96 protein-coding genes and 8 pseudogenes are annotated in these 115,343 nt (G+C 58.8%); 49 read left to right on the top strand and 55 right to left on the bottom strand.

The annotated features are described in order from the left end of the window. Window positions 1-220: 220 nt before the first annotated feature. Window positions 221-2,107 carry a molecular chaperone HtpG gene (htpG, locus tag ELH03_RS30205; protein WP_130767212.1) on the bottom strand — a complete coding sequence of 629 codons (1,887 nt, stop codon included), beginning with the start codon at window positions 2,105-2,107 and terminating at the stop codon, window positions 221-223. Between the two features lie 589 nt (window positions 2,108-2,696). Here htpG and ELH03_RS30195 point away from each other — a divergent pair. Together ELH03_RS30195 and ELH03_RS30185 are read left to right on the top strand one after the other, a co-directional pair. Next, window positions 2,697-2,975, top strand: coding sequence for an HU family DNA-binding protein (locus ELH03_RS30195; protein ID WP_027688545.1), 279 nt, complete (start codon window positions 2,697-2,699; stop codon window positions 2,973-2,975). Between the two features lie 872 nt (window positions 2,976-3,847). Next, window positions 3,848-5,728: a HAMP domain-containing methyl-accepting chemotaxis protein gene (locus ELH03_RS30185; protein WP_130767211.1), complete on the top strand. Its 1,881-nt coding sequence runs from the start codon at window positions 3,848-3,850 to the stop codon at window positions 5,726-5,728. 120 nt (window positions 5,729-5,848) lie between these two features. Here ELH03_RS30185 and ELH03_RS30180 read toward each other — a convergent pair whose 3' ends face one another. Further along, a complete protein-coding gene (locus ELH03_RS30180; RefSeq protein WP_130767210.1) occupies window positions 5,849-6,739 on the bottom strand; it encodes a LysR family transcriptional regulator in 891 nt (296 codons plus the stop codon). A gap of 117 nt (window positions 6,740-6,856) precedes the next feature. Here ELH03_RS30180 and ELH03_RS30175 point away from each other — a divergent pair, with 117 nt between their 5' ends. Next, entirely contained in the window at window positions 6,857-7,117 is a 261-nt protein-coding gene (locus ELH03_RS30175; protein ID WP_130767411.1) for a helix-turn-helix domain-containing protein, read from the top strand. Between the two features lie 67 nt (window positions 7,118-7,184). Here the strand turns inward: ELH03_RS30175 and ELH03_RS30170 are convergent. From ELH03_RS30170 to ELH03_RS30150, 5 genes and pseudogenes are all read right to left on the bottom strand, one after another. Next, a pseudogene (locus ELH03_RS30170) lies at window positions 7,185-7,475 on the bottom strand (type II toxin-antitoxin system RelE/ParE family toxin). Beyond that, complete coding sequence (locus ELH03_RS30165; protein ID WP_062578764.1) at window positions 7,472-7,780, bottom strand: type II toxin-antitoxin system RelB/DinJ family antitoxin; 309 nt, start codon at window positions 7,778-7,780, stop codon at window positions 7,472-7,474. Before ELH03_RS30165 ends, ELH03_RS30170 begins: the two are co-directional and overlap by 4 nt. A 291-nt stretch (window positions 7,781-8,071) precedes the next feature. Next, entirely contained in the window at window positions 8,072-8,245 is a 174-nt protein-coding gene (locus ELH03_RS30160) for an SDR family oxidoreductase (RefSeq protein ID WP_432422308.1), read from the bottom strand. Window positions 8,246-8,604: 359 nt separating this feature from the next. Next, window positions 8,605-9,132, bottom strand: a complete 528-nt coding sequence (locus ELH03_RS30155; RefSeq protein ID WP_130767209.1) for a hypothetical protein — start codon at window positions 9,130-9,132, stop codon at window positions 8,605-8,607. Window positions 9,133-9,258: 126 nt separating this feature from the next. Continuing rightward, window positions 9,259-9,921 carry a transcriptional regulator gene (locus ELH03_RS30150; RefSeq protein WP_130767208.1) on the bottom strand — a complete coding sequence of 221 codons (663 nt, stop codon included), beginning with the start codon at window positions 9,919-9,921 and terminating at the stop codon, window positions 9,259-9,261. A gap of 347 nt (window positions 9,922-10,268) precedes the next feature. Here ELH03_RS30150 and rpsU point away from each other — a divergent pair, with 347 nt between their 5' ends. Then, on the top strand, window positions 10,269-10,508 hold the full coding sequence (gene rpsU / locus ELH03_RS30145; protein ID WP_028734557.1) for a 30S ribosomal protein S21: 240 nt from the start codon (window positions 10,269-10,271) through the stop codon (window positions 10,506-10,508). Window positions 10,509-10,921: 413 nt separating this feature from the next. Here the strand turns inward: rpsU and ELH03_RS30140 are convergent, their stop codons facing one another. The 4 genes from ELH03_RS30140 to ELH03_RS30125 are packed head-to-tail and all read right to left on the bottom strand — an operon-like array spanning window position 10,922 to window position 15,848. Further along, window positions 10,922-13,291, bottom strand: coding sequence for a hypothetical protein (locus tag ELH03_RS30140; RefSeq protein ID WP_130767207.1), 2,370 nt, complete (start codon window positions 13,289-13,291; stop codon window positions 10,922-10,924). Between the two features lie 12 nt (window positions 13,292-13,303). After that, entirely contained in the window at window positions 13,304-14,074 is a 771-nt protein-coding gene (locus ELH03_RS30135; RefSeq protein WP_130767206.1) for an ABC transporter permease, read from the bottom strand. A gap of 10 nt (window positions 14,075-14,084) precedes the next feature. Next, window positions 14,085-15,080, bottom strand: coding sequence for an ABC transporter substrate-binding protein (locus ELH03_RS30130; protein ID WP_130767205.1), 996 nt, complete (start codon window positions 15,078-15,080; stop codon window positions 14,085-14,087). 12 nt (window positions 15,081-15,092) lie between these two features. Continuing rightward, window positions 15,093-15,848 carry an ABC transporter ATP-binding protein gene (locus ELH03_RS30125; protein WP_197730022.1) on the bottom strand — a complete coding sequence of 252 codons (756 nt, stop codon included), beginning with the start codon at window positions 15,846-15,848 and terminating at the stop codon, window positions 15,093-15,095. Window positions 15,849-16,064: 216 nt separating this feature from the next. Here ELH03_RS30125 and ELH03_RS30120 point away from each other — a divergent pair, with 216 nt between their 5' ends. The 7 genes from ELH03_RS30120 to ELH03_RS30090 all read left to right on the top strand — a co-directional run bounded on the left by ELH03_RS30120 (window position 16,065) and on the right by ELH03_RS30090 (window position 23,308). Further along, complete coding sequence (locus ELH03_RS30120) at window positions 16,065-16,787, top strand: GntR family transcriptional regulator (RefSeq protein WP_130767203.1); 723 nt, start codon at window positions 16,065-16,067, stop codon at window positions 16,785-16,787. 196 nt (window positions 16,788-16,983) lie between these two features. Continuing rightward, window positions 16,984-18,162, top strand: a complete 1,179-nt coding sequence (locus tag ELH03_RS30115; protein ID WP_130767202.1) for an acyl-CoA dehydrogenase family protein — start codon at window positions 16,984-16,986, stop codon at window positions 18,160-18,162. Between the two features lie 11 nt (window positions 18,163-18,173). Further along, window positions 18,174-19,529 (top strand): LLM class flavin-dependent oxidoreductase, encoded by a 1,356-nt coding sequence (locus ELH03_RS30110; protein ID WP_130767201.1) that lies wholly within the window; start codon window positions 18,174-18,176, stop codon window positions 19,527-19,529. Between the two features lie 10 nt (window positions 19,530-19,539). Then, on the top strand, window positions 19,540-19,881 hold the full coding sequence (locus tag ELH03_RS30105; RefSeq protein ID WP_130767200.1) for a DUF3088 domain-containing protein: 342 nt from the start codon (window positions 19,540-19,542) through the stop codon (window positions 19,879-19,881). 13 nt (window positions 19,882-19,894) lie between these two features. After that, a complete protein-coding gene (locus ELH03_RS30100; RefSeq protein WP_130767199.1) occupies window positions 19,895-21,115 on the top strand; it encodes an acyl-CoA dehydrogenase family protein in 1,221 nt (406 codons plus the stop codon). Further along, window positions 21,112-22,437, top strand: a complete 1,326-nt coding sequence (locus ELH03_RS30095) for an LLM class flavin-dependent oxidoreductase (RefSeq protein WP_130767198.1) — start codon at window positions 21,112-21,114, stop codon at window positions 22,435-22,437. The genes ELH03_RS30100 and ELH03_RS30095 overlap by 4 nt, the downstream gene beginning before the upstream one ends. Window positions 22,438-22,459: 22 nt before the next feature. Then, on the top strand, window positions 22,460-23,308 hold the full coding sequence (locus tag ELH03_RS30090) for an NADPH-dependent oxidoreductase (RefSeq protein ID WP_130767197.1): 849 nt from the start codon (window positions 22,460-22,462) through the stop codon (window positions 23,306-23,308). A gap of 31 nt (window positions 23,309-23,339) precedes the next feature. Here the strand turns inward: ELH03_RS30090 and ELH03_RS30085 are convergent, their stop codons facing one another. After that, on the bottom strand, window positions 23,340-24,350 hold the full coding sequence (locus ELH03_RS30085; RefSeq protein WP_130767196.1) for a LysR substrate-binding domain-containing protein: 1,011 nt from the start codon (window positions 24,348-24,350) through the stop codon (window positions 23,340-23,342). A 299-nt stretch (window positions 24,351-24,649) separates the two neighbouring features. Between ELH03_RS30085 and ELH03_RS30080 the strand changes: the two genes are divergently transcribed. Together ELH03_RS30080 and ELH03_RS30075 are read left to right on the top strand one after the other, a co-directional pair. After that, window positions 24,650-26,257 carry an ABC transporter substrate-binding protein gene (locus tag ELH03_RS30080; protein WP_105008772.1) on the top strand — a complete coding sequence of 536 codons (1,608 nt, stop codon included), beginning with the start codon at window positions 24,650-24,652 and terminating at the stop codon, window positions 26,255-26,257. A gap of 20 nt (window positions 26,258-26,277) precedes the next feature. Beyond that, on the top strand, window positions 26,278-27,897 hold the full coding sequence (locus ELH03_RS30075; RefSeq protein ID WP_130767195.1) for an ABC transporter substrate-binding protein: 1,620 nt from the start codon (window positions 26,278-26,280) through the stop codon (window positions 27,895-27,897). A 91-nt stretch (window positions 27,898-27,988) separates the two neighbouring features. On the opposite strand, the gene ELH03_RS30070 is transcribed toward ELH03_RS30075, so the two are convergent. From ELH03_RS30070 to ELH03_RS30035, 8 genes are all read right to left on the bottom strand, one after another. Continuing rightward, window positions 27,989-29,401, bottom strand: a complete 1,413-nt coding sequence (locus tag ELH03_RS30070) for an FAD/NAD(P)-binding protein (protein ID WP_130767194.1) — start codon at window positions 29,399-29,401, stop codon at window positions 27,989-27,991. A 76-nt stretch (window positions 29,402-29,477) separates the two neighbouring features. Beyond that, window positions 29,478-30,569: an LLM class flavin-dependent oxidoreductase gene (locus ELH03_RS30065; RefSeq protein WP_130767193.1), complete on the bottom strand. Its 1,092-nt coding sequence runs from the start codon at window positions 30,567-30,569 to the stop codon at window positions 29,478-29,480. 29 nt (window positions 30,570-30,598) lie between these two features. After that, window positions 30,599-31,846: an acyl-CoA dehydrogenase family protein gene (locus ELH03_RS30060; RefSeq protein ID WP_130742333.1), complete on the bottom strand. Its 1,248-nt coding sequence runs from the start codon at window positions 31,844-31,846 to the stop codon at window positions 30,599-30,601. Window positions 31,847-31,919: 73 nt separating this feature from the next. Next, complete coding sequence (locus ELH03_RS30055) at window positions 31,920-32,978, bottom strand: aldo/keto reductase (protein WP_130806851.1); 1,059 nt, start codon at window positions 32,976-32,978, stop codon at window positions 31,920-31,922. Between the two features lie 12 nt (window positions 32,979-32,990). Next, window positions 32,991-33,926 carry an ABC transporter ATP-binding protein gene (locus tag ELH03_RS30050; protein ID WP_105008766.1) on the bottom strand — a complete coding sequence of 312 codons (936 nt, stop codon included), beginning with the start codon at window positions 33,924-33,926 and terminating at the stop codon, window positions 32,991-32,993. Next, the gene (locus ELH03_RS30045) at window positions 33,904-34,899 is read right to left on the bottom strand and encodes an ABC transporter ATP-binding protein (protein WP_130767192.1); all 996 of its coding nucleotides are present in this window, start codon (window positions 34,897-34,899) and stop codon (window positions 33,904-33,906) included. Before ELH03_RS30045 ends, ELH03_RS30050 begins: the two co-directional genes overlap by 23 nt. Continuing rightward, complete coding sequence (locus ELH03_RS30040; protein WP_105008764.1) at window positions 34,899-35,906, bottom strand: ABC transporter permease; 1,008 nt, start codon at window positions 35,904-35,906, stop codon at window positions 34,899-34,901. Before ELH03_RS30040 ends, ELH03_RS30045 begins: the two co-directional genes overlap by 1 nt. Then, complete coding sequence (locus ELH03_RS30035; RefSeq protein ID WP_130767191.1) at window positions 35,903-36,892, bottom strand: ABC transporter permease; 990 nt, start codon at window positions 36,890-36,892, stop codon at window positions 35,903-35,905. Before ELH03_RS30035 ends, ELH03_RS30040 begins: the two co-directional genes overlap by 4 nt. 280 nt (window positions 36,893-37,172) lie before the next feature. Here ELH03_RS30035 and ELH03_RS30030 point away from each other — a divergent pair, with 280 nt between their 5' ends. The 4 genes from ELH03_RS30030 to ELH03_RS30015 are packed head-to-tail and all read left to right on the top strand — an operon-like array spanning window position 37,173 to window position 42,218. Next, window positions 37,173-38,777 carry an ABC transporter substrate-binding protein gene (locus ELH03_RS30030; protein ID WP_027690859.1) on the top strand — a complete coding sequence of 535 codons (1,605 nt, stop codon included), beginning with the start codon at window positions 37,173-37,175 and terminating at the stop codon, window positions 38,775-38,777. Window positions 38,778-38,809: 32 nt separating this feature from the next. After that, the gene (locus ELH03_RS30025; protein WP_027690858.1) at window positions 38,810-39,988 is read left to right on the top strand and encodes an LLM class flavin-dependent oxidoreductase; all 1,179 of its coding nucleotides are present in this window, start codon (window positions 38,810-38,812) and stop codon (window positions 39,986-39,988) included. Between the two features lie 11 nt (window positions 39,989-39,999). Then, entirely contained in the window at window positions 40,000-41,037 is a 1,038-nt protein-coding gene (locus ELH03_RS30020; RefSeq protein WP_130767190.1) for an ABC transporter substrate-binding protein, read from the top strand. A gap of 20 nt (window positions 41,038-41,057) precedes the next feature. Further along, window positions 41,058-42,218 carry an acyl-CoA dehydrogenase family protein gene (locus tag ELH03_RS30015; protein ID WP_130767189.1) on the top strand — a complete coding sequence of 387 codons (1,161 nt, stop codon included), beginning with the start codon at window positions 41,058-41,060 and terminating at the stop codon, window positions 42,216-42,218. Between the two features lie 95 nt (window positions 42,219-42,313). Here the strand turns inward: ELH03_RS30015 and ELH03_RS30010 are convergent, their stop codons facing one another. The 5 genes from ELH03_RS30010 to ELH03_RS29990 all read right to left on the bottom strand — a co-directional run bounded on the left by ELH03_RS30010 (window position 42,314) and on the right by ELH03_RS29990 (window position 49,058). Further along, the gene (locus ELH03_RS30010) at window positions 42,314-43,405 is read right to left on the bottom strand and encodes a rhodanese-like domain-containing protein (protein ID WP_130767188.1); all 1,092 of its coding nucleotides are present in this window, start codon (window positions 43,403-43,405) and stop codon (window positions 42,314-42,316) included. A gap of 106 nt (window positions 43,406-43,511) precedes the next feature. Further along, the gene (locus tag ELH03_RS30005) at window positions 43,512-45,116 is read right to left on the bottom strand and encodes an ABC transporter substrate-binding protein (protein WP_130767187.1); all 1,605 of its coding nucleotides are present in this window, start codon (window positions 45,114-45,116) and stop codon (window positions 43,512-43,514) included. A 188-nt stretch (window positions 45,117-45,304) separates the two neighbouring features. After that, window positions 45,305-46,240 carry an amidohydrolase family protein gene (locus ELH03_RS30000; protein ID WP_130767186.1) on the bottom strand — a complete coding sequence of 312 codons (936 nt, stop codon included), beginning with the start codon at window positions 46,238-46,240 and terminating at the stop codon, window positions 45,305-45,307. Beyond that, on the bottom strand, window positions 46,237-47,571 hold the full coding sequence (locus ELH03_RS29995; protein ID WP_130767185.1) for an NtaA/DmoA family FMN-dependent monooxygenase: 1,335 nt from the start codon (window positions 47,569-47,571) through the stop codon (window positions 46,237-46,239). The genes ELH03_RS30000 and ELH03_RS29995 overlap by 4 nt, the downstream gene beginning before the upstream one ends. A 305-nt stretch (window positions 47,572-47,876) precedes the next feature. Next, on the bottom strand, window positions 47,877-49,058 hold the full coding sequence (locus ELH03_RS29990; protein ID WP_130767184.1) for a Fic family protein: 1,182 nt from the start codon (window positions 49,056-49,058) through the stop codon (window positions 47,877-47,879). 329 nt (window positions 49,059-49,387) lie between these two features. On the opposite strand from ELH03_RS29990, the gene ELH03_RS38815 reads away from it, so the two are divergent. Next, on the top strand, window positions 49,388-49,891 hold the full coding sequence (locus ELH03_RS38815) for a hypothetical protein (RefSeq protein WP_245511906.1): 504 nt from the start codon (window positions 49,388-49,390) through the stop codon (window positions 49,889-49,891). 28 nt (window positions 49,892-49,919) lie between these two features. Here the strand turns inward: ELH03_RS38815 and ELH03_RS29975 are convergent, their stop codons facing one another. The 3 genes and pseudogenes from ELH03_RS29975 to ELH03_RS38190 form a co-directional block, all read right to left on the bottom strand. Next, the gene (locus ELH03_RS29975) at window positions 49,920-50,183 is read right to left on the bottom strand and encodes a L,D-transpeptidase (RefSeq protein ID WP_409995870.1); all 264 of its coding nucleotides are present in this window, start codon (window positions 50,181-50,183) and stop codon (window positions 49,920-49,922) included. 73 nt (window positions 50,184-50,256) lie between these two features. Then, window positions 50,257-50,661, bottom strand: a pseudogene (locus ELH03_RS29970) (IS110 family transposase); the annotation flags it as partial. A gap of 312 nt (window positions 50,662-50,973) precedes the next feature. Next, window positions 50,974-51,114, bottom strand: a pseudogene (locus ELH03_RS38190) (transposase domain-containing protein); the annotation flags it as partial. 362 nt (window positions 51,115-51,476) lie between these two features. On the opposite strand from ELH03_RS38190, the gene ELH03_RS29960 reads away from it, so the two are divergent. The 3 genes from ELH03_RS29960 to ELH03_RS29950 are packed head-to-tail and all read left to right on the top strand — an operon-like array spanning window position 51,477 to window position 55,168. Next, on the top strand, window positions 51,477-52,586 hold the full coding sequence (locus ELH03_RS29960; protein ID WP_130767183.1) for a 2Fe-2S iron-sulfur cluster-binding protein: 1,110 nt from the start codon (window positions 51,477-51,479) through the stop codon (window positions 52,584-52,586). Between the two features lie 42 nt (window positions 52,587-52,628). Beyond that, window positions 52,629-53,750 (top strand): histidinol-phosphate transaminase, encoded by a 1,122-nt coding sequence (gene hisC / locus ELH03_RS29955; protein WP_130767182.1) that lies wholly within the window; start codon window positions 52,629-52,631, stop codon window positions 53,748-53,750. Then, window positions 53,747-55,168 carry an FAD-binding oxidoreductase gene (locus ELH03_RS29950; protein WP_130767181.1) on the top strand — a complete coding sequence of 474 codons (1,422 nt, stop codon included), beginning with the start codon at window positions 53,747-53,749 and terminating at the stop codon, window positions 55,166-55,168. Before hisC ends, ELH03_RS29950 begins: the two co-directional genes overlap by 4 nt. A 90-nt stretch (window positions 55,169-55,258) precedes the next feature. On the opposite strand, the gene ELH03_RS29945 is transcribed toward ELH03_RS29950, so the two are convergent. The 5 genes from ELH03_RS29945 to ELH03_RS29925 form a co-directional block, all read right to left on the bottom strand. Continuing rightward, window positions 55,259-55,945, bottom strand: a complete 687-nt coding sequence (locus ELH03_RS29945; RefSeq protein ID WP_018494957.1) for an ABC transporter permease — start codon at window positions 55,943-55,945, stop codon at window positions 55,259-55,261. Between the two features lie 4 nt (window positions 55,946-55,949). Next, window positions 55,950-56,657 carry an ABC transporter permease gene (locus tag ELH03_RS29940; RefSeq protein ID WP_018494958.1) on the bottom strand — a complete coding sequence of 236 codons (708 nt, stop codon included), beginning with the start codon at window positions 56,655-56,657 and terminating at the stop codon, window positions 55,950-55,952. 138 nt (window positions 56,658-56,795) lie between these two features. Beyond that, window positions 56,796-57,590, bottom strand: coding sequence for a transporter substrate-binding domain-containing protein (locus tag ELH03_RS29935; protein WP_130767180.1), 795 nt, complete (start codon window positions 57,588-57,590; stop codon window positions 56,796-56,798). A gap of 78 nt (window positions 57,591-57,668) precedes the next feature. Beyond that, window positions 57,669-59,636: a DUF2817 domain-containing protein gene (locus tag ELH03_RS38560; RefSeq protein WP_130767179.1), complete on the bottom strand. Its 1,968-nt coding sequence runs from the start codon at window positions 59,634-59,636 to the stop codon at window positions 57,669-57,671. A gap of 139 nt (window positions 59,637-59,775) precedes the next feature. Beyond that, the gene (locus ELH03_RS29925; RefSeq protein ID WP_130767410.1) at window positions 59,776-60,816 is read right to left on the bottom strand and encodes an aromatic ring-hydroxylating dioxygenase subunit alpha; all 1,041 of its coding nucleotides are present in this window, start codon (window positions 60,814-60,816) and stop codon (window positions 59,776-59,778) included. 125 nt (window positions 60,817-60,941) lie between these two features. On the opposite strand from ELH03_RS29925, the gene ELH03_RS29920 reads away from it, so the two are divergent. Both ELH03_RS29920 and ELH03_RS29915 read left to right on the top strand, forming a co-directional pair. Further along, complete coding sequence (locus ELH03_RS29920; RefSeq protein WP_130767178.1) at window positions 60,942-61,868, top strand: LysR family transcriptional regulator; 927 nt, start codon at window positions 60,942-60,944, stop codon at window positions 61,866-61,868. 539 nt (window positions 61,869-62,407) lie between these two features. After that, on the top strand, window positions 62,408-62,605 hold the full coding sequence (locus tag ELH03_RS29915; RefSeq protein ID WP_027687160.1) for a hypothetical protein: 198 nt from the start codon (window positions 62,408-62,410) through the stop codon (window positions 62,603-62,605). 22 nt (window positions 62,606-62,627) lie between these two features. Here the strand turns inward: ELH03_RS29915 and ELH03_RS29910 are convergent, their stop codons facing one another. After that, window positions 62,628-62,879 carry a hypothetical protein gene (locus ELH03_RS29910; protein WP_130767177.1) on the bottom strand — a complete coding sequence of 84 codons (252 nt, stop codon included), beginning with the start codon at window positions 62,877-62,879 and terminating at the stop codon, window positions 62,628-62,630. Window positions 62,880-63,082: 203 nt separating this feature from the next. Between ELH03_RS29910 and ELH03_RS29905 the strand changes: the two genes are divergently transcribed. The 4 genes from ELH03_RS29905 to curA all read left to right on the top strand — a co-directional run bounded on the left by ELH03_RS29905 (window position 63,083) and on the right by curA (window position 65,890). Beyond that, window positions 63,083-63,799, top strand: coding sequence for a hypothetical protein (locus ELH03_RS29905; RefSeq protein ID WP_130767409.1), 717 nt, complete (start codon window positions 63,083-63,085; stop codon window positions 63,797-63,799). A gap of 119 nt (window positions 63,800-63,918) precedes the next feature. Beyond that, window positions 63,919-64,059 carry a hypothetical protein gene (locus tag ELH03_RS37610; protein WP_165420546.1) on the top strand — a complete coding sequence of 47 codons (141 nt, stop codon included), beginning with the start codon at window positions 63,919-63,921 and terminating at the stop codon, window positions 64,057-64,059. 6 nt (window positions 64,060-64,065) lie between these two features. After that, complete coding sequence (locus tag ELH03_RS29900) at window positions 64,066-64,617, top strand: OsmC family protein (RefSeq protein ID WP_130767176.1); 552 nt, start codon at window positions 64,066-64,068, stop codon at window positions 64,615-64,617. 244 nt (window positions 64,618-64,861) lie between these two features. Then, window positions 64,862-65,890, top strand: a complete 1,029-nt coding sequence (gene curA / locus ELH03_RS29895) for an NADPH-dependent curcumin/dihydrocurcumin reductase (RefSeq protein ID WP_130767408.1) — start codon at window positions 64,862-64,864, stop codon at window positions 65,888-65,890. 622 nt (window positions 65,891-66,512) lie between these two features. Here the strand turns inward: curA and ELH03_RS29885 are convergent. The 8 genes from ELH03_RS29885 to ELH03_RS29850 form a co-directional block, all read right to left on the bottom strand. Then, window positions 66,513-67,700, bottom strand: coding sequence for a Gfo/Idh/MocA family protein (locus tag ELH03_RS29885; RefSeq protein WP_130767175.1), 1,188 nt, complete (start codon window positions 67,698-67,700; stop codon window positions 66,513-66,515). A 203-nt stretch (window positions 67,701-67,903) separates the two neighbouring features. Continuing rightward, complete coding sequence (locus ELH03_RS29880; protein WP_130806849.1) at window positions 67,904-68,956, bottom strand: sugar phosphate isomerase/epimerase family protein; 1,053 nt, start codon at window positions 68,954-68,956, stop codon at window positions 67,904-67,906. Between the two features lie 79 nt (window positions 68,957-69,035). Continuing rightward, window positions 69,036-69,794, bottom strand: coding sequence for a sugar phosphate isomerase/epimerase family protein (locus ELH03_RS29875; protein ID WP_130767695.1), 759 nt, complete (start codon window positions 69,792-69,794; stop codon window positions 69,036-69,038). Further along, window positions 69,791-70,873 (bottom strand): ABC transporter ATP-binding protein, encoded by a 1,083-nt coding sequence (locus ELH03_RS29870; RefSeq protein WP_105008639.1) that lies wholly within the window; start codon window positions 70,871-70,873, stop codon window positions 69,791-69,793. The genes ELH03_RS29875 and ELH03_RS29870 overlap by 4 nt, the downstream gene beginning before the upstream one ends. A 7-nt stretch (window positions 70,874-70,880) precedes the next feature. Beyond that, window positions 70,881-71,954, bottom strand: a complete 1,074-nt coding sequence (locus tag ELH03_RS29865) for a Gfo/Idh/MocA family protein (protein ID WP_128401859.1) — start codon at window positions 71,952-71,954, stop codon at window positions 70,881-70,883. An 11-nt stretch (window positions 71,955-71,965) separates the two neighbouring features. Then, complete coding sequence (locus tag ELH03_RS29860; protein WP_105008637.1) at window positions 71,966-72,796, bottom strand: carbohydrate ABC transporter permease; 831 nt, start codon at window positions 72,794-72,796, stop codon at window positions 71,966-71,968. Continuing rightward, window positions 72,796-73,707, bottom strand: a complete 912-nt coding sequence (locus ELH03_RS29855; protein ID WP_245457588.1) for a carbohydrate ABC transporter permease — start codon at window positions 73,705-73,707, stop codon at window positions 72,796-72,798. The genes ELH03_RS29860 and ELH03_RS29855 overlap by 1 nt, the downstream gene beginning before the upstream one ends. A 3-nt stretch (window positions 73,708-73,710) precedes the next feature. Next, complete coding sequence (locus tag ELH03_RS29850) at window positions 73,711-74,961, bottom strand: ABC transporter substrate-binding protein (RefSeq protein WP_130767696.1); 1,251 nt, start codon at window positions 74,959-74,961, stop codon at window positions 73,711-73,713. Between the two features lie 158 nt (window positions 74,962-75,119). On the opposite strand from ELH03_RS29850, the gene ELH03_RS29845 reads away from it, so the two are divergent. Further along, the gene (locus tag ELH03_RS29845; protein ID WP_164902063.1) at window positions 75,120-76,184 is read left to right on the top strand and encodes a LacI family DNA-binding transcriptional regulator; all 1,065 of its coding nucleotides are present in this window, start codon (window positions 75,120-75,122) and stop codon (window positions 76,182-76,184) included. Between the two features lie 333 nt (window positions 76,185-76,517). On the opposite strand, the gene ELH03_RS29840 is transcribed toward ELH03_RS29845, so the two are convergent. Continuing rightward, window positions 76,518-76,739 (bottom strand): hypothetical protein, encoded by a 222-nt coding sequence (locus ELH03_RS29840; RefSeq protein ID WP_130806847.1) that lies wholly within the window; start codon window positions 76,737-76,739, stop codon window positions 76,518-76,520. 793 nt (window positions 76,740-77,532) lie between these two features. Between ELH03_RS29840 and ELH03_RS29835 the strand changes: the two genes are divergently transcribed. Both ELH03_RS29835 and ELH03_RS29830 read left to right on the top strand, forming a co-directional pair. Beyond that, entirely contained in the window at window positions 77,533-78,450 is a 918-nt protein-coding gene (locus tag ELH03_RS29835) for a recombinase family protein (RefSeq protein WP_130767407.1), read from the top strand. 205 nt (window positions 78,451-78,655) lie between these two features. Next, entirely contained in the window at window positions 78,656-79,759 is a 1,104-nt protein-coding gene (locus ELH03_RS29830; RefSeq protein WP_128401853.1) for a Fic family protein, read from the top strand. 90 nt (window positions 79,760-79,849) lie between these two features. On the opposite strand, the gene ELH03_RS29825 is transcribed toward ELH03_RS29830, so the two are convergent. From ELH03_RS29825 to repA, 4 genes are all read right to left on the bottom strand, one after another. After that, window positions 79,850-80,116, bottom strand: coding sequence for a DUF2277 domain-containing protein (locus ELH03_RS29825; protein ID WP_128401852.1), 267 nt, complete (start codon window positions 80,114-80,116; stop codon window positions 79,850-79,852). Between the two features lie 2,439 nt (window positions 80,117-82,555). Beyond that, window positions 82,556-83,821 carry a plasmid replication protein RepC gene (repC, locus tag ELH03_RS29820; RefSeq protein ID WP_130767406.1) on the bottom strand — a complete coding sequence of 422 codons (1,266 nt, stop codon included), beginning with the start codon at window positions 83,819-83,821 and terminating at the stop codon, window positions 82,556-82,558. Window positions 83,822-84,059: 238 nt separating this feature from the next. Continuing rightward, window positions 84,060-85,100, bottom strand: a complete 1,041-nt coding sequence (gene repB / locus ELH03_RS29815; protein ID WP_130767405.1) for a plasmid partitioning protein RepB — start codon at window positions 85,098-85,100, stop codon at window positions 84,060-84,062. Further along, window positions 85,085-86,302, bottom strand: coding sequence for a plasmid partitioning protein RepA (gene repA, locus ELH03_RS29810; RefSeq protein ID WP_128401849.1), 1,218 nt, complete (start codon window positions 86,300-86,302; stop codon window positions 85,085-85,087). The genes repB and repA overlap by 16 nt, the downstream gene beginning before the upstream one ends. A 363-nt stretch (window positions 86,303-86,665) precedes the next feature. On the opposite strand from repA, the gene traI reads away from it, so the two are divergent. The 11 genes and pseudogenes from traI (at window position 86,666) to ELH03_RS29755 (ending at window position 96,817) form a co-directional block, all read left to right on the top strand. Continuing rightward, a complete protein-coding gene (gene traI / locus ELH03_RS29805) occupies window positions 86,666-87,295 on the top strand; it encodes an acyl-homoserine-lactone synthase (protein WP_130767404.1) in 630 nt (209 codons plus the stop codon). Between the two features lie 14 nt (window positions 87,296-87,309). Further along, window positions 87,310-88,275 carry a P-type conjugative transfer ATPase TrbB gene (trbB, locus tag ELH03_RS29800; RefSeq protein ID WP_128401847.1) on the top strand — a complete coding sequence of 322 codons (966 nt, stop codon included), beginning with the start codon at window positions 87,310-87,312 and terminating at the stop codon, window positions 88,273-88,275. Beyond that, complete coding sequence (locus ELH03_RS29795; protein WP_128401846.1) at window positions 88,265-88,639, top strand: TrbC/VirB2 family protein; 375 nt, start codon at window positions 88,265-88,267, stop codon at window positions 88,637-88,639. Before trbB ends, ELH03_RS29795 begins: the two co-directional genes overlap by 11 nt. Continuing rightward, entirely contained in the window at window positions 88,636-88,935 is a 300-nt protein-coding gene (locus ELH03_RS29790; RefSeq protein ID WP_128401845.1) for a conjugal transfer protein TrbD, read from the top strand. The genes ELH03_RS29795 and ELH03_RS29790 overlap by 4 nt, the downstream gene beginning before the upstream one ends. 9 nt (window positions 88,936-88,944) lie before the next feature. Then, on the top strand, window positions 88,945-91,392 hold the full coding sequence (locus ELH03_RS29785) for a conjugal transfer protein TrbE (protein ID WP_130767403.1): 2,448 nt from the start codon (window positions 88,945-88,947) through the stop codon (window positions 91,390-91,392). Then, window positions 91,364-92,164, top strand: a complete 801-nt coding sequence (trbJ, locus tag ELH03_RS29780; RefSeq protein WP_130767402.1) for a P-type conjugative transfer protein TrbJ — start codon at window positions 91,364-91,366, stop codon at window positions 92,162-92,164. The genes ELH03_RS29785 and trbJ overlap by 29 nt, the downstream gene beginning before the upstream one ends. A gap of 187 nt (window positions 92,165-92,351) precedes the next feature. Continuing rightward, window positions 92,352-93,527 (top strand): P-type conjugative transfer protein TrbL, encoded by a 1,176-nt coding sequence (gene trbL / locus ELH03_RS29775; protein ID WP_130767401.1) that lies wholly within the window; start codon window positions 92,352-92,354, stop codon window positions 93,525-93,527. 19 nt (window positions 93,528-93,546) lie between these two features. Then, window positions 93,547-94,071: pseudogene (locus tag ELH03_RS29770) on the top strand (VirB8/TrbF family protein); the annotation flags it as partial. A gap of 111 nt (window positions 94,072-94,182) precedes the next feature. Continuing rightward, a pseudogene (istA, locus tag ELH03_RS29765) lies at window positions 94,183-95,676 on the top strand (IS21 family transposase); the annotation flags it as partial. Between the two features lie 5 nt (window positions 95,677-95,681). Beyond that, window positions 95,682-96,416, top strand: coding sequence for an IS21-like element helper ATPase IstB (istB, locus tag ELH03_RS29760; RefSeq protein ID WP_130767399.1), 735 nt, complete (start codon window positions 95,682-95,684; stop codon window positions 96,414-96,416). 134 nt (window positions 96,417-96,550) lie between these two features. Further along, window positions 96,551-96,817 (top strand): WGR domain-containing protein, encoded by a 267-nt coding sequence (locus tag ELH03_RS29755; RefSeq protein ID WP_130767398.1) that lies wholly within the window; start codon window positions 96,551-96,553, stop codon window positions 96,815-96,817. A gap of 118 nt (window positions 96,818-96,935) precedes the next feature. On the opposite strand, the gene ELH03_RS29750 is transcribed toward ELH03_RS29755, so the two are convergent. From ELH03_RS29750 to ELH03_RS29735, 3 genes are all read right to left on the bottom strand, one after another. Then, a complete protein-coding gene (locus ELH03_RS29750) occupies window positions 96,936-97,247 on the bottom strand; it encodes a DUF736 domain-containing protein (protein ID WP_128401816.1) in 312 nt (103 codons plus the stop codon). 807 nt (window positions 97,248-98,054) lie between these two features. Next, entirely contained in the window at window positions 98,055-98,366 is a 312-nt protein-coding gene (locus ELH03_RS29740; protein WP_128401815.1) for a DUF736 domain-containing protein, read from the bottom strand. 145 nt (window positions 98,367-98,511) lie between these two features. Next, complete coding sequence (locus ELH03_RS29735) at window positions 98,512-98,952, bottom strand: RbsD/FucU family protein (RefSeq protein WP_128401814.1); 441 nt, start codon at window positions 98,950-98,952, stop codon at window positions 98,512-98,514. A gap of 199 nt (window positions 98,953-99,151) precedes the next feature. Between ELH03_RS29735 and ELH03_RS29730 the strand changes: the two genes are divergently transcribed. The 5 genes from ELH03_RS29730 (at window position 99,152) to otsA (ending at window position 105,638) form a co-directional block, all read left to right on the top strand. Then, entirely contained in the window at window positions 99,152-100,150 is a 999-nt protein-coding gene (locus tag ELH03_RS29730) for a LacI family DNA-binding transcriptional regulator (protein ID WP_128401813.1), read from the top strand. Beyond that, window positions 100,147-101,664 carry a sugar ABC transporter ATP-binding protein gene (locus ELH03_RS29725; RefSeq protein ID WP_128401812.1) on the top strand — a complete coding sequence of 506 codons (1,518 nt, stop codon included), beginning with the start codon at window positions 100,147-100,149 and terminating at the stop codon, window positions 101,662-101,664. The genes ELH03_RS29730 and ELH03_RS29725 overlap by 4 nt, the downstream gene beginning before the upstream one ends. Beyond that, a complete protein-coding gene (locus ELH03_RS29720; protein WP_128401811.1) occupies window positions 101,664-102,707 on the top strand; it encodes an ABC transporter permease in 1,044 nt (347 codons plus the stop codon). Before ELH03_RS29725 ends, ELH03_RS29720 begins: the two co-directional genes overlap by 1 nt. Before the next feature lie 53 nt (window positions 102,708-102,760). Further along, a complete protein-coding gene (locus ELH03_RS29715; protein WP_128401810.1) occupies window positions 102,761-103,750 on the top strand; it encodes a substrate-binding domain-containing protein in 990 nt (329 codons plus the stop codon). A gap of 496 nt (window positions 103,751-104,246) precedes the next feature. Further along, window positions 104,247-105,638 (top strand): alpha,alpha-trehalose-phosphate synthase (UDP-forming), encoded by a 1,392-nt coding sequence (gene otsA, locus ELH03_RS29710; protein WP_128401809.1) that lies wholly within the window; start codon window positions 104,247-104,249, stop codon window positions 105,636-105,638. 197 nt (window positions 105,639-105,835) lie between these two features. Here the strand turns inward: otsA and ELH03_RS29705 are convergent, their stop codons facing one another. Both ELH03_RS29705 and ELH03_RS29700 read right to left on the bottom strand, forming a co-directional pair. Continuing rightward, window positions 105,836-106,789, bottom strand: coding sequence for a sulfonate ABC transporter substrate-binding protein (locus ELH03_RS29705; protein WP_130767397.1), 954 nt, complete (start codon window positions 106,787-106,789; stop codon window positions 105,836-105,838). Window positions 106,790-107,230: 441 nt separating this feature from the next. Beyond that, window positions 107,231-108,760, bottom strand: a complete 1,530-nt coding sequence (locus ELH03_RS29700) for an aldehyde dehydrogenase (NADP(+)) (RefSeq protein WP_130806845.1) — start codon at window positions 108,758-108,760, stop codon at window positions 107,231-107,233. Between the two features lie 511 nt (window positions 108,761-109,271). Here ELH03_RS29700 and ELH03_RS29695 point away from each other — a divergent pair. Beyond that, complete coding sequence (locus tag ELH03_RS29695; protein ID WP_026188787.1) at window positions 109,272-109,838, top strand: sugar transferase; 567 nt, start codon at window positions 109,272-109,274, stop codon at window positions 109,836-109,838. Between the two features lie 121 nt (window positions 109,839-109,959). Beyond that, a complete protein-coding gene (locus ELH03_RS29690) occupies window positions 109,960-111,954 on the top strand; it encodes a polysaccharide biosynthesis protein (RefSeq protein ID WP_130767395.1) in 1,995 nt (664 codons plus the stop codon). A 21-nt stretch (window positions 111,955-111,975) separates the two neighbouring features. Here the strand turns inward: ELH03_RS29690 and ELH03_RS29685 are convergent, their stop codons facing one another. Continuing rightward, on the bottom strand, window positions 111,976-113,250 hold the full coding sequence (locus ELH03_RS29685; protein WP_130765959.1) for an O-antigen ligase family protein: 1,275 nt from the start codon (window positions 113,248-113,250) through the stop codon (window positions 111,976-111,978). A 305-nt stretch (window positions 113,251-113,555) separates the two neighbouring features. Between ELH03_RS29685 and ELH03_RS29680 the strand changes: the two are divergent. After that, window positions 113,556-114,062: pseudogene (locus ELH03_RS29680) on the top strand (IS66 family transposase); the annotation flags it as partial. Between the two features lie 140 nt (window positions 114,063-114,202). Here the strand turns inward: ELH03_RS29680 and ELH03_RS29675 are convergent. Further along, window positions 114,203-115,205, bottom strand: a pseudogene (locus ELH03_RS29675) (tyrosine-type recombinase/integrase). Next, a pseudogene (locus ELH03_RS38175) lies at window positions 115,202-115,343 on the bottom strand (tyrosine-type recombinase/integrase); the annotation flags it as partial. The pseudogenes ELH03_RS29675 and ELH03_RS38175, both read right to left, overlap by 4 nt.

Below are 115,343 nucleotides of genomic sequence, written 5' to 3'. Positions count from 1 at the left end.
AACGGGCTTACCATTGCAATTTCGTCGGAGTTCTTGAAGAGCAGCAAGGAATCAGTACCGTCGATCCTTGCTCTACCGTTCTGCGATGGCAGCAGCCGAAAGGCTCAAGCCACAAAACGCCGCGAACGCGCAGACCCTGCCTAGATAACTGAACGTCGGCACCCACGGTCGATGAGGGCAGGAATATTCGGAGGATAGACCCCCACCTTGCTCCTTGTTGTTACGACTGCACCGACCTCTGAAAGACCCGTGCGAGCCGCTCGGCAAATCGGCGTGGATTAGCAGGCCGATCGCCATCTAAAATGCGCGCTTGGTCCAGCAACAAGAACGCGGCGTCCTCCCGATACAGGGCATCACCCTCCACGCTCGCAATCGCCTTGATCAAAGGGTGCACCAAATTGATCTCCAGGATCGGCTTGGCTGCATCTTCAAGGCGACCGGCGTTTCGCAGGATTTTTTCCATCTGCCTGTCATAGCCATCTTCCGGTGCAACGAGGCAGACCGCGCTTTCCGTCAGACGATCGGATGCCCTGACATCGGCAATATGGTCAGCAAGCGTCTGCTTGGTGAACGCAAGGAATTTCGCCATGGTGCTGGTCTCTGGTTCCTGCGTTGCCTGATGATCGAGCTTTGCAAATTGTGCGAGATCCGCGGCACCCTGAGTGATCGACTTAAACGCTTTGCCCACGAATTCCGGTGCATTCATCGCCCAGAAGCTGTCGACAGAGTCTGTCAAGAACAGCACTTCGATCCCACGCGCCAGGAAACCTTCCAGTTGAGGTGATGCCTTGAGCTGGTCCAAGCTGCTGCCCGCAAGATAGTAGATGGCGTTCTGGCCTTCCTTGATATCTTTGACGTACTCAGCCAGCGAACGGTAGCCCTCGCCCGATGTGGACGTCCGAAACCGGGCAAGCGCCATAAGCTGAGCACGACGCTCGAAGTCCTCGTAGATGCCTTCCTTAAGGACGGCTCCGAAGTTTTCCCAAAATTTGAGGAAGGCCCCGGGGTCACTTTCGCTCAATTTCTCGATCGCGGTGATGATCCTGCTGGTGACGCCTTTGCGGATCGCCATCAGGATCGGACTTTCCTGAATCATCTCACGAGAGACATTGAGGGGTAAATCGGCGGTGTCGATCAACCCGCGGACGAAGCGAAGGTACCTCGGTAGGAGTTCCGCATCGTCGGTGATGAAGACCCGCTTTGCGTAAAGCTTCATCCTGCCTTTGCGTTCGGGATCAAGCATGTCGAAAGGCTGCGTTCCGGGTATGAACGCCAGAGCCGTATATTCATGCCGGCCTTCAGCACGAAAATGTACGGTCAGCGCCGGTTCGTCGTACTGCCCGGAGACCCCACGATAGAAGTCCGTATACTCTTCTTTAGTGACTTCGCTCTTCGATTTGGTCCATAGCGCGCTGCCGTCCGTTATCTGAACTGGCTCACTGCCGGGCTTCTCGACAACGCGGATCGCGACCGGCACGTGGCCGGATTGTTCCTTGACGATACGCTCGACCGTCCAACGGGAAGTGTATTGCTTCGCATCCTCCATCAGATGCAGGACAATCCGTGTACCGCGGGATGGAACTTCGGCGAGGTTTGCAGGGCTGACGCTGTAACTTCCCTTGCCGTCGGAGGCCCATATCCACGCTTCCTGCGATCCGGCACGATGGGAGATCACATCGACGCGCTCCGCAACCATGAAACAGGAATAGAAACCGACGCCGAACTGCCCGATCAGTTGAGCGCCTTCAGCGGCTTTGCTTGCTTCAATTCGCTCCAAGAACGCCCGTGTCCCCGACCTCGCGATCGTCCCGAGCGCCTCGATCATCTCGTCGCGGCTCATGCCGATGCCATTGTCCTCGACAACAAGCTGACGGTTCTCTTCGTCCAGCGTCAGCGTGATCCGGCTTTCGGCATCGGCTCCCAGGAGCGACGGTTTCTCGATTGCTTCATAGCGCAGCTTCTCGCAGGCATCGGCCGCATTCGAAATCAGTTCGCGCAGAAAAACGTTCCTGTCCGAGTAGACGGAGTGGACCATCATATGCAGAAGGCGGGCAACGTCAGCCTCAAAAACGTGGCTTTCAGCGGTCTGTTCTGCAGTCGTTGTCATGTGCTTGTGTTCTCCAAGAAAGCGAAATTAGCGCCGAACAAATGGCGAAACAGGTTTGAAAATTCAAGGTGGGAAAAGATCTGATCATGAAGGAAACACGAGCAAGCATTCCTCTTCAACGTCTCTTTATGTTTTAAGGCCTTCAAGATCTTTGAGATTCAGCCGGGCAAGGAGCGATCTGCGGGCGCCGTTCAAAATCAAGTGCGAAGGCTGCATCATTAGAACGATCCATTAGTTGCGTCAGGCGCCCTGCCGGCAGATCGGGCAGCGATGGTTTCGTCGCCGCGTTGCGCGATGCTTTACAGTGAACGGACGAGAGACCTCGGCCGGGTTGCAGCTCTGGAACCAGCCAGCGTCGACGAGTTCCTCGACGATCAAGTCGCGGACGGCCTTTTATCCTCAACACACAAAACCGATATCATGGCTCATCTCTGCGTTCGATTACGCGATCGCGCACCCAGGCGTGCTGTCGCTCGATCGGAAACTGTGGAAATCCGGACAATTCGACATACGATGCCGCAGTGCCTCAATGACAGCAGCGCAATCCGCTGTCAGGGACTCCGCATGAACAATGATGCGGAGATGCACAATGACCACCACGAATGAAATCGCCGACAAGATCGCGGTCGAACACAACCTGACGAAGACCCAGGGCAAGGCGATCGTCGAAGCCGTGATTGCCTCGATCACGCAAGCTGCGATCGCCGGCAACGAAACCTCGCTGCCTGGATTTGGTAAGTTCAAAGTGAAAGCAACGCCGGAGCGCGAGGCGCGCAATCCGGCAACTGGCGCGACCATCAAGGTCGCAGCGGCCAAGAAGCTGGCATTTACGCCGGCCAAGGCTTTGAAAGACGCGTTGAATAAGTGAAACGAAGCTTCGAGCCTGGCCCGCCGGTCGATCCGGTACATCAGGCTCGATGCGGCCTTCCTGTCGGCCATGAAAATCTCGCGTGCGGCCAGCGCAGTTTGAGTTCGCAGTTCGGCCTTCAGTTCATCGAATATCTCGACTGCCTTCTGCTGATCATTTGCGCGCTCTTTTCGGCCAAGACGCTCGCTACGCGCCGGCCTGCCGCCGGAGGTACCGGCCCCAATGACCGAATAAGAAGCGCAAGGACAGATCGCTCTTCTGCGTGACCGGTATCTGGCGCGAAACGCCTTGGTCGGACAAGCCATCTTCCTTGAGGAAAATGTCCGGATCACCTCGGGAGAATACTCCGTTTGGTTTCCGCAGGGCGAAGCCACACCTGACGTGATGAAAGCCTTTACCGGATCTGCAGTGGGGCGGATTTTCGAAATCCGGAATATACTTCCCCGGCACTGTCGTCATCGCGGGCGGCACATTCGCCGATCCGTCCTTTCCTGCGCCGGATCATGTTCATTGGTGGGATGATCGGCCGCTTTGGATAGACCTGGCCGAGCCGATCGAGCGCCACGCCGAATATTGACATTCCTGGCACGCCTAGGTCGAAGACCGTATGTTTCTTCTTACAGACGTGGCTCGTCCGACACTGGTTTTCCGAGAGTTGCTCGGACGTGCCTAGCTGATCCTCACGACAAAAGGACGAGGCGTGGTGATTACAGAGAAGCCTTCGTTGGAATCAATGTCGGGCCGCGCCGACCGGCATCGTCGCTCGAAATCTTCATCAAACGATGCTTTACATATGAGTAAAACATTAAATGTTTTTGTTACAAACTCCTTGTCCGCCGGCCATAGGGTCGAACGTCTCAAGGGGTCCTTCAATGCGTCGTCCAAGCATAAAGTCCAGCCTGCTCCTTATTTTCAGCGGCGTAGCGCTTCTTTTCGGCATTGTCGCGTATCTCGCGATCGATGGTCTTAGCAAGACAAACGGCTCCACCGAAGAAATCGCGAACAATTGGTTGCCGAGCGTACAGGCATCCCGGACGATCAATCTCAACATGGCGAATTTGCGCGTCGCTTATCGCGATCACATCATCGCGCAGTCGGAACCCGAAAAGAAAACGCGCGAAGAGGCCATTACAGTTGCCGAGGACACGGTTCGCAAGTCGATAGATGCCTATGTGGCGCTGGCATCGTCGGACCGTGAACGCCAGTTGATAAGCGCAATAAAGGAAAACGTTGAGAGCTATATCGCCAGCAAACCTCAGCTTCTCGCTCTTTCCCGTGAGAACAAGACCGAAGAGGCCGGACGATATCTTGGCGGGGGGATGCGAACCTATTCCGACAAGCTGAAGGAACTAACGACGGCTCTGGTGGAGTTGAATCTCAGTGGCAGCAAACAGGCTGCCGAGGTGAGCAGGACGACCTACGCGTCCGTCAAATTCTATCTGTTTACCGCGATCGGTTTTGCAGGATTGCTGGTCGTTGGCGCTATTGCGTTCGTGCTGACAGGCATTGCCAATCCCATTACCGAGATTACAACCTCGATGAGACGACTGGCCGAAGGCGACACCAGTTCCAGTATCCCGTTTGCCGGCCGGGCCGACGAAATCGGCTCCATGGCGGGCGCGGTGGAAATCTTCCGCCAAGCCGCAATCGCAAACAAGCGAATGGAGATGGAAGCGGCGGAAAGTCGGAAGCAGGCGGACGCCGATCGCATCGCCGCGCAACAGCAAGCAGAATCTGATGCCGCAGAGCGTTTACGCGTCGCCACATCAGGTCTCGCGGCCGGCTTGAAGCGGCTCGCTGCAGGTGATCTCGCCTTCCAGCTCGATCAGGCATTCGCTCCCGACTTCGAGGCCCTGCGCCATGACTTCAATCAATCTGTCGCCCAACTTGGTGCAACGCTGATGTCGATCTCCAGCAGCATCACCACGATCGACGATGGCACCCGGGAAATCTCGTCGGGGGCGGGTGATCTTTCAAAGCGCACGGAACAGCAGGCAGCCTCGCTTGAAGAGACGGCAGCAGCATTGGAAGAGATCACCGCAAACGTGGCGAATTCCAGCAAGCGCACCGAGGAGACCCGGGCAGTTGCCACCGAGGCAAACCGAAGCGCTACTATGTCTGCCGAAGTCGTTTCTCATGCAGAAGAGGCGATGGGGCGCATCGAGACTTCGTCGCAGCAGATTTCCAACATCATCGGCGTGATCGATGAAATCGCATTCCAGACCAACCTTCTTGCCCTCAACGCGGGCGTAGAAGCAGCCAGGGCCGGTGAAGCCGGCAAGGGCTTCGCGGTCGTTGCTCAGGAGGTGCGAGAACTCGCGCAGCGTTCAGCCAGCGCGGCCAAGGAGATCAAGGGCCTCATCCAGAACTCCTCCAAAGAGGTGGATAGCGGAGTGAAGCTCGTGCGTGATACAGGCCAGGCTCTCAAGACCATCGGCGGTCTTATCGCACAGATCAATCAGCACATGGATGCGATCGCAACCTCTGCCAAAGAGCAGTCGGTCGGCCTCAGCGAAGTCAACGTTGCAGTCAATCAGATGGACCAGACGACGCAACAGAACGCAGCCATGGTGGAACAATCGACTGCCGCCTCCGCCTCGCTCGCTCAGGAAGCCCAGAAGCTTCGCGAGCTTGTCAGGAAGTTCAAGCTCGATGATGTCGTTCCTAACCATTCCGGAGTTCTTCGCCCGATGGCAAGAGCAATGGCTCAACCTGCCACCGCTGCAGCCGTTCGGCTCGCTTCGATACGCTGACCGGTTAAAACGGAGCCGCAGGAGGGTTAGCAAAGCGACCCTCGGATCGAGCGGAACCCGGGATGACTGCATCCGGCAAGCCGTTCCGTTTGGGGCACAGCACTCGCAATGCCTCTCACCTCACCTGCCCGGCCGTGCCAGTGAGCGGGCGATGTCGACGATGTCATCGCGCGAGGCGGTTGGGTCCTCCTTGTTCCAGGCAACGCCAAGCCCGATCCTGAAGTCGATGCCTCTGACCGCCTTCAGCTCGAAGGCCCGGTTCGGCAGGCCCTCGGTCCATTCCGGCGCAAAGCCGATGCCAAGCCCGGCCGAAACCAGCGACACCAGCGAATAGGTGTCGTCGCAACTATAAGCGATGTTGCGGGTCAGGTCGTATTCTTCGAACTTCTCGTTGAAGTACCGCTCTGTATAGGAGAGGTTCTTGCGGTTGAAGGCGATGATCCTTTCCGAGCGCAGATCGTCGATGGCAATCTCTGCCTGCTCCGCCAGCCGGTTGGTGCGGGCCACCGCCAACAGATAACGCTCATGGGCGATCGAGGAGAAGCGCAAGGAGCCGATGTTTTCCACCGGTCTGATGAAGCCGAGATTGATCTGGCCGTTTTCCAGGCCGCGGATGATGTCGCCGGTATTGCCGCTTGCGATATGGATGCGGATATCCGGGTACTTGCGGGCGATCTTTGCCAGAAACGCCGGCAGCACGCCGGTGGTGGCGGGATAGACGGTGCCGATCCTGATCTGCCGGATGGTCTTGCCGGCCACCGCCCTGGTGATCTCGGCACTTAGATCGACCTCGCTCAGGATCCCGACGCAGCGTTCGTAGAAGGTCTCCCCTGCCCTGGTCAGTTCCACCCGTCTGGTTGAGCGGATGAATAGCGCACAGCCGAGTTCGCGCTCCAGCGCCTGCACATGATTGGACAAAGCCGGCTGGGCGATGCGCACCTTGGCTGCCGCCCGGCCGAAGTGCAGTTCCTCGGCCACCGCGACGAAGTAGGAGAGCTGGCGTAGTTCCATGGGAGCCATCCGATTATCCGACGCAAAGGCAGGTGCGCAGCATTATTGCGAAGCGAATTCCTTTCATAGTTCTATAATACGTGGTTTCATAATTTGTCAAATGTTGTGTTTCCGGCGATGGACGCACGGCAGCGAGTAGCACTGAATTTGAGACGTTTGCGGGTTTCGAAGGGAATCTCGCAGGACGATCTCGCGCTCGCGGCAAACATAGAACGCTCGTACGCTGGCCACCTCGAGCGCGGCGGAAAAAATCCGACCGTCACAACTCTCGAGAAACTCGCGACGGCATTATCCTGCGATGTTTCAGCGCTTTTGGCGCCGCTGCCCGACGGCATTTCAATCAAGCCACTTAAGAGCGGGCGACGTTCCCAGGCCTGAGCACATATGGCCGCCTTGAAAAGATTCGAACCACCGACCCGTTGATACTCAGCATCGAGAACAAAGCCTAGCGCGTTGGCAAAGTGTCTGGCCATTCCTGCGCGCCATGGAGGACGCGAAGAATACGAACCGCTGTTTCGGTAATTGCCTACGCCGCGACGTCGGCGTGCCTTTAATTACCAGTTCGCGGGTGCCAGCAATTCTGTCAACACGACCGCTCGCGGGAAAATCTACTAACCGACGGACGGCAGCAACGATCCGTTCGTCGACCAGTATGGCGGCTGACGGATTTTCTGCTTCTATGTATGTGAAAATGGCGTCGCGATCCGATAACGAACGCAGACCAGGTAAGCTTCACGATTTGCGCGCACCCGCGTTAAGGCGGGCTGCCGCTCGACGTTCAGCGAAATGCGCCTCGACTTCATCATCTGAGACGTCCGGTCGAGTATCGTTCAGCGCTTCAAGTACCTTGGTGCGAAACCAAGCGTCATGGGCCTCGCTGCCTGAAAGAAGCTCCAGCGGCAGCGCACCTTCGTTGGCCGTTCGGGTGAGTAAGATACGAACCGCATCAGATACGGTCAGCCCCATATTTCCAAGCACTGCGGAGGCACGATCCCGAACCTCGGCATCGATGCGAGTTTGTACCAGTGCATTTGCAGCCATAGCGATCTCCACTTTTCAGCGAGATGATAATGCAAATGAATGACAAACGCCATAGTGCTTTTAGGACCGTCTTCGGCCGTTCTCGTTCCTCTAGTTGCTCTTGAATGTATCTGAAGCGACGAGCCCAATCTCAATCGTGTGGGATAACAGCCATTTATGGAACCGATGGGGGCATCGACCGAAATTATGCGCGGAGTATTGCTCACTCCTCATCGACGGTGTCTTCCATAACATTGCGTCAAGGCTGGTCGACCATTCAAAAAGACTCGCCATCCGTCGGAACGCGGTCGCTCACCAAGGCTGGTTAGCCGGTCCCACCGTGAACTCGTTCATAGTCGTGTCTTCCGGCTGGTCGATTACGATCGCAACCACATTGGCGATTCGTTCGGCCGGAATCCCGTATTTCTGGTAGATCCCGTGCATCGCTTGAGAGGTCGCCTTTTCACCGATGGCATTCAGCAACACTTGCTTGACGATCCGATCCCAACACAAGGGTAATCAAATATTAAATGAATGTTCGTCATCGATTAATGCAATCTTCGCTTAATCGAGATAAATCATGCGATTTTTCGATGTCACGGGTTTCGAGCCTGGGGTAATGGCGAGTTGTCGCTGATTGCTCTCGGTCGGCTGAGAATCGCGTCTGGTGGTACGCCTTGATGGGATAGAACCGTCACCCCTACTTTTGATCAGCGGGAATTCAGGTGTCGGCGCAGGTTGCTGCTTGTGGTCGCCTCACATCTACGCCCGAAATTGCGTTTTCGGCCGAGCTTCAAAACGATAGGTGTTCTGCCCAGAGGTCCGGAGAATAGGTAATGCCACGTTCAGCGCTCGAATCGATCCAACATCCTCTTCAATTGTGCGTTTTGAAGTCGGAGCTTCCTCGCCAACTGATCCCGGAGCAGCCTGATTTCGCCATCGAGGCTGATTGCATCTTCAGAATCGATCGAAACGCGTGGAGAGGGTTGCGAATCGACATCAACCACTTCGGCTTTCTTGGCCTGTCTGCTGCGCTTTCGCGCTGCACTTTCGTCAATCTTCGAGGGCTTTGGTGCGGCGTGCGCGGTTACATCGGCCTCATTGGATGAGGCCGGATCAGCCGCTTTCTCGAGCGTGACGCTTTCGACATCTGTCGTGTCCGGGTCGACTGACACCGCCGCGGAATGACCCTGAAGAACTGGCTTTTCGTCGGCCGAACGATCTGTGGCGTTCAACTCGTTTTTGGCTGCTGTTTCAGTCGGCTTGGCGATGGCCAATACGTCCGGCTTCACGTCATCGGTCGAGCCGTGTTCTTGCCTCTGCTGACGTCGCGGTGACACCAGCCGGGCAAGAAATTTCCATGGAGACGCCATTTTATTCCACCTCGAATTCTACCCCGTGTGCGCGAGAAAAAGCGTTGGCGGCAGAACGAACCGCCGCCAAAATATTCACATCAGTAAGCATGAGAATGCGGCCAGCGCTTGGCCGTCTGCTGCCGATCAACCGAGGTTGAGTCGCTTTCGCAGATCGGCATTTTCAGCACGTAGCTTCTCGGCCAGCAGCTTGCGCAATCTCTGGTTTTCCTCTTCCAGTTGCAGAAGATCCGTAAACTCGTCGACTGCCGCCACCGACGGTGCAGTCGCTGCCTGCACCGTCCTCGGAGCACGCTTGACAGGCGCACGTCTGGGGCTTGTCGCACCATCGTCAGACTTTGCTTTGCGTCCCCTCTTCTGCTTTCCAGCTGTGGCATTCGAAGCCGCTGCGGGTTGCACAGAAACCGGGGCTGAGGCCGTTTCAGGCACCGCTTTACCGACGCGAGGTTTGCGCACTTTCTTCGGTACATCGGACGCTGCGGCGGCCGGCGTTTCAGCATTGAGCATCGTATTGTTTTCGTCGGCCATTATGGTCTCCTTTAAAGCCGATGCATTTGTCTCCCGCTCGATCGGCAGTGTCAATAACGGCCCGGCCTGTTCTTCTTCGGATACAAGCATCTCGCTGCTTCTGGCCTGAGGAGGTGATGACATAAATGGCATTGCCTCGTCCTGCAGATCTTGAGCAACGGACTTGAGATTGGTGTCTCCCCAAATCGATTTCGGTTTGGAATTGAGTTTTCGCCGACCTGATTTGTACTCGACGGCAAAGCTGCGCTGCACTTTTTTCACTTTTAAAGAAGCCTTGGGTGTCTGCGGTGATTTTCAGCGACGGTTTTAGCATCGCAACATGCCCCGCAAATAACGGCTATTGCGCTTGCGGTCCATACTCCTGGCGATACCCGGCCCAGCATTTACCGCACCCAGACCCTAACTCTACCTTCGAGATCATGATGGTACGCCCTGAAAGGACATGAACTTCCGACATTTCAATCGCTGGCAGAGCTTACCTCTAGCCCCATTCGCGATCGCGCCCATCAAACAGTGGAGACAGAGAATCTAGGCAAACGGTCTTCCAAGCCTTGATCATCAATGCGCATGGATCTAATGAGGCGCGTCAGTGATCCTAGGAGTTTAGAATGCAAGTTCTGGTACGTGACAACAACGTTGAGCAAGCGCTCCGTTTTTTGAAAAAGAAGTTGCAGCGCGAGGGCGTATTCCGGGAGGCCCGACTTCGGGAGCGTTTCGAAAAGCCCTCCGAAAAACGTGCTCGTGAGAAGGCCGAGGGTATCAGGCGTGTCCGTAAACTTGCTCGCAAAAAGCTTGAGCGGGAAAGCGGTATTTCGGCCCCTAGGAAAGCAAGAGCTTCTGGTCGCTAATGGGGACCGAATGACGGATGTTTCGTCTCGCTGGTGCCGCCGCTCCGCCGCGACGATGTCGGGCGATGATCGCTTCACTGCTCTCCGTCCGGCGACAATCGCCCGGTCAACGCGCAGTTCATAGAGGTATCCGGCGGTTTGGCGACCTAACTGCCATGATCGAGGGCGGTCGCCACGCTCCCATCGTTTGATACGCTTCTCTACCATCAATCGACAGGCGTAAAAACCGCAGTCCGGCGCAATGCAGTCGCCGGAGGTTCCAGCATGGATACGGCCTTGATGTCTGGTGGGCGTGACAATCGCACGATTGGCAGACATGCCCCGCCCCAAACGAAGCCCGGCATTGTTTGGGTTGGCCTGACAAGTGGCCCCCCGGTCACCACCTTCCGAATTGGTTGTAGCTTACGCTCGGTTCAAGCTGTCATGAACAGCGGTGACGTCCAGATGCGGGATTGATCCCTCTGTCTCGCTGTCAGGAAAAGCGGGTGTTCGCGGCCCTGGCTCAATCCAAGTCCTGAAAGCGATATCTCGCCTGAGAGATCACGTGGAAGAGGACGATCGGTGACACGTTCCAACAAAAGTCTAAGCTCTACACCCGGAAGATCGACCGAGATGGAGCCTTTTTCGATCAGCTCGCTTCCGCATGCCTCTAAAAACACCTCGGGAGCATGGACATGTGGCGGCGGCTGAAGCGGATCTCCGATCTTGCTGTAGCCATGGAGTTTCCCGGCGACGACGATGCGTGCGTCGCACAGGTCGGAAAGCTTAAGTTCGATTCCGTCGACGTCGCCATGTGTTGCCGTCCTGAAGCCGAGGGTGCCGAGCCCAGTGCGCCAAACGCTTTGTTCGGGATGATCGAAACCGATGCCGCGCACATCCAGAAGCGCTGCACCGGTGACAGCCACTTCGCCGCTCCAATAGGCCGCGCGATAGCGATCCTTTATCCGCGCGCCGCCGAAACGGATCCGCACATTGCGCTCACTGAGGCCAGCTTCGGCATGCAGATCGCGTCGCCACACCATGCGGTCGCCGTCGAAAAGCTGAACTTCCTCCCAGCCGGCGTGGCCGAGCAGGCGGTAAGAGAGTGGCTGATTGAGCTCGGCGTCAAACACCTCGCCCATGAAATGTTTGCCTTGGGACAGAACCGCAAAACTCCGTTCACCGGTCGTGGCAAAAGTGCGCCTCGCCCGAAGCGCAGCGCCAACGCCGGCACGGTCGAAACCGTCGGCGATGACGCCGGTGAGCCCCCCGCGTGCACCGAAGGTTCCGGTGGCCGGCGCACCACCGCCGCATCGGCCCTGATGTTCGTCGCTGGCGGCGGAAGCGCCAACTCTGTGTCCGCGAGCTAGAGCTTCGGCGTAGAGCCAATGAAATTGTCCCCAGGCGGAGCCAATTTCGATGAGGCGTTCCAATTCCGGATGGTTCCAGTCCAGAATGCAGCGCCGGCCACCCACATGCGGGATCAGCAAATGGCCTTCCGGATCATCCTCATAGGCTCCATAGAGCCGGTCAACCGGCCATATCCCAGGACGGATCGCTCCAGACGTCGTCTCATTCCATTCGAAAGAGCGAAGTGAGCGCCCCTCTTCGTCGAACGGAAACCTGGGCTTGCCGTCGCGCAGGAAGACGACGTTTCGGTCGCCACCGGCAGCGGAGTTGCCGCACCATTCGGTGCCTGGATAACAGACGAAGCGACCGGGCTCGTTGAGTTCGTGGATGGTCTTGACGGCCGCGTCCCAGTTCGTCTCGGTGATGTTGAAATCGTTGACGGTGTAGCCCACCACGTCAAGTCCGGCGATGTCGCGCCCATAGGTGAGATTGTAGGTGGCATCATTGGTGCCAACGGTGTCGTCGGAATGGACGTGCAGATCGGCATAGAGAGGACGCAAGGCACCCTCTTCGCTCTGGACATAAGCGACGCCCGGGGCGACGCCGGGTTCGTCATTCAGCCATGCTTCCAATTTCCATTCGCCGGCAGCGGCGAAGGAAAGACCGGAAATCCGCGCAACTGTCCAGCCTTCCGCGGCGAAGGCCACCAGCTCCGTTCGTTGCCCGCCATCCGGGGCAGTAATGACGAGCGCACCATGCAGGTCGCGACCCTGGCAAGTGTTTCCCCATATATCGTCGACGCGCACGATAGCGTCGAAGGATAGACCGCTGCCAACCAGCCGCGGCGCGATGACCTGAAGGGCATGCGGCTGGCCGGCCGCGATCTCCAATTTGCAGTCGCCTGGCACCTCCGCAAATTTTGAACTACCCAGCGGGTCGACGAATAGCCGGAAACGGAACACCTTCTCCACGAAGGTCTGCACACGTGTGCCGGCGCCGCCCTGCCGCCGATCGCCCAGACGGATGACGATCCTGTCGCCGGGGTTGAGATAGCCGTCGACGACGTCGATGATGACAGCCTTCTGGAAGGGACGTTCGTGTCCCTTCTGATCGAAACGCACCTTCAGTGCTTGAACGGTAGCTGGGCTTTGCCCCGAAACCAGAGGACCGGCGTGGTATTCGGCGGAAATATAGTTGGCGCCCGTCGGCTCCGTTGTCTGGAACAGCGCCCAGTCGGAATAGAACTTGAAGGCAAGCTTCAGCCACGCACCGTCTGCGAGACCGACAGCTCCGACCTCATAAACGAGCTCCAATTCGGTCGACTCGCCCGCCGTCAGCGTCTGCCTCTGACAGCTTAGACGGCCGAGGAAGGGCAGAGTATCGAAATGATCGGCAAGGCCCATCGGAGAATGGGCGCTGGCTTGAATCGTCTTTTCTGGCAAAATCTCTGTCATAGGGAACGTCCGTTATTGTCCGCGCCAGCCTTCGTAGCGGCGCTCTATCCGTCGAAACACGAGGCTCTCCATCAGCCACGCGGTAAGTCCTATCAGCGCGATGCCGAGAAGCACCTGCGCCGAATTGCCAACCTGCCCGCCCATGGCGACCATCCAGCCGATGCCTTGAGATGCACCGATCATCTCGGCTGCAACAAGCGCGCGCCACGCCTGGGCAAAACCGATGCGCAATGCGGCAGTGAGGAACGGGAGAGAGGCGGGAAGATATACATGGGCCAGCAATTGCAGCCTTTTGGCACCCAGCATGCGCGCTGCACGCACCTCGCCGCTGTTGATGGAAAGCACGCCTTCCTGAATCGTCTGGGCCATCGGAAAGGTCGATGCGATGAATATGACGACGGCAATGGAGAGATATCCGAGGCCGAAGAAGATCAGCGACAGCGGCGCCCAGGCGATCGGAGGGATGGCCATGAAGAGACCGAGCAGCGGCTGGACGAATTCGCGAAATGGCCGCCAAAGTCCGGCAGACACGCCGATGAGCACGGCGGCCACGACAGCCGCGCCGAAGCCGCCGAATTCGCGCAACAAGCTCGCCATGACCTGGCGACCCAACTCGCCGGACCGGATCCAGCGAACCCCCTCGGCCGCCACGTCCCACGGCTGCGGCAGCACATAGGAGGGAACGCGGCTTGCCGCGATGCTCCACACGACAAGGAGGAACGGAAGCGCTGCCCAGCGCCAGGACGGTTGCGGAAAACGCAGCTGCGCTGCCAACTTCTTCATCGATCGGATCTCATCGTTGAGCGGCGGCCTTTGCGGCGAAGCTGTCGTCAATGATGTCGTCGACATTCAAGCGCTTTTCGAGAAAGCCGAGGGCGACCGAGTAGTCGATGAGCCGCTGGATGAAGGCACGATCGGACGGCTCGATGTCCGCCGACCACCCAAGGCGTTTCCGCGCCTCCGTGACGATCGCTTCCGGCGGAACGATACTTCCGTCCGCGGCCGTCAGGGATTCCAGCTTAAAGTTTTGGGCGATGATCCGATCGGCCTCTTCGGGATGCTCCCGCAGAAACGCAATGGCCTTCGAATTCGCTCGCAACAGTTTCACGAGATCGTCCGGGCGTTCCTTCAGCGTCTTGGCAGGCGCTGCTATGACGTACCAGGGATAGCCGGGCAAAGCTCCGTTCACGTCGAAGACGACGCGACCTGTACCGCGGAGCACCGATTGGCTGATGAAGGGCTCCCACAAAAAGGCTGCATCGACGACGCCGGTATCGAGGGCAGCGTTCATGTTACCGACGGGCATTTGCGACAGCGCAAGATCCGCATCCGGGCTGAGGCCGGCGGCCTCTTTCAGAACGTAGCCACGCAGCAGCACGTCCATGCCGCTGCCCCTGTTGACGCCGGCAAGCCTCTTGCCCCTGAGGTCGGAAAGGGCGTGGATCGGGCCGTCAGTCTTGGCGATCACCGCTGCCTGACCATAGTTGACCTTGGCGATGATTTTCGCCTCGAGACCGCGCGCCGCCCATTGATAGACCGGGGGCGCACCGATATAGGCCACATCGATTTCGCCTCCAGCCACCGCCTGCTGGATGACGGGACCATCGCCGAAACCCTTGAGCTCGACATTCAACCCCTCGTCGCGAAAATAACCTTTCTCCTCGGCGATCAGGGCAGGTGCATTCGCCATAGCCTGGACCCAGCCAATGCGAAGCGGCAGCGCGTCCTCGGCATGGCCAGGCACAGCCGTTGCAAGGGCGAGAAGAACTGCAGGTAGAATGTGTTTCATCGGATGCTCCCTTCAGGAAACGCGTTGATTGCTGGTCATGACTTTGGCGATTTCCTCCGAGAGCTGTTCGCGCAGTTGCGCGAATAAGGGATTGGCTCTCGTGCCACGCTGATCGCGAGGACGCGGCAGGTCGATCGCCACTTCGGCGGTGATGCCCGTCGGCGGCAGCCCAAGGACGAGAACCCTGTCGGCAAGATAGATCGCTTCGTCGATGTCATGGGTGATGAACAGTATGGTCTTCCCCAAGCCCGACCAGATGCGCAGCAATTCGTCATTAAGGGATGCGCGCGTCAGGGCGTCGAGCGCTGCGAAGGGTTCGTCCATGAGCAGGAGGCGCGGCTCGAGCGCCAGGGAGCGCGCCAGCGCAACCCGTTGACGCTGGCCACCCGACAATCGGTGAGGTGGCTCATGTGCCTGCTCTTCCAGACCGACAAGTCGAAGAAAATTCAGCGCGACGTCTCTCTGCTCCTGCGCAGATCCACGGCGATTCATGCGCAGACCAAAGCGAACGTTTTCCAGGACACTCAACCAAGGGAAGAGGTTTGGCGACTGAAATACATATCCGAGGACCGGATGTTCAGGGACAACAGGCACGCCGTCTATGGTGATATGCCCCGATTGCGGGCGCAGGAAGCCGGAGAGAAGATTAAGGAGCGTCGACTTGCCACAACCGGACGGACCTAGGATCGCCACGAATTCTCCCGGCCGAGCCTGCAGCGAAAACCGTTCGAATACGGCGCGTCGGCTTTCGGGATAGGCGAAAGCCATGCGGTCCACCGAGAAGGCGGCACCGGATGAAACCTGCCTTGGGATAACTGGAGATGCCATGTTGCGTTAGGACGACCCTGGATTGGAGTTGTCCCAATTTCTAATACATTATAATACAGGTCATCAACGTGAAGAGTTCCCCTTGTGTGGCAGTGAAAGGGAACGCTATTCCAAAGCTTCGCTGTTTCGTGGTGCTTTCGACCCTATGGAAAATAGATGAGTCTCATACGCAATAACCCGGTGGCCATGTACCTGCAGATCGCCGATCGGCTTCGTGCCGAGATCACCGAAGGCGCCTACGAGCCGTCCGGACGGCTCCCGTCGGAATCGCAAATTATGGCACGCTTCACAGTCAGTCGCGTCACCGTGCGGCTGGCACTCCAACAGCTCGATAGAGATGGGCTGATTGAACGCCGGAAAGGCAAAGGCACTTTCGTGGCCGGCAAGCAGGTGCGCCATCAAATTGATACACTGCGTAGCTTTCATGAATCGCTGAAAGTCCAAGGCTTCGATGCTACGATGCGGATTGTCGAGTTGACCGCAATTGAAACACCGTCTGCTTTCATCCCACTGTTCGGTACAAAATGCGCACTTCTGGAACGGCTTCACGTGGTGAATGACGAGCCGATTGCATTGGGCCGAAGCTTCTTGCCAGCATTCATGTCGGAGCTGGAGCGAGAGATCGCCGAACAGCAACCAACTTATGCGCTACTTAAAGACAAAGCCGGCGCCGACATTGTCTCCGCTGAGATTGCGATCGGGGCGCGTGCTGTCTCGCCTCGGATAACGTCGCTGATCGGAGCGGCTGAACATGCGGTCCTGCTTGTGCTGGAACGGAGCTCCTATTTCGAAACGGGCGCTTGCGCCGAAATGTCTGAATTTTTTATTCGACCAGAGCGGTACCAGTTTGTCCTCGGCAGTCGCATGCCCGACCGCTGAGAGTTCGAGTACTTGCTCTTGGTAGGACTCGACCACCGAGCCCGACGTCAATGGCAACTCGCCTGCCAGCTCGTCGCCTGGCGGCTGAGAAAGAATCTCTTGCCGTAAACTCAAATAGATATTGCTGGACTTGAACCGACATCCGCAGAACCTTTGAGCCCGAAGCGCTGCCACATGGCGGAGAGGTTGGGCTGAAATGTCTTTCGAACGCGATGTAACGGATCCCCTCGTTGCCAGGGCCGTCGAGCTAAAGACGATTTTTCATCAAGATGCGGTCGAGCGCGACAAGCAGGGCGGTAGGCCGATCGAACAGATCCGGCTTCTTAAAGAAAGCGGCTTGCCATCGGCCCAGATCCCGGTCGGCTACGGCGGACAAGGAGCCTCCTGGCTGTCGATCCTGCGTGTCGTGCGAGAATTTGCCCGGACAGACGGCTCGCTGGCGCATCTCTACGGCTATCATCATCTTCCCCTCAATCTCGTGCTTTTTCGCGGTTCGAGCGCGCAGAAGGATCACTGGCTGCGCGCTTCAGCCGCCGGAAATCTGATGTGGGGCAACTCCGGCAATGCGATGTCGAAAACCTCGTCGGGCCGGCGCACCGACACCGGCTGGGTCGTAAACGGCACGCGCCCATTCTCATCCGGCTCTCACATCGCCGACTATATCCAGATTTCATGGGAAAATCCGGATGGTGAGCGGCTGACCGCCGCTGTTCCGGCTGACCGGCCCGGCATCGTGATCGAAGACGACTGGGATGGTATCGGCCAGCGCCAGACGGGCAGTGGCACCGTCAGCTTCAAAGATCTGGAGATCCTCGACGAAGAGCTGATCAGTTCGCCACAGGTGCCTTTGACACCCTACACCTCGCTGACGTCGCTGCTGCAGCAGAGCGTCCTTCTCAACGTCTTCGTCGGCAGCGCCCAAGGCGCTCTGGACGAAGGCAAGGAATATACCTCGACCCTGTCGCGTCCCTGGATCTATTCCGGCGTGGAAAAACACACCGACGATCCGTGGATCAAACGGCAATATGGCGAACTCTACATCAAGACGCTCGCCGCGACCGAACTCGCAGACAAGGCTGCCCGCAGCCTCGACGAAGCCTTCAACCAGGGACCTGGTCTGACTGCCGGTGATCGGGGTGCTGCGGCAATCGACATCGCGACAGCCAACGTCTACGCGGGCGAGGCTGGCCTGGCAGTTTCAAGTGAGATCTTCGAGGTCATGGGCGCGCGTTCGGCAACCAATGCCAACGGTTTCGACCGCTTTTGGCGCAATGTCCGCACGCACACTCTCCATAATCCAGCCGAATATAAAAAGCGGACGATCGGCACCTGGCTCCTTTCGGGCGAATTCCCGGTGCCGGCAATGTACCGCTGAAGGGACATCTCATGGGTAGACGTAAAGATAAGATCAAGCTTGGCGCATTCCTGCTGTTTACCGGCCATCACGTCGCGGCATGGCGCCATCCGCAGGCTTCGGTTGGGACGGATTTCGAGAACTATTTCGAGCTCGCCAAGCTTGCCGAAGCGGCAAAGTTCGACGCGATCTTTTTCGCCGACGGCGTGGCAGCCCGGCTGAAGGTTGTCGAAGCTGCAAGCCGGAAGGCGCATAGCGGCGTCTACCCCTTTGAGCCGATCACGCTCCTGTCTGCCCTATCAAGTGTCACGCGCAACATCGGCCTGATTGCCACGGCCTCGACCAGCTTCTCCGACCCTTACAACCTCGCCCGCCAATTCGGATCGCTCGACCGGTTGAGCGCCGGCCGGGCCGGCTGGAACCTGGTGACGTCGTCAGACCCGGAGGCCGCCTATAATTTCGGTCATGAGGCGCAGATCCTGCATGCCGACCGCTACGATCGGGCCGAGGAATTTGCCGACGTGGTGCTCGGTCTCTGGGACAGCTGGGATGACGATGCCTTTATCCGTGATCGGGAAAGCGGCCGCTATTTCGATCCGGAAAGGCTGCACAGGCTCGACCACAAGGGGCGGCACTTCAAGGTGCGCGGCCCGCTGAACATTCCGCGTTCGCCGCAAGGCCGCCCCGTCCTTGTTCAGGCGGGCGCATCGGGGCCGGGCAAAGAGCTTGCCGCCCGCACCGCGGAGGCGATTTTCGCCGCGCACATCACGCTTGATGAGGCCAAGTCCTTTTATGCCGACGTCAAGGGAAAGCTCGGCGCATACGGCCGCTCCCTGGACGATCTCAAGATCTTGCCCGGCATCTTTCCCGTCGTCGGCCGCAGCGAGACGGAAGCTCAGGAGAAGTTCGAAGCACTGCAGGAGCTGATCCAGCCGCAGGTTGGCCTCAACTTGTTGTCACAGCTGAGCGGCGTCGATCTCAGCCCCTATCCGCTCGACGGGCCGATCCCGTCCGATCTGCCGGTAACCAACGCCGGCAAGAGCCGCCAGGAACTGGTGCTCGATCTCGCCCGCCGGGAAAACCTCACCATCCGCCAGCTCTATTTGCGGATCGCCGGCGCACGCGGACATTGGCAGGTTGTCGGTACGCCCTCTCAGATCGCAGATGTCATGGAAGAGCGTTTCGAAAACTACGGCGCGGACGGGTTCAACATCATGGCGCCGATCATGCCGGGCGGCCTTGCCGATTTCATCGAGCTCGTCGTGCCGGAGCTACGCCGCCGCGGCCTCTTCCGCACCGAGTACGAGGGCACGACACTTCGAGAAAATCTCGGCCTCAAGCGTCCAGTCAATCGCTTTGCCGTCAGCAATGCGGCAGCCGCAGAATAGGACCAAATCAATGGCGCGTGACAAACTCTACCTGATTGAGCCTGGCTTTTCAGATCCGAAACATCCCGGCATCACCTTTGTCTGCCCTCATTGCAACGCGATCGAAGGGCTGCTTGCCAGTTTTCCGCAGCTTGCAGCCGCCATCGATGTCGAGCGGGTGCCCTTCCCTCGTCCGCGTCGCAAAGTCATCGAGGATGTCGGTGAAGAGAACCAGTCCTTGCCGGTCTTCATTCTTGCCCACGCAGCCCCGCCCGATGCGGCCGACTGGAACGGCAAGCGTTTCGTCAACACGACAGATCGCATTCTCGAGCTGCTTTCCGAGCGCCACGGCTTTCCGCGCCTGCAGAAATGAGGAGTGACGAGCCATGACCGTAAAACCCGCTAGCTTCGAACGACCCATCTCCTCGCCTGAACTTTTCGAGCCGGACAGAGCGAATCCCCATATCGCGAAGGCGACGGAGCTGCGCGACCTGTTCGCAAGGGATGCGATCGACCGAGACCAAGCCGGCGGCAGACCGGAAGAACAGATCCGGTTGCTGAAGGAAAGCGGGCTGGTCAACCTGCTGATCCCTGGGGAATTCGGCGGCATCGGCGAACGTTACTCGACGGCGATGCGGATCGTTCGCGAATTCGCCAAGGTCGACGGATCGCTCGGACATCTGTTCGGATATCATTTCAGCCCCTTGCAAAATGCGATCAACTCCGGACCTGACGCTCACGCCCGCGACCTTCTCCGTCGTTCGGCGGCAGGACGGTGGTTCTGGGGCAATACCAGCAACAGCTTTTCGAAAAGCCTTTTCGGGCGGCGCGAAGCGGATGGGGTTGTCCTCAACGGGTTCAGGCCGTTCGCCTCGGGGTCGCATGTGGCCGATTATCTGCTGGTTGGCTGGGAGGACGAAGAGACCAACGCGCGCAGCATCGCTTATATCCCGCCCACACGCGCAGGTGTCACCATCGCCAACGACTGGGACGGCATCGGACAGAGGCAGACGGGAAGTGGCCGGGTCTTTTACAAGGACGTGAAAATCCACGCCGATGAGATCGTGCCCGAGCGGCAGCGCGATCCGATCGCGCTGCTTGCGCCGCTGCAGCAGCAGAGCGTGCTGTTGAACGTCTTCATCGGCAGCGCCCAGGGAGCGCTTATCGCCGCGCGGAACTATACCGTCACCAAGTCTCGTCCCTGGATCTTTTCCGGTGTCGAACGCCATCAGGACGATCCCTGGATCAAACGCCAGTACGGCGAGCTTTGGATCAAGGTCCAGGCAGCAACCGCGCTTGCCGACCGCGCCCTGAGGGCGGTCGATGCGGTTTATGAAAAAGGACAGGATCTGACGGAGGGCGATCGCGGGACGGCCGCGATCGCCGTCGCCTCGGCGAATGTCCTTGCCGGCCGTGTCGCGCTCGAAGTGACCAGTGAAATTTTCGAGGTCATGGGAGCGCGCTCGGCCGTCCGCCCGTACGGCCTCGACCGTTTCTGGCGCAACGTCCGCATTCACACACTGCACAATCCGGCAGAGTATAAGACCCGCAATGTCGGGACATGGTTCCTGACTGGCGAATATCCCGAACCCGGGATCTTTCAATGAGCCGGCGCGAGCTTCATCTCAACATCAACATCCTGCACTCCGGCTTCTCCCCCGCCGCTTGGCGGATGGAGGGCAGCGATCCGGGGGCTTCGTTCGACGTCAACCACTACATCAATGTCGCCAGAATCGCCGAAAGGGGCACCTTCGACGCCGTCTTCCTCGCCGACCAGGCAGCGATCTCGGACCGGGTGGACTTCCGACCATTGACGTCGCTGGAACCGACCATCGTGCTGGCCCTGGTCGCGGCCCATACGGAGCGGATCGGTCTGATCGCCACGGCGTCGACGACATACAACGAGCCCTACAATCTCGCGCGCCGGTTCGCGACGCTCGATCATGCAAGCGGGGGCCGGGCCGGGTGGAACATCGTCACCAGCGCGGATCTGTCTCAGAGCCGCAATTTCGGACTGGAAAAACCGGTCACTCATGGCAGCCGCTATGAGCGCGCCGGCGAATTCGCCGAAATCGTCAAGGCCCTTTGGGACAGCTGGGAAGAGGATGCTTTTGTCGGCGACGTAGCGACGGGGCGTTTTGTCGATCCGGCAAAGGTGCATGCCATCGCCCATCGCGGAAAGCACTTTTCCGTCCATGGGCCGCACAACATCCCGCGCCCCCCGCAGGGCCACCCGGTCATTGTCCAGGCCGGCGGCTCCGATGACGGAAGGGAACTTGCCGCCGAACACGCCGAAGCCGTTTTTTCCGCCTCGCAATCCTTCGAGGAAGCCCTGGAGTACGCTGCCGACCTCAGGCGGCGCGCCAGCCGCTTCGGCCGGCCGGCGGACGGCATCTTGGTCCTGGCCGGCCTTGCAACGATCATCGCCAGCACCGACGGAGAGGCGCGCCGCCGCCAGGAGGAGCTCCGCGAACTGATCCCACTGGAATACAGCCTGTCGCGCCTTGCAGGGGTGTTGCAGCTCGATCCCAGAGGCCTCGATCTCGATGCGCCGCTTCCGGAAGATATTCCGCTCCCGCCGGACGGCGGCCATACTTTCTTCCGGGCGACACTGGCGCTTGCGCGGCGCGAGCGTCTGACCGTGCGGGGCCTCATCCGGGCACTCAACGGCGGCACCGGCCATCGTACCATCGTCGGCACGCCGAAGGATGTCGCAGACGATATCGAGCGGTGGTTCAGCGCGGGGGCCGCTGACGGTTTCAATCTCATGCCGGATGTGCTGCCCCACGGCCTGGAGGTCTTTGTTGACGAGGTCGTGCCGATCCTGCGTCAACGCGGCCTTTTCCGGCAGCAATATACCGGCAGGACATTGCGGGAGCATCTTGGTCTCGCCCGTCCGGCCAACCCTTATGCCGCAGCGGCGCAATGACGAGATCAGCAAGGAGAATGAGATGACCCCTTCCGTAGCGACCAAGCCAGATGAGAGCGATCGTCTGAGGGAGCTTGCCGGCGAGCGCTATCGCAATGACCAACGCCTGGGCAGACGGTGGAATGAGACGGTCGATACCATCCTCAGTCATCGCAGTGTGCGCCACTATCTGCCCACCCCAGTGCCATCCGAAACGATCGAACTTGCTATTGCCGCCGCGCAGTCGGCGCCGAGTTCATCCAATCTGCAGGCCTGGAGCGTGGTCGCCGTGGAGGATGCGGATCGCCGCAGCCGATTGAATGCCGTTGCCGGCAACCAGCGGCAGATCGCACAGGCGCCGCTCCTGCTCATCTGGCTCGCCGATCTGGCCCGCCCGCGCGCAATCGCGACAGAGCGCGGCTCGACGGCAGAGGGTCTCGACTATGTCGAGAGCTTCCTTCTCGGCGTCATCGACGCAGCCCTTGCCGCGCAAAATGCCGTCGTCGCCTTTGAATCGCTCGGGCTCGGGACATGCTACATTGGTGCGATCCGCAACGATCCAGAGACCGTCTCCCGTGAACTCGGCCTTCCGGACGGCGTCTTCCCCGTCTTCGGCCTCACGGTCGGCTTTCCCGATCCGGCGGTGCCTGCGGGCGTAAAGCCGCGCCTGCCGCAGACCACGGTGCTGCATCGCGAGAGCTATGACGGCGAGCCGCCGGAGGAAGATCTTGCCGATTATAATCGTGTGCTCCAAAGCTTCCAGAGCGAGCAGGCGATGCCATTGATCGACTGGACCGAGCAGGTGCGCAGCCGCATCGCTACGGTCGAATCCCTCAAGGGACGGCATGTCCTTGGCGATGTCGCGCGCAGGCTGGGCTTCAAACTGAAATGAAGACCGATCGACCCCGGCTTGACGCAGGCTCTTATTCGGCCGCGATCATGCCGAGGGCCGGACGGATGCTGCGCATCGCGATTGCATCGATCGTCTGCGAGGCGCGCGCCTCAGTAAGCAGCCAATTACGAAACAGATCAACGCGCATAAGCCGAGATTTGTGCTGCGTTGTCGCAAAGAAATAGGAAAAGCTCACCGGCTGCGGCGCTCCAAAAGGACTGACGAGCCGGCCGGACCGGATTTCGGCTTCAGCAAGCCTTATCTTGCCAAGGCCAAGCCCCTGCCCCGCCATTGCCGCATCGAGCACGAGCGAGGATTGATTGAGGTGAAAGCCGCCCTGCGACAGCCGATAGGACAGCCCCTCTGCGCGCAGCCAGCTGTGCCAATCGGGACAGGAGTGGTCGTGTTCGGCACCCTCCTCGTGTAACAATGGCACCCCCTCGATCGCTTCCGCCCCTTTCCAGAGATCGTGGCGATCGGCGAATTCGCGACTACAGACGGGCAACACCGCTTCGGACAAGAGATAGTCGACGGCGAGGCCGGAATAGGCTCCGCTGGCGTAGCGGATGACGCAATCCGCATCGCCCGCATCGAGATCGGTCAACTGTGTGGAGGCATCGACGAGAATTTGCAGGCCCGGCGCTGCACGGCGCAGGGCATCGAGCCGTGGAATCAGCCATTTGCTGGCGAAGGAAGGAGCGACGGACACACGGATCGGCTGTTCGTGGTCGCTCGTGACGAACTGCGTCATCGCCGACAGCACGGCATCGAAGGCGGCCGTGAGACCAGGGACCAATGCCAGGCCCGCCGGCGTCAGTTGCAGTTGGCCGCGCGCACGATGAAACAGCGACTGACCGAGATAATCCTCCAGCAGCCTGATCTGCTGGCCGACGGCGGCTGACGTGACGTGCAGTTCTTCGGCTGCGCGGATGAAATTCAGATGCCGCGCCGTCGCAACAAAGGCGCGCAACGACGTCAGCGGCGGAAGCCGTGCGAGAGTCGGCTGGATGACTGTCTTGCGAGATTGGACGGAGGTGTTCATGAGGCGATTGCACCACAAACAGACCCGGCTAGACGAGCATCCGCTTTGCGCAAGGCCCTCAGGCAGGGACATTTTCTTCTCCCTAAGCCGCTCAGATGAGGAGCAAAAACTAAAACCCGCGAATTGTCTATATAAACACTAGACTATAGGCGCGTGCGTGCCGGCGGCTCGCGAGCGAACGCAAGCTTTTCTTTCGGTCACTGGCAGAAAAACATTCTTCGCGATTTGGCTTTTCCCGCCCGATGATGGTCGCGAAAAAGCATTGCCCGAAAGGGTTCGTTCCGGATCAAGGGGTATGAATGGACATTCGCCGACGTCAGCTTAACCAGATTCTCGCTTTGAGCGCGGTCGGTGCCATCCTGCCCTTCAGGGATTTTGCGCAAGCCGCACAACCCGTCGCGGGCGGAACGCTCAACCTTCTCGTCCAGCCCGAGCCACCAACGCTGGTCACGCTTGCCCATACGGCAGGCCCGACAACCCGTGTCAGCGGCAAGGTCACCGAAGGCCTGCTCGCCTATGGCCTCGATTTCAAGCCGATCCCACAGCTCGCCACTGAATGGCATGTCAGCGACGACGGGTTGGAATACAGCTTCAAGCTGCGAGAGGGCGTCAAGTGGCATGACGGGAGAGATTTTACGTCCGAGGACGTGGCTTTTTCGATCCTGGCGCTCAAGGAGGTCCATCCGCGCGGTCGTGCCACCTTTTCCAGTGTGAAGGAGGTTGTGACCCCCGATCCGTATACGGCGATCATCCGGCTTTCGAAGCCCGCGCCATACCTGATCGGCGCATTGCAGGCGAGCGAGTCGCCGATCGTGCCCAAACATGTCTATGACGGCACGAAAGACTTCGCCGCCCATTCGAACGGCCGCGCGCCGATCGGAACCGGGCCGTTCATCTTCCGGGAATGGGCCGTCGGCAGTCACATCATTCTCGATCGCAATCCTGATTACTGGGACAAAGGGAAGCCCTATCTCGATCGTATCGTCATCAAGTTCATTCCCGATGCGAGCGCCAGGCTCGCGGCACTGGAGACCGGCGAGGTCGACATCGCACCCGACACGCCCGTCTCGCTCAGCGAAATCGATCGTTTGAAGGCGTCGGCGACGCTTGCCGTGGACGACCGCGGCAACGACTATTCACCGACCGTCTACCGCATCGAGTTCAATCTCGCCAACGACTACTTCAAACATGACAAGGTCCGCCAGGCGGTAGCCCACGCGATCGACCGGCAGAAGATTGCGGATATCGCCTTCTACGGCTACGCCGTTCCGGCCCCAAGCCCGATCAGCCCTTTCCTCAAGGCCTTCTACAATCCCGACGTGCCGGTCTATGCTTATGATCCCGCCAAAGCGGAAGAACTTCTTGACGAGGCCGGCTTTCCGCGAGGGGCCGACGGCATCCGTTTCGAGGTGCCGCACGACGTCATGCCCTATGGCGATACCTACACGCGGATCGGCAACTATCTGCGCGACGCGCTGTCGAAAATCGGCGTCAAGGTCAGCCTGCGCGGTCAAGACGTGCCGACATGGCTGAAACGCGTCTATACCGATCGCGATTTCGCCTTCGTCACCAATGGTATGGGCAACACCTTCGATCCGACGATCGGCGTCCAGCGCCTCTATTGGTCGAAGAACTTCAAGAAGGGCGTGCCCTTCTCCAACGGCTCCGGCTACAGCAATCCGGAAATCGATGCGATCTTCGAACAGGCGGCGGTCGAGAATGATCACGCCAAACGCGTCGAACTCTTCAACCGCATGCAGGTGATCATCGCCCGTGACCTGCCCGACATCACGCTGGTCTCCTTCCGGCAGCTGACGATCTTCAACAGGAAGGTGCAGGACCATACGGTCGTCGCAGACGGCCTCTCCGGCAGCCTTTCCTCCACCTACATCCTCAAGAACGCCTGACGCTGACAAGGAATGGTCGGATGAGCATCAATCGACGCCGGTTCAACCAATTGCTGCTGTTGTCGACGGCCGGCACGCTTCTGCCGTCCTTCGGCGCCAGAGCAAATGACCAGTCGCCACGGAGTGGCGGAACACTCAATTTCATCGTCGAGCCGGAGCCGCCGACAATCCTTGCGCTGGCGCATACGGCAGGCGGCACCCAAAAGATCAGTCCCAAGATCACCGAGGGACTTCTGACCTATGATTTCGATCTGACGCCTAAGCCGCAGCTTGCGACCGAATGGTCGATCGCCGATGACGGGCTCAGCTACACCTTCAAGCTTCGTCCGAATGTCAAATGGCACGATGGCAAGCCTTTTACCGCAGACGACGTCGCCTATTCCATCGAGCTCCTGAAACAGGTCCACCCACGCGGCCGGGGAACTTTTGCCAATGTCACGAAAGTCGAGACGCCGGATCCTCTGACGGCGATCATCCGCCTTTCCAAACCGGCACCCTATCTGTTGCGCGCGCTTTATGCAGCAGAATCGCCGATCGTGCCGAAGCATGTCTACGACAATGTCGCGATCGCCGACGTGCCGGTCAATCAGAACGGCAGCGCACCGATCGGAACCGGCCCCTTCGTCTTCAAGGAGTGGGTGCGTGGTTCGCATATCATTCTGGAGCGCAATCCCGATTACTGGGATGCCGGCAAGCCCTATCTCGATCAGATCGCCATCCGTTTCGTGCCGGACGGCGCGGCGCGCGCGGCCGGATTCGAAACCGGTGAGTTCGACCTTGGCGGCGACAATCCAATACCGCTCAGCGATCTCGAGCGGATCAAGGCGTTGCCGAACATCGGCGTCGATTCCCGCGGATACGAAACCAAGGGTGACCTGACCCAGCTGATCTTCAATCTCGACAACGAGTATCTGAAGGACGTCAAAGTCAGACGCGCGATTGCCCACGCCATCGATCTCGACGTCATCTTGAACACCGTCTGGTATGGCTACGGCCATATTTCTCCGACACCGATCAGCGTCTTCCTGCCGCGCTACTACGATCCCTCGATCAAGCCCTATGCCTTCGACCTCAAGGCTGCCGAACAACTGCTCGATGAGGCCGGCTACAAGCGCGGCGCAGACGGCATCCGCTTCAAGCTGCGGCTGACTCACAATTCCTACAATGAGGGTTTCAAGCGCGTCATTGAATATCTGAAGCAGAACCTGGCACGCATCGGCATTGCCGGAACGATCGATTCCTATGATTTCTCGACCTATATCCAGAAGGTCTACAAGGAGCGCGTCTTCGACGTGACGGCCGAGTACCTCGGCAACCAGTTCGATCCGACGCTCGGCGTGCAGCGCGTCTACTGGTCGAAGAATTTCAAACTCGGCCTGCCCTTCTCCAATGCCAGCCACTATGCCAATCCCGAGGTCGATCGCCTTCTGGAAACGGCGTCGGTCGAAATCGACGAGGACAAGCGCAAGCAGGAATTCAACGCGTTCCAGAAGATCATCGCTGACGAAGTTCCGGTCGTGAACCTCATCGCGCTCGAGAACGTCACTGTCTTTAACAAACGCGTGAAGAACCACACGATCGGCGCCGAAGGTGTCCAGGCGAATTTCGCCGAGGTCTATATCAAGGACGGGCAAGGCTGAGTGGGCAATGGCGGCCGGCTTGCAAGGATAAGGGGCGCATCGGCGATGCGCCCCTTCCTTTGTCAGGTTTTCTCCTTGTCCGACGGCGCCGTCAGGATGCGGCTCGGGCAGGCGTGAATTTCAGCAGGATACGATCCGCAAGCGCGATCGCTTGCGCTCGCTGTTCCGTGATCGAGCTCGACTCCCAGGCAACGCCGCGCAGCGGATGGCCAATGGCGCTGAGATTGCGGTGGATCTGTCCCTCCTCATCGATGAGATCCCCCTCGGGCGTGGCGTCGATGCCAAAGCCGGTGGTATGGGGGCGCACTTCGCCGCTCGCAAGCAGCTGGCGTATGAAGGGATCGGAGATGCGCCGCCAGTCGTGCAACTGGTGACCGCGGCAATCGATGACGCCATCGAACACGTGTCTTTCGATGCCGGTCCGCGTTTTCAGTTTAGCGGCGATGCCCTTCTTGTCGACGGCCAGATCGATGAGCCGCGCCACGCCGTGAGACAGGCGACCTTGCGAAAGAACCCTCTCGACGATCAGGTTGCTCTCCGGAGCGGAGCGATGCGCCGTCACATCCCAGAAGGCTCGGAGGTGCCGGGCAAAGCGCAGCCTTTCCAAGTCCTCCGCCTTTTGCCAGAGAGATAGGATGTGCGGGCGGATGGCAAGCGGCAGGCCTTGCCAGTCACCGCCGCTCGCCGCGATCGCACGTCGTTCGGTCTTAACAAGCGAAAGCAGAGACCGGGCGGTCGAGGGCAGCGGTTTGTCGGCAAGGAAGTCTCGTGCGGCCGCGACGTCCCGCCTGCCTTCGACGAACAGGCCGCGCCGCGATATCACTCTGTAGTGGCCATGGAACCCTCTTGCCTCCATGCTCGCAACGGCGTCGACCATCGAAAGGCTCGCGCCGATGAGCAGGATTTCTTCGCAGTCCTTCAGCCTGTCGAGTGCTGCCGCATCCCAGGGATTGACGGCAAAGCGCGGATGGCCGGCAACCTCATGCGTCGGTGGATCCGGCGCAAAAACGCCGAGCGCCAGCACCGCCTCGTCCGCTTCGACGACAAGGCCGTCGCTCGTCGAAACCTGGATCCGATGCGGGGTGGACGACAAAGTTGACGCCGAGGCGCGAATATGGCGCAGGCTCGATCCGAACCGGGCCTCGCCGACGGCACGCTTCAGCTCGTCGCGCACATAGGTTCCGCAAAGGTAACGCGGCGGACTGCTCGAGCCGATATTCTCCGGCGGCTGCCAGCCATTGGCGGCGGGCTTTTCTGAAAGCCATCGGGACAGATGCCCGGGATCATCGACGTAGAGCGAGAAATTGTCGGCCGGTCCGTTTACCAGATGAGCGGGCTCGGTCGTGCTGTAGGCGACACCGCGACCGAGCTCTTCCCGCCGTTCGATGATGGTGATGGCGAGCGGCACTGCCGTTCGATCGAGGAGGTTGAGCGCCGTCAACGCCCCCGCAAAGCCGCCGCCGACGATAATAATGGAATGGTGAGGACGATGGTCTATGCGCATGAAAACTCCTTCCCGCCGGCGGCAGGGGATCAGATTGGAATATGAAAGCTGCGGATGGCGATCGTTGCCTGGCCAATTACTCCGCCGCGACAGCACGCGCCTGGCGTGCCGCGATGCCCGCTTTGACCGGCGGCGCGACATCGCGCCCGTAGGCGACGGTATCCTCGGTCGGATAAAACCCGCGCATCAGGAAGTTGGAAACGCCGGCGTCGTAATAGTCGAGGATCGCCTCGGCGACCTGGTCTGGCGTGCCGACGAGGGCCGTTGAATTGCCGCCCGCTCCGCTTGCCGCGGCAACCTCCGTCCAGAGCCGCTTGTCGAGAACCTTGCCGCGCGTTGCGGCTTCGCGAAGTCGCAACGAACCCACATTGGACGGCAGTTTTTCGCCATTGCCGCCCGGCCGCGCAACCGATTTGACCCGCTCGAGAATGGCGTCAGCCCTTTCCCATGCCTTATCCTCGGTCTCGGCAACGACAATGCGGAAGGCGAGCGTGAAGCGGATGTCATCGGCCCGGCCGAACGGCGCTGCCGCTTCCCGCACCTTGCCGATCGTCTCACGCACGCCGTCCAGCGGCTCGCCCCAGAGCGCATAGATATCGGCGTGCTTTCCCGCCACCTTGAAGGCTGCCTCCGACGAGCCGCCGAAAGAGATCGGGATGCGCGTGCCGTGGACCGGCTTGACCTGCGAAAACGCGCCTTTGAATTTGTAGAACTCACCCTCGTGGTCGAAAGGCGCCTCGTTTTCCCAGACCTTCTTGAGCACGGTCAGATATTCGTCGGTGCGCTCGTAGCGTCGGTCGTGATCGAGAAAATCGCCGTCGCGTTGCTGGTCGGCGTCGGAGCCGCCGGTAATGATATGGACCCAGAGACGGCCGTCGGAAAACTGATCGAGCGTCGCAAGCTGACGGGCGGCCAGTGTCGGCGCCATGAAGCCTGTGCGGTGAGCGAGAAGCGCCCCGATGCGGCTGGTGTGGGAAAAGACATGCGCCGCGATCTGGTTGTTGTCAGGCCAGGTCGAGAATGCACCGATCAGCAACCGGTCTATGCCGGCTCCTTCGGCCGCCCGGGCATGTCTCAGGATATAGTCCTTGTCGATAACAGGCCCCTGCGGTGGCACGATATCCGAACCTTCGCGGTTGGAGACATGTCCGATGAATTCCGAAGTCATGAAACAGCCTTTCTAGGGAGACGACGGGGCTAGAAAACCCTGCCTTCCTCCAGATGTGTCGTCGTTCCGTTGATGTAATAATCGCCGACCACGCGCGCCTTGTGCAGCAGCGGATTGTGGTTCAGAACCGTGCGGATATTGCGCCAGTGCCGGTCGAGATTGAGATGACGGGACGTGGCCGAACCGCCGCCAAGTTCGAAGACGTTGGTGGCCGCCGCAAGGGCGATCTGCGAGGCGACGATTTGCGTGCGTGCCGTCGTCAACGCACTTTCGATCAGCGCCGCCTCCAGCCTGTCCGGATCTCCAGCACCGAAGGCCTCGACTGAGCGGTCGAGCGCACGGGCGCTCTCGCGGATCAGCGTGTCGACAGCAAACGAGCCGGCGGCGATCTCGCCCAATATCTTCTGAACGAACGGATCGGCATTGGCGGTTTCGGCCGCACTATGGGCGGCGGAACGCGCCTGCCGCCGCACGTAGTCGGTACCTTCGGCCACGGCGCCTCGGACGGCGCCGGCCATGCAAGCGGCGAGATGGAGCTGGCGCAGCGTCGAGGTGTGGCGCCCGACCAGCGTATTGAGGCCGCGCGTGGAGATTTCGTGCGGCAGCACTTCGACATCCTCGAGCAACACGCCGCCGCTTGCCGTCAGCCGCTGGCCCATCCCATCCCAGTCGTCGAGGATGGTGATGCCCTTCCGGTCGACCGGCAGGAGAAGGCTGACCAGCTGATCCTCGTCATTCCTGGCGCTGAAGGAGGCAAAGTCGGAAAAGGCGGTTCCCGTCGCGTACCACTTGCGGCCGTTGAGCCGGAAGCTTTCGCCTGACTTCGTCAGTCGTGTCGTTACTTCGCCCGGCCGTTTGGTGCCCTGCTCGGTGTGCGCACCGCCAAAGAGCTTGCCGGCAAGCACACGTCCGAGCTGGGTGCGGTCGATGGCCGAATTCGGGTTGAGAAGCAGGCTTTCGGTGAAATTGAAGTGGCTGCGCAGTGCGTGGGCGACATTCGAGTCGGCCGCGCCAAGCGTCATGATCGTCTCAATGTAGTCGACGACGGAGCCCCCCGGTCCGCCGAGCGCGACTGGAATGCGCAGCGCCCCGAGCCCTGCCTCCTTGAACCGACGAAAGGCCTCGAACGGCAGCTCGCGCTCGAGATCGCGCTTTGCCGCTTCTCTGGCAATTTCGGCCGCAAGCTCCGGCACCTTGGCGAGCAGTGCGGCAAGGTCGGTTGCAACAGATGCGGACCCGGCGACTGGCGACAGGGCAGAAGGGGCGGTGTTCGGCATGCGGTGGAAACCTTCTCAGCACCAATTGGAATGGACCGGCTGGATCCGCGATCTGCGGGTCCAGCCGGGGTTGTCAGGCGACGGCGCGTGTCAATGGCACCACATTGTCGGCGCCCGATGCCGGGCTGCGCGGCACGCGGCCTTCGACCGGGTGGCTGGGATCGTTGAAACCGGGCGTCGAGGGGTGGCCGGTCGCGACCAGCCGATCGACCAGGGCTTCGTCCTCGGCATCGAGCTTGACGCCGAGGGCCTTGACGTAGCTGTCCCAGTGTTCTTCGGTGCGCGGACCGGTGATGGCTGCTGAGATCAGCCTGTTGTTCAGCACCCAAGCCAATGCGAATTCGGTCGGGTTGATGCCCCTGCGGGTCGCGTGTGCTGCGATCTCTTTGGCGATGGCAATCGATTCCGGTCGCCATTCGGTCTCGAGAATACGCTTGTCGCCGCGGCCCGCACGGGTATCGGCGGCCGGTTCTTTGCCAGGCTCGTATTTGCCGGTCAGCACGCCGCGGGCGAGCGGTGAATAGGAGACCACGCCAAGACCGTAATAATGCGCTGCGGGAAGCTGCTCGGCCTCGGCCGTGCGGTTGACGATATTGTAGAGCGGCTGGCTTGCCACCGGACGATCGATGCCGAGCTGATCGGCAAGATGCGAGATCTCGGCGATGCGCCAGCCGCGAAAGTTGGAAACGCCGAAATAACGCAGCTTGCCGGCGCGAATGAGGTCGGCGATGGCACGCAGCGGCTCTTCCAGTGGTGCGTCGAAGACGGCGCGGTGGAAATAGAGAATGTCGATATAGTCGGTGTTGAGGCGGCGCAGCGAATTCTCGACCGTCTCGATTACCCACTTGCGCGAATGGCCGCCAAGGTTTGGCCCCTTGGTGTGGGAATTGACGAACTTTGTCGCCAGTACCGAGTGATCGCGATGCGCCTTGATGCCGCGCCCGACCACCTCTTCCGACTTGCCGTCGTGATAGACGTCGGCGGTATCGATGAAGTTGATCCCCTGTTCGCGCGCCTTGTCGATGATGCGGAAGGCGATGTCATCCGGTGTCGGCCCACCAAACATCATCGTTCCCAAGCTGAGCGGCGAGACTTTCAGCGCGCTGCGTCCGAGGTAGCGATAATCGACCATTTCATTCTCCATTCATTGAGCGTGGTGACAGGCAACGGCGTGGCCGTCGGCGAGTTGGCGAAACGTTGGGTCCTCGGTCCGGCAGATGTCGGTGGCAAGCGGACAACGGGTGTGGAAACGACAGCCGGCCGGCGGATTGTGCGGGCTCGGCAGATCGCCGGTGATGGGAGCCGCCTGCTTGCGGCGGCTCGGGTCGGGAACGGCGGCAAGCAGCGCCTGCGTATAGGGGTGCTTTGCACCGCGCCAGAGATCGCTCGTCGACGCACTTTCAACGATGCGGCCGAGATACATGACGAGGACGCGATCGGCGAAGTAGCGAACGACCGACAGGTCGTGGGAAATGAAGAGGTAGGAAAGCGAGAGTTCGGTCTTCATCTCGACGAGCAGATTGAGGATCTGCGCCTGGATGGAGAGATCGAGCGCCGAAACCGGCTCGTCACAGATCACCAGCTGCGGCTGCAGGATCAGCGCGCGGGCGATGCCGATGCGCTGGCGCTGGCCGCCGGAGAATTCATGCGGGAAGCGATCAAGCGCATCAGCGGGCAGACCGACATGCTCTGCCATCTGGGCGGCGATTGCTTCGCGCCGCTTGCGGCCGCTGACGCCATGGACAGCGAGCGGCGCCGTCAGGATCGTGCGGATCGTCTGGCGCGGATTGAGCGAGGCGAAGGGATCCTGGAAGATCATTTGAACGCTGCGGCGAATTAACTGCAATTCCTTCGCCGACATCGCCGTGACGTCACGTCCTTGAAAACGGACGCGGCCGGACGAAGGCGTGACGAGGCGCATCAAGGACTTGCCGAGCGTCGACTTGCCGCAGCCGGATTCACCGACCAATGCCACCGTTTCGCCCTCGGCAATCTCAAGCGATACGCCGTCGACGGCTCTCACCGTACCGGCGGCCCCGGGATAATGGGTCGAGAGACTATCGACCGACAGGAGCGACATGGGCTACCTCCGAAAGGACCGGAACATAGGGGCAGGCGACCTGCCGCTCGGCGGAAACCGACAGCAGTTCCGGTACCGCCAAACCACAGGCCGGCCGGGCGACGGGACAGCGCGGGCGGAAGGAACAGCCTTTTTCGCCTGATGCCGAGACGATCGAACCCGGGATTTCGGAAAGCGGACCATCGCTGTAGTGATAGTCGGCCTTCAGTCGCGGAGAGGCGGCAAGCAGCCCGCGGGTGTAAGGATGGTACGGCGCGTCGAACACGGGGCCCGGAAAGCCTTCCTCGATTTTACGTCCGGCATACATGACGACGACACGATCGGCCCATTGCGCCACGATGCCGAGGTCGTGGGTGATGAGGATGAGGGCCATGTTCAGTTTGACGCGGAGATTGTCGAGCAGCTGCAGCACTTGCGCCTGGATCGTGACGTCGAGCGCGGTCGTTGCTTCATCGGCAATCAGGAGCTTCGGATTGCAGGCAACGGCAATCGCAATCATCACCCGCTGGCGCATGCCGCCGGAGAGCTGGTGAGGATAGTCATCGATGCGCCTGGCAGGTTCCGGGATACTGACAAGCTCCAGAAGTTCGATCGCCCTGGCGCGGGCATGCCGGCGGCTGAGATCCTCATGGATGCGCAGCACCTCGACGATCTGATCGCCGATTGTCAGCACCGGATTGAGCGATGTCATCGGTTCCTGAAAGATCATTGCGATGTCGCGACCACGAATGCGCCGCAGGTCCCGCTCGCGAAGCGACAGCAGGTCGTGGCCGTCGAAGGCGATTTGACCGCCAGCCCGCGCCTGCCTCGGCAAAAGCCCCATCAGCGCCAATGCCGTGAGGGACTTTCCCGATCCGGATTCGCCGACGATCGCCAGCATCTCGCCGGGATTGGCGGTGAAGCTTACGCCCTTGACGGGTTCGGCCGAGGGAAAGCGAACGGAAAGGTCGCGAACGTCAAGCAAGGCTGCCATCAGCGCTCCTCCGAAAAACGCGGGTTGAGCGCGTCATTGAGGCCGTCGCCGATCAGGTTGAGGGCAAGCACGGTGAAGACGATCGCCAGGCCTGGCAGGGCCGTGAGATACCAAGCGGTGCGGATCACGTCGCGGCCGGCGCCGATCATCGAACCCCAGGAGACGCGATTGGGATCGCCAAGTCCCATGAACGAGAGCGCCGACTCCATCAAGATTGCGCTGGCCACCATGACTGACGATGTGACGATCAGCGGCGGCAGGGCGTTGGGCAGGATTTCCCGAAAGATGATGCGCGCATGGCCAAAGCCGAGGCTGCGCGCGGCAAGCACGTAATCCTTCTCCCGGATCGCGCGGAATTCGGCCCGGGTCAGGCGTGCAACGGTCGGCCAGCTGACGAGGGCGATGGCCACCGTCACCGTTCCGGTGGTCGGCTGAGCGATGGCGACCAGCACGACGAGCAGGACGAAGCTCGGAATAGTCTGGAAGATCTCGACCAACTTGACGAGGATGTCGTCCACCAATCCGCCGAAATAGCCAGCGGCCGCACCGATCAATATCCCGGCCGAAAGCCCGAGCAGTGTCGCGGCGATGCCGACCGTCAGCGAGATGCGGGCCCCATGCAGGATTCCGGCAAGCACGTCACGGCCCATCGAATCCGTACCGAGTGGATAAGCTGCATCCTGGCCTGGCCAGAGAAACGGTCTCGCCACCATTTCCATCGGATCGCCGGGATAGATCAGCGAAGCGAGAAGTGCCGACACGGCAACGACGAGCAGGAAAGCAACGCCGAACAATGCATTCGGATTGGACAGAAAAACCTTGAACTCGCGGCGCAAGCCACGCCAGGCCGTGCCGTGAACGGCGGAAGCGCGCACATCCGGTGCGTGGACGTGAGTCCAGCGCGGTTGGGCTGCCGGTTGGGTTGCGGGGCGTGCGGCCTCTGCCCTTGCCGGCGGCGCGAGATCGATCGTCTCTGCCGCATAGGTTCCAAGTTTATGGCTGTTCATCGACTTGCTCCAATTCGCGGATCGATCCAGGCCTGCAGAAGATCGACAGCCGCATTGGCGACGATCACCATGAAGGACGAAAGCAGCAGGATACCGAGGAGAACGCTGAAGTCGCGCGCCATGACGGCCTCGAAGGCAAGTCGGCCGAGACCCGGCCAGCTATAGACCGTTTCGACGACGACGGCGCCGCCGAGCATGCCGCCGAAGTGCATGCCGGCCATCGTGGTGATCGGGATCAGCGCGTTTCGCAGAATATGGCGTGTGGTCAGGAAAAATGGCGAGACGCCCTTGGCGCGGGCCGTGCGAACGAAATCCTGCGACTTCACTTCCAGCATGGCAGCGCGTGTCAGGCGTGCATAGATGGCCAGATAGAAGAGGGCCAGCGATGTTGCCGGCAGTACCATGTAGCGGGCACGGTCGAGGAGCGCAGCCAGTCCGGTCAGCCGTGAGCCGATGGTGCTATCCCCGCCGCTCGGCAGCCAGCCGAGCTTGACCGAGAACAGCAGGATCAGCATCAGCCCTATCCAGAAGCCTGGGATGGAATAGAAAAGCAGCGAGACGATCGAGATTGCGCGATCGGCAACCCGGCCGGAGAATGTCGCCATCAGCGACCCAAGCAGGAGGCCGACAATGATGGCGATCGCGAGCGCCGCCAGCATCAGCATCAGCGTGCCCGGCAAACGCTGACCGATGAGATCGGCGACCGGCATTCCATAGCGCGGCGAAAAGCCGAGGCTGAAATGCGCGAGATTGTTGAGGTAGTTGGCAAGTTGAACGAGAATCGGATTGTCGAGCCCGAAACGTTCACGCAGTGCGGCCATGGTCTCGACCGTCGCAGATCCCGACTCCGCCGCCATGACATCTGCGGCATCGCCAGGCGCGAGCTTCAGCAGAAAGAAATTCAGGACGACAATGCCCAGCATCGTCGGAACGGCCTGGAGGATCGTCTTTCTGATGGTGCGGCCGAGCCGCCCGTAAGTTGACATTGTTTTTCCTCGCCGCTTGAGAAGATTTCGGCTTTGCGATGCAATAGTAGTTGACTAAATCGGTGGGTTTTGTCAAATCCGTATTGGTAAATATTTCCAACTTGCCTGCAATTAACGGCGCATCTTGGAATTATTTACTGTCTATAAGTCGCTTTTCGGAACCAAAGATCAAGGATGCTTTCCGGCCGGGTAAAAAACTCTACGAGAGGGCCTGTCGTTGGAAAGTCGAAACAGCAAGGGCCGCCCGGCATCACGCGGCCCGCAGACGAGGGTTGAACCTATGGCAGTATTTCCGGCATCCACGCGCCGCAGCTTTCTCCTGGCTTCCGTCGCACTCGGCGTGACCGCGACAGCCCGCATCCCAGCCCTCGCAGCACCTGCGCGCGGCGGCACGGCAACACTGCTGCTTTCGGCAGAACCGCCGGTGCTGACGACCATCGCCAACACGGCCTTCAATTCGGTCTATGTTTCGCCGAAAGTCATCGAAGGACTGCTGACCTATGACTTCGATCTCAATCCGAAGCCGCTTCTGGCCAAGGAATGGTCGGTCAGCCAGGACGGGCTGGCCTATACCTTCAAGCTGCGCGACGGCGTGAAGTGGCACGACGGCCAGCCGTTCACATCGGCCGATGTCGCCTTCTCCATCAAGACGCTGAAGGAAGTTCACCCGCGCGGCCGCAACACTTTCCTCAATCTGGTGGACGTCCAGACCCCCGATCCGCTGACGGCAGTGTTGACGCTATCCAAGCCGGCGCCCTATTTGATCACGGCGCTTGCGGCTTCCGAAACGCCGATCGTGCCGCGTCACATCTACGAGGGCACCAAGGTGGCCGAAAACCCGGCAAATCTTGCGCCGATCGGCACCGGGGCCTTCAAGTTCAAGGAATGGATCCGCGGCAGCCATATCGTCTACGAGCGTAATTCCGACTATTGGGATCAGCCGCGCCCCTATCTCGATCAGCTTATCGTCCGTTTCATTCCCGATGCAGCAGCACGCTCGATCGCGATTGAGACCGGTGAGATCGATCTTGCGCCCTCCACACCCGTGCCGCTCAGCGACCTGGAACGCTTCAAGTCCCTCCCCGATATCGCTTTCGAGCCGCGCGGTTATCAGTATGCCAATGGTATTAGCCGCATCGAATTCAATCTCGAGCGTCCGTTCTTCAAGGATATCCGCGTGCGGCAGGCCTTTGCCCACGTCATCGATCGGAAAGTCATCCTCAACACCATCAACTACGGCTATGGCAGCGCCATTCCCGGCCCGATCAGTCCCAACCTGACGAAATGGTACGATCCGGATCTGAAAACCTATCCGATCGATCTAGCGGCAGCCGAAAAGCTGCTTGATGAGGCGGGTTACCCGCGCGGCAGCGACGGCATTCGCGCGCGCATCAATCTCGATTATGTGCCGAGCGGAGAAAGCTACCCCCGTGGCTCCGAATATATCCGCCAGGCGCTCGCCAAGGTCGGTATCGACGCGACGGTGCGCAGCCAGGATTTCGCCACCTATACCAAGCGTATCTATACCGATCGCGACTTCGACTTCGCTTTCGAGGGAATGAGCAACCTCTTCGATCCGACCGTCGGCGTACAGCGCCTCTATTGGAGCAAGAACTTCAAGCCCGGCGTTCCCTTCTCGAACGGTTCGGCCTACAGCAATCCCAAGGTCGACGCGCTGCTGGAAGCCGCGGCAATCGAGGTCGATCCGAACAAGCGCGTCGAACAGTGGCGCGAGATCCAGCGGATCCTCGTCGAAGACCTGCCTGCGATCGATATCGTCAGCCAGCCGGAGTTGACCATCTACAACAAGCGCATCGCCGATCACACGGTCGGCGGCGAAGGGGTCTCCAGCAGCCTCGCCTACGCCTATGTGGCAGCATCCTGAGCGACGAGCCAACGATCAAGCGGAGGACAACCATGTCCGTTCAACATCTTCCCGGCTCCATCGTCGGTCTGCCGAAATTCGCCGCCCCGACCGATTTTCCTGAGAGCCCGCTGTCGCAGGCTCTCAAACAGCCGGTTCTTCTCGGTCTCTTCCTGCCGATCCAGGCGGGCGGCTGGACGCAGTCGACGCTCGAACGCTCGACGGACTGGCGGTTCGACTACAACAAGGCCCTTACTCTCAGAGCAGAGGAACTGGGCTTCGATCTTGTCTTTGCCCTGTCGCAATGGCTGCCGAAGGGCGGCTATGGCGGCGTCTTCGACGGCCAGGCGCTCGACAGCTTCGTCTCCACGGCGGCACTTGCGGGCCTGACCAAGAAGATCATGCTGATCTCGACCATGCACGTTCTTTACGGCCCCTGGCATCCCCTGCATCTGGCAAAGTTCGGCGCGACGCTCGACCACATCACCGGCGGGCGCTGGGGTATCAACGTCGTCACCGGCCATCGCGCGGTCGAACACGAGATGTTCGGCTGGCCGCGCATCGAACACGACAAGCGCTACGAACTTGCGGCCGAATTCCTCGAAGTCGTCCAGCGGCTGTGGAGCGACACCGAGAACTTCTCCTTCGAAGGCGAAAGCAGCTGGAAACTTGGCGGCGGCTTCGTGACGCCGAAACCGAATTTCGGCCGTCCGATCCTCGTCAACGCCACCGGTTCGGATGCCGGCATTGCCTTTGCCGGGCGCTACTCCGACATCGTCTTCATCACCAGTCCGACGGGTGCCGACATCGACAGCGCGCTGCAGTCGCTGCCGGCACACACCAAAAGGGTCAAGGACGCTGCGACCGATGTCGGGCGCACCGTGCGCACGCTGCTCAATCCGATGGTCATCTGCCGTCCGACCGAGAAGGAGGCATGGGCCTTCGCTGACCGCATCGTCGCGCATGCCGACCAGCGCTCGCCACAGGGTTTCCAGTCATTGAATTCCGACGCGCAAGCGTGGAAGGGCCGCGATCCGCAGGACGCCTATCGTTTTGTCGGCGGCAATATCAGGGTGATTGGATCGCCCGAGAGCGTCGTCGACCAATTCGTCAAGCTGAAGGCAGCCGGCGTCGACGGTTTGCAACTCAGCTTCTTCGATTTCCGCGACGATCTCGAATTCTTCGGCAGCGAGGTGCTGCCGCTGATGAAACAGGCGGGGCTGCGCCACTGAAAGGGACGATCATGACGAGCAATGCCATTTCGGAAATCTGGTATACCCGCTGCCCGGTGCCGACGCCCGTCGGGCTTGCCGCACAGCTCGGCTATCTCGAGGAGAACTTCCGCAAGGAAGGCGTGACGCTGAAATCGATCATCGACTCGCCCGATCGCAGCATCCGCCAGAGCCATTTCAACCACACGCTCGACTGGTCATTCCGCCATGGCGGCAACGTGCCCCCGATCCGCGCCCGATCGGAAGGCCGCAAAACCCGACTGGTGGGCATTACCTGGACGGATGAGTTCCAGGCGATCATCACGCTGCCGCAGACCGGCATCAAGAGCACTAGGGATCTCAAAGGCCGCCGCTTCGGCATCGCCCGCCGCCCGGAGGGCATTGTCGACTTCATGCGGGCGACCGCGCTGAAGGGTCTCATCTCCGCTCTTTCGCTTGAAGGGCTGGAGCTTGCAGACGTCGAGGTCGTCGACATCGCGCTTGCCGATTCCGTCCTTGCGAGCCAGGAGGGCCCTTCTCTCTTCGGGTTGACGCGCCGGCAGGCATATGGCGAGGAAATCGCTTCGCTCATTCGCGGCGAGGTGGATGCGATCTACGTCAAGGGAACGGCGGGCATTAACGTTGCCAATCTGGTCGGCGCCGTTCAGGTCGCCGAATTCGGCTTCCATCCCGATCCGAAGATCCGCATCAATTCCGGCTCACCTCGTGTGCTGACCGTGGACGAGCTGCTTGCCGAAGAACGTCCCGATCTGGTTCACCGGCTGCTGGAATCGATCTTCAAGGCCAGCGCCTGGGCTGAAGCGCATCCGGAAGAGACACGTCGTTTCGTCGCCCGCGAAGCCAGCGCGACCGAAGAACAGGTGCTCGCCGCCAATGGTGCGGAGGTTCACCGCCACCTCGGCCTCGGTCTGCAGCCCGAACTGGTCGAGGCCGTCGGCCACTACAAGGATTTCCTGCGCGATTTCGGCTTCCTCGCTGCCGACTTCGATGTTGCCGAGTGGGTCGATCGCCGTCATCTCGAAGCTTTCGCCAAGCGCGCCGTAGCCTGAGAAGAAAGGCGTGTAAGACCATGTTGCAGGAAGCAATCGATCCCGTCGGCAAGGCGCGGCGGCTGGCCATCGACTTTGCCGAGCGCGCGGCCCATTTCGATGCGACGGGGGAGTTTCCCTTCGAAAACTTCACCCATCTCTACGAGGCCGGTCTGCTCGGCCTCGTGACGGCCAGAGAACATGGTGGCCATGGCGGCGGTCTGGTCGAAGCACAGGCCGTCATCAGCGAGATCGCTCGTGGCGAACCCTCGACCGCACTGGTGCTCGCCATGCACTACAACAGTCACTACAGCCTGCGCCGCTTCGGAAACTGGCCGAACCATCTGGCACAGCGGGTCTTGTCGGCAAATCGTCTCGGGCCTGCCCTCATCAACGCCGCTCAGGCCGAACCTCGCATCGGCTCGCCCGCCCATGGAGCGCTTCCCGAAACGGTCGCCAGGCGCGACGGCGACACTTGGCGGATCACCGGTCGCAAGACTTACGTCACGGGTATTCCGATCTTGAGATGGGTATCGCTGCTGGCGCTCACCGATGAGCCGGAGCCACGTCTGGCGTCCTTCCTCGTCCCGACCGACAGTCCCGGCCTGCAGATAGAAAAACCCTGGAACGCGGCCGGCATGCATGCGACGGCCAGCGACGACATCATTCTTGACGATGTCGTCATCCCATTTTCAGATGTGATCGAGGCGCAGCCCGCATCGGAACCGATACGGCGTGAAGAGCATGCGACGGCCTTCTTCTTTTCGCTGATCGGCGCCGTCTATCACGGCGTTGCCTTGTCCGCGCGCGACCGGGTGTTGTCCTTTGCCGCCCGCCATACGCCGGCAAGCCTCGGCGCGCCGATTGCGACGGTGCCCCGCATCCAGGACGGACTGGGCGAGATCGAAGTCCGGCTCGCGACCAGCGCCAGACTGCTCAGATCGCTCGGCGAAGATGTCGATGCCGGCAGGGCCGTCGGCATGGATGGCATGAACGTTCGCCATGTCGTCATCGACAATAGCGTCGCCGTAACGAGCCTGGCCCTCGACCTCGCCGGCAATCCCGGTCTGAACCGCGACTTCCAGCTCGAACGCCAGCATCGCGATGCCATGACCGCCCGCTCGCACGCGCCACAGAACCATATGATCAGAACGATCGCCGCAAAGAATGCCCTTGCACGTTTGGCGGCGACGGGGATCTGACGAAGGCTGGGGATTGCGGCGGTTTCAGCCGTTCGCATGGTTCCCAGCGAACCGCTGCGGGGACCTCGCTTTTGCAAGCTCCCCTGAATTTCACATCAAGCAACTGCGCTTAGCTGCTGAGCCGAGAAATCAACCAGCAATATTGCGATTTCGAAGCCACGGCGCTGAAGCCAATGCGCAACGGTGCGCGCCCGCACCCCAAGCGGGTCGTCGATGAGGACGACGCGTGCACCGCGAACGGCGATGGTGCGGTAGGCGACGCCGAGCAACTGGCCGCCCTCCGACGAAAGCGTCCCGTCGAGATGGCTCTTTTCGAACTCCTCGGGCGTGCGCACATCAAGAAGATAGGTCGTTCGGCCGGGATCGTGCGCCCATTTGCGGGCGGTGGCGACATCGATCTCGGGAAAACGGTCATCGGCGCTCAGTGTCTGGAGATGCGCGCGCGCGAAATCGAGCGCCGCTGGGCTTGCCTCGCCGTAGACACGGCTCCTGCCGGTTTCGAGTTCCAGGCCAGCGCCGATCCACGCCTTCGTCCCGTCATGCAGGTAGGCGACCTGATTGGCGACCTTCGCATCGATGAGCGTCTGGGCCCCGAGGATTGCGCGAGGCAGCCCGGCGCAGGAGACGACGACCTTGGTCTTATCCGACGGCACGACGTCCTTGAAGCGCAATAACAACTCCGCACCCGGCACGCTGACCGCGTCGGGGACATGATCGCGACTGAATTCGGCAACAGTGCGCGTATCGATGACGACGACGTCTTCACCGGCATCGCGCAAGCGCTTCAATTCTTCAACCGAGATGACCGGCGTGTTCCTTTCGTCTCGCACTGCAAGCGAAAAATCGACGCCTGGCGTGTCGAATGTCGGAAGGGAAGCCTCTGCTTTCGCCGTCCAGGCGGGAATGCCGCCATCGAGCGCGAAGACATTCGCCCATCCTGCTTTCCCCAGATTTTCGGCAAGCAGGGCAGCGGCGCCATCACCTCCGTCGGCAAGAACGGTGCGCACGACGGTGCGCGGGACGAAGCGGCCGATCTCGCTTTCCACAAACTCGGCCGGCAAATTGGTAGCGAAGAGAGGTGATGCATAGCCGACAACTGCCGGGTCTCTGATGTCGAACACCGCCAGCTCCTCACCGTCGGCGAGCCAGTTGCGGAATGTGTCCCGGGAGATTGTCTTTTGGGTCACGCTGGGCCTCCATCACGCATTGATGTTGATCTCTGAAAGATATTGGGGCGGCCAGGAGAGACGTGGACGACGTCTCTCCACCCGCGTCATCGTACGGTCACCAGCATCAGCTCTCCGGGCTGAGCCATATCTGGCCGAAGCTGTTGTTGATGCCCTGCGCACCCGGCGCGAAGTTTCTGACCTTCTTGCTTGCAATGATCTGCGAACCGGCCGCGACCAGATCGACGGAGACGACATCCTCGTGAATGATGCGCTGGAACTGATACCAGAGGTCGCGTCGCTTTGCCTCGTCGGGCTCGACTGCCGCCGCTTCAAGAAGCCGGTCCACATCGGGATTAACGTAGTGGCTGGCGTTGGAGAAGACGAGGCCGATCTTGAAGTTCTTCGACCAGTAGGCGCGCTGCACACCGAGGCTCGGATCGAAGGTATTCGAAAGGGATTCGATGACAAGGTCCCATGCGCGATCAGTGTAAACGGTCTTGAGGTAGGTCGCGAGATCGAACTTGAGGATCTCCGCCTCGATACCGACGACGGCGAGGGATTGCTTGATGAAGTCGGCGTAGGAGGGCGTGAGGAAAGAGTTGTAGGCGAGGCGAAGCTTGAAACGACTGCCGTTTGCGCCTCTGGGATAGCCGGCCTCATCCAGAAGTTTTTCTGCGAGTTTCGGATCCGGCGTCCGTGCCTTGATGCTCGGATCATACCATTTCGGCAGCGCCGTGCTGACCGGGCTCGGCGATACGGCGCCATAGCCATAGAGTGCGATATCCAGCAATTTCTGCAGGTCGATCGCATGGGCGATTGCCAGCCGAACCTCGCGCTTGGTGAGAATCTCGTTCTCATAGTTGAAGAACAGCTGCTGCTGCGGGCCGGAATAGGCGTAGGTCGTCGTATCCACGACCAGGTTTGGATTGGCCTTCAGGCGTTCTATGTCCGACAAAGGCACGGGGTTGGCGCCGATGTCGATTTCACCGGTTTCGAGTGCGGCAGCGCGAGCGGAGGGATCGAGGATGACGCGAAGGACGACCCGGTCGAGATAGGGCTTGCCTGCGTCCCAGTAGTCCGGATTGCGGTCGAAGATCAGATGACTGCCCGGTACCCAGTCTTTGAGGATGAACGGTCCGGTTCCGATCGTCTGCGCAAGCTTGGGCTGTTCCTCTGGCTTGAAGGTTTCATAGACATGCTTCGGTACGATCGGCGATTCCGAACTGCTGAGTGCCGTGATCAGATAAGGCGCGGGTTTGGAGAGGACGACAATCGCCGTATGCGGATCGGGCGTCTCGACCGCGGTCACGTTCTGATAGGTGATGCGGCCGCGGGGATGGGCTTCCTTCAACCGAAGAATCGTAAAGGCCACGTCGGCAGCGGTGAAGTCTGCGCCGTCATGCCATTTCACGCCCTCGCGCAGTTTAAACGTATAGCGCAGCTGATCGTCGCTGACCGACCAGTCCGTCGCCAACAGCGGGATCGGATTGAGGTCGTAGTCAAAGTCGAACAGGCCCTCATTGATCTTCGGTCCGATCGCCTGACCGGTGCCCGATGACGTGTTGATGGCGATCAGTGCGCTCGGGTCGGGATAATAGGCCCAATTGAGCGTACCACCCCTGACCGGTGTTTCAGCGGCTGCTTCAGCAAAACGAGGCATGCCGGCGATCGCGAGGCCCGCCCCGCTTGCAAGTAGCAACTGATTGAACTGGCGACGATTGATCGACATAGGCTGCTCCGAAAGCACAAACACGGCAGGCCGCGGACGGAGCCCCATGCCCCGCTGTCCGGATGATCCCTTCACAGCCGTCGAACTCAAAGGCAGATTTTCTATCGCGGTTTGAAAGCAAAGCTTGTCAGCGTTTCGAGCCTGTCCCCGGATCGCCGCAATGATCGAGCACCTGCGGAGCCGTCGATCTACCGGTCGGCGCGGCCGAGAAGCCGTCGCGCATTGCCGCCGGCAATAAGCGCCTGCGCTGCCGCGTCGAGGCCGGCCGTCTTAAAACTCCTGCCCAGGGATTGTTGCGAAAGCGATGGCAGGATCGGCCAGTCGGTTCCGGCAAGCACTCTGTCGGGACCGAAGAATTCCGCGAGAATGGCGATGATCGAGGGATCGTCGCCCATCGTATCGAAATAGATATTCGGCCTTCGGCCTTCGGCGCGGTTCTGCCTGGAGTAACGGCCGCCGCGTGATGCCTGCACGATGGCGCCGAGGCCAAGGGTCGCGAAAACGAAGTCGAGGTCGGGAAACTCGTCAAGCAGGCCGCTCTCCAACACCGACAGGAAGGCGACACCGTTCATCAGCCCACGGCCAAGGGAGTTGCCAAGTTTGCCGGCACCTGCGATCAGAATATCCGCCTGCGGTGCGTTGACCGGATGCACAAAGACCGGTCGTTTGAACCTGGCTGCGACCGCAAGTGTCGGCCGCACACTGGCGTCGCCCAGGAATTTGCCGTCACGGGAAGAATCGATGACGAGGCCTGACAGGCCGAGTTCGCCAAGCGCTCGCTCTGCCTCGCGCGCTGCGATCTCGCCTGAAAAGGGATCGACGGTCGCCAATGCCGCAAGGCGCCCCGGATTGGCCTTGGCCAATCCGGCCAGCCAATCGTTGACATTGGAGATCACCGCGGCATCGACTGGTCCTGCTACGCCGAACAGGCTTTCAACCGTCGTGCTCAACACCGCAAGCGATACACCCGCCGCTTCGAATTCGTCGAGCAGCGCGGCCGGATCGACGATCTTCCTCAGGATATCGTCGGGAAGCCCGGAGGATATGCGCCTGGCGCCATCAAGGCCCCATTCCGGCGGCCAGAGGTGAGTATGAATATCGACGATGTCCAATCTGCCGCTCATGCACTGCCGCTTTCCTTGAGATAACGATCTAATGAAGATGCTTCCTGCGTCAGCCCGAAGCGCTCCCGCAGGCTTCCACTCTCATATTGTCGGGGGAAGATGCCGGCATCCTGCAGTCGCGGCACAACCTGTTCGACGAAGTCGGAGAGATCGTCGGGCAGGACCGGAGCCTGGATGTTGAAACCGTCGACGATGCCGGAACGCCACCAGGCGATGATGTCGCCCGCGATATCATCAGCCGTGCCGGCCACGAGCCTGTGACCGCCCTCCACGCGCCGCACGAATTGCCTCGGCGTGATAGGCTCGTGGCGCGCAAGTTCGGCCAGAGCCTGCGAGAAACCTGCCGGGCGCTGTTGATCGGCCGTCGTCGTAAACAGATCGCCCGAGACCGGCGCATCGGGATCAAGCGTGCCATAGTCGAACCCGGCATCCCTGGCGAAGCGCCGCAACAGCCCCTCCTCGCTGCCTGTTCCCGACACCGCCTCGTGCCGCTCCAACGCCTCTTCCCGGTTGCGCCCGATGATCGGAACCAGACCGGGAACGACCCTCAAAGAGTCGACGTCACGCCCCTTCGCGATGGCCCGCTTATGGAGCTCGTCACGAAAGGCGCGAGCCGCCGAGAGCGACAGCAGCGAGCAATAGATGATCTCGCCATAGGCGGCAGCAAAATCGAGCCCCGGCCCGGAGGCTCCCGCCTGGCCGATGAGGGCGCGCCGCTGCCGGTCGCGAGGCACGTTGAGCGGCCCGGCGACATTGTAGAATTCGCCCCTGTGCCCGATCGGACGGGCAAAATCCGGATCCCAAAGCCCAGCCTGTGGATCGGCTGGCCGACGCAGCTCCCAGCTATCCAGCAACGCACCGACCACCGACATGAATTCATGTGCCTGCCTGTAGCGTGCCTCGCGCGGCGGCAAAGGTGCAGAGCCATAATTCGCCGCAACAGCGGGGTTGAAGGATGAGACGATATTACAAATGACGCGGCCGCCAGAAATGTGATCGAGGGTCGCCAGCCGGCGCGCCAGATCGTATGGCGCGCTGTAGGTGGAGGAAACCGTAATCTCGAAGCCGATATCTGGCACGACAACGGCAAGCGCGGTCGACAGGGTAAGCGGTTCAAAGCTGTGCAGCGGCCGCTGCGCAGGATCTGCGCCGAGGGCCGGATGGTCTGAAAAGAACACCGCATCAAGAATGCCGGCATGGGCAATCCTGGTCGTCCGCAGATAGTGATCAAACTCCGCGAAGACGAATGGCGAACCGCCCACATGGCGCCAGGAGTCTGCAAGATATCCGGTACTGTTGATACCGGCCGTAAGGATAAGTCGCTTTTGCATAGATAACGTGTCCCCCTGCGCTGCATTGTTCGGGACGACGGCGCGCGCGTTCGCACAGAGGCTGCTGTAACACTGCGAATTATGCAGTCGCCGCGGCCCGTTCGGTTATCCTCAGGATGTGTCTGGCCAGGAAGGCAGAATTTCTTTCGCGTTGGAAAAGAATAATTTGTTTGTTGATGCCGCTGTCGCCAAACGAGCGCTTTCTATCCAACTCTGACCGGAAGGCAAATCACGTGTAGGTCTGCCGACGGAAAGGTGATCGCCTTGATGGGACTCGAACCGCAGACCGGTGAATTGGTTGGTTTTCAAACTGCTGCGGGAAGAGGATCGGTGCCTTCACTAAGGATCGCGAGATACCGTCTATAGCTGAAAACGCGACCACGCTTGCGGCCGGTCACCTCCTCAACTATGCCGAACCGCTCCAGATCGGTGAGTGCCGCATTGACGGTAGGGGCCGATAGGCCCGTCTTTTGAACAAGCTGATTTGCCGTCAGGAACGGATTTTGCTGAAAAAGATCATGGATGCGAAGCGCTGAACCGGCTCGGTCGCTTTCAGTTGTGATGCGCTCGCGGTCTTCCTTGAACACCTCGACGATCCGAGTGGCGGCGTCAAATGCCTGGTTTGCGGTGTCGGCGACGCCGGTAAGGAAGAAGTCGAGCCAACCTTCCCAACTGCCGTGTTCGCGGACCTCCTGGAGCAGTCGATAGTATTCCGTTCGATGGGTCTTCAGGTAAAGACTTAGATACAGTAGTGGCTTACGCAGAACCCCGTTCATGCAAAGGTAGAGCGTGACTAGCAAGCGGCCGATACGACCGTTGCCATCCAGGAATGGATGGATCGTTTCGAACTGGACGTGCAGAAGGCCGGCCTTGATGAGTGCGGGCAGCCGCGACCGATCTTCATGCATGAAACCTTCGAGCGCATCCAAGCAGGTGTCCATCTCCGTGACAGGCGGCGGCACGAAGAGCGCATTGCCAGGTCGTGTCCCCCCGATCCAATTCTGCGAGCGCCGGAATTCGCCGGGATTCTTGGTACCGCCGCGCCCACTTTGCAGCAATCGCGCGTGCATTTCACGGATCAGGCGTAGGGACATTGGCAGAGATTCCAGTCGTTCCAAACCATACATCATGGCATCGACGTAGTTCGAAACTTCGCGGATATCATCGATAGGTTGTCCCGCCTGCGCTTCCGTCTCAAAACGCAGAAGATCGGAGAGCGTTGACTGTGTTCCTTCGATCTGCGAGGAAAGAACAGCTTCCTTCCTGACATACATGTAAAGAAAGAGCTCCTGACGAGGGAGCAGCATCGTGATACCATCTAGCCGTCCGAGAGCTCGCTCCGCCAAGCTAAGACGCTCCAGAAGTGAAAGCACATCAATGGCAGGCATAGGCGGCAATGGCGGAGGTACGAATGCCCGCACGGTTTCGCCAGCAACTGCTGTTTCGACAAAGCGGCCGGACCGCTGATTTAGCTCGGAATCAGACATGGGCTGATTATGATTTTCAGCTACTATTTAAGCAAGTGGGCCTTCGCTTAAATAACGAAGCAGCTAAGGTAAGCGCTCTTAAATAAGCGTACGCCCCAGTCGAGCGCCTTGAAAGGATGCGACCCGAAGACCTCATCATCGGTTGGAGTTTGGATAACCCATATTTATGGAACTAAGTCATTGATTTCATGTCGCTCGTTCTGGCGCAGATTTCACAATGTTCGACACAGCGAGAATTGTGACGGCCTAAGCCGCTTGCCGTTGATTGGACGTTGGGTTTGACCCCAGTGTTATACCCGGAGGCATTGGTCGTGCCATTCAATCCTTAATTGAGAGAAACGGGAAGCGACACGAAGCTGGTGAGGCCGAATGAATCCGGCACCGCCGCCTCGAGGATATCGATCTCAACGAATATCGCTGACGCTGACGTCTGCATCTCCGCTTATGAGATCCGGTCGCTTTTTCCTGAGTATTTGTATCGAAGGGAAATTGCTGTCCAACTGCAACTGAAAAGCACTCGCGGCGCCATCTTCATCTCGGCGCTTGATGCGCTCGTACATTTCCCGGTGTTCGTCGAAAACGACAGAGTAGTGCCCCTCCAACGGAAAAGCCTGCCGGCGCACCCGGTCAAGTTGGCCAGTCGCATTATGAATGCGGTAGACATGACACCCGAGCCGGTTCAATCACTGCCGCAACTGCGGAGCAAAGGACTGCGCTTTGGCGAAACCCTGCTGGTCAAATCCCTCGCCCGTGCAGCCGCGCTGATTCCAAGGAGAGACACGCCTGCAGCGCAAGCAGCCCGGCGCATGGGTGTAAATGAACGGCCTTTATAGCCTTCAGTTTTATCAAGGGTCTCCTCTGTCACGCTTCGGCACCCTGATTGACCGGAAGAACAACGACCTTGGCACCGTCAGGAACGCGTCCGTAGAGATCGATGACGCCCTGGTTCATCATGCGAATACAGCCTGACGACATGGCTTTTCCAATCGACTGCTGCGGCTCGGTCGTTCCATGGATCCGGTAGAGGGTATCCTTGCCGCCTTCGAACAGGTAAAGGGCAAACGATGTGCCACTGACACCTTTGCGATAGCCCGACTTTGGTAGGGTCGACTTGAGCCATGGCAGTTCTAACGGCCTTCATTCGCGGCCAACGTTTTCTCGCTGCAATATCCCTTTTTTAAAACTTAACTAAGTGGCCTTTAAACGCGAGCAGCGCGCGCGTTAGTGCCTCTCCATCGATCTTGTCGGTCTTCGCACGCCGACGTCGACGGGAGGTAGCGATCGAAGCGGCGTCAACAACGTAACTCTCGATGCCGTTAGCCTCCAGCACGCGATGTATCCAGAAGCCGTCCAATCCTGCCTCTTGGATCGTCACAATGGGAAATGACTTGCCGGTGCGCAACCGCGCCTTCTGTTGTAGCTGCTCAAACCGATCCAGCAGCTCGGCCACATTGCCACCGTCCACTACATGCTTCGACATCTTCTCGCCGCTGCCCGGCGACAACGAAGTGACCAACCAGGTCGATCGGCTCAGTTCCAATGACACAAAAATTGCGCCAAGATCAGTGCGGACGGCGGTTGGATGAATGGATGTAGGTTCCATAAACTTCTCCTCCTGAGCGAGTGTTTTGATGCAGCCTCACTCTGCCAGAGCGTCGGCCGCTGTTCACTCCTCATGGGATCTAAAGCCGACGGGGTGTTCCTCACCCGCCCCCGATCTGATCTTGCAACCCGGACCAGTCGCTCAGATCGGCGGCTAATCCGAAGCGCAAGTGTCGCGTTTCTAACTGGCTGGCGACGTCGCGCCACTAATCAGATTTGACAGCGCTGGTGCTGACAATTTGTGTCAGCAATCGCCGAAGTCCTTACAACACAAAGGCGTGAGCTTTCCCGTTTCGACGAGGCTATATTGAAATCAACAGCGGTCGCTGGCGCCGCCCTGTAAAGAGGGCCAGCTCCATAGCAGCAGTTCGCTTACCCGACTCTGCTTGTGACCATTGACGATGGCGGTGAGCGTGCCGCTAAGGTAAGCAAGCGGATCAATGGTACTAAGCTTGATGAGGTGGATGGCTCCCTCGTCCGGCGCCATAGTGAAAGAGCGGTCGCGATGACCGCATTCGCCGCTCTCGCCTGATGGGCTGACCCTAGGGATCACCGCAGTTTAGCTTTTCTAAACAAAAACGCATTGAGCGCGGGATTGTGTCTCTCAACCAACCCTCAAATAATGAGACTTGTCAGAGGGATAATTTGCGGTCGGGAGTCGGGGGCAACAATCGGTGACGACCAAATGGTCGCGCATTTCGGAGCGTGGCCGCACTCCTAAGATCGAATCCAGCCGTTTTTGATCGGTCTCACAGGAAGACCTGAGGGCGAGACCTACGGATCGCCCGACCTAGCACTAAAAGGAAAAAGCAGATCATGGTGAATACCCTGGATACGCGCTTTCGGCCGTTCGAGGTAAAGAGAAAAGTCCGCGAGAGTGCCACGATCACGTCTTTTTACCTTGCGCCCGTCAATCCTGGGGATTGGCGGCCCTTCGAGGCGGGCCAGTTCCTCACGATCCAGATACCCGATCCGAACGAGGGAGAACCGCTTGTCCGGAATTACACGGTTTCGTCCGCACCGAGTGAGGCAGGCGTATATCGTATTACCGTGAAACGGGAGGCGGCGTTAACGCCGGACATGGCCAATGGGATTGCTTCGTGCTGGCTCCATGACACCGTGGAAGAAGGTACAGTCATAAATGTCGACAGACCCCGCGGCGCCTTCAAGCTCGACAAAGCCAGTCAGCGACCGGTCATTTTGCTGTCCGGCGGCGTCGGAATTACACCTACCATTTCCATGTTGAAGGTGTTGGTCAAGGAAGGCGATCGTCCGGTCTGGTTCGTCCATGCCTGCGATGGGGCTGCCGCCCACGCGTTGCGCGAAGAAGTGCGGGAGCTTGCTGAACGGCGCAGCAATGTCAACGTACACTACTGTTATCGCTTTCCGACAGATGAAGACGCGAAAGCGGCACTTTTCCACTCGACCGGCTTTATCACACGAGAGACCATGCAGTCGCTCCTGCCGCTGGACGATTACGAAGCCTATATGTGCGGACCGCCACCGTTTATGCAGGCGATGTATGACCTGCTTCTTTCTCTCGGCCTGGAGAAGAGCAAGATTGCCTACGAATTTTTCGGGCCTGCATCCCTGCTTTCGCCATCGCGGCCGAAGAAGGAAGCAGATCCGCGCTTGGATGCCGCTCTCGTGTCACCAGAGGCAGAAAGCACAGGCATCGAGATTGTTCTTGGAAAGTCGAATGCCAGGTTCGGCTGGGATTCAGCCTCGGAATCGATCCTGAGCTTCCTGGAAAGCCAGGGCATTGAGCCGGCCTTCTCCTGCCGAGCAGGTGTCTGCGGAAGCTGTGTCCAGGGCCTCATTTCGGGTGACGTGGAATATGTGCAGGAGCCGCTGGATGCCGTACCAGCCGGGCGGATTCTCCTCTGTTGCTCCAAGCCCATCAGTTCAGTCGTACTCGACCTCTAGTTCTAGGTTCCAGCGTTCAATTAAAATCAGCGAGATCAACCGATGGCCGAAACACTTAGACTCAATCCGAACGTTGCAGAACTGCCACCTTATAATGCCGGAATGAACATTGCCGTGGCGCGCAGCAAGACGGGTCTGACCGAGATTGCAGCCCTTGCCAGCAACGAGAACCCTTACGGTTGTTCTCCGAAAGTGGCTGTAGCGCTGGCCAATCTCGATCCCTCCCGCTATGCGGATCCTGCCTGTTTGATCTTGCGCGATGCGCTAAGCAAAAAGCTCGGCGTTGCCGGAAGTCGAATTGTCATCGGGAACGGGTCCGAAGAGATGATCGCTGCTGTTTGCCGCGCGGTCCTGCGCCCATTTTCCACTGTCGTCGCAATGACGCCCGGCTTCGGTCTACACGAAATCGAGCCCAGGGCAAACGGTGCGAAAATCGTCAAGGTACCAATGACGAAAGATCTTCGATTTGATCTTGAGGCTATGAGGATCGCACTCAAAAAAAAGCCCTCAATATTCTTCATCTCCTCCCCTTCAAACCCGGTGGGACCGGCGCTCAAACAAAGTCAACTCTCACACCTCATCGCGGCTGTTCCGCGGGAAACGTTGCTTGTTTTTGATGAAGCCTATTTCGAGTTCTGCGACGAGAATACACCTGACGGGCTCAAGATGCTCGCTGACAGCGCGATTTCCTACGTCGTGCTGAGAACGTTTTCGAAAGCCTATGGGCTGGCTGGGCTCCGGGTGGGCTATGCCGTTGCCTCCGATGAACGACTGGCACAGACCATGTCATCGGCAAAGACACCGTTCAACGTCAATGCGGCCGCGCAATTGGCGGCCGTTGCTGCCCTTGAAGACGAGAACTGGATGCGGGCTTCGGTCGCGAGCGTCATCAGTGAGCGCAAGCGTATGGCGATCGCGATCGCTTCGCTTGAGCTGTTTGTTCCAGAGTCTCAGACGAACTTCCTATTCATCGATGTCGGTGGTGACAGTGCAATGGCTTTCGATCATTTCCTGTCACACGGCATTATCGTCAAACCCTGGAAAGAACCCGAATTTGCCAGCTTTATCCGCGTTACCGTCGGGCTCGCCGCAGAAAACGACCGATTTCTGAAAGCTCTACGCCTGCTGAAGGATAAACTCTGCGAGGCAAAAGTCGCGTCATGATCAAGCAGAATACCGACGTGACGCGGGATTTGTCCGCCGCATTTCTTAATGACATCGATCAGATCATCGGCCTGTCGAACCTGAAGCAGGGCGATGCCGTCGCCAATCTGGATTATGGCGTGACAGCGGCGAATCTCGGCGCGACCGCCGTGGCGTTTCCATCGTCGACGCAGGACGTTGCGGCCATTATAAAAAGCGCCTTTGCGCATGGCATATCGATTGTCCCGCAAGGCGGACGAACCGGGCTTGTCGGCGGGAGCATTTCCATGCCTGGTCAGATCGTCCTGTCCACAGCCCGCTTGAACGGAACTGTCGAGATTTATCCTATCGAGCGGGTTGCCGTTGTGGAGGCGGGCGTCACGCTTCAGGCGTTGCAGGCCGCCGCATCCGAGCATCACCTGGAACCAGGTATCGACCTGCCGTCGCGTGGGTCTGCCACGATCGGCGGAATGGTTTCGACCAATGCCGGTGGAATTTCGGCGTTTCGCTACGGGGTCATGCGACATCGCGTTCTTGGGCTGGAAGTTGTGCTGCCGGATGGCTCGATCTTCTCTGATCTGACGCGCGTTGTGAAGAACGCTGCGGGATACGACCTAAAGCATCTTTTTATCGGGGCGGAGGGTACACTTGGGATCGTGACGAAGGTCGCCATCAAACTGGAGCCGGTTCCCGCAGCGACCGCAACCGCGCTTTTCGGGCTTCCATGCGTGGAAGCGGCTCTTGAGGCAACCAGGCTTGGGCTGAACGCACAGTACGGCCAGATGCGCGCGGCCGAAGCCATCTGGAACTCGTTTTTTGCGTTAACGGCGGGCGAGCACCGTTGGTCGGCGACCGATTATTCCCCTGACTATCCTGTCAATCTCATCCTCTCGCTCGGCGGAGGAAATGAGGAACAGCTTCAGATGGAACTCGGCAGGATTTACGAGGAACTGTATGAAACGTATCCGGGTATATCCGCTGTTGTTGCAACGTCGCGGGCGCAGGAGGCCGAGTTGTGGCGCTTGAGAGAGGACACGGACCTCATCTATCGCCGACACCCGGCAGCACCTTCTTTTGACGTCTCTGTCCCCCTCTCCCAAATCGATGAATATATCGCTCGCTGCATACCGGAACTTCGGTCAATCGATCCCGCCTTCGATCCCTATCTCTTCGGGCATATTGCTGACGGCAACCTTCATATTGTCCTGAACGTCTCAGGCGCGGATCTGATACCTGACAAGGCTGCCGCCGTCGAATCTGTTCTTTACCGCGACCTCACGCAATCGGGAGGCTCGTTCTCTGCCGAACATGGGATCGGCTCAAAACGCATTCACTCTTTACGCGAGACCGCCGACCCAGTGAAGTTTGCCCTGATGACGCAGATCAAATCAGCCATGGATGGCGCGCGCACCCTCAATCCCGGCAAAGTCATCGGCTGACATGGAAACGCCGCGTTCTTCGGGAGCGCAGCGTAAGCGTAAAGAGACGGAGCTGGTTGTGTCGTTTCAATTCGCCAACATTGGCGGCTCTCACCGTGCCTCGTGACGCATCAGATGTCCCTCTAGCAAGCGGATCAGCATGACGAGGGTGAGGTTGATGACGAGGTAGATGGCACCGGCCAGGGCAAAGACTTCGAAAATCGCGAAGGTCTGGCTCATCAGGCGCTTTGCATATCCCGTGATTTCAAGAACAGTGATTGTCGAAGCAAGGCTCGTACCCTTGACGACGAGGATAAGCTCATTGCCGTAAGCAGGCAGCGCCTGGCGAATGGCGAGCGGGAATTCGATCCGGCGGAAGCGCAGAAATGGTGACATTCCGGCGGCCTTGGCCGCTTCCTTCAAACCTGAGGGAACGGACAATAATCCGCCGCGCAGAATTTCGGATGTGTAGGCCGCGGTATTGAGCGCCATGGCCATGACCGCGCAACGCGCGCCGTCGCTGATGATCCACCAGGTTATGGCATTGCTTTTGATAAAGCCAATTTGGCCGAGCCCGTAATAAAACAGGAACAACTGCACAAGCAGCGGTGTCCCGCGGAAGACCATGCTGTAGTATTTTGCAAAGCCCGCAAGGAACCGGTTTTCGGACAGTCGCATCAGCGCAAGGCCAAGCCCGAGATTGAAGCCGATTGCGACCGAAATGGCTGTTATGGCCGCCGTTGTGGACAGCCCTTTCAACAGGAACGGCATCGATGTTGCTAAAAATTCGATGTCCATCGCGTTACTTCCTTGCCTTCAGTCCGACCAAGCGTTCCATCCTATCAAATCCAGCCTGGCTGATCAGGGTGATCGCGAAATACACCAAAGCTGCGATGAGGTAGAAAATCAGAGGGTTTCGGGTGCTGCCGGCACCCACGGAAGCGGTCCGCATCAACTCCTGCAACCCGACGACTGACACCAGCGCCGTATCCTTGATGGTCGTTTGCCAGACGTTGTTCATGCCGGGAATGGCGATGCGAAGCATTTGCGGGACGATAATGCGCCTGAAGATCCGGCGGCCGGGAATTCCCAATGCCCGCGCAGCTTCGATGTGCCCCGCCGGGATGGAAGCCAATGCTCCCCTGATAACCTCTGTCGAATAGGCACCGGAGATTGTACCGATTGCAATGACGGCGATGATGAAGGCGTATCCGCTATCCGCCAGAGCTGCATATCCGAATGCAGTCGCAACCTTCGTGACAAACTCCACCGAGGAAAAGAACAGCAGATAGATAATCAGCAGTTCAGGCACTCCGCGCACCAGAGAGGTGTATGCGTCCACCAAGAGAGTCAACGGGAATATCCGTGCCCACTTGATGACACCGCACAGGGTTCCGATCAAGGCACCGGCAATCATGCTCATCGCGCCGACGGAAATCGTTATCGCAGCGCCTTGCAGAATGGCCCTTATCCAACCACCTTGCCAGACCAGGATCAGACTAGACTCCATGAGATTTGCCCTGAGTTCCGCTGCGAATTCCCATGCCTTGTCGGCACCAGGCGTTGTCAGCATTTTCGACCGTGCGCACCTTGTCGGCGACGAGGGAATGAGAGCCCCGCACGGTTTGCAGCGTGCGGGGCTGGCGTCTTAGTTGCAGGGACGGGAGATATCCATCTTGAACCACTTCTGGCTCGACTTTCCGATCGAACCATCCGCGACAAGCTCACACAGCGCCGTGTTGATCTTTGCCTTCAGCTCCGTGCTCTCTTTGGCAATTCCGACGCCGATGCCTTCACCCAGGGTGGAATCGAATTTGCTCTGGACTTTCACATCGACGAACTGGAAGTCCTTGCCCTCCGGCTTGGCAAGAAAGTCCTGAAGGGCAGAAGCATCTGCAAATGCTGCCTCGACGCGGCCGCTTGCCAGATCGATCTGCATGTTGTCGAGTGTGTCGTAGGTTTTCAGATTGGCGGATGGTACGCGCTTTTCGATGAAATGAGCGTGTGTCGTGCCGGTTTGAACGCCGATCGTCTTGCCGTCCAGGCCCTTCAACAAAGCGTCGATGTCCTTGATGCCGGCCAGATCTGACGTTTTCGGCACGAGAAACATGTTTGCCAGCTCAGCGTAGCCGACCGAAAAGTCGATTTCCTTTTTCCGATCCTGGGTGATCGACATCCCCGAGATGATGATATCGAAGCGCTTCGCCTTCAGGGCCGGGATCAGGCCGTCGAAGGCCTGCACGACGAACCGGCATTTTACGGCCAGCTTGGTGCACAGCAGGCTCCCGACATCGGCATCGAAGCCGGTCACATTGCCAGCGGCGTCTGCCATGCTCCACGGGGGATAGGCACCTTCGGTGCCGATCGACAATTCACCTTCGGCGGCGTGCACCGTGCTGACGCCGGCAAGAAGCAGGGCGAGTGACAGGACTTTCAGATTCATATGTGAATTCCCCTATTGGTTGACTTAATGGGTTTGATTTGCCGGGAAACGACCGGCACGTGTGATCAGCGGTTGGGGTTACAAAGTCCGCGACAGGAACTGACGCAGCCGTTCCGATCGCGGATTGGTAAACAACTCCGCCGGTGTACTCTCTTCCTCCACCTTCCCTTGATGCAGGAACAGAATCTTGTGGGATACTTCGCGCGCAAACTGCATTTCATGCGTCACGAGGATCATCGTATTACCTTCTTCCGCCAGTTGACGAATGACGCGGAGAACCTCGCCCACGAGCTCCGGGTCGAGAGCGGACGTCGGTTCGTCGCAAAGAATGACTTTCGGCCGCATCGCGAGTGTTCTCGCAATTGCCGCGCGTTGCTGCTGCCCTCCGGAAAGCTGGCCGGGATACTGGGCATGCTTTTCCGACAGCCCTACCTTTTTCAAAAGCTGATGCGCGTGTTCGACCGCATCCTGGCGACGTTCGCAAAGAACATGGACGGGAGCCTCGATAATGTTCTCCAGCACCGACATGTGGGGCCAGAGATTGAAGTTCTGGAACACCATTCCCACCCGCGCGCGGATACGCTCGACCTGGCGCATGTCCGCGGGATGAGACCACCCGCCCTTCGCGGGTTTCATTCGTATTTCCTCGCCGTCGACGACGATCGTTCCGCTGCTGGGTTGTTCAAGCAGGTTGATGCAGCGCAGAAACGTGCTCTTGCCGGAACCCGACGATCCGATCATCGAGACGACTTCACCGGGATCGGCACTCAGCCCCACGCCCGACAGCACTTCGTGCGTGCCGAAACTCTTGTGAAGATCATGAACCTCCACGGCTGGCCGTTCATGGCGTTTGGCGTTCAACGGCACCGCCGGGGGCCAGTCGGTAATGGAGACTGCGTTCTTGGCGATGTCGCCACCTGGATCGGCACGAGCGACAGAGGCAAGCGCCATCAACGCGCGGTCGAAGTATCGGAGGCTTGTCGCCAGACAGTTCTGCTGCCATTCAGGGTCATGGGGTATGAATGCCGCTCTCAGCGTCTTCTTGATTTTCTGCCCGAGTGGAGATTCGAGTTTGCCGAAGAGATGCAACCAGTTGTCCGCTTTCACGGCGTCCATCACCACCGCGCCTTCAAGCGTCCCGCACTCGATCACAAGCGGCAGCACGCGGCTGGTCGGCAAGGCTTTTCGCACTGCGGCCGACACATATCCGGTCGCCGTCGCTGCAATTCCGGTATCGGTTATCGCACCCTTGCCGGTCATCACCACCTTGAGTGCATGCCCGTAGGTGCTCGTGCCCCATCGCAGGCCTGCATGGTCCTCTTCGGCGACCGAGAGCAGAGCGGGATATCCATAAGGGCCGGCGCCGGTGTGCAGGTCGAAGACGATGACATCCGAAGCACCGGCGACAAATGTGCTCAAGATGTCATTGAGGGTGCGGTTCGACCATACCGGGCCGCTACCGCCATAAAACAGTCCGTCGGGACAATCGTACTGGCCTGCTTCGACGATGGTCGCAATGCGGGCATGACCACCTGCTGATGTTCTCGCTTGCGACAGCATTTGATCTGCACGGTCGCGATTGGGGCCATCCCATTCGGCGCAAACCAAAGCCTCATGCAGTTCAGCATATTTGTCGTTGCGGGGGGTCGCGACCTCCCAGTCGATGAAGTTGCGATTGAGATCGACATTGTCTTCGTTGACCCGTCGGCTCCATGCCGTTCCCCAGGGGTTGATCAGGTGAACGATCACCAGCGCTGTATCGGCAGGAAGCTGCAACGGATTGTTTGCGGAAAGCCATTCAGCCTGACATGCCGATCCGAATTGCCCTTCCACTCCGTGAGTTCCAGACAGGATGACGAGTTTTTTCGAGGCGTTGCGTTCACCAAGATAGGCGACATCGGTGAACAGATTTTCGCCATCTGGCCCATGCAACGGGTGCTTGTATTCGAACAGGGCAGCATTCGACCGGCGCGCTGCGGAGAGAAAACGCTGCCGCAGCACATTGTAATCCACAGAATAGAGCTCAGGCTGCCTGATGTGGCGCATCAAGGATACTCCCGATTTGTCGCTGGTGTCGGCTTTTGCCGATCACCAGCTATGTTCCCGATTGTTATTTTTTGTCGTCTCCGCTTTGTTTTATGACGCGCGCGAAGATCGGATCGTAAAGACACTCCAGCGAAGGCGCTTATTCCGCAGCAGCGGCCACAGCCACAGTTTCGCCTTCGATCATCTGTGACAGCTTCCGTCTAAAGCGCAGTGGTCCCACGTCGATCTTCAGGTCGAGGTTTGGAGTCTGCTTGTTCGCGATACCGTGATGAACCGCTTCCAGCACGACGCGATCCTCTTCGAAGGCACCACGTACGGATGTTGCAAAACGCGCCGAGACATCCGGGTCGTCAGGCGCGAAATTGCGCATCTGGAACCAGTAATACTTCGTGCGGTTCTCATCGACCGGAGTCATGAAGTTGTAGCTGTCCATCAGGAACGTATTGTCCGGCAGTTTACGGCCCTCGCCACCGGACCCGGACGGCGCAAAGATCGCCTTGATGATGGCATTGCTGGGATAGCGAACCTCGTAATGCTGCTTGCGATCGCATTTCCCTTCGAACTGCAGGAAGGGGGCGTAAAAGGGCGCAGGGTCCGAATCAAGCATCCAACGCCAGACGACGACGCCGTCACTCTTCACCGTCGTTTCCAAGGGCGTTTCTTCGCAAGCCGAACTGGCGAACGAGCTCTGATGCACCCATGCGACGTGAGACGGATCCAGCAGATTGTCCGTCATGTAGAGGTAATTGCAGTTGATTGTCATCGACTCGCCCCGGTTGATGCCCCAGGACGGGTTACCGAAATGCTCGACTTCGAAGATCTCGGCGGGATCAGCTCTTGCGACATCGCCCATCCAGACCCAGACAAGCCCGTAACGTTCCTCAACGGGGTATGACCGGACACAGGCGACATGGGGAATACGCTCTGCACCGGGCACGCGGGTGCAGGCGCCGGAACAGTCGAAGGTCAGACCATGATAGCCGCATTCGACGTCATCGCCCTTGATCCTTCCCATCGACAAGGGAAGCTTGCGATGGGGACAGGCATCTTCAAGTGCTGCGAGCTTACCATTCTGCAGACGGTAAAGGACGATGTTTTCGCCGAGCATCGTTACGGGTGTCAGGTCGCGCCCAATTTCATGATCCCACGTAGCGACGTACCAAGCATTTCTGAGAAACATCACTTTCTTCCCCGTTTTTAGCTTTGATAGGGACAGTATTTTCCTTGTTGCGCTGCGGGACAAGCGGATATCGGTTGCGTTCTAGTTTAGAAAATCTTAACAATCGCGTAAATTGGAGAAACGCTATGGGGATGCCACCACTCCATGCCCTACAAGCTTTCGAAGCCGTAGGAAGGTGCGGCACGATGAGCACGGCTGCCAAAGAACTCGGCGTGACACCCAGTGCTATCAGCCAACAAGTCCGCAAACTTGAGGATCATCTCGGCGTTACGCTTCTCGAACGCATCGGACGCCGTGTGGAGCTCACGTCTTGGGGTGTTCTCCTTCACAAAGAAGTCGCCAAAGGGTTCAGCCAGCTCAATCATTCCGTCGATGTTCTCGAACGGGCGCGAAGCCAGACTGGGATCGTGCTGACGGCGCTCAGCTCGGTCGTGAACAAATGGATAGGCCGCAAGATCTTCGAGTGGCAGGCCCTCTACCCTGAAGCCAATGTCCGCATCATCGGCAAGGATGACGAACCGAGTCTGTTGGATGGCCAGAGTGATTTTCGCATAACCTACGGAAAGCGCGTAGAGGTGCACGCCCATTTCGCGCCCCTTTACACAGATTGGGTGGTCCCCGCGTGCTCGCCGCGTCTGCTTGGGGGGCGAACGTTATCGACGGCCGCCGACCTTCTTAAATTCCCGTTGCTCAATATCGAGTGGGAATCGCATTACAGCCGCCCTCCGCAATGGAGCGAGTGGGCGCAACTCGTTGGTGCAACTGTGAACGAAAAGCTTTCAAGCCTTTTTTTCGCGCTGTCGAGCAACGCAATCGATGCTGCTGTCAACGGCCACGGCTTCGTTCTGGCTCAGGTTTCGATGATCGAGGACGAGTTGCGAGCTGGTACTCTTGTCGTTCCTTTCGACATCCGCCTTCCGCTTCCAGAGAGCTACTACCTTGCTTGGGATCGTTCCGCGTTTGAAAAGCCCTATGGAAGAGAATTTCATATGTGGGTCATGGGAATCGCGAAAAAACAGTCTGTCGCGTCATCGCCAAAACGCAGGGCGTAATCTTAAGGAGAACGCTGACACTCTTACCGTGTCACATGCTGATATTCGCCACGCCGATCTAGAAGTGGTCGCGCGTCGCCATGCATATTCACCGCCGCGGCTCGGGCAACACGCGTGCCAAATTCGAACTGCTAGTTCGCACGAAAGGGGCTTTTCGTTCCGTATCACTCCCCCTGGGTGACCGGGGCGTCGAAAATGGTGGAGCGGACTGCTTCGGAAGTGTGCTCGCCGACATAGGGAGCCCGGGGACGCTTTCCGCCAAGTGCCGGAAGGCAGAATTTCTTTTGCGTTGAAAAAGAATAATTTGTTTGCTGATGCTGATGCCGTCGGAAATCAAGGCCTGGGTGCCACTTGCACCCATGCCCGAAAGCCGCCACCCTCTCAAATTAGAAATATTTTCTCAAATTACAGGGAGAAGTTGGCATCGATGGGAATGGTCTCCCGTATTTCCTTCTTATATAGTCTATAAAATTGATAGACTATAACGTGCCTCCGCCGAGTGCACTTCGCAAGAGGGCCGATTTTATCGGATGATCGCAATGGCCAAACAGGTGATCGAATACGCCGGCGTTCCGGTCGGTATCGTCGTTCCAGACAAGGACCTGCTGAAGTTCATCGCCGTGAAGTTTCATGTTCATGACCTCGACGGCCAGCACTTTGCCTCGCCGTCGGACGTGCTGCGGGCAATCCACAAACTGATGTCGGCATCAAACGCCGGCGTTCATCGCGCCGCCTAATCGGAGAGACACCATGGGCAGGCTACGCCAATTCTTCCGGCTTTCCGCACTGCGCGACGATCTTGAAACGAAGTTGCTCGCTCGAGAGTATCGCTCCCTGCTCCTCGACGACCATTTCGAAGACGGCACGGACAAGGAACTCCAATCGAAATGCGCCGAACTCACTATCGAAATCTCTTCGCGCCGCTATCGGCACCGCCATTGAAACAGCTTCCAGCGCCTCAAACCATGGCAGGCACAGCGCTGTCAGCCCTCGACAGGTGATCTTCAACATTATCTCCAACAAAACGTTGCAACGTTCAACCAGGACCATACTGCATGCAAAGCAGATTTCTCGCCCAAAGAGCCCTCGCATTGCGAACCACATTGAGAGCAGTTGTTCTGGCTGCCATCATCCCTTTCGCATTCCAAACTACGGCGCTTGCAGATCAAAAGGTGCTGCTGTCCTACGAGGCGACACCCTCCGCAGGTTTCCATCTGCCGCGGCTTTCCCAGGCCAGTTATGATGATCGAGCGGCATTTTCAGCCGAAGTGCTAAAAGAGATCGTGCCGAAGATCATAACAGCCAATGGCATCGACCCTGCGACCTTGGAGACAGAGGTGACGCCCGGCGGGTATCTCCTCAAAACCAATGCGTCACTTCAGACCGAGGGGGATCTTGACGACACCGCGGCTGATCGGCTTGCCGGCTCCCTGGGCTACGTCTTCCGCCAATATAGCGTCCTTGCCTCTCGCCTCGACGACGCGACGGGCAAGACCGGCTTTGTTGTCGTGCGGTTTCACCAAGACGGCCTTAATGCCACCGTCGCGCAGAAATTCTTCGAGGCAGCAGACGCAACGGAAAAGGGCCTGGGCGGCGGATACACCGTGTTCGGAGACGAACAGATCTTCCTCAATGTGACGAATTCCGAAGGAAAGCCTTACAGCGGCCTTGATGACGCAACCTTCCAAGACGGCCTGAGACGCGCTGCCGCATCCTTCGGTGATCCCGCACCGGAGGTGTCTTCTTCTGGCAAGGCAACCGCACGCTTTATTGGGAATGATTGGGAGAAGTCAAAGAGAGGCGAGGACTATCAAAGTCTGCTCGGCGGACCAGACGGTGAATTGGTGAAAAAGCTCGACGAGATCAGTAAAGACTATGCATCCCTCGTCGCAAAGACAGCTGAAAGCAAGGGCTGGAACCGAGATGAATGAGGGCGTGTGCGAGGCGCCCACGCACAAACCGCTTGGTGGTGGAGGCGGCTGTTTCGGGCAAGCGGACAAAATTAGAAAATTCTATCGAACAGCGTTTCATAGCCCCGTCGATTTTAACAATGAGATTTTCGAACGCCCGGCGGATGCTTCGCCGCACGGTGCTTGCCGCGCTTATTGCCTCGCCTGGATCCGTCTCTGGCGAAGAAACGACGATCCGCTTCGGCCATCCCGGCATCGGTCTTGACAACAGGGAATATTAGCAAGCGATGACAACTTTGAATGAATATCTCCGACAGAAGCGCGAAGCACTACTCGATCGGCGGGCGCGCGTCAAAAAAGGCGAACTGGGCGCGGTCACATTGAAGGCCAGTGCAAGCGCAGAGGGCCGCAGCGGCGTACGTCGTATCCGAATACGGGATTTTCAGGTCATTTCCGACAGCCCGCCCGATTTCGCCGGCTACAATCTGGGTCCGTCGTCTCCAGAACTGCTGCTCGGCGCGCTTTCGAGCTGCCTGACCCATACCTTTCTGATCCATGCTTCCGATCAGGGCGTGCCGCTTGAGTCGCTGCATGCGGAAGTCTCCGCCACGATCGATCCGCGTGCAGGTGCAGACGGATATGAAGACATTCCCGTCTATCCCCAGGACATCAACTACCTGGTCACCCTGGTATCTCCCGCAAGCACCGCGGACATCGCCAGACTGCAGGCGACCGTGGAAAAGATCTGTCCAATCCTCAATCTGCTGAGACGCGGAAACGAGGTGCGCGGGCAGTTGGATCACCAGCAACCTGGCCATCAGACAACGAGCGCCGACTGATGACCGTATAGTCATGCGTCAGCAGGTGTTCTCGACTTCGTTTCGTGTGGGGAACCGTCGGAGGTCGGTTGCTGCATAATTCCTTAAATTGGTATCGGTTGAAGGATAAAATCATGCGGCCATTCAAAATGCGCCCGTGGTACGGCGACAAGCGGTGCTCCGGTGGGCCCCAGATGGCGAGCGCTCAGTTCGCTTGAAGCAAATTCCTGATACACCAAGGAAAAATCCGAAGAGGAGCACACCCATGACTAGTCCACCCGTTACCACCCGCATCGTCCTTGCATCGCGCCCATCCGGAAAGCCGGTGGCCGCGAATTTCCGGCTCGAGCGGGAGACGGTTCGAGATCTCGCCGAGGGCGAGGTTCTTCTCCAGACGCTTTATCTTTCCCTTGACCCCTACATGCGGGGCCGCATGGACGATGCCAAGTCCTATGCCAAGCCGGTCGAAATCGGCGGTGTGATGGAAGGGGACACGGTTGCGCACGTCGCACGCAGCCGCAACACGGCGTTCAAGGTGGGGGATATCGTCCTCTCGCATTCCGGCTGGCAGAGCTATGCGATTTCAGATGGCACGGGCTTGCAGAAGCTCGATCCGGAAACCGCACCGATCACGACAGCGCTTGGCATTCTTGGAATGCCCGGCTTCACGGCTTATGCCGGGCTTCGCAATATCGGCAAACCCAAAGCCGGGGAAACACTTGTGGTCGCAGCAGCGAGCGGCGCGGTTGGCTCGGCAGTTGGGCAGATGGCAAAGATTTACGGTGCGCGTGTTGTCGGAATCGCAGGCGGGTCCAAGAAATGTCACCACTTACGCCAAGAGCTCGGCTTCGATGTCGCGATAGACCATCATTCGAGCGATTTTCCGGCACAACTCGCAGCTGCCTGTCCGAACGGAATTGATGTCTATTTCGAGAATGTTGGTGGCCACGTCTGGAGCGCGGTGTTTCCATTGCTGAACGACTTCGCACGCATACCGGTCTGCGGGCTCATCGCGCATTACAACGAAACCTCCTCTGTCGCGAGCAGACGTGATCAGCTTCCTGCTGTGATGCGTGCCATCCTGCGGAAAAGCCTCACCATACGAGGCTTCATACAGCGCGAATTTGCCGACCAGCGTCCTGACTTCTATCAGCAAGCCGGAGCGTGGATCTCCGAAGGACGGCTGAAGTACAAGGAAGATATCGTTGACGGCCTTGAAAACGCTCCGGAGGCTTTTCTTGGCCTTCTGGAAGGGAAAAATTTCGGAAAGCTGATCGTGCGTGTCGCGCCCTGAACATAGCCTTGGCGTTATCTATTCCTGGCGCAGTTCTTTTTGCTCGCTGCCGGGACAGAACAAAAAAGCGAATCCCGGAGAAGCTGATGCGGGAGCACGTACACCCTAGGAAGAAGATGACGACTGCGGGCATTGTCCGCAAGGGTAAGGCGGATGCCCATCTTCAAGATCTGAGCTCACCATTTCCGGCGTAATAATTTCATCAAGAAGGATAATGCCGTGGCCGCTGCAACAAGGACGCTTCCGATACTCGACCTCGGGCGTTTTGCATCCGCTCATCCGGAACGAGAGCAGGCGCTCGCGGAGCTTCGGGTTATGATCCAACCGTCGGTCAGAAGCGCGGAAAAGCAGCCGTCGGCACGCTGAAGCCAACCGTCCATGTCGACCGTGCTACCGGCGTTCTGAGCTCCGATGCCAAGAGCGCCGGCATAGTCGCCGCTCGCGGAGTTTGCTGGGGTGGAGCTCGCGACCAAACTGATTACGCGCCTTGACGGGAGAGACCCTGTCATCAGGCTTTGCAGTTGAACCACTTCGAACCGTCGACCTACCGCTCACTTTCGCCAGCGCCAAAAAGCAAGCCCTTGCTGCGTAACAGTTATTTATGGAACCACATGGCGTGTCTCTAGACCTTGACCCAAGCGCCGTTCTTCTTCGAAGACGCGACGCAGGCTTCGACGAAGGCCACACCCTTCACGCCGTCATCGACTGTGGGGTAGACCACCGCCTTGTCGACGGCCTTGCCCTTCTTGCGGGCGTTGATCGCATGCGCGGCTTCGGTATAGATCGTCGCAAAGGCTTCGAGATAACCTTCCGGATGCCCTGACGGCACGCGCGTGACACGGCCGGCAGCCGCGCCTGAACCGGCGCCGCCCCGGGTGATCAGCCGCTTCGGCTCGCCGAAAGGCGTGTACCACAAGTAGTTCGGGTCCTTCTGGGTCCATTCCAGCCCGCCCTTGGTGCCGTAGACACGCACCATCAGGCCGTTTTCATGGCCGGGGGCCACCTGGCTGCACCAGAGCATGCCCTTGGCCGGCTTCTCCGAGCCCTTTGCCTTGAAGCGCAGCATGACATGCGCATTGTCGTCCAGCCGGCGGCCCGGAACAAAGCTGTCGAGGTCGGCGGCGAGGCTGTCGAGCTCAAGACCTGATATGAAGGCGGCGAGATTATAGGCATGCGTGCCGATATCGCCGGTCGAGCCGCCGACGCCGGACTGCGCCGGATCGGTGCGCCAGGCGGCCTGTTTCTGGCCGGTTTGCTCGACCGCTTCCGTCAGCCAGTCCTGCGGATATTCGGCCTGGACGACGCGGATGTCGCCGAGTTCGCCATTCGCGATCATCTCCCGCGCCTGGCGGACCATCGGATAGCCGGTGTAATTATGCGTCAGCACGAAGAGTGCGCCGCTCTCGTCGGCGATCTTCTTCAGCTTCTTCGCATCGGCAAGGTTGGATGTCAGCGGCTTGTCGCAGATGACATGAATGCCGCGCTTCAGGAATTCCTTGGCTGCATCGTAGTGAACATGGTTCGGCGTGACGATCGCCACCGCCTCGATGCCGTTCTTCAGCTTCGCCTCGCGGATCGCCATCTCGCGATAGCTGGAATAAGTCCGCGACGAATCGAGACCGAGGTCGCGTCCGGATGCGATCGCCTTTTCGGGCGAAGCCGACAGCGCGCCGGCGATGAGATCGTACTGATCGTCGATACGTGCCGCGATACGGTGCACCGCGCCGATAAACGCGCCCGCCCCGCCGCCCACCATGCCGAGCCGGATGCGCGGCTCGCGTGTCTGTTCGGATGATGCTTCGATTGCCATTGATTCCTCCTGAAATTTAACTTGGTGCGGACCCATGCCCCTCATCCGGCTGTCGCCACCGTCCTTCGGACGCCCGCTAACGGGGCAAAGGGATATGCCGCTGTGTGTACGGCAATCTCTGCGTTTGGTGTGGCAAGTCCCCTCTCCCCGTCAAAACGGGGAGAGGGTTAGGGTGAGGGGCAGCATCACAGCACCCCTATGCGTTAGAGCCCCAGCATCCGCCGGTTCGCCGCCTGGTCCGTGCCGCTGCCGGCGAAATCGTCGAAGGCTTTCTCGGTGACGCGGATGATATGGGCGGCAACGAATTCGGCGCCCTCCCGGGCACCGTAATCCGGATGCTTCAGCGCGCATTCCCATTCGACCACGGCCCAGCCGTCGAAATTATTCGCCGTCATCTTCGAGAACACCGCGCCGAAATCGACCTGACCGTCGCCGAGCGAACGGAACCGGCCGGCGCGTTCGACCCAGCCCTGATACCCACCGTAGACGCCCTGGCGCCCGGTCGGATTGAACTCAGCATCCTTGACGTGGAACATCTTGATGCGGTCTTTGTAGATGTCGATATTGTCGAGATAATCGAGGCACTGCAGGACATAGTGCGAGGGATCGTAGAGCATGTTGGCGCGAGGATGGTTCTTCACCCGCTCCAGGAACATCTCAAAGGTGATGCCGTCATGCAGGTCCTCGCCCGGGTGGATCTCGTAGCAGACGTCGATACCGTTCTCGTCCGCATGGTTGAGGATCGGCGTCCAGCGGCGGGCAAGCTCGTCGAAGGCAGTCTCGACCAGGCCGGCAGGACGCTGCGGCCAGGGATAGATGAAGGGCCAGGCAAGCGCGCCGGAGAAGGTCGCATGCGCCGTAAGCCCGAGGTTCTTGGATGCGGTCAGCGCCATCTTGACCTGCTCGACCGCCCATTCCTGACGCGCCTTCGGATTGCCGCGCACCTCCGGTGCAGCGAACCCGTCGAAGGCTTCGTCATAGGCCGGATGCACCGCGACGAGCTGGCCTTGCAGGTAAGTGGAGAGTTCGGTGATCTCGATGCCGTTTTCGCGAGCCTTGCCGGCGAATTCGTCGCAATAGGCCTTGGAGGTGGCAGCCTTCTTCAGATCGATCAGCTGGCTGGCCCAGGTCGGCACCTGGACGCCCTTGTAGCCGATGTCGGCAGCCCATTTGGTGATCGCGTCCCAGGAGTCGAAAGGTGCGGTATCGCCCGCAAACTGGCCAAGGAAAAGGCCGGGGCCCTTGATCGTTTTCATGTCGTTGATCCTGTTTTGCATGGTGTTTGAGCCACAACCTACGTAGCGGCCTTGTAAGCTCGCTCACAGGGTCAGAACGCTATTTCTGGGAAGCAAGGGTCTTGAAACTTTGCGACCAGCGATGCAGGAAACGATCCAAGTCGATGGGATTATCATGCTCGGCCACATGAGCCTTGAGGTACGGAAGTTTTTCGAACTCCTCGAAGATCGGACGCCAGTCACTCACGCCATGTCCAAGATCGGCCCAGCCGTCTTCGAGGGCAGTGGCGTGGTTGGGCTGGACGTCCTTGAGATGGACCGCGACGACGCGTTCTGCCCGAGCCCTGAGCCAATCCAACGGATCGCCCCCAGCTCTCAAGATCCAGCCGAGGTCTGCTTCCCAATTCATCTCAGGCGCAGCGTCGAGCAGAATGTCCATTGGAATAAGTCCATTTTCGACCGGTACAAACTCAAAATCGTGATTGTGCCACGCGAAGTCGAATCCTTCGCCTCGAACTTTGTGGTCGAGTAAGTCCAGCCTTGCCGCTAATATCTTCCATCCTGCAAGGTCGGCAGGCCGGTCTTCAGGGGCAAGCCATGGCGCAATCACAGTGTCTATGCCAAGCGTGCGAGCAATCGAAATCGCCTTTTCGAAGTTGCTTTCGAGAAGGTCGAGGCCGAAGTGTCCCTGAGGCATAATGAGACCGCGCTCATCGAGCAGCCTCCGAAACGCAGCCGGGTCTTCGTAGTTAGCGAAAAAGCCTTCTACTCCGTCGTATGCGGATGACTTGACCTGATCGAGGATTCTATCCCACGGCGTGAAGTTGCGCGCGGAATAAAGTTGAACAAGTGTCTTCATAGCTTATCTCCTGATGAGATGCGAAGGCCGGTGGCCTTGTCAAAAAGGTAAAGTCTTTCGAGGGGAAGATGGACAGGCAAAGTGTCTCCTGCCCTGACCGCCAACCTATCGCGGAACGTCGCGAGGAATTCTTCGCCTTGAAGTCGCAAGGCTATCTGGGTCTCCGCCCCAGTCGGCTCGTCGACTATGACTGTGGCATCCATCGCGGGCTTTCCTTCACTGGCAAGTTCGATGTGCTCCGGTCTGATACCTGCAACGAGCGGCCGACCGTCGGCCGCGCTTGCCAAGCCCGGCGGCAAAGCAAACGTCAATCCACGTTCAGTCTGAAATAGGCCGCCTTCGACACGACCGTTGATGAAATTCATGGACGGCGAGCCCAGGAACCCGGCGACAAAAAGACTGTTTGGATTGTCGTAGAGGTCGAGAGGTTTCCCAACCTGCTCAATCCTGCCGCCATTCATGATGACGATCCGATCGGCCATGGTCATCGCTTCGACCTGATCGTGCGTGACGTAGATGATCGTGGTCTTGAGACGCTGATGAAGCGCCTTGATTTCGGTGCGCATCTGCACACGCAACTTTGCGTCGAGATTGGACAGCGGCTCGTCGAACAGAAATACTTCGGGATCGCGCACGATCGCCCGTCCCATGGCTACTCGCTGACGCTGGCCGCCGGACAGCTGCTTCGGCAGGCGTTCCAGAAGCGGGACGAGATCGAGTATCTCCGCCGCTGCCCCGACCCGATCGTCAATCTCTTTTTGCGGCCTGCCGGCCAGCATGAGAGCAAAACCCATATTCTGGGCGACGGTTTTATGGGGATAAAGAGCGTAGGACTGGAATACCATCGCTATGTTTCGGTCTTTTGGTCGCGCGTCGTTGACGACCTTATCGCCGATCGAGACGGTGCCAGTAGTGATTTCCTCTAATCCAGCGACCATTCTGAGCAGCGTTGACTTGCCGCACCCAGAGGGACCAACGAGAATGATGAATTCGCCATCTTCAATGTCGAGCGTGACGCCATGCATCACGTGAAGCGCGCCGTAAGATTTTGTGACGTGGTCTATTGAAACGTTTGCCATGGCGCCTTCACATCTCCTGCATCATCTGTTGAAAGATTTCGAGATCTTGCCGCGCATCGGCAATCGTCGTCTTCGCGGGAAGCCCCAGAGTGATGGCGTCGTGAAAACGTTTCCATTCCACGACAAAGGCATCGCCTCGTGTCTGGTGGCCACTGCACGATGTGACGCCGAATGCCGTGTTTGGCGTGGTGACGGTCAGACGCGCAGGCTGGTGTCGGATGTAGGGTGTGTCATAGTCGACGCGGACGATCTTATCCTGCGCGTACACCTCAAGATGCGCATTAAAACGAGCGATTGCGTCAATGCCTGTTTCGAAATGGCAGACAAAATCTCCGTAGTCGAACGCCGCGGTGATAAACATGCCTTCCCGACGGAAGCCAGCATGGAGGACGCGCTTGGGCATACCGATAAGCTCCCGCATCGCCGAAACGTCGTGTGAGGAAAGACCCAGCAGGAGATTGTAGACCAGTGCGCGTGGACGTTCGCTGGTTCCGATCGCCTCTACAAGTTTGGCATCGGTGTCTTCACGAGTTTTGTCGAGCACCCATTGGGGAATATCATCGCCTCGAACCACGTTTGATGTCGGCTCTACGAACGATGAATTGGGTCCGATGATTGCGTGGACGCGCGCGAAGTTGATCTGGTCTCTTATACCCGCGACGATTTTGACCGCATCCTCAAAGGCGGGTGCGTGACGGCGCATGTAGCCGATCTGCACCGTCATTCCGGTTTCGGCCTCGGCGGCCGCAAGAGCGTCGGCCTCTGTCAAGGTCATACACATCGGCTTTTCGATTAGGACATGCTTGCCCTTCTGAATTGCTTCGATGGCCGTCGGAGCGTGGAAGGTGTTCGGGTTGGCAACAAGCACCGCGTCAACCGAAGGATCGTCGAGCAGGGACGAACCGTCATCGTAGAGAGACGCTCCCGGAACGACCGCGCCGACGCCCTTGAGAACAGTTGGGGAGGGATCGCATAGAGCGGTGATTGCAAAGCGGTCTGACAGTTCGCGCAGCGTCGGGATGTGAAGTATCTGCGAGGCCTCGCCGCACCCGATGATGCCGACGTTGATGATTTTTGACATAATGACTCCGATCAACCCTTCACGCCGCCGGCAATCGCGCCGTGGGTGATGAATTTCTGCACGAAAAGAAAGAGGATGAGGGTTGGAAGCATGGTCACGGATGCCGCGGCCGTGAGGCTTCCCCAATCGGTCGAGAATTGCTGCAGGAACATCTGTATGCCGACAGGAAGTGTCATTGCGGCCTTAGTGCGAAGGAACACGTTCGCAACAAAAAACTCGTTGTATGCGAGCAAGAAAGCAAAGATCGAAACTGCAGCAAGCCCCGGCCCGGAAAGTGGCAACACGACCCGAAAAAACGCGCCGAAGTGACCACAGCCGTCGATCAGTGCTGCTTCCTCCAGTTCCCGCGGAATGGTGTCAAAATAGCTTCGCGCCATCCACGTGACGAACGGCAGATTGATCACCCCGTATACGATGATCACAGACAGAGGCGTGTCGATAAGCCCGAGGGGACGGAAAAGCAGGAACAGTGGAATCAGAGCCAGGATGATTGGAAACATCTGAACTGCAAACAAGCCGGTAGAATAGACATCCAGCAGGCGGTTTTTGAAGCGGGAGAGTGCATAGCCCGCGAAGACGGCGCAAAACAGGGAAAATACGGTAGCACCAAGCGCCGTCACGACAGAGTTCCTGAGATAGCTGAGAAATGGTGTCTCCTCCATGAGGAACAGATAGTTTTGCAATGATGGGTCGCGAGGAATGATCGTCAGACGGGCCACGATTGCTTCAGTTGGTTGAAACGAATTGAGAACCATGAGGATGATGGGCAGGTTGATGACCATGGCAATCAACGTCATCGTTCCGGTCAGAGCCCAGTTTTTATGCATTCGTCTACGTGCCATCAGCGCTTCTCCCTTTGCAGACGCAGGACGACAGTGAAAATGACCATCAAAATGGCGAGGGTAACGAAAGAAACAGCCGCTCCCATGCCGACATCGTTGCGGGCAAACGTGTAACGGTACGCAAGGACGACCAGGTTCTCGGTGGCGTTTGCAGGTCCTCCTTGAGCAAGGAGCCAAGGTGTATCGAAGTCGTTGACTGTCCAGACCGTCATGAGAAGGCAAAGGACGACAGAGATGCCGCTTATCGCCGGCATGGTGACATGCCGGAAGCTTTGCCACTTCGTTGCACCGTCGATGTCTGCCGCTTCATAAAGCGTGCGGTCGATCGTCTGAAGTGCCGCAAGAAGCGATAGCAGCATGAATGGAAATGAGCGCCAGATCTTGATGACGATAACCATTGCGATCGTCCAATTGGAGCTGGACAGGAAGTACACGGGGTCTCCCCCGAAAAATACGATGATCTGGTTGAAGAGAGCCTTGTCGTCGTTGATCATCCACCGCCAGGATACGATCGCGACGAGCGACGGGACGATCCATGGCAACAGAAGCAGAACGCGAAACAGCCCGCGCCCTGGAAAATCCTTCTGCAGAAGAAGCGCCAGGCCGAGTCCCAAGCTGTAGCAACCCACGATATTGGCGACGGCGAAGTACAGCGAAAACCGAAGCGCATGCCAGAACGACGGGTCGGTCAGAAGCTTGCCGTAGTTTCTCAGGCCGACGAACTTGCCGGCCTTGAGCAGCGAGCCGTTTGTAAAGCTGTACCAGAAGCCTTGGATCATAGGGTATCCGATGACCACGAGCATCAGGATCAGGGACGGGAGAAGCAAGAGCAACGTCATGCGCAGGTCAGGGGTCAGAAACTGTCTGGCGCTGGAGCGCCAGACAGTTCGCTTCACGAGCGAGGCCGTCATCGGTTACTGTTCCATAATTTCTTGAAGATGGTCCTGAGCAGGCGTAACGACCTCGCCCGCCGGTTGACCCTGCCAGAGCTTCTGAACAAGGCTCATCATGAAACCATCACCGTCGATCTCGTTTAGCTGCGGAAAGGTACCACCGGCGGTAGCCGACATCGGCTTGACGATCGGCAGATAGTTTTTGATCACGAAGCTGACTTGATCGTTTTCAGTGAAATACGGATCTTGCTGGAACGAGACGCGTGCCGGAATGCCTCCAGCCTTACCCTCTGTCCAAAGAACCTTCTGGTTTTCGGACCACCAACGCAGAAATTTCAAGGTTTCTTCCGGGTGCTCGGTCTGCTTGTAGACCATGATGTTGTTGATCCAGCCAATCGTCCCCTTCTCGCCGGAAGTCGATGTAAGCGGCGGCACGACTCCGACCTTGTCCTTCTCTTTTCCTGCTTGGTCTGCGGTACTCGGGCTCGAGAGGTAAAACGCGGCCTTGCCAGCGTTGAAACTTCCCAGCGCGTCGTCGTTCGTATAGCCGGCCGACGCCGGGTTAAGCACTTTCTCGGTCGCGAAGCTGGACAGAAAATTGAGCGCTGCAAGAGATTTTTCGCCGGTGAGGTTTGGCTTCTTGTCTGCGTCGAACAGGCCCCCGCCATTGTTGATCATCGCCGACAATATCCAATGCATTCCTGTCGCATCGCCGGAGGAAACGACACCGTAGGTACCGTCTTTCGTCACCGCCTTGCTGACGGCAAGAAATTCGTCCCAATTGGTTGGGACCTTCTGCCCTGCCGCTTCGAGAATGTCTTTCCGATAAAACAGTCCGCGAAGATCGATGGCCCACGGTAAGGCCACATAATGGCCGTCGTATTTCATTGCCTCCAGCGTACCTGGCGCAAAATCCTTTGCGCTGCCGTCCGCTTCCATTTCCTTGACGAGATCGTCAACCGGATAGATGGCGTCCATGCTGTAAAACTGGACTGCTTGAAATCCAGCGCCGGTCGAAATGTCAGGAGCGGAGCCAGACGCGATCGCTGTCACGTAAGTTTCATACCAGTTCGCCCATGGCACCGACCGGTAGGTCACGTGGATGTCGTCCTGACTTTTGTTAAAGTCGTCGACGAGCTGCTGGGCGCGCTGTGAGTAGGATCCCGGTCCCCAAACCTGGTCCCAGAAGTTTAGCTCGACTTGAGCGTGGGCGCTCGAAGCGGCTCCAGCAAGCAATGCGGCAAGCGGCAGAATGCGTAAAAAGTTTCGCACGGAATCTCCTCCCATTGATCTTCCCGCGCCGCCCTCCTAGGCGGCGAAATCCGGGTTACACAACCAATAACCAATTAAAACGTCGTGTGGTGACGTCACCACATTGCATATTGATATCAGTAATGCAAGTGAGACTACGAGATTTCGAAGGAGATGAGATGCGTTCCCAAACGGCGACAATGGCGGACGTGGCGAGAGAAGCGCAGGTTTCGCCAACAACGGCGGCCCGTGTCATCCACAACAGAGGGTATGTCTCGGACGAGAACCGTAAGCGCGTCTTAGAAGCAGTTGAGAGCACAGGGTACCGCCCAAATCTGCAGGCTCGCTCTTTGAGAATGCAAAGGAGCTATTCTCTTGGGCTGGTGCTGTCTTCGGCGCGTGAAAACCCTTTCTACACGCACATTTCTCACGCTATCCGCACAGCTGCCAGCGACCGCGGCTTCTCGATGCTGACGGTCAATCACAGCTACTCCCCTGAAGCGGAGGTCAATGGGATAAAGCAGTTCCTTGAGCATGGAGTTGATGCGACGATTCTTTGCCATGCACTAGAAAACAAAAACATCCAGCCGTTGATCCAGGCGGGTATCCCGGTCATTCAGGTCGAACGCCACGATATCGAACAGGCATATTTCGTCGCCATTGATCCAGACCCAGGGATGCGTGCGGCGGTTAAGACCCTGGCCGATGAAGGCCACAGAAGAGTTGCCTTCATCGGTGCGCGCGCGACCGGCTTAAAGGACGGCGGTCCTGGCCACGCCGAACAACGACGAGCCGAAGCGTTTCAACAAGCGGTCTCGTTGTGCGGGCTTGACGAACAAGACTGCCCAGTCGTGCTCGGCGAGTATTTTCCCCGATCTCCGAACGATATGCTCCCCGGCCGCCGGCTCGCAACCATGTTGCTGGATGATCACCGTCGCGCCGTCACCGCGGTCATCGCCGGATCAGATATTCTAGCCGCTGGCATTCTTCAGGTTTTATACGAGCGCGGCTTGAATGTTCCTTCGGACATCTCCGTCATTGGCTACGATGACAGCATGGCCCAGTTTCTATCGCCTGCTCTGAGTTCAATCGCCCAGCCCTATCTGGCAATCGGCGATTCCGTCATGGCATTTGTTGAAGAGGCCGTGGGTCAAGACACGAGTAGCGCGAAAACCCGAGAGCGGTCGGTGTCGACTTCATTGGTTTTGCGGAATTCCATTGGACCTGCTCCTGCAAGCTTTTAGGTTGTTCACATGGGCTGCAATAGTGACCGAACCCGGTCTTCAGGTAGAGCGTTTCGAAAACGGCTCGGTTTTGTGTAATGGCCACCCGCGCCAGTATGGCGGAACGAGCCCGGGCAATTGCTGACAGCCTTGCCCGCGCTTCGCGTCTTTCAAAATCTCAGGCGCCACTTGGTTTGCGTCAGTGCAGGAATCGCCGGTGTTGACCCGATGCCGTGGCAGCCAACCGAGCCCTGCAACGGGAATGATTTCCGCGTGCATAGACCTTCAGCCTCTATTTGTCGCGAACACCAGGTCGCAACAGCGCGCTCACCACGATCGTGGACCGTCATCCCATCAGCCGCGCGCTCCGCAGGCAACTAAGTAGTCGTAAGAACGCTGCGCGATTCTGCGCCACCCCTCCGGCTCGTCATGTTCAACGACTAGATGGTCTGCAGGGGTCGTATCGAAGAGCGGCCAAAGGCTTTTCCAGTCGACAATGCCGTCACCCATCGCGGCCCAGCCGCCCTCTGCAATCGTGCCCAATGCATGTGTGTCTTTTACCTGAATGGCCATCATCCTTGAGCCATAACGCTGTCAATCAGCACCGAACATTACATTCCATGCTTAAACACATTCTGGCACTATCTCGGCGATCGGCTGGGAATCAATTGCACCCCTCGCCTCCCTGGTTGCAGCAGGCGCCTGAACGCTCTCGGCCCTTGCGCACGACCACCCTTCTGCGTCAGACATGCTGATTGTGTCGGCATGGCCACCAAATCAGTTCCGCTTACCGCCGCATCAAGAAATCAAGGATGTTTGTGAGAGTGTAAGGCCTTGAAATCATGGTAAACACTTCCTTACCTGGAAGTTATCTCAGACTTTGATTCCGCCATCCATTACGACTCCGAGCGCCTGTACTAACTATCGATGAGTACTGATTATCGATGGTAGATTGATTTCGCGGCACAAATCAGAATGCCGGCCGCCCTAGATCGGTGGATTCCCCGGAAATCCGGGCTTTTTCGCCACTTTGCACCCCGGTTCGGCGGACTTCTTTGCTTAATCAAGTGAAACGGCGCTCGCTCGATCCGCAGAATTGACGCCCCTCCCTTCCCTCCCCCTGGCGTCAACGCCTGCTAAAAGCGACAGCCCGATGCTGCGCTCTCTCAAAAGAGCCAGTCTTGCGGCATTTCGACTGTGGAGGGCCACTGAGGGGCATCACACACCCGGAATGGCTCGCTGCCCGCCTTCGCCCACAAAGCGCGCTCAGTGGCCTTCCATTTCGCACATAAAACACGCTTGCAAAGGAACGTTTCCTGACGCATGCATTATCTGAACAAACCGCCCATACAGACGACATCGGAGTTCCATGGCGAGATCTGCAATCCCCAATCCCGATCCCGCTCCCCGGAGGCTAATTGGATACGCACGCGTGTCGACCGAAGACCAGGTCAACGACGCCCAGGTGGACGAGTTGCGAGCGGCTGGTTGCTACCGTATCCATCAGGAGCACGGATCCGGGGCATCAAGGGTGAGGCCCATCCTGAACAAGCTTCTCCGCGAACTTGTCTCGGGCGACGTGCTCGTAGTCGTTCGGCTGGATCGGCTAGCGCGCTCCGTTAGCCATCTGCTTGCTGTCATCGAAGACCTAGAGAAAAGGGGCGTTCACTTCCGGTCCCTTCGTGATCCAATCGACACCTCGACGCCGCAAGGCATGTTTTCTCTGCAGGTATTGGGTGCCGTAGCCCAGCTCGAGCGTGCGCTTATAGCGGAGCGAACCAAAGCCGGCATGATGGCAGCTAGGGCGCGGGGGCGGCTCGCGGGCAATCCAGGACTCCGCGAGCGGCGACCGGAAGCTGTCCGTGCTGTCGCTGCCGCTCGCAATCGGGCTTATCTGGACGAACTGATCTCATCGGCGCAGACATGGTTGCCGACCGTCCGCAAGCTGCGACCGCAACATAGTTGGGATAATGTGGTGCTAATCCTTAATCGCAAAGGCCACAGCTGGACGGTCGAACGGTTGCGCCGGGCAGTTCACCGGATGGTACGCGAAAAACTTGCCGAGCCAGAACTGCTCGCCCGCTCTCCTCGCCGGCCGCCGGAGGACAATCTGATGAAGCTGGTCGCCGCGATCGCGATCGCCGATCCCGATCTATCGCTGCGCGAGATTGCTGCGCAGTTGGACCAGATGCATGAGCGACCGCCGCGTGGTGGCCGAAAATGGCAACCGTCTTCAGTGAGAGCGCTGTTGGACGAAGCGCGCCGGTTCGGGCTCATACGCCTATGAGTGCGGGTTGTGATGCGGCGGAACGAGGCGCGTTTGATTGGCTACATATGGGGTTTGCTGCACTCTAGATATGTCCGATTCTAACTTTCAAGGTGCTCTCTGGGTCTCCGCGACAGCCTTCGATCCATCACATGAGCGATAGAATTCGTTTCTATCACTCATCGCGATGGATTATAGTGAGTTATAGAAAGGGCGACTATAACTCATGAAATGGAACTGGACGCAGGAAGGCTGGCCGCACTTCATATATGATCATGCGCCGCTTGAACCACTCGAAAGCCGATTCCTTCTGTCATCGGGGGAAGTAATCGGCGCAGTCCGTCATGTCAGCGATGAGGAACGCAATCTGCTTCGTATCGAGCTTTTAAGCGACGAGGCAGTGAAAACCTCCGAGATTGAGGGCGAAATGCTTGATCGATTGAGCGTGCAATCCTCGTTGCGCCGCCAGTTTGGCCTTGATGCCGACGATCGGCCATCAAAGCCGCAGGAGCGCGGCATCGCGGAAATGATGGTCGATGTGTACGACACTTGGTCGGCCCCGCTCAATGACGAAACCCTGTTTCGCTGGCACGGCATGTTGATGACAGGCAATCGCCACATTGGAACGGTCGGCGCATACCGAACGCATGAAGATGCCATGCAGATTGTGTCCGGCCGCCTAGACAACCCGACGATCCACTATGAAGCCCCACCATCAAGGCAGGTCCCGGCGGAAATGGCGGCCTACACCGAGTGGTTCAACAAAACGGCGCCGCTCGGTGAACTCCCCTTGCCCGCTCTTACCCGTGCCGGCATAGGCCATTTGTATTTCGAAAGCATCCATCCGTTTGAAGATGGGAATGGCAGGCTTGGCCGAGCACTCGCCGAAAAATCGCTTGCCCAAAATATTGGGCAACCGAGCTTAATTGCGCTTGCCTACACGATCGAGAATGGCCGGAAAGCCTATTACGATCAGCTCGAACGGCATCAGCGCAGGCTCGATATCACCGAATGGCTGGTGTATTTTGCGGGAACCATCCTTGATGCGCAACAGACCACCCTAATGCGGGTGGCTTTCTATATCAGCAAGGCGCACTTCTACGATCGGTTCCGCGGGCAGTTCAACGATCGCCAGGAGAAAGCCATCGCTCGGATGTTCCGAGAAGGCCCTGGGGGATTTAAAGGCGGATTAAGCGCTGACAACTACATCTCGATCACGCGGACCTCGCGAGCGACAGCGACGCGCGATCTTCATGACTTGGTAGAGAAAGATGCGCTCACGCGCACCGGCGAACGCCGGCACGCTCGTTATGCACTAAATCTGACCTGAAAAACCAGATTGCCGCCAAGCGCCGCGTCCCTTTTAGACAAAAGTCCGAAAAGCCGAACCGACTGACCGCGACGCGACGGGCCTGCAAAGTCATGCGAACCGGGTCAAGTTCCTCGCGCGCGCTCTTGCAGCTTCTTCCTCGCGGTTGTGCGGCGGATGTGAAGTCTCGAGCGAATCGAGCAGTGCGCGCGCGCATGCCGCGATCGAAACGATTGCGTGCTCGAACGCTGCCTCATTGCGTTTCGACGGCTTAGTCGTTCCACTCAGCTTTCGCACGAACTGCAAAGCCGCATCGCGTATTTCCTGGTCGGTCGCCGGCGGATCGAAATTAAACAGCGGTTTTATGTTTCTGCACATCGATTGCTCCCAGTCTTCTTCGTTTAACTCGTAGCGTGGGGCGGGGCGGTGACTTACCTATGCAGGGGGTTCGAGGCGCGATATCCGTCCTGTCGGTCCGATCGCTTCCCGCGCCCATCGTTGCAGCGATCTCCCCTTAGTCCGACAGCCCTACCCGTCCGTCAGCTCCGGCTGAGAATAGCTTAGATAACGAAAAGGAAGCCACAAGTCTTTCTCGCTGCAATCGCTCCAGGCATGTGGTGCATGGCACGCCACGACGTCGACTTCACCGGTGACGCCGATTTTTGCAGCCTCGCGCCCGATACCTCAACTTTCTTCACGCCTTGAACAGTCGCTTTTGGCAGCTTTCTGATCACTCCTTGTCGGTACACTCCCGGCAAAAGTAACAGCTGTTACCTTTCAGGCCTCTCGTATCAAGATCGCCTGGTTCGTCCAACACGAGCCACAGATACCTCGGCGTTGATGCTACCGCCAAATGGGGTGTCGAGCGAACCTTCTCCCGTCCTCTCTGTCGCAAAGTCATTATCGCTGCCATCGCCCCAGGGCATCAGCTGCACAGGGCACCACAGCGTCGATGTCACCAGTGACACCGACTTATTGCCGGCCCGCGCGGACCCTTTCACGTCCCTTATCCTTTGAACGCCAGACCGCTCAGCACTTACGCTAACCTGCGAAGTCGCGGAGGCTGTATCGTTTTTGGCGATTGAGCTCTTTCAAGGAGGAGAGGGTCCTATCCTTGTCGGCACACTCCACTGTAGTTCATCCAGATCTTGCGACCGAAGGATGGTAACAGTTCTCCGTACGGAGGACTAATGAGGACGAACGATCCTGGGCGGCCGCTCAGTCGCGAGATTAAACAGGCAGCGAGCGCCAATGTTAGCACGTTTGCTCGTGAGTGGAGATTTCGCGCAATGGCCTTTATCAATGGCAAAAGGAGTTCCGTGCTGGCGGAGCGTCGGCGCTATGAGGTGGACGTTCGCAGTGAGGCACAGTTATCCCGCCGGACCGTTCGTGCCAATGACATCCGACTCCAGGCATGACTGGCACATCGGCATCAGGCGCAGCACGTGCTTGTGGTTGGCACGCCAGCCTCCTTGGCTCGGAAGCACGGCGCTTCTTCGGTAGCCGTAATCCCGGTTGGCGATTACTAGGCGTTGGAGGGTGTCGCGCAGTCCCATTTCCTTCCGCGCGGCGCCGTCGGCTGGCAATGACGATACTAGCCCGCGTAGCTCACCCCAGCCAGCAGGCACATTCGTTCCACACTGATCTGGCCTAGTACCTCGGACGCCATCATCGCTTGGATACCGTGCAGATGCCTTCCCGAAGGCTTGCCGCTCCGCTGGCGTGCTGCCCCGACGTGCAAGCGTGCCCAACCTAGCCCGAGATCTCAGCTAGCCGACATCGACCAGCTCTGGGTCGCCGCCGTCACTACATTCATCACGCCGAAGAGTTCGCATTCCTGACGATCGTCCTCGACACTTTCAGTCGCAGGGTCATCGGCTGGGCTATTGCAGCCTCCAATGGTTTGGTGTTGCGACGACCGCTTGAATCTGCCCAATATGCCAGTGCCGACCGTCCGGAACAACTAACAGACATTGCATCCAGCCAAGCATGAGCCATGGCGCGATCCCCACTATAATGCGAAGGCCTAGAGATTCATGAAGGCACTGAAGGAAGAGGGTGTGGATGGCCAGGTGTACCGTGACCGGGACGATGCAAGGACGCGGATCGGCGAATTCGTCGAGGTGGCCTACAACGGGCCCTGCGCTCGGCCCTTCCAAAAGGTAACAGCTGTTACCTTTAGCCCATCGCATCAAGACCGCCTGGTTCGCGATCAAACATGGACATCGATCCCACCGCGAATAGGTGTCGGGCGGACCCTTCCCGGGCCCTCTCCGTGCGTGGATAGGCAACCGCCCTCCTCCTTCGAATTCGTTTACGCCCTCCAACACCCATGTTCTTCTTCGAGGCGAGTGGCGTCAAAGGACGCGCAAAGATTTCACCGTCAGCAAAGAATGAAGCGCGAAGGCAGGGAGCGAGATAGCAACCTCATAACCGTCGGCGCTTACTTCGTCATCGACGCTGAACAACCATGGGCCACATATTCAGAACGGATCGGCAGGTTCGGTCCCTTTCAATGGACAGGAGGAATGGGACTTCCCGGCCACAGCTTTGTCGGCAGGTTCTTCAGGGCAGTTACCGCCCTCGCCGTCTTGTTGCGGAAGTCCGATAGAATTTGGCTGCACGACGGCGCCCGCAAACGGATACCCGACAAAACGAACGCTCTTTCTGGATGCGCCCACCAAATTGCCTCCAATCCGACCCTGATGGCGAGGTCACGACTGAAATCGATCCTTGCCTGACCCCGTCAACGTAAACCTCGTCGCGATTAATCCCATTCAGTATGCCCAAACGGGGGTAACAGCTGTTACCTTTCGCCTATTTATCTCGTGTGTTGATCCCGCTTTCGGCAAGACCGTATAGGCTTTTTGAAAGGTGAAGGCTCCCATCGACCGCCCGGTCGACCATCGCGCGGAAATAGCCCCCCGGCTTTGCAATCAGCTCCGGGTCACGCAAAGATTTTTCGAGCACGGTCGCCAAGATGGCGGACGCGGCATAGCGGCCGACCCTTCCTACACCGTCTACCCATGCAGCCTCCGACAGGCCGATCATGCGCCGCATCATTTCGGCCGCGCCCACAACGTCGGACCAGCCGTCAAACTCCACGCCGACACACTCCTGCGCCGCGCGGCACCCAACCTGCAGCAAGCCAACCGGCACCGCAGCTAAAACGGCACCCTGGATATCACCAACCGTCTTCTCCGTCTGCCGCAATCGGGATTGCATGTCACCAACCGCCGCTTGAGGCTTATTTTCGTAAGCCATTTCGACGGCGGAGCCGTCGTTAGTTAGGTTGATGTCTCGCTCGTTAGAGCGAGTCCGTTCATTACTTTCAGAAAGGTGTTTAGGGGTTGTATTAATAATAGAGGTGACGCCAATGTCACCCGCGGATGACATATTATGCTCATTGAAGCGGTCTTCGGCATATTCAAGAACCTTAGCATGAAGTGATTCGAGTTCGCTTGCCTGCTCAGCGCGGCCGGCCACCGTCTCAATGATCGCCTGCGCAGCGCTTCTCCAGCTGTCCGCCTTCTCGGGGAACGCTTCGCAAGCATCTATGATTGCCCTGGAAAACCGCGTAACCGCACGACGCGCATCCTGGGTGGCCTTCAGTTCCCTTTGATAGTTGTCAACGCTCTCCCTGATCTCCGCAAGCCGCACGCGCGCGGGCGTAAAATCGAGCCCGAAGCCGCTGGCAACCATTCCGTCATTGTCGCGGTACACGAAGCGCCGGCCAGTCGGGCTGTCACGGTAGGAGGCGATCCCAGCTTCAACGATCCTTCGGAGGCAACGCGTAACTGTGCGCTCGGAGCGCAGAGTGTATTCGGCGAGCTTGGCGTTCGAAATTGCAACGATCGGTCTGCCGGCTCCTTTCCAGTCATCGCCGCGCGAGAGGCCAAGGAGAATGTCCAGGACATGATAGGTGGTGCCGTCGATCCCAAGGATCGGCGCGGCCTTCTTCAACAGAAGGGAGATCTCCGACTTCGAGGTGTCCGGTATGTCGTTGGCCATCGCCATTCGCGCGCTTGCGAGAATGGCCGGACTGACGCGTCTGAACGATGCGATTGCCGTTGCTTCTGTCATTGGCTAGCTGCCCGCAACACCTTGGCGTGCGGCTCCATCGAGATTCTTGTTGATGAAAGCCAGCAGACGGGCACAGTTTTTCGTTCCCAGCTGTTAAGCAGGGGTTGATTGTGCCAGCGGTCCGTCATAGAATCAGTTTGTTAGAGCTGATGTCGACGGGACGTTTTCGTACTGTCGGCTAGGATTTTAAGGGTTCGCCGATTGCCGTCGGTGAGCCCTTTCCTATTTCTGAACCAGCCTACCGCATCGGCGTCTCCCCGTTTTGTTGCCGGTACTCGTCCACCAGTGCCGGAAGCTTTTCGATGAGCCAGGCTGACAGGCCTGGCATCTTGCTTTCCGGAATTGTAATGAGCGTTGAGGAACGCGAGGATTTCGCGGTAATCACTGCGCCGCCACCGACCTCGATCTCTTCGCCACGGTCTCCGCTGGCTGCCTTGTCCTCCAGGGCGTTCATCAGTGCGGCGAAGCGCTGATCGCTTGGCAACGCAACCCATGTCCTCGTCGACGTCACCTGGTCAATGATAAGCTGGGCTGCGGCGGGAGCCCTACCGTCCTTGAAATGGGCGGCGAGCTTTTCCCACTTCGGGCGGCCAATTGAAGGGGCCGAACCAATCCTGGCGATCAGTTCGGCCGGGAACTGTTCTGCGATCCCGATCAGCATCGAAATATAGGTCAGCTTGCCGTCCGCCCTGCCGAGTGCGGCAGCGATCGTCTCCCGACGGAAGCCGCGCGACTTGAGGGTTGCAGCAAACAGCGCCTGCTCGATGAAGGAGAGATTGGCGCGTTCGGTATTCTCGATACCTTGAGCGACCACCAACTCGTCGTCGGTGAGCTCACGGATGATCGCTCTTACCGGCCGTTCAAGAATCTGACAGGCCCGCAAACGCCTATGGCCATAAGCGACTTGAAAGTAGCCTTGCTTGTCGGGGGAGGGGCGAACGAGAATGGGAAGTCTCTGGCCGCTTTCGCGAATGCCCTCAACGAAACCCTGAAAGAGCGGATCTCCCTCGATGTCGAGACGATCCCTGACGAAGGAGGGAACGACATGGGCGGAGTCAATTTCGACAATTGCTTCAGAACCGCTCAATTGTTCACGAAGGCGGTCGTTCTCCTCTTCCACGGCGACAAAGGCCCGGTCCATCGACTTGACGGCTCCAGATCCAACTTTCACCGCGGGACCGGCTGAGATCTGTTTGGCAAGCTCAGCGGAATCGACATTCCCAAAAAGACTTTTCATCCGATTGGAGCGTTCTTTGGCATTGGTCATGACCGTCCCCATACCGATTTGATGTGGTTGAAGATCTCGAGATTGACAGCATCGACGGAATCCAAGGCTCGTGTGAGGGTGTCACGACCGACAGAACCGCGTGCCATTTCGTAAAGGCTCTTCTTCTCCAAGCCGGCGCTGGCGATTGCCGTCGTGTCCACCACGGCGGGCGCCAGCACGTCCTCGCCAAACAGTGAGCGCAGGAGTGCGACGACATTCACCTGAGGAACATCGTTTGGATTATGCCTAGTGATGACATATCGAATGAAATCGTGTTCAAGAATACCGCCACGTTCCTCGATGACGTGCATGACATCGCTCAACATTGCGAGGAACTGGTTCATGCTGGCGACGTCGATCATCGCCGGATGAACGGTGATCAGCAGCGAGGTCGCTGCACAAAGCGCGCCCAGGGTAAGATAGCCCAGTTGCGGCGGCGCATCGATCACCACGACATCATAGTCGTCTGCGACGCTGTTTATGACGGCGCCGAGCCGACGGAAAAAAATTCCGTCCCCGCGGCCGCCGCCGCTTGCAATCGCCTGGGGCGTCTCATGCTCGTATTCCATGAGTTCCAGGTTGCCCGGTATCAGATCGATGCCGTCAAAATAGGTATTGCGGATGATGTCGCGCATCGGCCGTCGGTTGTCTTCGTCATAGCGAATGGCCGCATAAATGGTCTCGTTCTCGCTGACATCGAATTCGGGCTGATAGCCGAACATGGCCGACAAGGATGCCTGCGGGTCGAGATCGATTGCGAGCACTCGCAAACCGGCCAGCGCGAGATAATGAGTAAGATGGACGGTCGTCGTCGTTTTGGCAGATCCGCCCTTGAAGTTTGCAACCGCGATGACCTGCAGCTTCTCGCCGGGACGCCGGCGCGGCAAGAAATCCAACGCTTCCACAGGACGTTTGGCCGCCAGGTATCGTCGGAGTTCATTGACCTGGGCGAGCGTGTAGCTCCTGCGGCCATTCTCCAGCCGCTCCGGCATTGCGCCTTCGCCGTCCAACGACATCTGGCGGAGGGTCGATTCCGCGATCCCGAGCATGCTAGCAACGTCGCGTGATGTGAACGTGCGCAACGATTTCATCGCCTCAGGCGGATACATATGTGTCCGAAGCGACTGCAACTGCGCTGACAACAGCTGCGCTTGGCGTGTAATCTTCGCAGCGGAGGATTCGCTCGTTTGCTTGCGTGTCGTCATCTGATCCATTTTCACCTCGCGACGGTTTTTCACCGATGATCGCGCATTTTCCGTCGCAAAGGTTGCAGGTATCTCGTGAGTCGTCAAACTTTCTTTGGTTAACGCAAATTTAATAAACAACTTGCTGCCGATTACGCGACCCAGCGCTCAACCATATTTTTCAACGGCTTGACGGCGCGGAGCACCACTGAGCAGCCGCTTTCATACCCGCACTTTTGCGGGTGGCGGGACGATGTGCACGGGCCTCCTAGGTATGGACGAGGCACCACCTCCACAGGCAGCGATGAGCGACTCGCAGATTTGCGACTGGAATCAAACCGCTTCTTTGCGCAAATCACGATCCGCACAACAGCCAATTCGCGGAGCGGAACAATGAAGCTGATAGCCATCGAGACACCGAAGTCGAGCGAGGACGCAGCGTACCTCGATCAAATGTATCGCCTGCGGTCGCACGTCTTTGCGGATCGGCTGGCCTGGGACGTCTCTAGAGCCAACGGCCGGGAGCGCGATCAATTCGACGAATACGAACCAACTTATATTCTTGCACTTTCGGACGGCGATGTGGTGGTCGGTTGCGCACGGCTGCTCCCCTGCGTCGGGCCTACCATGCTGGAAAGGGTCTTCCCGCAGCTTCTTTCGGGAGGACGGCTCGGCGCACATCCCTCCATGGTGGAAAGCTCTCGTTTCTGCGTCGATACGGCGCGTCCGCGTGAGGCCGGCGAGGGAGCCCTGCACGACGTCACGTTCGGCATGTTTGCAGGGATTCTCGAATGGTGCCTCCATCATGGCTACCGCGAAATCGCAACAGCCACCGATGTTCGCTTTGAGAGGATTTTGCGGCGCGCCGGCTGGCCGATGCAGCGCCTTGGCCGGCCGATCCAGATCAACGAGACAATGAGCGTGGCAGGCCTGCTTCGGGTCAGCTGGGAGGATTTCGAGCGGGTTAGACCGCAAGCATACAGCTCCGCCTTCGGGCCGCAGCGACAGCGCGCAGCAGCATAAGCAGGGCCGCGGAGATGTCGACACCGACCCTGGCGCTGCCGCGCCTCATCCGTAAGCTCCAGGACGCTCTTGGCGAGGAGCTTTGCTTTGCCCTCAATGACCCGAGCGTCGTCGAAATCATGCTGAACCCCGACGGCAATCTCTTTGTGGAACGCCTGGGAGGTGGGATGACCCAGGCCGGCGAGATGAACAAGGGCGCGGCCGAGGTCGCCATTGGCTGCGTAGCCCATATGCAGAATATCGAGGTGGACGACCGAAAGCCGATTGTTTCCGGGGAGCTGCCCCTTGGCGGCCATCGCTTCGAGGGACTGCTGCCGCCGATCGTCCCCGCACCGTGTTTTTCGATCCGACGGCGGGCGTCGCAACGGATTCGGCTCGAAGACTACCTGACAAGCAGCGCCATGACGGCCGACCAGGCCCTCATCATCCGCCAGGCGATCGATAGGAGGTGGAACATTGTCATCTGCGGAGGGACGGGATCAGGCAAGACGACCCTGACAAATGCTGTCGTCGCTGCGATCGCCGACCAGACTCCCAACGACCGATTGGTCATTCTGGAGGATACGGTCGAAATTCAATGTGCCGCCAGCAACGCGGTCGCTTTGCGCACAAGTGATCGTGTCGATATGGCGCAGCTCTTGAAAAGCACCATGAGGTTGCGGCCGGACAGGATCATCGTTGGCGAGGTTCGCGACGGCGCAGCGCTTACCCTGCTCAAGGCGTGGAACACGGGTCATCCCGGTGGGGTGGCGACCATCCATTCGAATAGCGCGAAATCAGCGCTTCGGCGGTTCGAACAACTGACCGCAGAAGTCAGCCGGCAGCCGATGCAGGCAATCATCGGTGAGGCCGTCGACCTGATCATATCGATCGATCGAACGCCCAAGGGTCGCCGCGTCAGCGACATCCTGCGTGTTCACGAATTCACGGGCGGCGAATATCAGTTCGAGACTCATGGAGGCCCACAACATGCGGCTTGAACGCTCGATAACACTCGCTGCCATCGCGCTCGCGTCGGCTTTTATCCTTGTCGACCCGGCTCATGCCAGTTCGGGGGGCGGTCTGCCGTGGGAAGAACCTCTTCAACAAATTCAAGAATCAATTACCGGTCCGGTTGCCGGCTTCATCGCGCTCGCTGCTGTCGCAATCGCTGGCGGCATGTTGATCTTCGGCGGAGAACTCAACGACTTCGCGCGACGCCTCGTTTATGTGGTGCTCGTTGCCGGCATCTTGCTGGGGGCAACCCAGATCGTCGGTTTGTTCGGTGCGACCGGCGCCTCTGTCGGAGTTGCCGATCACACCCTCGGGACCCACAATGGCGATGAGGGGAGGGCGGGCGAATGATGGTTGAGGCGACCGCCTTGCAGCGCAATCCCATACATCGCGCTCTTTCGCGCCCGAACCTCCTGTTAGGCGCGGACCGTGAACTGGTCCTGATCACCGGACTTGCAGCGATCATCCTCATCTTCGTCGTGCTGACGATCTATTCGGCTCTGTTCGGAGCAGCTCTATGGGTCGTCATCGTCGCCGCGCTGAGGATAATGGCAAAAGCCGATCCGCTGATGAGACGGGTGTATATCCGTCACATGGCCTACAAGTCTTACTATCGGGCCACCTCGGCGCCTTGGCGACCTTACTGAGGGGCACAGATGGTATCCCTTCGCCTCTTCCGGCACACGGCGCCTTCCTTTGCCGATCTTGTTCCTTATGCGGGTCTTGTCGACAACGGGATCATTCTGCTCAAGGATGGCTCGCTGATGGCTGGCTGGTATTTCGCCGGGCCCGACTCCGAAAGCTCGACCGATTTCGAACGGAACGAGATGTCGCGCCAGATCAACGCCATCATGTCACGTCTCGGTTCTGGTTGGATGATCCAGGTCGAGGCAGTCCGGCTCGCGACAGTTGACTACGCCACGGCGGGGAAGTCGCATTTCCCCGATCGCGTGACGCGCGCGATCGATGAGGAGCGACGGGCACACTTCGAGCGCGAGCAGGGGCATTTCGAGAGCCGGCATGCCATCATCGCGACCTACCGGCCGACCGAGCAGCGCCGGTCGAGGCTCAGCAAGTACCTCTATTCCGACGAAGGGAGCCGAAGGCGGTCCTATGCCGATACGGTGCTCTTCCTCTTTCGCAATGCGATCCGGGAACTTGAACAGTATCTGGCCAATATCGTCTCCATAAGGCGAATGCTGACGAGGGAGATCGCCGAGCGCGGCGGCGCGCGTGTTGCCCGCTATGACGAGTTGCTGCAATTCATACGCTTCTGCGTGACAGGCGAGAACCACCCTGTCCGACTTCCCGATATTGCGATGTATCTCGACTGGGTCGCGACCGCCGAGCTTCAGCATGGTCTTTCTCCCAGGGTGGAGAGCCGCTTCCTCGGCGTCGTGGCGATCGACGGCCTTCCATCCGAAAGCTGGCCGGGCATCCTGAACGGCCTGGATGCGATGCCGCTTAGCTATCGGTGGTCGTCGCGCTTCATCTTCCTGGACGCCGAGGAGGCGAAGGTGCGCCTCGAGCGGACCCGCAAGAAATGGCAGCAGAAAGTCCGCCCTTTCTTCGACCAACTCTTCCAGACCCAAAGCCGCGCGGTAGACCAGGACGCAATGGCGATGGTCGCCGAAACCGAAGAGGCAATCGCAGAAGCATCGTCACAGCTGGTCGCTTACGGATATTACACGCCGGTCGTCGTGCTATTCGAGAACGATCCTGAACTGCTTAATGAGAAGGTCGAAGCAATCCGTCGCCTCATCCAGGCCGAGGGTTTTGGCGCGCGAATCGAGACACTGAATGCGACCGATGCCTATCTGGGCAGCCTGCCTGGAAATTGGTACTGCAATATTCGCGAGCCGCTGATCAACACGCGCAACCTTTCCGATCTCATTCCTCTGAACACGGTCTGGTCAGGCAATCCGCAGGCACCTTGCCCTTTTTACCCACCCGGTTCTCCACCCCTGATGCAGGTCGCCACGGGCTCCACGCCCTTCCGCCTCAACCTTCATGTCGATGACGTCGGCCATACCCTTGTGTTCGGGCCGACCGGCTCCGGAAAGTCGACGCTTCTTGCGCTGATCGCGGCACAGTTCCGCCGTTACGAGAACGCCCAGATCTTCGCCTTCGACAAAGGCCGTTCGATGTTGCCGCTGACACTTGCTGCCGGCGGCGACTACTACGATGTCGGCGGTGATGAAGACACTAGCCTTTCCTTTTGCCCGCTCGCCGAACTGTCCTCGGACGCAGATCGCGCCTGGGCGTCTGAGTGGATCGAGAGCCTGGTCGCGATGCAGGGCATCACGATCACGCCGGACCACCGCAACGCCATCTCCCGCCAAATTGGCCTGATGGCAGTTGCTCCGGGTCGCTCGCTCTCCGATTTCGTCAGCGGCGTACAGATGCGCGAGATCAAGGACGCTCTCCATCACTACACCGTGGACGGCCCTATGGGCCAATTGCTTGATGCAGAGACCGACGGTCTGGCGCTCGGCCTCTTTCAGACATTTGAAATCGAGCAAGTCATGAGCATGGGCGAACGCAATCTCGTGCCGGTGCTCACCTATCTCTTCCGCCGCATCGAAAAACGCCTCACAGGGGCACCAAGCCTCATCCTCCTCGACGAGGCGTGGCTGATGCTCGGCCATCCCGTGTTCCGCGACAAAATCCGGGAATGGCTCAAGGTGCTGCGCAAGGCCAATTGCGCGGTGTTGTTAGCGACCCAGTCGATCTCGGATGCCGAACGATCCGGCATAATCGATGTGCTAAAAGAGAGCTGCCCGACGAAAATCTGCCTGCCGAATGGCGCGGCGCGCGAGCCGGGAACCCGTGAATTCTACGAACGGATCGGATTTAACCAACGACAGATCCAAATCGTGGCGAGCGCCATACCGAAACGGGAATACTACGTCGCCTCGCCCGATGGGCGCCGCCTGTTCGACATGGCTCTCGGCCCACTCACGCTCTCTTTCGTCGGCGCATCGAGTAAGGACGACTTAAAGCGCATTCGAGCGCTCCACGAAGAACATGGCCCTGAATGGCCGCTGCACTGGCTCCAGCAAAGAGGGATCAAGGATGCTGCTTCGCTTCTCAATGACACATAAGGCTCTGGTGGCGGCAGCCGTGACAAGCGCACTCATTCGACCCGGTGATGGAAACGCCGGTAGCGCGACTGGCGCGGCGACGGAATGGACACAGCTTGCCAATAATGCCGAGCTGATCAAGTTGCTTGAAAGCTCCGGGGTCCAGGTGGAGAACCAGCTTACCCAGATCAGCCAGCTTGCCGAGCAAATCCAGAACCAGCTGAAAATCTACCAAAACATGCTGCAGAATACCGCACAGCTACCTAGCCATGTCTGGGGCGAGGTCGAGGGTGACCTCAAACGCCTGCAGAACGTCGTCTCGCAAGGGCAGGGGATCGCGTTTTCGATGGGCAACGCCGACGATATCCTCAAACAGCGCTTCCCGAGCTATTCGGATCTCAAGGCCAACCTGCCGGACGAAAAAAGCTTCTCCTTGAGTTACCAGTCCTGGTCCGAGACCAACCGCGACACGATCTCGGGCAGCCTGAAAGCCGCAAGCCTGACTGCGGACCAGTTCGAGACCGAGGAGTCGACGATGGCTTCACTCCGCTCAATGTCGCAAAGCGCGGACGGTCAGATGAAAGCCTTGCAGGTTGGACACCAGATTGCCGCACAGCAGGTTGCCCAGATGCAGAAGCTGCGCGGTCTGGTTTCGCAGCAAATGACAATGATGGGGACCTGGTTGCAGACAAGCCAGACCGACAAGGATCTGGCGCAGGCGAGACGAGAGAGATTTTTCAATGCGCCCGTAAGGGATATTCCCAGTGGCCAGAAGATGGAGCCGCGCTGGTGAGCCGGGTCTACTTCATGATCCTGGTCATTGCGACCGCTGGGATCGAGTCCGCCGTATCCCTCCTTGGTCGCGCCCGGTTCCTCCCGCGCAGCACCCCGGGACTTACCCGAGGAGCAGCGCGGCTGCCGCGAGACGTTCTTCGGCTCCTCGAAGAACCTCTCATGAAAGAACAGGAGACGCGCTCAAGATGGTGAAAACGAGCATCTATAAAGTTGGCTTGCTGGCCTTCGGCGCGATCACATTGATGATGGCATCGCCCGTTTTCGCACAAGAGGGACAAGTCCTAACGGAATTGGAAAATCAGGTTGTCACTGCCGCACGCGACTGGGAGACGACAATCATGAATGCGGCGCGCACCCTCTTCTGGATCCTTGCAACTATCGAGATAGGGGTCGCGGCCATCTGGCTTGCCTTGCAAGCCGCTTCACTCGACAGTTGGTTTGCGGAACTGGTTCGGCGCATCATGTTTGTCGGCCTCTTTGCCTTCGTGCTCGATCAAGGACCCGCCTTCGCGAAGGCCGTCGTGGACAGTCTCTTTCAGATAGGGTCGAACGGTGGTTCAGCGTCCCCAGCCGAAATTTTCGACGCCGGCATCCGTGTAGCGTCGGAGATGTCCAAACAGGCACAATTCGGCCTGTTCGAGGATAATTCGCTCGCCATCGCCGCTGTCTTTGCGATGGTTGTAGTCGTGGTTTCATTTTCCCTCGTCGCCGCGATCTTCGTCGCTGTGATGGTCGAGATGTATCTGGGTCTGTTGGCCGGGATGATCATGCTGGGACTTGGCGGCTCGTCGTTCACCAAGGATTTCGCTGTCCGATATCTCGTTTACGCGTTCTCTGTTGGAATGAAGCTTATGGCTTTGGTGATGATTGCCCGCATCGGTTCCGCAGTGTTGATTGGTTTAGCGCAAGCCCCAACGGCGCAATCCGACCCGTTCATCACTACCTTGGCGACAGCGGGGCTTTCGGTGGTGGTCTTTATCATCGCGATGTACGTGCCAAACATCATCCAGGGCGTCGTTCAAGGCGTCTCCGTCACCGGTGGGATGGAAGTGATCCGCCACGGCGAACAGGCTGCATCGTTAGCACTCGGCGCAGGGTTTCTAGCCGCCGGTGGCGCCAGCGCGGGCTTCGCCGCCGCGCGTGCTGCGCGTGCCGAGGGTGCGTCCATGACGGGCGCTGCCTTGCGCGGCATCGGCGCGGGATTGAGCGCGACGGGCGAAGCGGTCGGATCTGCCGCCAAGGAAAAAGCGATCGGCTCGCCCGGCGCCCATGCCGGCTCTCTTCTTGGCCTCGCCAATGCGAAACTCGATCAGGCGCAAGCACGCGGCGGTTTGCGTCCGTCGCCGCTCGACAAAAAGTAATTACTGCGAGGATCGGTCGATGGCATTGCAACGCGCCCCTGAGAACCCATATCTCGCCGCCAGGCAAGAATGGAACGAGCGATATGGTTCCTACGTCAGGGCGGCAGCGGCGTGGCGCATCGTCGGCATGATCGCGCTGGCGATGGCCGTGATTGGCTTTACATATGCGCTCTATTTGAGCTCGCAGGTCAAATTCGTTCCTTATATCGTCGAAGTCGACAAGTTTGGGACCTCGGTCAGCGCAGGGTTCCCCCAGCAGATCCAATATGCCGACCCCCGGGTGGTTCGGGCCACACTCGGTGGGTTCGTGACGAGCTTCCGGTCAGTGACGCCCGACGCGGTCGTTCAGAAGCAATATATCGACCGGACCTATGCGCTGCTTCGGACATCCGATCCATCCACCGAGAAAATCAATGCCTGGTTTCGTGGCAATTCTCCCTTCGAAAAGGCGAAGAATGCAACAGTCGCGATCGAGGTGAGCAATATCGTCGCCCTCTCGAACCAGTCCTACCAGATCGATTGGACGGAATTCGAGCGCGACCGTGTGTTTAAGCATGGAATGTTGACCCCTCTGGCGGGGTGATACTTATCCAATTTTGACCCCCCTTGGATTTCATCCGACCATCCGGCTTTTGCCAGTGGATGGGGTGGGGAGTTGAAGAGAGTGGATACGATTGCCCGTGTCCGACGAGCCTTCCATGTTCAGGGCTGGTCGGTGAAGAAGATCACCAGAGAGCTGAATGTTTCGCGTAATACGGTTCGCAAAATCCTGCGTTCTGATGCGACTGATTTTGTCTACAAACGAGAACATCAACCGTTGCCCAGGATCGGAGCCTGGAAGGGTGATATTGAACGGTTCCTCATTGCCAACGAAGGCAAGGCATCGCGCGAACGGCTGACGCTGATCCGGATTTACGAGGAGGTCCGGGCACTCGGCTACGACGGCAGTTATGACGCGATCCGGCGATTTGCCAAGACCTGGGCGAAGAACCGGGGAGCCGTGACGGCGGAAGCCTATGTGCCCCTCTATTACGCGCCAGGCGAAGCCTACCAGTTCGACTGGAGCCACGAGATCATTCTGGTCAACGGGGTGACTACGACCGTGAAGGTCGCGCATGTCCGGCTCTGCCACAGCCGGATGATGTTCGCCCGAGCCTATATGCGTGAGAGCCAGGAGATGGTGTTCGATGCCCATGACAAGGCCTTCGCCTTCTTCCGTGGCACCTGCACGCGCGGCATCTACGATAACATGAAGACTGCGGTCGAGGCGGTGTTCGTCGGCAAGGAGCGACAATACAATCGCCGCTTCCTGCAGATGTGCAGCCACTATCTGGTCCATCCCGTTGCCTGCACGCCCGCATCCGGATGGGAGAAGGGACAGGTCGAGAACCAGGTCGGACTGGTTCGAGAACGCTTCTTCACACCACGTCTTCGGGTTAAAAGCCTGGAAGAGCTGAACGTCTGGCTGCTCGATAAGTGCATCGCTTACGCCAAGGCACACCGTCATCCTGAACAGACCGAGCGAATGATCTGGCAGGTGTTCGAGGAGGAACGCGGCAGCCTCGTGCATTACGTCGGGCCGTTCGATGGTTTCCACAGCGTCCCGGCCTCGGTGTCGAAGACCTGCACGGTCCGTTTCGACAACAACAAATACTCCGTCCTCTCGACTGCGGTCGGCCGCCCTGTTGAGGTTCACGCCTATGCCGAGAAGATCGTCATCAGGCAGGACGGCGTGAACGTCGGTGAGCATCCGCGTTGCTTTGGCCGTGGCGAGACGATCTACGATCCCTGGCATTATGTCCCCGTTCTGGCTCGCAAACCCGGCGCTTTGCGCAACGGCGCACCGTTCAGGGACTGGGTGTTGCCAGCGGCGATGGAGAAGGTCCGCAAGCGCCTGAAGAGCGTCCACGACGGTGATCGGCAAATGGTCACAATCCTTGCATGCGTTCCCACCGATGGTCTGACGGCCGTCGATGCGGCCTGTCAGGAGGCGCTGGACCAGGGCGTCTGCTCGGCCTCGGTGATCATCAACATTCTGGCTCGTAGTCGTGACCCGGCTCCGGCCGCAACCCTGCAAACCCCGGATGCGCTTCGATTGACCCATGAACCGGTCGCCGACTGCGCACGCTATGACAGCCTCAGGAGGGCAAGCTGATGGAACGCACACAGGTTCTCGAACTGATGAGCACGCTGAAGCTCTATGGAATGCGCAGCGCCTACGACGAGGTCATGGGCAACGGCATCAAACGGCAGCACGAACCGCCGCGCATTGTCGGTGATCTCTTGCAGTCGGAGATCGCCGAGAAGCAGGCCCGCTCCATTCGCTACCAACTCAGCATCGCCAAGCTGCCCCTCGCTAAGGACATCGACGATTTCGACTTCACCGATACGCCGGTCAATGAATCCCTGGTGCGGGAGCTGGCTACCGGCACCTTCGTCGCCGATCAGCGTAACGTCGTCCTCGTCGGCGGCACGGGAACCGGAAAGAGCCATCTCGCCATCGCGATTGCCCGTGCACTGATCCGCAACGGAACACGCGGGCGCTTCTTCAACGTCGTCGATCTGGTCAATCGGCTGGAAACGGAAACGCGCAGCGGCAAGCAAGGGCGGACGGCCGACTATCTCAATCGTCTCGACTTCATCATCCTCGACGAACTCGGATACCTGCCATTTGCCCTGGCCGGCGGCCAACTCCTATTCCATCTGATCAGCAGGCTCTACGAGCGCACGTCGATCATTGTCACCACGAACCTGGCGTTCGGTGAATGGCCGGCGGTGTTCGGCGATGCCAAGATGACGACGGCACTTCTCGACCGCCTGACCCATCACTGCGAGATTGTCGAGACCGGCAACGAGTCCTGGCGCTTCAAGAACCGCTCTCAAAGCTAAAAGCCGAAGAAGATCATCACCCGCACTTGGCCTACCCTCTGCAACCCCGGCCAGCGCCGGGCAGGCCAAGCGCTGATCTACAGCACAGGGGGGTCAAAATTGGATAAACAAAAGGGGTCAATGTTCGGTGCTGATTGACAGTGCAGCCCTACCACCTCTACATCGAACGAGCGGACCCGGCGAAGAACATGGCGCGCTATTACGCCATAGAGATTGGGCAGACGCTGTTTGGAGAGCCCTGTCTGACGCGGCGATGGGGACGGATCGGCAAGCGTGGCCAGGAAAAGCGCCATGTCTTCGAACGGGAGGAGGAAGCAGTTCGACTGTTCCTCGACCTGGTGAAACAAAAACGTGCTCGCGGCTACCGACCAAAAACAACTGTCCGGTATTTGTGGGGCTGACCTCGCTCATCTTCTTTCCTTCATAGCCGAAGCGAGGTGCTCCGAAACCTCCGCGAATGGATGTCTGCTTCAGCAGTTCGGCCCCGCCTGAGCGGCGGGGCCTGGCCTTGGTCGGACCTTATTCCCGGTTGGGGCGGGACCAGATCAGCTGGTAACCGTCCTCGCCTTCGACCTCGGAGAGCGTTGCGTAGATCGGAGCAGGGAAGCTTGGATCGTCGAGCTTGACCGAGAGGTAGTCACGATCGCTCTCGCTGGAGCGCTTCTGCCAGGCCGCTCCGAGCTCGACGTTGCCGGCGTAGATGCGGAAGTGCGGGCCCTTCTCGGAGGGGTTGTCGATCCGGGCGATGCGGGCCCTTATGTTGAGCGCCAGCGTGCGGATCGAGCCGGAGAAGCCGCTATCGGTGGCGGTGAAGGTGCCGATGGTTGCCATGTTCAAGTTCCTTTCGTGTGTATCGGGCCGCGCCTATCGCGGCCTCGATGGCTGTCGCAAGGATCGGTGACGATCGGACCGCACCCGTAGGGCCGGAACATGTGTGGAGGGCGGCCGGAGCAACTTTCTTGGTTCCGCGAGGAATGGGCGCGTAGCGCTCAGGGGAAGAAAGTTGAAAAGGCCGTTGCGGGAGAACGATCGAGGCAAAGCCGGTCTCCGATCAGACATGCCTCATCGAGCCCGCGATGGACGTGCCGTACCGTAGGAGAAACATGACGATGGCGGCCTTCGCCAGCCTGTTTGCCGTATCGGGCCGCTGCAAGCACCAGCTGCAGCGATGTCTCCAACCCATAGCGTTCGGTTGGGATGCGACAAGCTCGGCCGGCCGGGAAGTTGCCTCCGTTTATCGACGCCATGTCGTCGTGCCGAGATTCGTCGCCCGGCTATGCGTCAGGAGACGAAGCCATCGGTCGCCGAAACAAGCCGTCTCGAAAGCTCAAACTGATCGGCAGAAAACCGTCGATCAGGGTAAGCTAAACCGTCAGGCCACGCAGCCGAAAAGGTATCGGATTGAACCGTCGGCCGTTGCCGGCAACAACGAGCGACATAGCAAGTCTGGGTGGCGATGACGATCTTCGCACCGGTCCCCCTATCGCACCGGAGGCTGGCTCTGGTTCCCCGAGACCATTGGCTGGATATGAGCAGGTCCCACCCCTTCGCAAGACACACAAAACGTCGGGCGCGGCCTTGACGCCCGTTATCGGCTTTTTCTCAAGCGGCCGGTTGGAGGCGGGGCCTGGTCGGACCTTATTCCCGGTTGGGGCGGGACCAGATCAGCTGGTAACCGTCCTCGCCTTCGACCTCGGAGAGCGTTGCGTAGATCGGAGCAGGGAAGCTTGGATCGTCGAGCTTGACCGAGAGGTAGTCACGATCACTCTCGCTGGAGCGCTTCTGCCAGGCCGCTCCGAGCTCGACGTTGCCGGCGTAGATGCGGAAGTGCGGGCCCTTCTCGGACGGGTTGTCGACCCGGGCGATGCGGGCCTTGATGTTGAGCGCAAGCGTGCGGATCGAGCCGGTGAAGCCGTTTTCGGTTGATGTGAAGGTGCCGATGGTTGCCATGTCCAAGTTCCTTTCGTGTGTACCGGGCCGCGCCCTTCGCGACCTCGATGGCAGTCGCAAAGACCAATGACGGTCGGACCGCACCTGAAGAGGCCGCAATGCAGCAAGGGTGGCAAGTCGCAGATCTGTTAGTCGGAGAGAACCCTCAGACCACGCCCTTCTTAAGGATGAAGTTCCCGTAGGCGCGCGATTCGGCCGTCTGGATGACTGCAAACGATCGCATCGCGATAGGGTAGTACGCAAACCTCTCGACAGGTCGGCTCGCTATCGAACGCCCCTCTGTCTCATTGCAAATGGCGAGGACGTCTTTGTGCACTTCCAGCAACTCGCCTGGCGCGTCGACGGCCTCCATGTGCATCAGAGGCGTTTCACTGAACGTGTCCAAGGGCATCATCTGAAGGATCCCGCGGACTGCAGTCGGTGCGTCGACACCCTCCAAGATGAGAAGCTTTCCGCTCGTCGTTTGGGCCGCCACACGAAAACCGGAGAAATTTCGATCCACGATTGCCAGTTCGTCGCCGTGACCCATGGAGGCCAGGACCCACAACACGTCGGCCGTAATGAACGGCGGCACACCCTTCAGCATGGCGTCTCCCTCCCAAGAGATTTCACCGATAAGAACGATGAACGATTAACAGAAAAAAACGATTGCGCAAACGTTTCGATGGCGCTAGCGTGACGATATTAGCGGATCCTGGGAGAGCCTCTGGAGGTTGGAATTCCGCTTGGGAGGATAGTTTGAAAAACCTGTTTGTTGCGCTGCTGGCGAGAGCTGGAGTGCGCTCATGACGACTATTTCCGAGGTGGCAAAGGCGGCTGGGGTCTCAGTCTCCACGGTTTCGCACGTTCTCAATAAGACGCGCTACGTCTCACCCGAGAAGGTCAAGCTCGTCATCGAGTCCGTGGAGGCGATCGGATATATCCCCAATACAGTCGCTCGCTCGCTCAAACTGTCGTCGACAGGGACCGTCGGCCTCGCGATTTCCGCGATTTCGAACCCTTACTTCAGTGACATCATCTGCGCGATTGAAGCCGAGTGTTCCAAACGAGGCTTGATCGCGTTCCTCTGTGACACGCAGGATGATCCGGTCCGGGAGCTGGAACTGGTCCAGCATCTGCATCAGCGCCGGGTCGACGGGATTATACTTGCGCCTTCGGGCGATCCTAAAAAAGCGCTGGACTATCTCATCCGGTCCGACCTTCCCTGTGTGCTTGTTGACAGGCTATCGGACAGTCGTTTCGACCAGGTCGGGACGGATAACGTCGCCGCAATACGAACGCTCGTCGATCACCTCGTGACGCTGCATCATCGACGGGTTGGGATCATTCTCGGTCAGCCCGGCTTTGCGACGACTGTGGAGCGCGCAAAGGCCTTCCGCGCAGCGATGACGGAGAAGGGAATAGAGGTAGAGGACAATTTAATCAGCGATGGCAATCGCAGCACCGCCGATGCCACTGCTTCGACGCACCGTTTGCTGGAGCTGAAGGAGCCGCCGACAGCGATTCTTGCTTCGAACAATCTGGCGATGATCGGGGCTATGAGGGCTATCCGGGAGCGGAAGCTGCGTGTTCCCGCGGACATTTCTGTACTTGGTATCGATGATTTCGAATGGGCAGATTATTTCGAACCACGCCTGACGCTGATGGCCCAGCCTTGCGATGAAATTGGCAGAAAGGCGGCGGACTTGCTGATCGAGCGGATAGGCAACAAGCGCCGCCCTCGCGAGACCATTCGCCTGTCGCCAGTTTTGCGGGTGCGTGAATCGTGTGGAGAAGCAGCATGAGCCACGTCGTTCTTTCAGCGAAAGGTGTCGTCAAGCGCTTCGGCGGCGTCCAGGCGCTTCGCGGCGTGGATTTCGACCTAAAGGTTGGCGAAATCCATGCGCTGCTTGGTGAAAATGGTGCAGGAAAATCGACGTTGATGAACTTGTTGTCCGGTGTGAATACGCCGGACGAGGGAGAGATCTTCATCGACGGCAAACCCGCGCGATTTCACAGCCCGCGTGATGCACAAGCAGCGGGAATCGCAACGATCTTCCAGGAGCTAGACCTCGTTCCAAGCCTGACCGTGGCTGCCAATCTCTTTCTCGGGCGCGAGCTTGTCCATCGGCATGGCATGCTCGATGGCAAGGCGATGCTGCAAGAGGCGCGCACAAGACTGGAAGCGATCGACCGATCGATCGATCCCACCCAGTTCGTCAGTGAGCTTTCGATCGGCCAGCGCCAGGTCGTCGCAATCGTCAAGGCGCTTTCCTACGCATCGAGAGCCCTCATCATGGATGAGCCGACGGCTGCCTTAACCGTTGGCGAAGTAGATCGATTGTTCGACCTCATGCGTGGCTTGGCATCGTCGGGAGTTGGCATCGTCTATATCTCGCATCGTCTTGAGGAAGTCCCGCAGATCGCTCACCGCGTAACGGTCATGCGCGACGGCAAGGTGGCTGGCGTCACCAAACCGGATGCTCCACAGGCCGAACTGGTGCAGCTTCTCGTCGGACGTCCTTTGAACGAGCTTTATCCGCGCCGCGCACATAGTGTTGGTGACGTGCTCCTGCGGATGCGGCAGGCTTCCTTCCGCCCACATCGCGCTTCTCCCGGGTGGCAGGCGCCAATCAAAGTCGATCTCGATGTACGTAGCGGCGAAATCGTCGGGCTCGCTGGCGTTATGGGGGCGGGTCGAACCGAGCTCTTGAGCGCACTCTACGGAACAGGCGTGCCGGGCCAATGGCATGGGGACATTACGATTGGTGGCAAGCCGGCCAGGCTCAAATCCATCGCGGCTGCTCGCAGGGCGGGGCTGGCGTTCGTAACCGATGACCGGCGTGGAGCCGGTCTCATGTTGCGTATGTCTGTAGGTCTCAATCTGGTGATGTCGATCATCCGCTGGATATCACCAAGGGGCTTTATGTCTGCGCGACGCCAAGAGGATGCGATCAAAAGTTCTTTCGGCCAATTCGACATCCGTCCCAAGAATCCCGGCATCGCGGTCGGGGCACTTTCGGGGGGAAATCAACAGAAGGTCGTCCTTGCAAAGGAAGTGCTGGGAAATCCGCGCTTGTTGCTTCTCGACGAGCCGACGCGTGGCGTCGACGTCGGCGCAAAGGGGGAAATCTATGCCCGCTTGCGCAAACTTGCTTCAGAGGGATTGGGCATTCTTGTCGCTTCGAGCGAGATGCCCGAGCTGATCGGCTTGTGCGATCGAATAGTAGTTTTGCGCAACGGCAGCAGCGTTGCTGAGTTTTCTGGCGGCGTCGACGAACACGAAGTCCTGGCGGCCGCCAACGGGAGGGAGGCCTGATGTCCGAACAGCAAATTGCATCCAATCCAACCGTTCAGCCCGCAAAGCGGATGGATCCGCTCGCGGTGTTGGTCCGCTTCCAAAGCTTGATCGGCCTTATACTCGTTTTCGCCGGGGGCATCATTTTCTCACCGCGTCGGCACGGTGTCATCTTGTTCATTCAACCCGACAACATCGCCAACATCGTCCGCGCGGTGTCTGAGACTGGCATCATCGCGATCGGAATGACGTTTGTGATCATCACGGCCGGGATTGATCTCTCGGTTGGGGCGACACTTGGTCTTGCGAGCGTGGTAACAGCAACATTGATGGTCTCAGGCGGATTTGGGCTGATCACCACGGTGCTGGCAGTGCTACTGATGGGCATTTGCTTCGGGTTGGTCCAGGGAGCGATCTCAAGCAAGTTTCGACTTGAAGCGTTTATCGTGACTCTTGCCGGTCTACAGGCTGCTCGCGGGCTTGCACTCGTTGTGTCGGACAATCAATACATCAATATCTCTTATGGTGATGGTCCTGGGCTCGCTCCGCCCATCTTTGCCATTCTGGGCGGCCGGCTATTCGGCAACGTCGTTCCCGTGGCTACGATCGTCTTCTTGATCTTTGCCTGCATCGCCACGCTGGTGCTGAACACGACCAGATTCGGCCGTTACGTCTATGCCGTCGGCGGAAACGAGCGCGCCGCCCGCATCTCAGGTGTTCCGGTCTCGGCCATCAAGATCGCCGTTTACGCCATTACCGGCTTTGCGTCCGCGCTTGCTGGCATCGTCCATGCCGGGCAATTCAATTTTGGGAGTGCCAATGATGGGACCGGATATGAATTGACGGCCATCGCGGCTGTCGTCATCGGCGGAACCAGCCTGTTTGGCGGGTCGGGTTCAATGGTCGGAACAATCGCCGGTACGATCATGCTCGGCGCCTTGGCCAATATACTGCAGCTAAACAACATCACCCCAGCGATGCAGTTGCTTGCCACAGCGGCAATTATCGTTCTGGCGGCAGTCCTTCAATCCCTCGTTCGTCGCCGCGAAGGATTGGGCAGGTAGTGTGGCGGCATCACCCGGAGGGTGGATCCGGGATCAATGTGGAGGAGAAAGTAATGACACAGAATGCACTTCGACTGTCGCATGCCGGACGCATGGCACTCCTGGCCGGCTCATGCCTTGCTATTGCCAGCGTGGCTCACGCTGCCGATCCGCTGGTGAAGGCTTGCGCCAAGGATGGCGAGTTCGTCATCGGCTTCTCGCAGGCCAATAATGCGGAGCCCTATCGCCAGCACGTCAACGATGAACTAGAGGCAGCCGCCAAGGCAGTCCCGCAGTTCACGCTGCAGATCGCTGACGGGGCGGGCAACGTCAACACCCAGACATCGCAGGTCGACAATTTCATCACCCAAAAGGTTGACCTTCTGTTGATCTCGCCTTTCGAGGCGGCTCCGCTTACGCCCGCCGTCAAGCGGGCGATGGACGCGGGTATCCCGGTCGTCGAACTTGACCGCAAGACGAACGGTGAGGCTGGCAAGGACTACACAGCTTTCATCGGAGGAGACAACTACAAGATCGCGTTGGCCGCCGGCGAATATACGAGCAAGACGCTTCTGCCGGACGGCGGCGAGGCGGCCGTGCTGCAGGGGCTGCCGAGTTCCACACCGGCCGTCGAACGGCTCAATGGTTTCAAGGATGGCGTGAAGGCCAACTCCAAGATCCAGATCGTGGCAGAACAGGCAGCAGACTGGTTGCCGGATAAAGCGCAGACCGCGTTCGCCGCGATGCTGCAGGCTCATCCCGACATCAAGATGGTCTATGCCAGCAACGACATGATGGCGGCAGGTGCGCTACTTGCTGCGAAAGGTGCCGGTAAGAGCGTGAAGATCATCGGCACCGATGGCTTGCCGGGTCCGGCAGGCGGGATCGAGGCAGTCGCAAAGGGCGACTGGTCAGCGACCTTCACATATCCGACAGGAGCGAAAGAGGCGATCGACATGGCCAAGTCGATATTGCTGGACTGCGCATCGTCGGTTCCAGCGACGGTAACGGTCGATACCACCGCCATTACGCCTGATAACGCCAAGCAGATGATGGGCAAGTAAAGCTCCAGACTCAACCCGGCCGGACGAGTCCATCCAGCCGGGTTGAACCACAGCAATCGATTGGCGCGCCCGACCGAGTCGTCGCGCCACTCCAGCAGTTGGTCGAAAGTTTCAGCAGCAGCCGGCCTAAGTCTTCTTGCGGTGCCGCGGGGCTGGTGAGGCGTCAGCCGTGACAGAATGTCAGATACGAGCTGAGCCAAGATCGCGAAACTGAAAAGTCAAATCCGAACACGTCGGCGAACATTGATGACGCAAAGCGCTAGAATGCTGCTAGCCTGATCGCATGCCTTGTGGCAGAAGGCGTGTGGCCGAAGTTCGCAGGTCATCACCAACGATGTTACTGACCAAGTATTGGTTGGCGAAGTCAAAACAGGTAAGTCTAGCAATCCGTCGACTCGCGTTCTGCGCGTCTCGGTCTCCCGCGATGCGGCAGCTTCGCGGACTGATCGGATCATTGGCCATTCGAGGCTAGAACATTCCATGAAAGGACTTTGCAATGGCACGGCTTGTTGTCGTTTCCAATCGAGTGCCGATTCCCGATAAAGACGGCGTGGCACCGGCGGGCGGTCTTGCCGTCGCCTTGCAGGCCGCTCTCCAGGAGCGCGGCGGTATCTGGATGGGGTGGTCGGGCAAGTCGAGCGGGAGCCGAGAACCAGAGATGCTCTCGCGGCGGCAGCAAGGTAACATCACCTATGCCGTGACCGACCTGACCGATACCGACGTCGAGGAATATTATCACGGCTTTGCCAACCGCGTTCTCTGGCCGATCTGCCACTATCGGCTCGATCTTGCAGAGTATGGGCGCAAGGAAATGGCCGGCTATTTCCGCGTCAACCGCTTCTTCGCACAGAGGCTAGCGCCGCTGATCGAGCCGGACGACGTCATCTGGGTACATGATTATCACCTCATTCCGCTGGCAGCGGAACTGCGCCGGATAGGACTGAAAAACCGAATAGGTTTCTTCCTGCACATCCCCTGGCCATCAGCCGATGTGCTCGTCACGATGCCGGTGCACGAGGAAATCATGCGTGGATTGTCGCACTACGACCTTCTCGGATTCCAGACCGACCATGATCTTCAGAATTTTGCCGGCTATCTCACGCGAGAGGGCATCGGCAACGACCTCGGCGACGGCCTATTTGATTCGCACGGACGGACATTCAAATCAGCTGCCTACCCAATTGGCATCGAGACCGCGGCTTTCGCTGAACTTGCAGGCAAAGCCTCGGCAAACATCCTGGTCCGCAAGGCCCGCCAGAGCATCGAGGGCCGCGACCTGATCATTGGCGTCGACAGGCTCGACTATTCGAAAGGCATCACCCAGCGCCTGGACGCTTTCGAGCGTTTCATCACCACCAATCCAGCCTATCAAAACAAGGTGACATACTTACAGATTACCCCGAAATCGCGATCCGAAGTGCCGGAATACGAGCAGATGCAGCGAATGGTGGCTGAACAGGCAGGCCGGGTAAATGGCGCGATCGGAACCGTGGATTGGGTGCCGATCCGCTATATCAATCGGTCCAGCAGCAGAAATGTGCTCGCTGGCCTTTACCGTCTTGCCACAATCGGGTTCGTAACGCCGTTGCGCGACGGAATGAACCTGGTCGCGAAGGAATATGTCGCAGCGCAAGATCCCGATCGCCCGGGTGTACTCGTTCTTTCCCGCTTTGCCGGCGCCGCCCGCGAATTGAAAGGTGCGCTGCTCGTTAATCCCTATGATGTCGAAGGCACCGCCAACGCCCTTGCCAGGGCACTAACCATGTCAATCGAAGAACGCCGAGAACGCTGGCGGGGAATGATGGATCATCTGCTCGAACATGACGTCTCTCGCTGGTGCAATGATTTTCTGAGAGATTTGACTGCCAAGACGGCTGCCGCCAATTAGATTTTCCACGCAAACCAGACGATCGAACCGCGCCGGATCGCCGGCGCGCGACTGAGAGGGCTGCATTCTGATTTGCGGCCCCTCCCAATGCACCGCGTCTCAGCTTCACACGGAGCTCGGTGTCCCGGCTGAATGTCATGCGAGAAGGCGGCCAGACCTTCTCGCTCGAGCCAGTACTCAAATCCTGAAGATGGGAATTACGCCTTGCCCTTGCGGACGACGTCCGCAATCGTCACCTCTTTGGGAATGAGCTTCAATTTGAAAAAGGTATCGGCGATGCTCTGCTGCTGCGCGACGACGGTGTCATCCAGGCTCTTGATCCCGTAGGACTGACGTTCGAGCGCCTTGACGAGGACAGGTTCGGGGATGCCGACCGACGGTGATAGCTCCGCAGCCGCAGCCGCGGTATCGGACTTGGTCCATTCGTCGATCTCGGAAATGGCGTCAATCAAGACATCGATCGCCTGGGCATGGCCGTCAACCAGCGAAGTCGTGCCGAGATAAAACTGGTGATTGGGAACGATGCCCTCGCCATTTCTGAGCTCTCGCGCCTCGATCGCCACTTCCGCAGCGGCCTGGAAGGGATCCCAGATGACCCATGCATCCACCGCGCCCTTTTCGAAAGCTGCGCGGCCGTCAGCTGGGGCGAGGAAGGATGGTTCCACGTCCTCGTAGGTCAGACCGGCTTCTTCAAGGGCCTTGACGAGCAGGTAGTGCACGTTCGAGCCCTTATTGAAGGCGACCTTCTTGCCCTTCAGATCGGCAACGGACTTGATGGGGCTATCTTTCGGGACAAGTATGGCTTCACCGCGCGGGGCGGGCGGCTCGTGTGCGATGTAGACGAGGGGAGCGTTCGCCGCCTGGGCGAAGATCGGCGGCGTTTCGCCGGTCGATCCGAAATCGACAGCACCAGCGTTCAGGGCTTCGAGGAGCTGGGGACCGCCCGGAAATTCGGTCCATTCAACGGTGTAGTCGATCGATTTGAGTTTCTTCTCCAGCAACCCTTTGCCCTTGAGAAGCACCAGAGTTCCATATTTCTGGTAGCCGATGCGCACAACCTTGTCAGCCGCCCCAGCCGGTCGAACCTGCATCAAAGGTGTCGCGATGGCACCTGCCACCACCGCAGTAAAAGCTCGTCTTGTGATCTTCATCATATCCTCCGGAATAGACGACGCTAAAATAAAGTATGTCTACATTTTTCCTAGAGTATACGTGCTCCCGCGTGCGCTTCTTCGGGATTCGCTTTTTTGTTCTGTCGCGGCAGCGAGCAAAAAGAACCGCGCCTTTGCTGATGCGGATTTTAACGCGACGAATTCGGCAGGCGATCGCAATCCCCCGTCTGCCCCGATGTGACGACAGCAAGCAGGTTTCAATCCCGCCGTTGATCGAAGTGAGACGAAGTTAACAAAATGTCTAAAGAGACGATCAGTTCGCACTTGCGGTGAGGGCCGGTCGGGCATCTCGGCCGACCGGCCACGTCCTTCATGTATAGTTGGTCGCACGCCGGGGAGGGTGCTTCCAGAAAAGATCGAGCGCCCTCCGTTTCGTTTTCCTCATGAGATAGGCCGCTGGTGAGAACGTCGATGCTGGGGCTACATGCTTTGAAGCGGCGCCGGAAGCAACTCGGCCGGAAAGTCCTGGTAGGAAACCGGTCGCAAAAACCGATAGATTGCCAGAGTGCCGACTGAAGTCGACCGACCGTCCGACGTCGCCGGATACGGCCCGCCGTGCACCATCGCCGGAGAAACCTCAACGCCGGTGCCGAACCCGTTCACGAGGAGACGACCGGCGAGAAGTTCCAGCTGCGAAATCATTTGCGCAGCATTCGACAAGTCGTCTTGGTGGACGTGCAAAGCAATCGTCAATTGACCTTCCAGAGAGTTCACGACCTGGCGCAGATCCGCTTCATCACGGCAACGCACGATCAATCCTGCTGCGCCGAATATCTCCTCCTGAAGCTCGGGCTCTGAAAGGAAGGAGGCCGAGGTCGTTTCAAATAGGGCTGCCGCTGCCTGTTGCGGCGTTCCCTGCTTTCCCGTCGCTAACTGCGATACGGAAGACGACGCCGACAGTCTGGCGAGACCCTTCCGATAGGCCTCGCATATCCCCCCGGTCAGCATCGTTTGAGCCGGAGTTTCCTGAAGAGCTGCTGAGGCAGCCTTGATGAACACGTCGAGGTCGCCGCCATCGATTGCGATGATAAGGCCTGGATTGGTGCAGAACTGACCGGCTCCCAAGGTCAGGGAGGACGCGAACGATTTCCCGATCGCTTCTGCGTTGTCTTGCAGGGCGTTCGGGAAAAGGATGACGGGATTGATGCTGCTCATTTCAGCGTAGACCGGAATTGGCTGCTTCCGCTCCGACGCAATCTTCATCAGCGCGGTTCCGCCGCGCCGGGAGCCCGTAAAGCCCACAGCGCGTATCCGATGATCGGCGACCAGCATCTGTCCAACCTCAAAACCAGCGTCGAACAGTAAGGCGAAAGTTCCTGCCGGCAGGCCGCTTGCTGCGACCGCCTGCTGGACGGCACTGCCGACAAGCGCCGACGTTCCGGGATGAGCGGAATGAGCCTTCACGACAACGGGACAGCCGGCGGCAAGCGCGGAGGCCGTATCGCCTCCTGCGACGGAGAAGGCAAGAGGGAAATTCGAAGCGCCAAACACCGCCACAGGCCCGAGAGCCACATTGCGAAGACGAAGATCAGGCTTGGGTGCAGGCTTCCGGTCGGGATCGGCCGGATCGAACCGGAGTTCTTGGAATGTGCCTTTGCGTACCTCTTTGGCAAATAGGCGCAACTGGCCGACGGTTCTCGCTCGCTCGCCTTCGAGACGCCCACGCGGCAGGCCGGTTTCGTCCATCGCTCTCAGGATCAGATCGTCACCGAGTTCGAGAATGTTCTCAGCAATTGCCTCCAGGAAAAGCGCGCGCTTCTCCAGCGGTGTCTCCCGATAAATGGGGAAAGCATCCCAGGCGACAGCCGTGGCTTGCTCCACCTGATCTTTCGTCGCTCCCGCAAAGCTCGGTTCCATAGGTGAGCCGCTGGCAGGATTGGTGGCGGAAAAGCTGGCTGCGCCGCCCCGCAGAACCGCGCCGCCGATGAGAAGATCGCCGGAGACTTTCATGATACATCCTTTCGAAAACTTATTCTGGACCACTGTTCAGGTCCCCACTGAAAGATCGCTTGTGGACCTCTCAACGATGTTGGCTGGATGTAGATAGTCTCACAGCGCCGTAAAACCAAGTCGTGGAGTTAAAAAGTAATACTTTTTATCCAGGCCTCCGTCAGCCTTTCATCGGACGCAACACGGCGTGCGGAATGGTCCTTCAGGTGGGCCACCATCAGCAGCCAGAATGAAGAGCCCTGCTGGACGAATGTCAGACCCGCAGTCAAACAAGCTGCCAACCGCGGGGGCGCAAAGACCCAGCGCTCCCGGGGGAAGCAGCCGACCGGTTTGAAGTGTGGTCGAACCTAAACTGGGCATGGCAGGAGGAGCGCGACAGGTCGATGATCAACCAAGAATGCCCACAGATAAAACACCATGTCCTCCAGTTGACGCGAAACGCTTTTTGACGATACGGCAAGGCGATAGTGTGAACGGCGGATGGTCGGTCGATGGAGCGGAGCTTCGGAGTATGGGTTTGAAACGGGCGGTGGATTTTTTGCTGGCTTTGATTGCGTCGGTGATCCTGCTCCTTCCGATCCTCATCGTCGCCCTATGTGTTCGCCTCACCTCGCCCGGACCAATCCTCTATTGGTCAAAACGTGTCGGCCGTTTCAATCAGATCTTTCTGATGCCAAAGTTTCGCAGCATGCGCGTCGACACGCCGACGGTTGCCACGCATTTGCTTGAAAATCCGGATCGGTTTCTGACACCCATCGGCTCGTTTCTGCGCAAATCCAGCCTCGACGAACTGCCGCAGCTCTGGTGCATTCTCGAGGGGAAGATGAGTTTCGTCGGCCCACGGCCGGCACTCTACAATCAATACGACCTAATAGAATTACGGACGGCCCATGGCGTCGACAAGCTCCTGCCCGGATTGACGGGATGGGCGCAGATCAACGGACGCGACGAATTGCCGATTCCGGAGAAGGTAAAATTCGATATCGAATATCTCGAACGTCGCTCGCTCGGCCTCGACATAAGCATCCTGTTTATGACGGCGGAGAAGGTAATCCGCCGTAAGGGAATAAGGCATTAAGCCACCTACTTCTGATAGATAAGCGGTGCGGAAGACCTTGGTTTCCGATTATTTCAGTTGCGCTCGTTGCAGAAAATGACAAGAAGGTGGTGTCGATCGATCTGCGAAACGCTGGTAAGCAATGCCTGAAAATACCCCCACTGAGACATCGCGCTCAGGATGGTTCTTAATGCCGATGCAAGCGCTCGTCGCCCCTCTGCTGGCGATGCCGCGGGTTGCCAAACGTGCTCTGGCTTTGCTGGTGGATTCCAGCTTTTGCGTTCTGACGATCTGGCTGGCCTATTGCTTCCGCCTGAACGAATGGACGGTGCTGACCGGCGTCCAGTGGTTGCCGGTCTTCGTTTCGCTCTGTATGGCACTTCCCATCTTCATCGTCATGGGCATGTATCGGGCGATCTTCCGTTATGCCAATATGGCTGCTTTCATTACTGTTCTGAAGGCGATTGCGATCTACGGCTTCGCCTTCATGACGATATTTACCGCCCTCAGCGTGCCGGGTGTTCCGAGAACCGTCGGCATCCTCCAGCCCTTCCTGCTGTTGATTGCGATCGGGCTGTCGAGGCTGAGTATCCGCTACTGGCTTGGGGATGCCTACCAACGCATCCTTCACAAGAATATGCTCGCCAAGGTGCTGATCTATGGGGCAGGGACGGCCGGGCGGCAACTGGCCGGTGCCTTGATGAACAGTGCCGAACTCAATGTCGTCGGCTATCTGGATGATGATCCGCGTCTCAAGGGCGGCGTCATGGGTGGTTTGCCGATCTACGACCCCTCGGATCTTCCGGTGCTTGCCGAAGCTCTTGGCGTGCACAATGTGCTTCTTGCTCTTCCATCTGCATCGCGGCAGCGTCGCAACGAAATCCTGGAGCACATCCGTAAAGCCCGGGTCAATGTTCGCACGTTGCCGGATCTCACGGCCCTGGCTCAGGGGCGCATCGCCGTCTCCGACATCCGTGAGCTGGAGATCGAAGATCTGTTGGGGAGAGAGGCGGTCTCACCACGGCAGGAGTTGCTCGACAAGGCGATGCGCAAAAAGGTGGTTATGGTCACGGGTGCTGGTGGCTCGATCGGCGGTGAGTTATGCCGCCAGATTCTGCGCAACGAGCCTTCCAGCCTGATCCTCCTCGATCAGAACGAGTTTGCGCTTTATAATATCCATGCCGAATTGCAGAAGCTGGCCGAGCTGTACAGACATGAAAATCTGCAGATCGTCCCAATTCTTTGTTCCGTTCGCGACCAGGATCGTATGGAACATATCATGCAGAGCTGGCGACCTCAGACGCTCTATCATGCGGCCGCTTACAAGCATGTGCCCCTTGTCGAACATAATGCCGTGGAAGGCATCAAGAACAACGTCATGGGTACGTTGATCACGGCTCGCGCGGCCAATAAATGCGGTGTTTCGAATTTCGTGCTGATCAGTACAGACAAGGCCGTACGTCCCACAAACGTGATGGGGGCTAGCAAGAGGCTGGCGGAGATGGTTCTGCAGGCGCTCGCAGCAGAGTCTACAACCGACAGAATGCGAACGAATTTTTCCATGGTCCGCTTTGGGAATGTTCTCGGTTCGTCCGGATCCGTCGTGCCGCTTTTCAGGCAGCAGATCAAGGAAGGCGGCCCCGTAACCCTGACACATCCTGAGATAACCCGCTACTTCATGACCATTTCGGAAGCCTCGCAACTCGTCATCCAGGCTGGTGCGATGGCCGAAGGCGGAGATGTTTTCCTGCTCGACATGGGGGAGCCCGTGCGCATCGCCGATCTCGCCCGCAAGATGGTAGAGCTTTCCGGGCTGACCCTTCGCGACGATGACAATCCTGAAGGGGATATCGAGCTTTCCGTTACCGGCCTCAGGCCGGGCGAGAAGCTCTACGAAGAACTTTTGATCGGCGACAATCCTGAAACAACCGAACATCCTCGCATTATGAAGGCGCGCGAGGATTTCCTCTTCTGGCCGGATCTTTCGAAAAAGCTCAACTCGCTCAATTCGGTATTGGATCGGAACGATATGGTCGGGGCACGTGCGATGTTGGCGGAGCTCGTCTCCGGCTATTCCTCAACGGGTGAAGTCTCTGATCTGGCCTTCACCGGCGCTGAAACCAATACGGCGGCCTGAGAGCGTCGGAGTTTGCAGACGTTAGCTCCGAACGACAGGCATAAAGCCCGTCCTGCCTCTGTCCGCACAAATAAGGGCGACCATATAGGCGAAGATCGGATCCAGAGCCTTCTGATTGAACATGATGCCAAAGCTGCCGGTTATGACGTAGCTGCTGACGAGCAGAAGAGCGAGCGCAATGGCGAGATCCCGGCCCGGTCCGGGTTCTTTTCTCCACGCGCCTATCACGGGCGTCAGGAGCATCAGCGAAAGCGCCGCAATACCGAAAACGCCGGCGTCGATTCCCGCGGTCAGAAAACCGTTGTGGACATGCGAGAAGGGCAGCTGCGGCCTTATGTTATCGGGAAGTTCCGCCAGAACCGAAGCCATCCGGTTTTGCGGGCCATAACCAGTCAAGGGGTCCTTACGGATTGCTGATAGTGCACCTTTGTACAAAGCGAACCGCGCACTGAGCGACGTGATCTCGCCGTCACTGCGTTCGAGCGTTGTCAGATCTCCCTGGAGCGCCTCGATGCGATTGAGGATCTGGCCGCTGCCCAGGGCGACAAGTCCGGCTAACAGCAAGGAGCCGGTAATGGCGAGGCTGCGCAAGCTCAGATGGAAGCTGTGTTTGCGAAAATACCAGAGAAAGATGACGATATGGACGGGAATGACCAGCCAGGCCGAACGCGTTCCCGAAAGCAGCACGCAGCCTAGGCCGGCGGCATATCCCAATATCGCAATTCTTTGCTCCACGCTTCTCGGAGATTGAACGTTGAGAAGCGCAATGCCGCCGAAAAGAACGCCTATGACGCCCAGCAGTGCAGCGTTCGACGTTCCAGCCTCGGCCCTCTCCATCAGAAACATGATCTGCAGGAGACTGAAGACAAAGGTGACGATCATGCCGATGCCTGCGGCGAGGATAAAGAGCGGCACGAGACGGCCATCGGGAGATTGGCGCATTCGCGGCAACATCAGCCAGACCGAAAAGAAAGGCAGGAGCCGGAATATCCAGTCCAGTTCTTCGGAGTAAGGGGGATTGATGAATATGCTGGCGATCATCACCAGCGGGTAGATCGACATGCCAATGGCAACCAGCCGGTCGGATCTCGACAAGTTCAAGGCGAGGCGGCCCGTGGCCAGACAGTAGAGGCCCCATACCATCGACGCGAGGAGGATGAAGGAGTTAAAGTTCGGCGAAAGCCCCGGAAGGATTGCAAAGGCAAAGACCGCAATGCGGTTATTTCGATCGAGCGCACTTCCGGCCTCAGTCCCCGTATGAAGCACTGCTATCTTGAGTTGCCTGAAGTAATTCACCTTGCCGGCCCTGACAGTGTCGATACTGTCTCGCTAAGGATCGCGAAGACGGCTGTCAAGCCGCGATGAGGGCGCAATCCATGGCTTTATTCAACGTGGTATTCAGGCAACAGGCCGTTCTGGACAGACGTGGTTCTTATTCGATGATCGGCGGCAAATGGATACGGCAGGAAGGCCGCCTTCAACGGAAAACACGTCTGAGGTGCGGGCTTGATTTGAATGTGTGATCCTCAAACGGCACGATCTATGCCCTGCCAGAGGCCGCTGCCTCCGGAAAGCTGCAGATCGCCGGTGTGAGGCGGTGCCAATCGAGCGGTTACGGCGCCTACAACAAGCTTGCCCGATCTGACGGCGGCAATGACGGAGTGATATTGGCCGGCTGCTGGTCCCATAGCAGACGCAAGTTCTACGAGCTCCACGCCTCGGAAAGCTCAAAGATCGCCACCGAAACGGTGGAGCTGATGGCAAAGCTCTGGCAGGTCGAAGAAACTGCCCGCGGGCAAAGCCCTGACGCTCGTGCCGCGGCGCGTCAGCAGACATCTGCTGCCGTCGTCAATGAGCTCTTCGACCTTTGGCAAAGAACCCTGCCGCGGATCTCCGGCAAATCGAAGCTTGCCGAGGCGATCCGCTATGCTACCTCGCGTCGCTCCATCTTCGAACGCTTCCTCACCGACGGTCGCATCGAGCTCGACTCCAACATCGTTGAGCGCGCGATCAGGCCCCAGACAATTACGCGAAAGAACTCCCTCTTCGCCGGCAGCGACGGCGGGGGCAGGACCTGGGCGACAATCGCCACGCTCCTTCAGACAGCATTATGCCGCGCGCGGCATAAGCACGTTTATGCCGACCGTCGAACTATGCCGAGTGTCTCTTCTATTGTTTGCAGCAAACCGTGCGTTCCCGGCCCGTTCGGCGGGTCGCTGTTGTTTGGCACTCGGCATAGTTCTCATGCTCAGAGGGCGTTCAGGAATTCCAGAAGCCGGTCGCTTGGTCGAAATCGCTCGGCCTTGGCGCGTTCGTACGGCTTCAGCTTTGCGAGTGCAGATTCCTTCAGTTCGAGATGTGCATGAAGATAGGTCAACGTCGTTTCCATCGCTTCGTGGCCCAACCACAGGGCAATTACGGAGCAGTCGACGCCCGCCTGCAGCAACTCCATGGCAGCAGAGTGCCGCAAGACATGGGGCGAGACCCGCTTTGAGCGAAGGGAGATGCAGTGCTCACGTGCTTTGGCGACATATTTGTTCAGCAGCGCCTGCACGCCGTCCGCGCTGAGCCTGCCACCGTGCATATTCGGAAAGAGAGCCGTTGCGCCCCCGCTTCCCTGGCTCCCTGAGCCACCGCTGGAGGGCTTGCTGTGCAACCTTCGTGAGCGGCGTACTTCGCTCTTTGCGGCCCTTGCCGACGCATTGCACATGCGCACCGCGGCCGAGCACTACCGAGTCTCGGTCGAGGTCGATGATCTCCGAGACCCGCAGCCCCGTTTGCGCGGCCAGCAATAGCAGAGTGTAATCGCGGCGTCCCAGCCACGTGTTTCGATCCGTACAGTCCAGGATCGCTTCAATCTCGGGCCTGGTTAGGAACTGAAGCTGCCGCTTGTCGCATCGCTTGCTGGGGATCGCGAGCACACGCTGAATGTGGGCGCTGTGTGCCGGCTCCTCAAACGCCGCATATCGGAAGAAAGAGCGGATGGCTGTGAGGCGGAGATTCCGGGTCCGCACCGAGGCGGATCTCTGCGTCTCAAGATCCTCCAGGAATGCGCCGATGAAAGGAGCGTCCAAATCCCGCAGCGTCAACTGGGATGGGGATCTCCCAATGCGCGTCTGTGCGAAAGCAAACAGGAGCCTGAAGGTGTCGCGATAGGAGGCGATGGTATTGGAACTTACACCTCGATGCTTCATAAGCCGATCCGTAAACCACCGCTCGATTAGCACGGGCAGGTCGTTCGTGTGTCTCATGACCGGACCTCCCAACGCTTATCCAATCGCCGTACGGCATGGTTCATCAGTTCCGGCGTGGCCGACAGATACCAATAGGTGTCGCGAACATTGGCATGGCCGAGGAAGGTTGAGAGAACGGGCAGCTCGCGTTCCACA

Source organism: Rhizobium beringeri, from assembly GCF_004306515.1.
GTDB classification, from domain to species: domain Bacteria; phylum Pseudomonadota; class Alphaproteobacteria; order Rhizobiales; family Rhizobiaceae; genus Rhizobium; species Rhizobium beringeri.
Note: the sequence above shows the minus strand (reverse complement) of the source record. Positions and strands in the feature narration are given on the sequence as shown.

Bases quoted from the DNA above. Each gene is read 5' to 3' on its own strand.
- htpG (WP_130767212.1), bottom strand. From the start codon at position 2,107: ATGACAACGACTGCAGAACAGACCGCTGAAAGCCACGTTTTTGAGGCT.
- ELH03_RS30195 (WP_027688545.1), top strand. From the start codon at position 2,697: ATGACCACCACGAATGAAATCGCCGACAAGATCGCGGTCGAACACAAC.
- ELH03_RS30185 (WP_130767211.1), top strand. From the start codon at position 3,848: ATGCGTCGTCCAAGCATAAAGTCCAGCCTGCTCCTTATTTTCAGCGGC.
- ELH03_RS30180 (WP_130767210.1), bottom strand. From the start codon at position 6,739: ATGGAACTACGCCAGCTCTCCTACTTCGTCGCGGTGGCCGAGGAACTG.
- ELH03_RS30175 (WP_130767411.1), top strand. From the start codon at position 6,857: ATGGACGCACGGCAGCGAGTAGCACTGAATTTGAGACGTTTGCGGGTT.
- ELH03_RS30165 (WP_062578764.1), bottom strand. From the start codon at position 7,780: ATGGCTGCAAATGCACTGGTACAAACTCGCATCGATGCCGAGGTTCGG.
- ELH03_RS30155 (WP_130767209.1), bottom strand. From the start codon at position 9,132: ATGGCGTCTCCATGGAAATTTCTTGCCCGGCTGGTGTCACCGCGACGT.
- rpsU (WP_028734557.1), top strand. From the start codon at position 10,269: ATGCAAGTTCTGGTACGTGACAACAACGTTGAGCAAGCGCTCCGTTTT.
- ELH03_RS30140 (WP_130767207.1), bottom strand. From the start codon at position 13,291: ATGACAGAGATTTTGCCAGAAAAGACGATTCAAGCCAGCGCCCATTCT.
- ELH03_RS30135 (WP_130767206.1), bottom strand. From the start codon at position 14,074: ATGAAGAAGTTGGCAGCGCAGCTGCGTTTTCCGCAACCGTCCTGGCGC.
- ELH03_RS30130 (WP_130767205.1), bottom strand. From the start codon at position 15,080: ATGAAACACATTCTACCTGCAGTTCTTCTCGCCCTTGCAACGGCTGTG.
- ELH03_RS30125 (WP_197730022.1), bottom strand. From the start codon at position 15,848: ATGGCTTTCGCCTATCCCGAAAGCCGACGCGCCGTATTCGAACGGTTT.
- ELH03_RS30120 (WP_130767203.1), top strand. From the start codon at position 16,065: ATGAGTCTCATACGCAATAACCCGGTGGCCATGTACCTGCAGATCGCC.
- ELH03_RS30115 (WP_130767202.1), top strand. From the start codon at position 16,984: ATGTCTTTCGAACGCGATGTAACGGATCCCCTCGTTGCCAGGGCCGTC.
- ELH03_RS30110 (WP_130767201.1), top strand. From the start codon at position 18,174: ATGGGTAGACGTAAAGATAAGATCAAGCTTGGCGCATTCCTGCTGTTT.
- ELH03_RS30105 (WP_130767200.1), top strand. From the start codon at position 19,540: ATGGCGCGTGACAAACTCTACCTGATTGAGCCTGGCTTTTCAGATCCG.
- ELH03_RS30100 (WP_130767199.1), top strand. From the start codon at position 19,895: ATGACCGTAAAACCCGCTAGCTTCGAACGACCCATCTCCTCGCCTGAA.
- ELH03_RS30095 (WP_130767198.1), top strand. From the start codon at position 21,112: ATGAGCCGGCGCGAGCTTCATCTCAACATCAACATCCTGCACTCCGGC.
- ELH03_RS30090 (WP_130767197.1), top strand. From the start codon at position 22,460: ATGACCCCTTCCGTAGCGACCAAGCCAGATGAGAGCGATCGTCTGAGG.
- ELH03_RS30085 (WP_130767196.1), bottom strand. From the start codon at position 24,350: ATGAACACCTCCGTCCAATCTCGCAAGACAGTCATCCAGCCGACTCTC.
- ELH03_RS30080 (WP_105008772.1), top strand. From the start codon at position 24,650: ATGGACATTCGCCGACGTCAGCTTAACCAGATTCTCGCTTTGAGCGCG.
- ELH03_RS30075 (WP_130767195.1), top strand. From the start codon at position 26,278: ATGAGCATCAATCGACGCCGGTTCAACCAATTGCTGCTGTTGTCGACG.
- ELH03_RS30070 (WP_130767194.1), bottom strand. From the start codon at position 29,401: ATGCGCATAGACCATCGTCCTCACCATTCCATTATTATCGTCGGCGGC.
- ELH03_RS30065 (WP_130767193.1), bottom strand. From the start codon at position 30,569: ATGACTTCGGAATTCATCGGACATGTCTCCAACCGCGAAGGTTCGGAT.
- ELH03_RS30060 (WP_130742333.1), bottom strand. From the start codon at position 31,846: ATGCCGAACACCGCCCCTTCTGCCCTGTCGCCAGTCGCCGGGTCCGCA.
- ELH03_RS30055 (WP_130806851.1), bottom strand. From the start codon at position 32,978: ATGGTCGATTATCGCTACCTCGGACGCAGCGCGCTGAAAGTCTCGCCG.
- ELH03_RS30050 (WP_105008766.1), bottom strand. From the start codon at position 33,926: ATGTCGCTCCTGTCGGTCGATAGTCTCTCGACCCATTATCCCGGGGCC.
- ELH03_RS30045 (WP_130767192.1), bottom strand. From the start codon at position 34,899: ATGGCAGCCTTGCTTGACGTTCGCGACCTTTCCGTTCGCTTTCCCTCG.
- ELH03_RS30040 (WP_105008764.1), bottom strand. From the start codon at position 35,906: ATGAACAGCCATAAACTTGGAACCTATGCGGCAGAGACGATCGATCTC.
- ELH03_RS30035 (WP_130767191.1), bottom strand. From the start codon at position 36,892: ATGTCAACTTACGGGCGGCTCGGCCGCACCATCAGAAAGACGATCCTC.
- ELH03_RS30030 (WP_027690859.1), top strand. From the start codon at position 37,173: ATGGCAGTATTTCCGGCATCCACGCGCCGCAGCTTTCTCCTGGCTTCC.
- ELH03_RS30025 (WP_027690858.1), top strand. From the start codon at position 38,810: ATGTCCGTTCAACATCTTCCCGGCTCCATCGTCGGTCTGCCGAAATTC.
- ELH03_RS30020 (WP_130767190.1), top strand. From the start codon at position 40,000: ATGACGAGCAATGCCATTTCGGAAATCTGGTATACCCGCTGCCCGGTG.
- ELH03_RS30015 (WP_130767189.1), top strand. From the start codon at position 41,058: ATGTTGCAGGAAGCAATCGATCCCGTCGGCAAGGCGCGGCGGCTGGCC.
- ELH03_RS30005 (WP_130767187.1), bottom strand. From the start codon at position 45,116: ATGTCGATCAATCGTCGCCAGTTCAATCAGTTGCTACTTGCAAGCGGG.
- ELH03_RS30000 (WP_130767186.1), bottom strand. From the start codon at position 46,240: ATGAGCGGCAGATTGGACATCGTCGATATTCATACTCACCTCTGGCCG.
- ELH03_RS29995 (WP_130767185.1), bottom strand. From the start codon at position 47,571: ATGCAAAAGCGACTTATCCTTACGGCCGGTATCAACAGTACCGGATAT.
- ELH03_RS29990 (WP_130767184.1), bottom strand. From the start codon at position 49,058: ATGTCTGATTCCGAGCTAAATCAGCGGTCCGGCCGCTTTGTCGAAACA.
- ELH03_RS29960 (WP_130767183.1), top strand. From the start codon at position 51,477: ATGGTGAATACCCTGGATACGCGCTTTCGGCCGTTCGAGGTAAAGAGA.
- hisC (WP_130767182.1), top strand. From the start codon at position 52,629: ATGGCCGAAACACTTAGACTCAATCCGAACGTTGCAGAACTGCCACCT.
- ELH03_RS29950 (WP_130767181.1), top strand. From the start codon at position 53,747: ATGATCAAGCAGAATACCGACGTGACGCGGGATTTGTCCGCCGCATTT.
- ELH03_RS29945 (WP_018494957.1), bottom strand. From the start codon at position 55,945: ATGGACATCGAATTTTTAGCAACATCGATGCCGTTCCTGTTGAAAGGG.
- ELH03_RS29940 (WP_018494958.1), bottom strand. From the start codon at position 56,657: ATGGAGTCTAGTCTGATCCTGGTCTGGCAAGGTGGTTGGATAAGGGCC.
- ELH03_RS29935 (WP_130767180.1), bottom strand. From the start codon at position 57,590: ATGAATCTGAAAGTCCTGTCACTCGCCCTGCTTCTTGCCGGCGTCAGC.
- ELH03_RS38560 (WP_130767179.1), bottom strand. From the start codon at position 59,636: ATGCGCCACATCAGGCAGCCTGAGCTCTATTCTGTGGATTACAATGTG.
- ELH03_RS29925 (WP_130767410.1), bottom strand. From the start codon at position 60,816: ATGTTTCTCAGAAATGCTTGGTACGTCGCTACGTGGGATCATGAAATT.
- ELH03_RS29920 (WP_130767178.1), top strand. From the start codon at position 60,942: ATGGGGATGCCACCACTCCATGCCCTACAAGCTTTCGAAGCCGTAGGA.
- ELH03_RS29915 (WP_027687160.1), top strand. From the start codon at position 62,408: ATGGCCAAACAGGTGATCGAATACGCCGGCGTTCCGGTCGGTATCGTC.
- ELH03_RS29910 (WP_130767177.1), bottom strand. From the start codon at position 62,879: ATGTTGAAGATCACCTGTCGAGGGCTGACAGCGCTGTGCCTGCCATGG.
- ELH03_RS37610 (WP_165420546.1), top strand. From the start codon at position 63,919: ATGAGATTTTCGAACGCCCGGCGGATGCTTCGCCGCACGGTGCTTGCC.
- ELH03_RS29900 (WP_130767176.1), top strand. From the start codon at position 64,066: ATGACAACTTTGAATGAATATCTCCGACAGAAGCGCGAAGCACTACTC.
- curA (WP_130767408.1), top strand. From the start codon at position 64,862: ATGACTAGTCCACCCGTTACCACCCGCATCGTCCTTGCATCGCGCCCA.
- ELH03_RS29885 (WP_130767175.1), bottom strand. From the start codon at position 67,700: ATGGCAATCGAAGCATCATCCGAACAGACACGCGAGCCGCGCATCCGG.
- ELH03_RS29880 (WP_130806849.1), bottom strand. From the start codon at position 68,956: ATGAAAACGATCAAGGGCCCCGGCCTTTTCCTTGGCCAGTTTGCGGGC.
- ELH03_RS29875 (WP_130767695.1), bottom strand. From the start codon at position 69,794: ATGAAGACACTTGTTCAACTTTATTCCGCGCGCAACTTCACGCCGTGG.
- ELH03_RS29870 (WP_105008639.1), bottom strand. From the start codon at position 70,873: ATGGCAAACGTTTCAATAGACCACGTCACAAAATCTTACGGCGCGCTT.
- ELH03_RS29865 (WP_128401859.1), bottom strand. From the start codon at position 71,954: ATGTCAAAAATCATCAACGTCGGCATCATCGGGTGCGGCGAGGCCTCG.
- ELH03_RS29860 (WP_105008637.1), bottom strand. From the start codon at position 72,796: ATGGCACGTAGACGAATGCATAAAAACTGGGCTCTGACCGGAACGATG.
- ELH03_RS29855 (WP_245457588.1), bottom strand. From the start codon at position 73,707: ATGACGGCCTCGCTCGTGAAGCGAACTGTCTGGCGCTCCAGCGCCAGA.
- ELH03_RS29845 (WP_164902063.1), top strand. From the start codon at position 75,120: ATGCGTTCCCAAACGGCGACAATGGCGGACGTGGCGAGAGAAGCGCAG.
- ELH03_RS29840 (WP_130806847.1), bottom strand. From the start codon at position 76,739: ATGATGGCCATTCAGGTAAAAGACACACATGCATTGGGCACGATTGCA.
- ELH03_RS29835 (WP_130767407.1), top strand. From the start codon at position 77,533: ATGGCGAGATCTGCAATCCCCAATCCCGATCCCGCTCCCCGGAGGCTA.
- ELH03_RS29830 (WP_128401853.1), top strand. From the start codon at position 78,656: ATGAAATGGAACTGGACGCAGGAAGGCTGGCCGCACTTCATATATGAT.
- ELH03_RS29825 (WP_128401852.1), bottom strand. From the start codon at position 80,116: ATGTGCAGAAACATAAAACCGCTGTTTAATTTCGATCCGCCGGCGACC.
- repC (WP_130767406.1), bottom strand. From the start codon at position 83,821: ATGACAGAAGCAACGGCAATCGCATCGTTCAGACGCGTCAGTCCGGCC.
- repB (WP_130767405.1), bottom strand. From the start codon at position 85,100: ATGGGGACGGTCATGACCAATGCCAAAGAACGCTCCAATCGGATGAAA.
- repA (WP_128401849.1), bottom strand. From the start codon at position 86,302: ATGGATCAGATGACGACACGCAAGCAAACGAGCGAATCCTCCGCTGCG.
- traI (WP_130767404.1), top strand. From the start codon at position 86,666: ATGAAGCTGATAGCCATCGAGACACCGAAGTCGAGCGAGGACGCAGCG.
- trbB (WP_128401847.1), top strand. From the start codon at position 87,310: ATGTCGACACCGACCCTGGCGCTGCCGCGCCTCATCCGTAAGCTCCAG.
- ELH03_RS29795 (WP_128401846.1), top strand. From the start codon at position 88,265: ATGCGGCTTGAACGCTCGATAACACTCGCTGCCATCGCGCTCGCGTCG.
- ELH03_RS29790 (WP_128401845.1), top strand. From the start codon at position 88,636: ATGATGGTTGAGGCGACCGCCTTGCAGCGCAATCCCATACATCGCGCT.
- ELH03_RS29785 (WP_130767403.1), top strand. From the start codon at position 88,945: ATGGTATCCCTTCGCCTCTTCCGGCACACGGCGCCTTCCTTTGCCGAT.
- trbJ (WP_130767402.1), top strand. From the start codon at position 91,364: ATGCTGCTTCGCTTCTCAATGACACATAAGGCTCTGGTGGCGGCAGCC.
- trbL (WP_130767401.1), top strand. From the start codon at position 92,352: ATGGTGAAAACGAGCATCTATAAAGTTGGCTTGCTGGCCTTCGGCGCG.
- istB (WP_130767399.1), top strand. From the start codon at position 95,682: ATGGAACGCACACAGGTTCTCGAACTGATGAGCACGCTGAAGCTCTAT.
- ELH03_RS29750 (WP_128401816.1), bottom strand. From the start codon at position 97,247: ATGGCAACCATCGGCACCTTCACCGCCACCGATAGCGGCTTCTCCGGC.
- ELH03_RS29740 (WP_128401815.1), bottom strand. From the start codon at position 98,366: ATGGCAACCATCGGCACCTTCACATCAACCGAAAACGGCTTCACCGGC.
- ELH03_RS29735 (WP_128401814.1), bottom strand. From the start codon at position 98,952: ATGCTGAAGGGTGTGCCGCCGTTCATTACGGCCGACGTGTTGTGGGTC.
- ELH03_RS29730 (WP_128401813.1), top strand. From the start codon at position 99,152: ATGACGACTATTTCCGAGGTGGCAAAGGCGGCTGGGGTCTCAGTCTCC.
- ELH03_RS29725 (WP_128401812.1), top strand. From the start codon at position 100,147: ATGAGCCACGTCGTTCTTTCAGCGAAAGGTGTCGTCAAGCGCTTCGGC.
- ELH03_RS29720 (WP_128401811.1), top strand. From the start codon at position 101,664: ATGTCCGAACAGCAAATTGCATCCAATCCAACCGTTCAGCCCGCAAAG.
- ELH03_RS29715 (WP_128401810.1), top strand. From the start codon at position 102,761: ATGACACAGAATGCACTTCGACTGTCGCATGCCGGACGCATGGCACTC.
- otsA (WP_128401809.1), top strand. From the start codon at position 104,247: ATGGCACGGCTTGTTGTCGTTTCCAATCGAGTGCCGATTCCCGATAAA.
- ELH03_RS29705 (WP_130767397.1), bottom strand. From the start codon at position 106,789: ATGAAGATCACAAGACGAGCTTTTACTGCGGTGGTGGCAGGTGCCATC.
- ELH03_RS29700 (WP_130806845.1), bottom strand. From the start codon at position 108,760: ATGAAAGTCTCCGGCGATCTTCTCATCGGCGGCGCGGTTCTGCGGGGC.
- ELH03_RS29695 (WP_026188787.1), top strand. From the start codon at position 109,272: ATGGGTTTGAAACGGGCGGTGGATTTTTTGCTGGCTTTGATTGCGTCG.
- ELH03_RS29690 (WP_130767395.1), top strand. From the start codon at position 109,960: ATGCCTGAAAATACCCCCACTGAGACATCGCGCTCAGGATGGTTCTTA.